General features: G+C 67.4%; 98 protein-coding genes, 1 tRNA gene and 1 riboswitch (1 of these 100 cut by a window edge). Of the genes, 63 read left to right on the forward strand and 36 right to left on the reverse strand.

Going from position 1 to position 111,412, the window contains the following annotated elements; all coding sequences use genetic code 11:
* From EJ105_RS15225 to EJ105_RS15235, 3 genes are all read left to right on the forward strand, one after another.
* Positions 1-672, forward strand: partial view of an HTD2 family dehydratase gene (locus EJ105_RS15225; RefSeq protein WP_250167021.1) — the 3' portion only. It extends 183 nt beyond the left edge of the window; the window shows 672 of its 855 coding nt (coding positions 184-855); its start codon lies off the left edge, out of view; it ends in the stop codon at positions 670-672.
* Entirely contained in the window at positions 672-1,484 is an 813-nt protein-coding gene (locus tag EJ105_RS15230; protein WP_250167022.1) for an HpcH/HpaI aldolase/citrate lyase family protein, read from the forward strand. The genes EJ105_RS15225 and EJ105_RS15230 overlap by 1 nt, the downstream gene beginning before the upstream one ends.
* Before the next feature lie 201 nt (positions 1,485-1,685).
* On the forward strand, positions 1,686-2,693 hold the full coding sequence (locus tag EJ105_RS15235) for an MBL fold metallo-hydrolase (protein WP_250167023.1): 1,008 nt from the start codon (positions 1,686-1,688) through the stop codon (positions 2,691-2,693).
* Between the two features lie 28 nt (positions 2,694-2,721).
* On the opposite strand, the gene EJ105_RS15240 is transcribed toward EJ105_RS15235, so the two are convergent.
* A complete protein-coding gene (locus EJ105_RS15240) occupies positions 2,722-3,693 on the reverse strand; it encodes a 2-hydroxyacid dehydrogenase (protein ID WP_250167024.1) in 972 nt (323 codons plus the stop codon).
* 163 nt (positions 3,694-3,856) lie between these two features.
* Here EJ105_RS15240 and EJ105_RS15245 point away from each other — a divergent pair, with 163 nt between their 5' ends.
* Positions 3,857-4,717, forward strand: coding sequence for an amidohydrolase family protein (locus tag EJ105_RS15245; RefSeq protein ID WP_250167025.1), 861 nt, complete (start codon positions 3,857-3,859; stop codon positions 4,715-4,717).
* On the opposite strand, the gene EJ105_RS15250 is transcribed toward EJ105_RS15245, so the two are convergent.
* Positions 4,686-5,612, reverse strand: a complete 927-nt coding sequence (locus tag EJ105_RS15250) for an NAD(P)/FAD-dependent oxidoreductase (RefSeq protein ID WP_250167026.1) — start codon at positions 5,610-5,612, stop codon at positions 4,686-4,688. The genes EJ105_RS15245 and EJ105_RS15250 overlap by 32 nt on opposite strands.
* 31 nt (positions 5,613-5,643) lie before the next feature.
* The gene (locus EJ105_RS15255; protein WP_431192968.1) at positions 5,644-7,380 is read right to left on the reverse strand and encodes a UGSC family (seleno)protein; all 1,737 of its coding nucleotides are present in this window, start codon (positions 7,378-7,380) and stop codon (positions 5,644-5,646) included.
* Positions 7,381-7,730: 350 nt separating this feature from the next.
* On the opposite strand from EJ105_RS15255, the gene EJ105_RS15265 reads away from it, so the two are divergent.
* Genes EJ105_RS15265 through EJ105_RS15275 form a run of 3 tightly spaced genes read left to right on the forward strand, consistent with a single transcriptional unit; the run spans position 7,731 to position 10,365 of the window.
* Positions 7,731-8,507: an ABC transporter ATP-binding protein gene (locus tag EJ105_RS15265; RefSeq protein WP_250167029.1), complete on the forward strand. Its 777-nt coding sequence runs from the start codon at positions 7,731-7,733 to the stop codon at positions 8,505-8,507.
* A complete protein-coding gene (locus EJ105_RS15270; protein ID WP_250167030.1) occupies positions 8,507-9,295 on the forward strand; it encodes an ABC transporter permease in 789 nt (262 codons plus the stop codon). Before EJ105_RS15265 ends, EJ105_RS15270 begins: the two co-directional genes overlap by 1 nt.
* Entirely contained in the window at positions 9,292-10,365 is a 1,074-nt protein-coding gene (locus EJ105_RS15275; protein WP_250167031.1) for an ABC transporter substrate-binding protein, read from the forward strand. Before EJ105_RS15270 ends, EJ105_RS15275 begins: the two co-directional genes overlap by 4 nt.
* A 122-nt stretch (positions 10,366-10,487) precedes the next feature.
* Here EJ105_RS15275 and EJ105_RS15280 read toward each other — a convergent pair whose 3' ends face one another.
* From EJ105_RS15280 to EJ105_RS15290, 3 genes are read right to left on the reverse strand one after another with little or no spacing between them, the layout of a single operon-like run.
* Positions 10,488-11,672 carry an acyl-CoA dehydrogenase family protein gene (locus EJ105_RS15280; protein WP_250167032.1) on the reverse strand — a complete coding sequence of 395 codons (1,185 nt, stop codon included), beginning with the start codon at positions 11,670-11,672 and terminating at the stop codon, positions 10,488-10,490.
* Positions 11,669-13,816 carry an acetate--CoA ligase family protein gene (locus tag EJ105_RS15285; protein WP_250167033.1) on the reverse strand — a complete coding sequence of 716 codons (2,148 nt, stop codon included), beginning with the start codon at positions 13,814-13,816 and terminating at the stop codon, positions 11,669-11,671. The genes EJ105_RS15280 and EJ105_RS15285 overlap by 4 nt, the downstream gene beginning before the upstream one ends.
* Positions 13,817-13,821: 5 nt before the next feature.
* Positions 13,822-14,958, reverse strand: a complete 1,137-nt coding sequence (locus EJ105_RS15290) for an acyl-CoA dehydrogenase family protein (RefSeq protein ID WP_250167034.1) — start codon at positions 14,956-14,958, stop codon at positions 13,822-13,824.
* A gap of 297 nt (positions 14,959-15,255) precedes the next feature.
* On the opposite strand from EJ105_RS15290, the gene trxB reads away from it, so the two are divergent.
* Positions 15,256-16,227 carry a thioredoxin-disulfide reductase gene (gene trxB, locus EJ105_RS15295; protein WP_250167115.1) on the forward strand — a complete coding sequence of 324 codons (972 nt, stop codon included), beginning with the start codon at positions 15,256-15,258 and terminating at the stop codon, positions 16,225-16,227.
* A 16-nt stretch (positions 16,228-16,243) separates the two neighbouring features.
* Here the strand turns inward: trxB and EJ105_RS15300 are convergent, their stop codons facing one another.
* The 5 genes from EJ105_RS15300 to selB all read right to left on the reverse strand — a co-directional run bounded on the left by EJ105_RS15300 (position 16,244) and on the right by selB (position 20,918).
* A complete protein-coding gene (locus EJ105_RS15300) occupies positions 16,244-17,221 on the reverse strand; it encodes a hypothetical protein (RefSeq protein WP_250167035.1) in 978 nt (325 codons plus the stop codon).
* Positions 17,218-18,264, reverse strand: coding sequence for a hypothetical protein (locus tag EJ105_RS15305; protein ID WP_250167036.1), 1,047 nt, complete (start codon positions 18,262-18,264; stop codon positions 17,218-17,220). The genes EJ105_RS15300 and EJ105_RS15305 overlap by 4 nt, the downstream gene beginning before the upstream one ends.
* A 16-nt stretch (positions 18,265-18,280) precedes the next feature.
* Positions 18,281-18,817: a UGSC family (seleno)protein gene (locus EJ105_RS28115; RefSeq protein WP_431192969.1), complete on the reverse strand. Its 537-nt coding sequence runs from the start codon at positions 18,815-18,817 to the stop codon at positions 18,281-18,283.
* A gap of 73 nt (positions 18,818-18,890) precedes the next feature.
* Positions 18,891-18,986: transfer RNA gene (locus tag EJ105_RS15320), tRNA-Sec, on the reverse strand.
* A 15-nt stretch (positions 18,987-19,001) separates the two neighbouring features.
* Positions 19,002-20,918 carry a selenocysteine-specific translation elongation factor gene (gene selB, locus EJ105_RS15325; RefSeq protein ID WP_250167039.1) on the reverse strand — a complete coding sequence of 639 codons (1,917 nt, stop codon included), beginning with the start codon at positions 20,916-20,918 and terminating at the stop codon, positions 19,002-19,004.
* Between the two features lie 265 nt (positions 20,919-21,183).
* Here selB and EJ105_RS15330 point away from each other — a divergent pair, with 265 nt between their 5' ends.
* On the forward strand, positions 21,184-22,035 hold the full coding sequence (locus EJ105_RS15330; protein ID WP_250167040.1) for an IclR family transcriptional regulator: 852 nt from the start codon (positions 21,184-21,186) through the stop codon (positions 22,033-22,035).
* 69 nt (positions 22,036-22,104) lie between these two features.
* Here the strand turns inward: EJ105_RS15330 and EJ105_RS15335 are convergent, their stop codons facing one another.
* From EJ105_RS15335 to EJ105_RS15350, 4 genes are all read right to left on the reverse strand, one after another.
* Entirely contained in the window at positions 22,105-22,884 is a 780-nt protein-coding gene (locus EJ105_RS15335; protein ID WP_250167041.1) for an enoyl-CoA hydratase/isomerase family protein, read from the reverse strand.
* Positions 22,885-22,931: 47 nt separating this feature from the next.
* Positions 22,932-23,975, reverse strand: a complete 1,044-nt coding sequence (locus EJ105_RS15340; protein WP_250167042.1) for an ABC transporter substrate-binding protein — start codon at positions 23,973-23,975, stop codon at positions 22,932-22,934.
* A gap of 70 nt (positions 23,976-24,045) precedes the next feature.
* Positions 24,046-26,187, reverse strand: a complete 2,142-nt coding sequence (locus tag EJ105_RS15345; RefSeq protein WP_250167043.1) for an acetate--CoA ligase family protein — start codon at positions 26,185-26,187, stop codon at positions 24,046-24,048.
* Between the two features lie 103 nt (positions 26,188-26,290).
* The gene (locus tag EJ105_RS15350; protein ID WP_250167044.1) at positions 26,291-27,478 is read right to left on the reverse strand and encodes an NAD(P)H-dependent flavin oxidoreductase; all 1,188 of its coding nucleotides are present in this window, start codon (positions 27,476-27,478) and stop codon (positions 26,291-26,293) included.
* A 124-nt stretch (positions 27,479-27,602) separates the two neighbouring features.
* Between EJ105_RS15350 and EJ105_RS15355 the strand changes: the two genes are divergently transcribed.
* Positions 27,603-28,364 carry an enoyl-CoA hydratase-related protein gene (locus EJ105_RS15355; protein WP_250167045.1) on the forward strand — a complete coding sequence of 254 codons (762 nt, stop codon included), beginning with the start codon at positions 27,603-27,605 and terminating at the stop codon, positions 28,362-28,364.
* 37 nt (positions 28,365-28,401) lie between these two features.
* Here EJ105_RS15355 and EJ105_RS15360 read toward each other — a convergent pair whose 3' ends face one another.
* The 3 genes from EJ105_RS15360 to EJ105_RS15370 are packed head-to-tail and all read right to left on the reverse strand — an operon-like array spanning position 28,402 to position 31,540.
* Entirely contained in the window at positions 28,402-29,250 is an 849-nt protein-coding gene (locus EJ105_RS15360) for an oxidoreductase (RefSeq protein WP_250167046.1), read from the reverse strand.
* A gap of 16 nt (positions 29,251-29,266) precedes the next feature.
* Positions 29,267-30,706, reverse strand: a complete 1,440-nt coding sequence (locus EJ105_RS15365) for an NAD-dependent succinate-semialdehyde dehydrogenase (RefSeq protein ID WP_250167047.1) — start codon at positions 30,704-30,706, stop codon at positions 29,267-29,269.
* Between the two features lie 27 nt (positions 30,707-30,733).
* A complete protein-coding gene (locus tag EJ105_RS15370; protein ID WP_250167048.1) occupies positions 30,734-31,540 on the reverse strand; it encodes an enoyl-CoA hydratase/isomerase family protein in 807 nt (268 codons plus the stop codon).
* Between the two features lie 338 nt (positions 31,541-31,878).
* Here EJ105_RS15370 and EJ105_RS15375 point away from each other — a divergent pair, with 338 nt between their 5' ends.
* Complete coding sequence (locus EJ105_RS15375) at positions 31,879-32,718, forward strand: IclR family transcriptional regulator (protein ID WP_250167049.1); 840 nt, start codon at positions 31,879-31,881, stop codon at positions 32,716-32,718.
* Between the two features lie 69 nt (positions 32,719-32,787).
* Here EJ105_RS15375 and EJ105_RS15380 read toward each other — a convergent pair whose 3' ends face one another.
* Positions 32,788-33,753, reverse strand: coding sequence for a Bug family tripartite tricarboxylate transporter substrate binding protein (locus EJ105_RS15380; RefSeq protein WP_250167050.1), 966 nt, complete (start codon positions 33,751-33,753; stop codon positions 32,788-32,790).
* Positions 33,754-34,106: 353 nt separating this feature from the next.
* On the opposite strand from EJ105_RS15380, the gene EJ105_RS15385 reads away from it, so the two are divergent.
* From EJ105_RS15385 to EJ105_RS15415, 7 genes are all read left to right on the forward strand, one after another.
* Positions 34,107-34,394: a DUF1330 domain-containing protein gene (locus tag EJ105_RS15385; RefSeq protein WP_029557336.1), complete on the forward strand. Its 288-nt coding sequence runs from the start codon at positions 34,107-34,109 to the stop codon at positions 34,392-34,394.
* Positions 34,395-34,438: 44 nt separating this feature from the next.
* Positions 34,439-35,539 carry an acyl-CoA dehydrogenase family protein gene (locus tag EJ105_RS15390; RefSeq protein WP_250167051.1) on the forward strand — a complete coding sequence of 367 codons (1,101 nt, stop codon included), beginning with the start codon at positions 34,439-34,441 and terminating at the stop codon, positions 35,537-35,539.
* Positions 35,526-36,701, forward strand: a complete 1,176-nt coding sequence (locus tag EJ105_RS15395) for an acyl-CoA dehydrogenase family protein (protein ID WP_250167052.1) — start codon at positions 35,526-35,528, stop codon at positions 36,699-36,701. The genes EJ105_RS15390 and EJ105_RS15395 overlap by 14 nt, the downstream gene beginning before the upstream one ends.
* A gap of 52 nt (positions 36,702-36,753) precedes the next feature.
* A complete protein-coding gene (locus EJ105_RS15400) occupies positions 36,754-37,125 on the forward strand; it encodes a Zn-ribbon domain-containing OB-fold protein (protein WP_250167053.1) in 372 nt (123 codons plus the stop codon).
* A 16-nt stretch (positions 37,126-37,141) separates the two neighbouring features.
* Entirely contained in the window at positions 37,142-38,296 is a 1,155-nt protein-coding gene (locus EJ105_RS15405; protein WP_250167054.1) for a thiolase, read from the forward strand.
* Positions 38,297-38,373: 77 nt separating this feature from the next.
* Positions 38,374-39,147 carry an SDR family NAD(P)-dependent oxidoreductase gene (locus EJ105_RS15410; protein ID WP_250167055.1) on the forward strand — a complete coding sequence of 258 codons (774 nt, stop codon included), beginning with the start codon at positions 38,374-38,376 and terminating at the stop codon, positions 39,145-39,147.
* A gap of 82 nt (positions 39,148-39,229) precedes the next feature.
* The gene (locus EJ105_RS15415) at positions 39,230-39,988 is read left to right on the forward strand and encodes an SDR family NAD(P)-dependent oxidoreductase (protein WP_250167056.1); all 759 of its coding nucleotides are present in this window, start codon (positions 39,230-39,232) and stop codon (positions 39,986-39,988) included.
* 18 nt (positions 39,989-40,006) lie between these two features.
* On the opposite strand, the gene EJ105_RS15420 is transcribed toward EJ105_RS15415, so the two are convergent.
* Both EJ105_RS15420 and EJ105_RS15425 read right to left on the reverse strand, forming a co-directional pair.
* Positions 40,007-40,990, reverse strand: coding sequence for a Bug family tripartite tricarboxylate transporter substrate binding protein (locus EJ105_RS15420; RefSeq protein WP_250167057.1), 984 nt, complete (start codon positions 40,988-40,990; stop codon positions 40,007-40,009).
* A gap of 75 nt (positions 40,991-41,065) precedes the next feature.
* Positions 41,066-41,935 carry an enoyl-CoA hydratase-related protein gene (locus tag EJ105_RS15425; protein ID WP_250167058.1) on the reverse strand — a complete coding sequence of 290 codons (870 nt, stop codon included), beginning with the start codon at positions 41,933-41,935 and terminating at the stop codon, positions 41,066-41,068.
* Between the two features lie 128 nt (positions 41,936-42,063).
* On the opposite strand from EJ105_RS15425, the gene EJ105_RS15430 reads away from it, so the two are divergent.
* Positions 42,064-43,725: an AMP-binding protein gene (locus EJ105_RS15430; protein WP_250167059.1), complete on the forward strand. Its 1,662-nt coding sequence runs from the start codon at positions 42,064-42,066 to the stop codon at positions 43,723-43,725.
* 58 nt (positions 43,726-43,783) lie between these two features.
* Positions 43,784-44,998: an ABC transporter substrate-binding protein gene (locus EJ105_RS15435; protein WP_250167060.1), complete on the forward strand. Its 1,215-nt coding sequence runs from the start codon at positions 43,784-43,786 to the stop codon at positions 44,996-44,998.
* 80 nt (positions 44,999-45,078) lie between these two features.
* Here the strand turns inward: EJ105_RS15435 and EJ105_RS15440 are convergent, their stop codons facing one another.
* The 5 genes from EJ105_RS15440 to EJ105_RS15460 are packed head-to-tail and all read right to left on the reverse strand — an operon-like array spanning position 45,079 to position 49,758.
* On the reverse strand, positions 45,079-45,777 hold the full coding sequence (locus EJ105_RS15440) for a TetR/AcrR family transcriptional regulator (protein ID WP_051679054.1): 699 nt from the start codon (positions 45,775-45,777) through the stop codon (positions 45,079-45,081).
* Between the two features lie 8 nt (positions 45,778-45,785).
* The gene (locus EJ105_RS15445; RefSeq protein ID WP_029557347.1) at positions 45,786-46,574 is read right to left on the reverse strand and encodes an enoyl-CoA hydratase-related protein; all 789 of its coding nucleotides are present in this window, start codon (positions 46,572-46,574) and stop codon (positions 45,786-45,788) included.
* A gap of 12 nt (positions 46,575-46,586) precedes the next feature.
* Complete coding sequence (locus EJ105_RS15450) at positions 46,587-47,345, reverse strand: enoyl-CoA hydratase/isomerase family protein (protein ID WP_250167061.1); 759 nt, start codon at positions 47,343-47,345, stop codon at positions 46,587-46,589.
* Complete coding sequence (locus EJ105_RS15455) at positions 47,345-48,523, reverse strand: acyl-CoA dehydrogenase family protein (RefSeq protein WP_250167062.1); 1,179 nt, start codon at positions 48,521-48,523, stop codon at positions 47,345-47,347. The genes EJ105_RS15450 and EJ105_RS15455 overlap by 1 nt, the downstream gene beginning before the upstream one ends.
* 5 nt (positions 48,524-48,528) lie before the next feature.
* The gene (locus EJ105_RS15460) at positions 48,529-49,758 is read right to left on the reverse strand and encodes a CaiB/BaiF CoA transferase family protein (protein ID WP_250167063.1); all 1,230 of its coding nucleotides are present in this window, start codon (positions 49,756-49,758) and stop codon (positions 48,529-48,531) included.
* A 260-nt stretch (positions 49,759-50,018) separates the two neighbouring features.
* On the opposite strand from EJ105_RS15460, the gene EJ105_RS15465 reads away from it, so the two are divergent.
* From EJ105_RS15465 to EJ105_RS15515, 11 genes are all read left to right on the forward strand, one after another.
* On the forward strand, positions 50,019-50,897 hold the full coding sequence (locus tag EJ105_RS15465; RefSeq protein ID WP_250167064.1) for a 3-hydroxyacyl-CoA dehydrogenase family protein: 879 nt from the start codon (positions 50,019-50,021) through the stop codon (positions 50,895-50,897).
* A gap of 57 nt (positions 50,898-50,954) precedes the next feature.
* Positions 50,955-51,641, forward strand: coding sequence for a 3-hydroxyacyl-CoA dehydrogenase family protein (locus EJ105_RS15470; RefSeq protein ID WP_250167065.1), 687 nt, complete (start codon positions 50,955-50,957; stop codon positions 51,639-51,641).
* Positions 51,638-53,260, forward strand: a complete 1,623-nt coding sequence (locus EJ105_RS15475; protein WP_250167066.1) for an AMP-binding protein — start codon at positions 51,638-51,640, stop codon at positions 53,258-53,260. The genes EJ105_RS15470 and EJ105_RS15475 overlap by 4 nt, the downstream gene beginning before the upstream one ends.
* On the forward strand, positions 53,257-54,021 hold the full coding sequence (locus EJ105_RS15480; protein WP_250167067.1) for an SDR family NAD(P)-dependent oxidoreductase: 765 nt from the start codon (positions 53,257-53,259) through the stop codon (positions 54,019-54,021). The genes EJ105_RS15475 and EJ105_RS15480 overlap by 4 nt, the downstream gene beginning before the upstream one ends.
* Positions 54,018-54,428, forward strand: coding sequence for a Zn-ribbon domain-containing OB-fold protein (locus tag EJ105_RS15485; RefSeq protein WP_250167068.1), 411 nt, complete (start codon positions 54,018-54,020; stop codon positions 54,426-54,428). Before EJ105_RS15480 ends, EJ105_RS15485 begins: the two co-directional genes overlap by 4 nt.
* A complete protein-coding gene (locus tag EJ105_RS15490) occupies positions 54,425-55,564 on the forward strand; it encodes a thiolase family protein (RefSeq protein WP_250167069.1) in 1,140 nt (379 codons plus the stop codon). Before EJ105_RS15485 ends, EJ105_RS15490 begins: the two co-directional genes overlap by 4 nt.
* Before the next feature lie 4 nt (positions 55,565-55,568).
* Complete coding sequence (locus EJ105_RS15495; protein ID WP_250167070.1) at positions 55,569-56,381, forward strand: SDR family NAD(P)-dependent oxidoreductase; 813 nt, start codon at positions 55,569-55,571, stop codon at positions 56,379-56,381.
* Between the two features lie 42 nt (positions 56,382-56,423).
* On the forward strand, positions 56,424-57,527 hold the full coding sequence (locus tag EJ105_RS15500; RefSeq protein WP_250167071.1) for a CaiB/BaiF CoA transferase family protein: 1,104 nt from the start codon (positions 56,424-56,426) through the stop codon (positions 57,525-57,527).
* A gap of 77 nt (positions 57,528-57,604) precedes the next feature.
* Positions 57,605-58,831: an ABC transporter substrate-binding protein gene (locus tag EJ105_RS15505; RefSeq protein WP_250167072.1), complete on the forward strand. Its 1,227-nt coding sequence runs from the start codon at positions 57,605-57,607 to the stop codon at positions 58,829-58,831.
* A gap of 121 nt (positions 58,832-58,952) precedes the next feature.
* Positions 58,953-60,830, forward strand: coding sequence for an oxidoreductase (locus EJ105_RS15510; protein WP_284145470.1), 1,878 nt, complete (start codon positions 58,953-58,955; stop codon positions 60,828-60,830).
* A gap of 411 nt (positions 60,831-61,241) precedes the next feature.
* Positions 61,242-62,402, forward strand: a complete 1,161-nt coding sequence (locus EJ105_RS15515) for an ABC transporter substrate-binding protein (protein WP_250167074.1) — start codon at positions 61,242-61,244, stop codon at positions 62,400-62,402.
* A 53-nt stretch (positions 62,403-62,455) separates the two neighbouring features.
* Here EJ105_RS15515 and EJ105_RS15520 read toward each other — a convergent pair whose 3' ends face one another.
* Positions 62,456-63,136, reverse strand: coding sequence for a TetR/AcrR family transcriptional regulator (locus EJ105_RS15520; protein ID WP_250167075.1), 681 nt, complete (start codon positions 63,134-63,136; stop codon positions 62,456-62,458).
* A 166-nt stretch (positions 63,137-63,302) separates the two neighbouring features.
* Between EJ105_RS15520 and EJ105_RS15525 the strand changes: the two genes are divergently transcribed.
* From EJ105_RS15525 to EJ105_RS15555, 7 genes are all read left to right on the forward strand, one after another.
* Positions 63,303-64,859 (forward strand): acyl-CoA synthetase, encoded by a 1,557-nt coding sequence (locus EJ105_RS15525; protein ID WP_250167076.1) that lies wholly within the window; start codon positions 63,303-63,305, stop codon positions 64,857-64,859.
* Positions 64,856-66,019: a thiolase C-terminal domain-containing protein gene (locus EJ105_RS15530; RefSeq protein ID WP_250167077.1), complete on the forward strand. Its 1,164-nt coding sequence runs from the start codon at positions 64,856-64,858 to the stop codon at positions 66,017-66,019. The genes EJ105_RS15525 and EJ105_RS15530 overlap by 4 nt, the downstream gene beginning before the upstream one ends.
* Before the next feature lie 32 nt (positions 66,020-66,051).
* A complete protein-coding gene (locus tag EJ105_RS15535) occupies positions 66,052-66,846 on the forward strand; it encodes an enoyl-CoA hydratase/isomerase family protein (RefSeq protein WP_250167078.1) in 795 nt (264 codons plus the stop codon).
* Positions 66,847-66,889: 43 nt separating this feature from the next.
* A complete protein-coding gene (locus EJ105_RS15540) occupies positions 66,890-67,255 on the forward strand; it encodes a Zn-ribbon domain-containing OB-fold protein (RefSeq protein WP_250167079.1) in 366 nt (121 codons plus the stop codon).
* Between the two features lie 116 nt (positions 67,256-67,371).
* Entirely contained in the window at positions 67,372-68,268 is an 897-nt protein-coding gene (locus tag EJ105_RS15545; protein ID WP_250167080.1) for a branched-chain amino acid ABC transporter permease, read from the forward strand.
* A 10-nt stretch (positions 68,269-68,278) separates the two neighbouring features.
* Entirely contained in the window at positions 68,279-70,045 is a 1,767-nt protein-coding gene (locus EJ105_RS15550; RefSeq protein ID WP_250167081.1) for a branched-chain amino acid ABC transporter ATP-binding protein/permease, read from the forward strand.
* Positions 70,042-70,749, forward strand: coding sequence for an ABC transporter ATP-binding protein (locus EJ105_RS15555; protein ID WP_250167082.1), 708 nt, complete (start codon positions 70,042-70,044; stop codon positions 70,747-70,749). The genes EJ105_RS15550 and EJ105_RS15555 overlap by 4 nt, the downstream gene beginning before the upstream one ends.
* 70 nt (positions 70,750-70,819) lie before the next feature.
* On the opposite strand, the gene EJ105_RS15560 is transcribed toward EJ105_RS15555, so the two are convergent.
* From EJ105_RS15560 to EJ105_RS15585, 6 genes are all read right to left on the reverse strand, one after another.
* Entirely contained in the window at positions 70,820-71,653 is an 834-nt protein-coding gene (locus EJ105_RS15560) for a GntR family transcriptional regulator (protein ID WP_250167083.1), read from the reverse strand.
* Between the two features lie 98 nt (positions 71,654-71,751).
* Positions 71,752-72,768, reverse strand: coding sequence for an ABC transporter substrate-binding protein (locus EJ105_RS15565; RefSeq protein WP_250167084.1), 1,017 nt, complete (start codon positions 72,766-72,768; stop codon positions 71,752-71,754).
* A 104-nt stretch (positions 72,769-72,872) separates the two neighbouring features.
* Positions 72,873-73,757, reverse strand: coding sequence for an MBL fold metallo-hydrolase (locus EJ105_RS15570; RefSeq protein ID WP_250167085.1), 885 nt, complete (start codon positions 73,755-73,757; stop codon positions 72,873-72,875).
* 40 nt (positions 73,758-73,797) lie between these two features.
* Positions 73,798-74,697 carry an ABC transporter permease gene (locus tag EJ105_RS15575; protein WP_024280143.1) on the reverse strand — a complete coding sequence of 300 codons (900 nt, stop codon included), beginning with the start codon at positions 74,695-74,697 and terminating at the stop codon, positions 73,798-73,800.
* Positions 74,690-75,508 (reverse strand): ABC transporter ATP-binding protein, encoded by an 819-nt coding sequence (locus EJ105_RS15580; protein WP_024280142.1) that lies wholly within the window; start codon positions 75,506-75,508, stop codon positions 74,690-74,692. The genes EJ105_RS15575 and EJ105_RS15580 overlap by 8 nt, the downstream gene beginning before the upstream one ends.
* A gap of 630 nt (positions 75,509-76,138) precedes the next feature.
* Entirely contained in the window at positions 76,139-77,239 is a 1,101-nt protein-coding gene (locus EJ105_RS15585; RefSeq protein WP_250167086.1) for a linear amide C-N hydrolase, read from the reverse strand.
* Positions 77,240-77,477: 238 nt separating this feature from the next.
* Between EJ105_RS15585 and EJ105_RS15590 the strand changes: the two genes are divergently transcribed.
* Genes EJ105_RS15590 through EJ105_RS15605 form a run of 4 tightly spaced genes read left to right on the forward strand, consistent with a single transcriptional unit; the run spans position 77,478 to position 82,327 of the window.
* Positions 77,478-77,774 carry a YtcA family lipoprotein gene (locus EJ105_RS15590; RefSeq protein WP_245279340.1) on the forward strand — a complete coding sequence of 99 codons (297 nt, stop codon included), beginning with the start codon at positions 77,478-77,480 and terminating at the stop codon, positions 77,772-77,774.
* Positions 77,775-77,777: 3 nt separating this feature from the next.
* Positions 77,778-78,827: a multidrug transporter subunit MdtN gene (gene mdtN, locus EJ105_RS15595; protein ID WP_250167087.1), complete on the forward strand. Its 1,050-nt coding sequence runs from the start codon at positions 77,778-77,780 to the stop codon at positions 78,825-78,827.
* Entirely contained in the window at positions 78,811-80,724 is a 1,914-nt protein-coding gene (locus tag EJ105_RS15600; protein WP_250167088.1) for an FUSC family protein, read from the forward strand. The genes mdtN and EJ105_RS15600 overlap by 17 nt, the downstream gene beginning before the upstream one ends.
* Positions 80,725-80,731: 7 nt before the next feature.
* Positions 80,732-82,327: a TolC family protein gene (locus EJ105_RS15605; protein ID WP_250167089.1), complete on the forward strand. Its 1,596-nt coding sequence runs from the start codon at positions 80,732-80,734 to the stop codon at positions 82,325-82,327.
* A 101-nt stretch (positions 82,328-82,428) separates the two neighbouring features.
* Here EJ105_RS15605 and EJ105_RS15610 read toward each other — a convergent pair whose 3' ends face one another.
* Positions 82,429-82,905, reverse strand: coding sequence for an Lrp/AsnC family transcriptional regulator (locus tag EJ105_RS15610; protein WP_024280136.1), 477 nt, complete (start codon positions 82,903-82,905; stop codon positions 82,429-82,431).
* Between the two features lie 128 nt (positions 82,906-83,033).
* On the opposite strand from EJ105_RS15610, the gene alr reads away from it, so the two are divergent.
* From alr to EJ105_RS15640, 6 genes are all read left to right on the forward strand, one after another.
* Positions 83,034-84,173, forward strand: a complete 1,140-nt coding sequence (alr, locus tag EJ105_RS15615) for an alanine racemase (RefSeq protein WP_250167090.1) — start codon at positions 83,034-83,036, stop codon at positions 84,171-84,173.
* A 32-nt stretch (positions 84,174-84,205) separates the two neighbouring features.
* Positions 84,206-85,459 carry a D-amino acid dehydrogenase gene (locus tag EJ105_RS15620; RefSeq protein ID WP_250167091.1) on the forward strand — a complete coding sequence of 418 codons (1,254 nt, stop codon included), beginning with the start codon at positions 84,206-84,208 and terminating at the stop codon, positions 85,457-85,459.
* 157 nt (positions 85,460-85,616) lie between these two features.
* Positions 85,617-85,814, forward strand: a riboswitch (cobalamin riboswitch).
* 153 nt (positions 85,815-85,967) lie between these two features.
* The gene (locus EJ105_RS15625) at positions 85,968-88,829 is read left to right on the forward strand and encodes a ribonucleoside-diphosphate reductase subunit alpha (protein ID WP_250167116.1); all 2,862 of its coding nucleotides are present in this window, start codon (positions 85,968-85,970) and stop codon (positions 88,827-88,829) included.
* 23 nt (positions 88,830-88,852) lie between these two features.
* Positions 88,853-89,971, forward strand: coding sequence for a ribonucleotide-diphosphate reductase subunit beta (locus EJ105_RS15630; RefSeq protein ID WP_250167092.1), 1,119 nt, complete (start codon positions 88,853-88,855; stop codon positions 89,969-89,971).
* Positions 89,972-90,197: 226 nt separating this feature from the next.
* Entirely contained in the window at positions 90,198-91,316 is a 1,119-nt protein-coding gene (locus EJ105_RS15635; protein ID WP_250167093.1) for an efflux RND transporter periplasmic adaptor subunit, read from the forward strand.
* The gene (locus EJ105_RS15640; protein ID WP_250167094.1) at positions 91,316-94,459 is read left to right on the forward strand and encodes a multidrug efflux RND transporter permease subunit; all 3,144 of its coding nucleotides are present in this window, start codon (positions 91,316-91,318) and stop codon (positions 94,457-94,459) included. Before EJ105_RS15635 ends, EJ105_RS15640 begins: the two co-directional genes overlap by 1 nt.
* Here EJ105_RS15640 and EJ105_RS15645 read toward each other — a convergent pair.
* Together EJ105_RS15645 and EJ105_RS15650 are read right to left on the reverse strand one after the other, a co-directional pair.
* The gene (locus EJ105_RS15645) at positions 94,456-95,028 is read right to left on the reverse strand and encodes a cytochrome b (protein WP_250167095.1); all 573 of its coding nucleotides are present in this window, start codon (positions 95,026-95,028) and stop codon (positions 94,456-94,458) included. The genes EJ105_RS15640 and EJ105_RS15645 overlap by 4 nt on opposite strands.
* Before the next feature lie 49 nt (positions 95,029-95,077).
* A complete protein-coding gene (locus EJ105_RS15650) occupies positions 95,078-95,596 on the reverse strand; it encodes a GNAT family N-acetyltransferase (RefSeq protein ID WP_250167096.1) in 519 nt (172 codons plus the stop codon).
* A 418-nt stretch (positions 95,597-96,014) separates the two neighbouring features.
* On the opposite strand from EJ105_RS15650, the gene EJ105_RS15655 reads away from it, so the two are divergent.
* The 15 genes from EJ105_RS15655 to EJ105_RS15725 all read left to right on the forward strand — a co-directional run.
* Complete coding sequence (locus tag EJ105_RS15655; RefSeq protein WP_250167097.1) at positions 96,015-96,683, forward strand: response regulator transcription factor; 669 nt, start codon at positions 96,015-96,017, stop codon at positions 96,681-96,683.
* Positions 96,680-98,008 (forward strand): sensor histidine kinase, encoded by a 1,329-nt coding sequence (locus EJ105_RS15660; RefSeq protein ID WP_250167098.1) that lies wholly within the window; start codon positions 96,680-96,682, stop codon positions 98,006-98,008. Before EJ105_RS15655 ends, EJ105_RS15660 begins: the two co-directional genes overlap by 4 nt.
* A 55-nt stretch (positions 98,009-98,063) precedes the next feature.
* Complete coding sequence (locus EJ105_RS15665) at positions 98,064-98,396, forward strand: hypothetical protein (protein WP_250167099.1); 333 nt, start codon at positions 98,064-98,066, stop codon at positions 98,394-98,396.
* 60 nt (positions 98,397-98,456) lie between these two features.
* Positions 98,457-100,148 (forward strand): cyclic peptide export ABC transporter, encoded by a 1,692-nt coding sequence (locus EJ105_RS15670; protein WP_250167100.1) that lies wholly within the window; start codon positions 98,457-98,459, stop codon positions 100,146-100,148.
* A 169-nt stretch (positions 100,149-100,317) separates the two neighbouring features.
* Positions 100,318-101,721 (forward strand): efflux transporter outer membrane subunit, encoded by a 1,404-nt coding sequence (locus tag EJ105_RS15675; RefSeq protein ID WP_284145471.1) that lies wholly within the window; start codon positions 100,318-100,320, stop codon positions 101,719-101,721.
* Complete coding sequence (locus tag EJ105_RS15680; RefSeq protein WP_250167102.1) at positions 101,721-102,854, forward strand: ABC transporter permease; 1,134 nt, start codon at positions 101,721-101,723, stop codon at positions 102,852-102,854. Before EJ105_RS15675 ends, EJ105_RS15680 begins: the two co-directional genes overlap by 1 nt.
* On the forward strand, positions 102,851-103,576 hold the full coding sequence (locus EJ105_RS15685; RefSeq protein WP_250167103.1) for an ABC transporter ATP-binding protein: 726 nt from the start codon (positions 102,851-102,853) through the stop codon (positions 103,574-103,576). The genes EJ105_RS15680 and EJ105_RS15685 overlap by 4 nt, the downstream gene beginning before the upstream one ends.
* Positions 103,573-104,490, forward strand: a complete 918-nt coding sequence (locus tag EJ105_RS15690) for an HlyD family secretion protein (RefSeq protein WP_250167104.1) — start codon at positions 103,573-103,575, stop codon at positions 104,488-104,490. Before EJ105_RS15685 ends, EJ105_RS15690 begins: the two co-directional genes overlap by 4 nt.
* Before the next feature lie 87 nt (positions 104,491-104,577).
* A complete protein-coding gene (locus EJ105_RS15695; protein WP_250167105.1) occupies positions 104,578-104,895 on the forward strand; it encodes an acyl carrier protein in 318 nt (105 codons plus the stop codon).
* Positions 104,892-106,109, forward strand: coding sequence for a beta-ketoacyl-[acyl-carrier-protein] synthase family protein (locus EJ105_RS15700; protein WP_250167106.1), 1,218 nt, complete (start codon positions 104,892-104,894; stop codon positions 106,107-106,109). Before EJ105_RS15695 ends, EJ105_RS15700 begins: the two co-directional genes overlap by 4 nt.
* 8 nt (positions 106,110-106,117) lie before the next feature.
* Entirely contained in the window at positions 106,118-106,837 is a 720-nt protein-coding gene (locus EJ105_RS15705) for an MtnX-like HAD-IB family phosphatase (protein WP_250167107.1), read from the forward strand.
* Complete coding sequence (locus EJ105_RS15710) at positions 106,830-108,272, forward strand: aspartate aminotransferase family protein (RefSeq protein ID WP_250167108.1); 1,443 nt, start codon at positions 106,830-106,832, stop codon at positions 108,270-108,272. The genes EJ105_RS15705 and EJ105_RS15710 overlap by 8 nt, the downstream gene beginning before the upstream one ends.
* Positions 108,273-108,285: 13 nt before the next feature.
* On the forward strand, positions 108,286-109,206 hold the full coding sequence (locus EJ105_RS15715; protein ID WP_250167109.1) for an arginase family protein: 921 nt from the start codon (positions 108,286-108,288) through the stop codon (positions 109,204-109,206).
* 53 nt (positions 109,207-109,259) lie between these two features.
* Complete coding sequence (locus tag EJ105_RS15720; protein ID WP_250167110.1) at positions 109,260-110,111, forward strand: alpha/beta hydrolase; 852 nt, start codon at positions 109,260-109,262, stop codon at positions 110,109-110,111.
* Positions 110,108-111,412 (forward strand): GNAT family N-acetyltransferase (locus EJ105_RS15725; RefSeq protein ID WP_347881322.1); only part of this gene is annotated, 1,305 nt, incomplete at its 3' end. The genes EJ105_RS15720 and EJ105_RS15725, both read left to right, overlap by 4 nt.

Consider the following 111,412-nt stretch of genomic DNA (forward strand, 5'->3'; position numbering starts at 1 on the left):
CCGGCGGTGCCGATGGGGGAGCTGGGAGCGGACGGCCACCCCGCCCGTGGCGGGTTTCTGCCGCCCGTTCCATTGCCGCGCCGGATGTGGGCTGGTGGCGATCTGGTTTTTCATGGGGAGATTTCGGCGAGTGACGCGGTGCGCCGCATATCGCGCATCGCGGATGTCTCCGTGAAGGAGGGGCGCAGCGGTCTGCTCTGCTTCGTCAGCGTCTGCCATGAGGTGAGCGCCAACGGTCGCGCTGTGCTGTCCGAGACGCAGGAGATCGTCTATCGCGATCACCCCGCTGCCGACGCGGGGCCGGCGCGGGGTGGGGCACCGGCTGCGGAGGGAGAGCACAGGCGGAGTATCGATCCTTCTGCGGTGCTCCTGTTCCGCTATTCGGCCCTGACCTTCAACGGCCACCGCATTCACTACGATCTGCCCTATGCGACGCGCACGGAGGGCTATCCCGGCCTCGTGGTGCAGGGACCTCTTCAGGCCACGCTGCTGGCCCGCTTCGCGGAACAGATCCACGGCGCGCCGCCGTCGCGTTTCTCCTTCCGGGGCTTGGCGCCGGCCTATTCGGGTACGCCGCTCGTGCTTCATGCCCAATCGGAAGATGGCGGTCTGAAGCTGTGGAGCGCCGTGCCGGGGGGCCCTGTTTCCATGAGCGCGCGGGCGGACTGGTGATGGCGAGTGACCTCGATTTCTGCGTTCCCCTCTTCGTGCCGGCGAACCGGCCGGAGCGGTTTGCCAAGGCGGCAGCGGCGCGGCCCGATGCCGTCATCCTCGATCTCGAAGATGCGGTGCCGGACGACGCCAAGGCGACGGCACGCGCCGGCCTGCGCCGCGACTTCACGGAATTGCCGGTCATCGTCCGCGTCAATGGCGCCGGTACGCCGTGGCACGACGCGGATCTCGCCGCCGTCGCGCGTCTTGCGCCGACGGCCGTGATGCTGCCGAAGGTGGAGCGGGGCGAACAGCTCGATGCCGCGGCTGCCGTGCTCGGGCCGTCGATCCCCATCGTCGCTCTCGTGGAGACCGCGGCGGGGCTGGCGGCTGCCCGCGCCGTCGCATCGCACCCGGCGGTGGGGCGTCTCGCCTTCGGCTCGGTGGATTTCTGCGCCGATCTCGGCTGCGCGCACGAGCGCGAGCCGCTGCTTCCGGCGCGCATGGAACTGGTGCTGGCCTCCCGCCTCGCGGGGTGCACGCCCCCGCTGGACGGCGTGACCACGGATATCCGCGACCCCGCGCTTGCGCAGCAGGATGCGCAGCATGCCCGTGCCCTCGGCTTCCGCGGAAAGCTCGCCATCCACCCGCATCAGATCGCTGCCATCCGTGAAGGTTTCCGGCCCAGCGCGGCCGAGATCGCCTGGGCCGAGGCGGTGCTCGCCAGCGGGGACGGGGCGCAGAGCGTCGGCGGTGCCATGGTGGACGAACCCGTGCGCAAGCGCGCCCGCGCCATTCTCGCATGGCGGGGGGAGCCCGGCCCGTCGCCGTGACGGAATGCAGGCCCTTGGACAACGGGCGTGCCCGATAGCGCGGTTATGTGGATTATCGCCTTCTGGAACGTCGTAGTGGCGACGAATGCCCTTTCCGGAAACCAATGGGGAGGCCCGCGTTCGGACTGGGCCGGGCGCGCGGTGTTCGGGTACGCGTGGGGTTGACGGATCCAGCACCGCTCGGGCCGAAAGGAATGCATGATGACACTCGGCGTGGAAGCGGATGTGGCGGACGGCCTGAGCACGGTGGCACCCGATTTATTGCGCGTGAAGGTGCCGCTGCCCTTCCCGCCGCGAGAGGTGAATGCGTGGCTTCTCCCCGGCCCTGACGGGTGGACCCTGATCGATTCCGGTGTTGACGATGCGCCGACCCGCGCGCTTTACGAGCGCGTGCTGGCAGACCGGCGGCTCGGCGGCAGGCCCGTTGAACGGCTTCTCGTCACCCATTTCCATCCCGACCACGTCGGTCTCGCCGGTTGGCTCCACGCGCGCACCGGTGCCGAGATCCACATGAGCCGGGTGGAGTGGATGCAGGCGCGTCTGCTGCTGAATGAGCGGCCGGAGGAGGTGATTCCCCAGCTCGTGTCGCATTTCGGTCGATGCGGCGCTCCGGAGGCGTTTCTGGGGTTTCTGGAGCAGCGTGGCATCTTCTATCACCAATGGGTGGGACCGTTGCCGCGCCGATATCACCGGCTCCAGGAGGGGGAGACGGTCAGCCTCGCGGGTACGGCGTGGCGGGTCATGATCGGCGAGGGTCACGCCCCGGAGATGGTCTGCCTGTACAGCGCGGAGCGCCGGACCCTCATCGCTGCGGATCAGATTCTTGAGCGGATTTCGCCGCATATCGGCACGCACCCGTCCGATCCGCGCGCCGACCCACTGGGGGCGTTCCTGTCGTCCCTTGAGAAGTTCGAGGCATTGCCCGAGGACACGTTCGTGCTGCCGTCCCATGGCGAGCCATTCCACGGACTGCATGCGCGCATCGCTGCGCTGCGGGCGCATCACGCGGACCGCCTTGCGATGTTGCTGGACTTCTGCGCGGTCCCGCGGACGGCGATGGACACGCTTGAGGTGCTGTTCCGCCCCCTGCCGCTGGAGCAGTTCGGTTTCGCCCTCAGCGAAGCCTTGGCGCATCTGCACCATCTGGAGCGCCTGGGGAAGATCGATCGCGATCTTTCCGGGGATCAGTGGACGTTCGTGCGGCGCTGACGGGCAGGGCGGTTCCGGCCGGCGAGGGCTACAGCGGAACCTGTTCCAGCAAGGGCTGGCCCGCAAAGAAGCCGCGGATGTTGCCGAAGATGAAGTCGGCCTTTTCCCCGGTCGTCTCCACCTGCCCGGCACCGATGTGAGGGGTCAGCACCACGTTGGGGAGCCGCAACAGGGCAGATGCAGGCGAGGGGGGCTCTTGGGTGAACACATCGAGGCCCGCGCCGCCAAGCTGCCCGCTGCGAAGCGCATCAACGAGGGCTTCCTCGTCCACGAGCAGCCCGCGCGCCGTGTTGACGAGGAAAGAACCGGGCTTCATCCGCATCAACTCCCGCCGCCCGATGATGTGCCGCGTTTGCGGCGTCCCCGGCAGGTGGAGGCTCACGATGTCGCTCGTCTCAAGCAGCGTATCCAGCGCGACGTAACGGAATCCGGTCTCTTGCCAGGCGGCATCGGGCGCGGAGCGGGAGTAGCAGAGGCCTTCGACATCGAAGGCGCGGAGCAGCTTTGCGAGCTGCCGAGCGATGCGGCCCATGCCGACGAGGCCGACCGTGCGTCCGCGGAGCACGTGGGATACGGAGCGCAGTTCGACGTGCAGGAATTCGCCCCGGCGCATCGCGGCGTCGGCGTGCGAAAGATGCCTCTGCGCCGCGAGAATGAGCATCAAGGCATGCTCGGCCACCGCGTCCGCCGTTGTCGTCGGACAGCAGGCGAGGGCGATGCCGCGACGTTTGAGGACCTCCCAGGCCACGCGGTCATGCCAGCCGACCCCGACCATGTGCACCAGCTTGAGGCGGGGAGCGAGGCTCAGCGTCGCCTCGTCCACCGGCTCGCCTCCGCTCACGATGGCATCCGCCGTGGGAAGGGCTTCCGCGCGGGCCTGAGCGGTATCGGGCAGCACGAGATCGAATGCATCCGGACAGCGGCGCGACAGCAGCGCCCGCATGCGCTCATCGACGGTCGCAAGGTAAAGCACGCGCGGGCGCTGCAGATCGGCTGACACGGGTGCGTCCCCTCATAGGTGGGTACACCTGCGCTGGTAGGCCCGAGGCTGCGTTGCAGCAAGGCCGTTTGTCCCATCCTCCTGGGTTAAATGGCACGACGGCTTGAGGGGGCGGGCGCGCGGCTTGTTCAATGAGGCTCTTCCTGCCGCTGGAGCACCTGCCGTGATCGTCGATAGCCAGATCCATGTCTGGGCTGCGGAAACACCCGATCGCCCCTGGCCGGCCGAGCGCATGAGCCATCCTCAAAGGAGCGCCCCGTTTCTGCCGTCCGATGCGCTCTGCGAAATGGATGCGGCGGGTGTCGCCGGCGCGGTTCTCGTTCCGCCGACCTGGGAGGGTGACAGGAATGATCTCGCCCTCGCTGCCGCCCGCGCGCACCCCGGACGCTTCACCGTCATGGGCCGCCTCGCACTGGATGCGCCCGACGCGCGGGACCTCGTGGCCGGCTGGCGCGATCACCTGGGGCTCTCCGGCTTCAGGCTCACCTTCCACACGCCGGCGTTGCGCCGCCATCTCGATGACCCGTCTGCCTCATGGCTGTGGCGGTCCCTCGAAGACTCCGGCGCATCCGTCATGATTTCCGTGCCCGGCATGGCGCGTGCGCTCCAGCCCGTCGCCGAGCGCTACGAGGGGCTGAGGATCGCGGTCTGCCATCTGGCGAGACCGATCGGCGGCCAGGACGTGGCAGGCTTTGCCGACCTTGACGATCTGCTTGCCCTCAGCCGGTTCGCCCATGTCTCGGTGAAGGCTTCGGCAACACCCTGCAACACGCGGGATGCCTATCCCTTCCCCCGCGTGCACCGTCATCTTCTGAGGATCCGCGATCAATTCGGGGCCGAGCGGATGTTCTGGGGATCGGACCTCACGCGCCTGCCCTGCTCCTACCGCCAATGCATCGATCTTTTCGCTGAGGCCCTGCCGGGCCTCAGCGAACCGGAGCGTGCACAGATCCTCGGGCGCTCTCTCTGTCGCTGGCTGAACTGGACGCCCGCTAGTCCCGGAAGCGGGGCGCGATCGCCTTGATGACGGCGGCGGCTTCGCCTGCTGCGGCCGCAAGTTCGCCGCAGTATCCGTCCCGCACCGCACCGATTGCCCAGATGCCCGGCGACGTGGTGGCGAAACCGTCGTTTGCACGTACGTGGCCGGTGTCCGTGCGGGCGACGTCCATGGGCAGGAATGCGCTGTTCGGGATGCCGCCGATGAGCGGAAACACTCCACGGCAGGCCACCTCCTCCAGTCGCCCGCTGCTGCAATCACGCAGGCGGACGCCCGAAAGTCCGTCATCACCCAGCAGGGCATCGACCTCCATGCCCCAGATGAAGCGCAGGTTTGCCTTGCCGGTGGCGCGATCAACGAGAGAGCGGCGTGCGCGCGCATTTCCCCGGACCACGACGGCCACTTCTCGGCAGATGTCGGCCAGCGCGGCAGCGGCTTGAAATGCGGCATCGCCGCCGCCGACGACCAGAACATCGCGCCCTCGGTAGAAGCCTCCATCGCAGGCCACGCAATGAGAAAGCCCGCGCCCCGCCCAAGAGGCTTCGTGTGGCACGTTCAGCAGGCGCCTGCGGCATCCGCTCGCCACCACCACCGCGCGGCACCGATGCGCGCCCGCTTCAGTGACAACGCGCCTCAGCGCGCCTTCCTGCTCGATCGCGATCACATCCGCCTCCACGAGGGTGACGCCCGCCTGGACCGTCGCCTCCAGCAGGCTCGCAGCGAGACCGTGGCCGGAGACGGGCGCGATGGATGGGAAGCCATCGACCCGGTCCAGGGTGGCAACCTGCCCGCCAAACAGGGGGCTCGCCTCAACGAGGACGACGGACATGCCGGTCTGCGCGGCATGCCAGGCCGCAGTCAGGCCGGCGATGCCGCCGCCGATGACCGCCACATCGTGAGCCTGGCGCTTGCGCATGGTCATGCCGGAAGGTTCCTCGCGTCGCTTCGCCGCCTCATGCCTCCCGACCCGCGATCAGATCGTCCCAGGCACGGGGCAGCAGGATGCGCTTGCCCACCGGATAGCCGAGCGTGCCATTGTGGGAGAGCGTATAGGCGTTCGTCCGCATGGGGTCTCCGGTCACCGCGATGGTGAAGTCGTCCGGGTGGAAGACCAGCGGCACCAGCCGTCCGGGATCGTCCGATGTATGGAATGATTTGGGGACCTTCCCGAGCCGTGCCAGGGCGGCGAGATCGCAATCCACGTGGTTCGTCCAGTCGCGCATCAGGCGTTCGAGCTTTTCGGCAGGCATGCGCGCATGCTCGAACAGATAGCGCTTCACGTCCTGCTTGGACCAGCCGGCGCCGGCAAGGCGCTCCGCCAGGATGGGGCTGAGGAGCAGCATCGGCCGCAACATCCCGAACGTGGCGCTCATGGTGAAGGTCATCTGCCAGGAGGTCTGGCGGAGGATCGCATCCGCGATGTAGGGCAGCATCGCCTCGGGTGTGTCGCCGTTGACCGAGACGATCACGTCGCCGCCAGTGTAGCGAGCAATGCTCACCACGTTCTCGCCGCGGCTGAAGCCGAACTCCGCGCTCATCGGCTCCCAGCCGATGCGCGCGAGCACGTCCTCGTTCTCCGCGATCGCCACCCGCCAGGTGCCGCCGAAGGTCGCCTTGTCGGTCTTGTGCGGCAGGAAGCCCGCGACATTCCTCAGAAGAAGACGGAGGAACCGTCCGACGGACGTATTCGCCCTGAAGCCGTCACGCATCACCCCCTGCTCGAAATTGAATCCGAGCTGCTTGATGATGGGTCCATTGATGACGATGAGGGTTTCTGCGCCGGGCGTGTTGCCGCTGTGCTCGACGCCATATTCGGGATCGCACAAGGCCTCGGCGACGGCCAGCAGCACGGGCATGTAACGAGGGGCGCAGCCCGCCATCACGCCGTTCACCGCCACGCTCCACACGCTGGCGTTCCGCTGGTCCGGGAGCATCACGCCAAGGCTCGCGTCCGGCGCCAGATCCGTAAAGCGGAGGAAAGCCTCCACGCGGTCGAGGGTCGGCGGGACAACGGGGAGGCCGTCGCTCCATTCGTTCTCCTCGAAACAGGTGTTCACGGCGTCAAAGGATCCGGCGAACACGACGGATCGCTGCGCGGGCTCGGTGGACAGGACGGCGGCCTGGGGCTGTCGCGTGAGATTTTCCACGATCTGCGGGAAGGTCACGTCCGCAATGTTGCGTGCTAGCTCTTCGTCGCTCTGCACGCCGGGGTGGCCAGGGATCGCGGCAACCGGAAGGTTGGGCATGCCAAGGCCGACCGCGGTGAACGCGGCCTGTTGCAGAAAGCCCTCGCAAACCAGTGTCGAGGACGGGATGCCTGCAGCCTCACACGCCGCGCTGGCCCGCAACACGGCGGGCGTGCAACTCCCTCAACACCCCAGACCGGAAATGGCCGCGACCGCGCCGAGCGCGGTGAGCCGGCTTCCCAGCTGGGCAACGAGCGCTTGCTCGTCGTTTCCATGGATGTTGCCGATTTCCCTCCAATGGATGAATTCCACGCCGGGGAACCGCTCCCGGAGCAATTGCTCCAATTGAAGGAAGATGCGGTCGCCCTTGAAGAGATAATCCCAAAGCTGAACGATCTTTAGACCCGACAGATCGGACGTGCGGGGCGCCAGCGGCTTGAGACTGCCGCGGCGCTCTCCGCGCGGCCAGACCACCTCGAAATGGCCGTCAGTGCACTTCGGCATTTCACTCTCCCCGTTTGTCGGAGAAGGATCCGATCGCGGGTTTGCGCGTCAAGGTCTCGCGTCCGGCGTAAGTGTAAATCCCAGCCATGTGGTGTTCACAAGGCTCCGTTCGCAAGCGCCGGCGGCATTGTCCGGCGTTCCGGGCTCGCGGCTTCCGGCAACGTTAAACTCCACATCCATGCGCAAAATCCGCAGGCGGAGCAAAGCCGGGGGACGCGCTGGACAATGCTCGTCCGCGCCGTTCACAGTGACGGCGGATGCAGTGCGATGCCCAATGGGCAACCAGGCTGATCGCCGGCGCAAGAAGCAAGCAATAACCACCGCTGACCCACCCGGGAGGAGAGGATATCTTGACCGCGAAGGCTGCCATTCGGGTGCACGGTCTTACCAAGTGTTATGGTGTCGGGAGTGGAGCGCTGGTCGCGTTGAGCGATATCGGCTTCTCTGTTGGCGAAGGAGAGTTCACCGTCTTCGTCGGACCGTCGGGTTGCGGAAAGTCCACCCTGCTGAAAATTCTGGTGGGTCTCGACCGCGCAACGGCCGGGACCGCCGAGATCCAGGGGGAAGCGATCACCGGGCCGAGGCGCGACACGGGCGTCGTGTTTCAGTCGCCGGTCCTGTTTCCGTGGCGGACCGTGCTGGACAATGTCCTGCTGCCCATCGACGTGCTCCGGCTCGACCGGAAGCAGCATCTGGCCACGGCGCGCGAGCTGCTGTCGATGGCCGGCCTTTCCAGCTTCGAGCGGCACTATCCCTGGCAATTGTCGGGCGGCATGCAGCAGCGCGTCGGGATCGTGCGCGCGCTTGTGCATGATCCCAAGCTGCTGCTCATGGACGAGCCCTTTGGAGCCCTCGACGCGCTGACGCGCGAAAACATGAACATGGAGCTGCAGCGCATCTGGATGGAGCACCGCAAGACCGTGATCTTCATCACCCACTCCATCACGGAGGCGGTGTTGCTGGCTGATCGCGTGCTCGTCATGACGCCGCGCCCCGGCCGCATCGTCAGGGATATCAGAATCGACATTCCGCGGCCGCGCGACCTTTCGGTCGCCAATACGCCCTTGTTCGGAGAATACGTGCGCGAGGTTCGCGAACTTCTGAACGCCACCGGAGCAATAGATTGATGTTCGGCATCCAGCATCACGTTCTACGGCTGCTTTTCATGGTGGCCGTCATTCTCGGCTGGGAATTCCTGGCCCGCTTTTTCGAAGTCCCCGCCTTTATCCTGCCCACCCCGAGCGCCATCGCCGTGGCATTGGTCAGGGGCGTGCAGTCGGGTCTCTACATCTCGAACGCCTGGGTCACCCTCGCGGAGACCTTCCTCGGCTTTCTGCTCGGCGTCTTTCTTGCGCTGTCTCTGGGCACGGTCGTCGCGCTGAGCCGCCGGACGGAATTCTACCTCTATCCGTTCATCGTGATGTTCCAGTCCATGCCGAAGGTGGCTCTGGCTCCCATCGTGGTCATCTGGTTCGGGCTGGGCATGACCTCCAAAGTGGTCAGCGCCGCGCTCGTCGCCTTCTTTCCGCTCATGGTGAACACGATCGCCGGGCTTCGCTCCACCGACCCCGATCGCCTCAGCCTCATGAAGAGCCTCAACGCCAGCCCGCTTCAGATCTTCACCATGCTCCAGTTGCCGAATGCCCTCCCGTACATCATGGCCGGCATCGAGGTGGCGATGATCTTTTCGCTTATCGGAGCGATCGTCGCCGAGTTCGTGGGCGCGGAGGCAGGGCTTGGCATGCTGATCCAGAGCATGAACCTGTCTCTCGACGTGGCGGGGCAGTTCTCAATCCTGATCATACTTTCCTTCTTCGGGCTGGGATTCAGCGTGATCCTGCGCCTTCTAAAGAAAAAGATGCTCTTCTGGGATGCATCCAGCCGTTCCGAAAAGAAGGGAGGAGAAGTCGCATGAAGAAGAAAATCCTTTGGACGGTGGCCGCGTCATGCGTGGTTGCCATCGGGGCCACGCTCCATGTGGCTGCAGCGCCTGCGCTGGAAACGGTGAAGATTGGCATTTGCACGCCGGCCTTGACCATGGGCGTGGCCCCGTTCGCTGTTGCCGAGAAGATGGGCTACCTCGCCGCAGAGGGATACAAGGTGGACCTGGTCGTGGCCGGCACTGCGACGGACTGCGCGAAGTATGTCGCGACGAGGCAATTCCCCTACGCCCAGTTCTCAATCGAACCGATCGTCACCATGCGCCAGCAGGGCGTGAAGATGACGACCTTCTATACGCACAACCAGGGCAATGTGTATGGCATAGCGGTGCCGGAAGACAGTCCGATCAAGAGCATTTCGGACCTGAAGGGCAAGAAGGTCGGCGTGACGTCGCTCAGCTCCGTCGGCGTGTTCGTTGCCCGCGCGCTGCTGCAGCAGGCGGGGTTGCAGTCCACGGATTTCACCCCGGTCGTGGTCGGCCAGGGTGCGCAGACGGCCGAACTCCTGCGCAGCAAGCAGGTCGATGCCCTGAGTGCCTACGACACCCAGTTCGCCCTGGTGCGGAATGCCGGCGTGCCGATGCGGGAACTTCCCGTGCCGGACGAGTTTTCCGGCATGCCAACAACGGGCTTCGTCGCCCTGGAAAGCGTGTTGCAGGCCAATCCCAAGACTGCGGAAGCGATTGGCCGGGCCTGGGCCATGGGCACGGTCTTCGCGATGGCCAACCCGGCCGCGGCGGTCAGGATGACCTGGGAGCAGTATCCCCAGACCAAGCCCTCCGGGAAATCAGACGAACAGGCGCTGTCCGATGACCTCAGCGTCCTGAAGGCGCGCCTCGAGAACCTGAAGCTTGAGAAAAGCCATGTTACCCGCTGGGGCGAGAACAACCCGGCTTCCTATAAGCGGTATCTGGATTTTATCACCAAGTGGAACATCGTGAAGCCGGGCGTAGATGCGTCAGAAGTCTTCACAAACGCATATGTCGCAGGTTTCAATACGTTCGATGTGGCCAAGGTCGAGGCGCAGGCCAAGGCCTACCACTGAACGAAGGTCGATCATCAGCTGGCGGGCGGCTTTCCAGCACGGGCCGCATGCGGTTGTTCAAATAAAAAATGGGGCGGCAAGGCCGCCCCTCGTGATGTCTTCGTGCGCCGTGTCCGGCTGTCTCAGCGCAGGCCGAGCGTCTTGGCGATGATCCCGCGTAGGATCTCTCGCGTTCCGCCATAGATGGAAAATGACGGGGCGTGCAGCATCACGTGATGAAGAACGCTCGCGTACGTTTGCGCGGTGTCATTCGCGGCGGCGGGGGAGATCCGATCCATTTCATCATCCGGAACGAGCGCCTGAAGATCCACAAGATCACGGGCAATTTCCGGGATGGACTGCTCGAATTCGCTGCCCATGCTCTTCACGACGGAAGCCTCGCTGGCTATGTCCCGCCCGGCCCCCAGGGCCGCGGCCAGGGAGAACGACATGGAGCGCAAGGTCACGAGGTGGGCCAATAGCCGACCGACGGCGATCCGGGCCCGTTCAGGCGCGTCCGGCCCGAGCTGACGCACCAGTTCGCGCAGAAGGATGTAGGATGTGAGGAAGCGCTCGGGGCCGCTGCGTTCGAAGCCGAGTTCCGCGTTCACCTGCTTCCAGCCTTCCCCAGCGACACCGACGAGAGCAGCGTCGGGAATGAAGCAGTCGGTGAACACCACTTCGTTGAAATGGTGCTCGTTCGCCATGTTACGGATGCCGCGGATGGAGATTCCCGGGCTTTTCAGATCGACCAGGAACTGGCTCATGCCGCCGTGTCGCTCCTCGCTGCTGCCGGAGCGGCAGAGCAGGATCATGTAGTTTCGGCGGTGTGCGTTGCTGGTCCATATCTTCGCGCCGTTCACGCACCAGCCGTCGCTCACCTTGCGCGCGCGAGTCTTGATGTTGGCGAGGTCGGAGCCGGCGTCCGGCTCGCTCATGCCGATGCAGAAGAAGAGTTCGCCAGCCGCGGTGGCCGGTAGCAGTGCCATCTTCTGTTCCTCGGTGCCGTAGCGCAGCAGCAGCGGCCCGCTTTGGCGATCGCCCGTCCAGTGCGCGCCGATCGGCGCGCCGGCCGCCAGGAACTCCTCGATGACTACATATCGCTCGATGACGGTGCGTCCGTGCCCGCCATATTGCTTGGGCCAGGTCATGCCGATCCAGCCCTTCTCGGCCACCTTTCGGCTGAAGGCGGGGTCGAAGCTGTGCCAGGAGCGCGCCGCTTCTTCCGCGGGAATGTCGCGCATCGCCTCGGCGAGGAAGCCGCGAACCTCCTGACGCAGATCGGTCAGGTGCTGCGCGTTCGGCGGGATATCAAATCTGAAGCTCATCTTGATTGCTCCGCGAGGGCCGGCAGCCCGGCCTCTGGTTGCTCTTTCCGCACAAGGAGCGCGTCGGCGATGGTGAAGCCGGATCCATCGGCGTGCATGATCACCGGGTTGAGCTCGAGTTCGCGGACGTCCTCGCGCCATGCCACGGCGATCTCGGAGATGCGGGCAATGAGACGGCACAAGCCTTCAAGATCGAGGGGCGTCCGGCCGCGGAAGCCGCTGAGCAAGGGGGCTGACTTCAGCGCCATGAGCATTTCGCGTGCTCCATCGGGCGTGACGGGTGCCGGGCGGTAGGCGACGTCCTTGAACAGCTCGACAGCGACCCCGCCGAAGCCGACCATCATCATGGGGCCGAAGGTGTCGTCCTGGAGCATCCCGATGATGATCTCGGGTCCTGCCGGGGCCGAAGCCTGGATGAGCACGCCATCGATCATGCCGTCAGGGGCATAGGCGCGGGCATTGGTGAGGATCGTGGCATACGCCGCGCGCGCGGCCTCCTTCGATCCGATCCCCAGCTTCACGCCTCCGGCCTCGCTCTTGTGCGGGATGTCGGGAGACTGGATTTTCATCACGACCGGAAAGCCGATGCCTTCGGCGGCCGCTGCGGCCTCCTCCGCGTCACCCGCGAGCACTTCGCGGGGAATGTCGATGTCGCAGAGCTTCAGCAGGGCCTTCGCCTCGTACTCGCACAGCACGGAGCGCCCCCCATGCAGCTGCGCCGTCGCGTCCCCGGGCACAGGTGCCGGTGCGTCGGCGGCCACCGGCTCGGCCCGCAATCCGGCGAGCCTTGCGATGGCGCTCGTGAGCCCGGGCAGATTGGTGACCATGGGTACGCCCGTCTCGATCATGGCCATGCGCCAGATTTCGGATGGCTGCACATAGGAATAGAGGCACACCGGGATCGGGCTGTCCGCAACGACGCGTGCGAGTTCCGCGAGATCGAGGTTGATGTGTGTGCCACCCAGCGAATGCACAATGATGATCGCATCCACCTCGCCGGAGCAGGACAGCAGGGCGATGGAGCGCAGGAGTGCCCCTGTCCGAACGCCGGTTGCCGTGATGTCGATCGGGTTCACCGCCGAGCCATAGGATGGCAGCATGCCTTCGATGGCCGCCCGCGTGGGGGCGGAGGGCAGGGGCAGGACGAGGCCGCTGCGCTCGGCGGCATCCGCGGCAAGCGCGCCGGCCCCGCCCGACACGGTCACCACAGCGACACGGGGACCCGGCGGGCGACGCCCGGCGAGGAGCAGAGCCACGGCCGCGAGGGCTTCGTCCAGATCGAGCGGCTGCAGAATGCCGAGGTCGCGGAACATGGCATCATAGGCCACGTGCCACCCCGCGACGCTCGCCGTGTGGGAGAGGGTCGCGCGCTGCCCGGCCGCACTCTGGCCGATCTTGATTGCCACGATCTGCTTGCCCTGGGCTCTGGCGCGGCGGGCGGCGCGCACGAAGCCGTCCGGGTCGCGGATCGTCTCAAGGTAGAGGAAGATGACCGACGTATCCGGGTCGTCCACGAGATAATCGAGATAATCCGAGAGGGTGAGATCAGCCTCGTTGCCGCTGGTGATGATATGGCTGAACGCGAACCCGAGGCGGCGCCCGTGGCTGAACAGGGCAAAGCCGACGCCGCCGCTCTGCGCCACGACGGCGACGCGGCGTGTCCCCAGCACGGGCAACGGCTCGCGCGCGTGCTCCAGCGTCGGGCTGAAGCTTGCGATGATCCCGCCGACGGCATTGTAGAAGCCTTCGGCGTTGGGGCCGATCACCCGCATGCCGGTGCGCCGCGCGATCTTCCCGATGCGAGCCTGGATCTCGGCGCAGCCGTCCCCGCCCTCCGCAAAGCCGGACGTGATGATGACCGCGAACTTCGTGCCCGCCGCCGCGCAGCGTTCCAGTTCGTCCAGCACCTGTTCGGCGGGAATGGCGATCAGCGCCACGTCGACGCTGCGCCCGACCGCTGTGATCGAGGGGAAGCAGCGCAGCCCGTCGATCTCGGCATAGCTGGGATTGATCGGGAACACGTCTCCCGAGAAGGCGCTCTTGCGCACATAGGCGAGCAGACGGCCGCGAATCTTGCCGATGTCCGGGGACGCGCCGACGACAGCGATGCTCGATGGCCAAAGAAGGGAATGAAGAGGATGCACGTGCGTCAGGCCTTGCTGGAAAATGCCCACAGATGGTCCGCGCCGGCGGCGAGCCCCTGCCGGCCGAGGCGCTCGGCCCAGACGGCCTCGCGTCCGAAGTCCTCGCGCCAGGCCCAGAGGCGCCGCGTGGTGTAGTGGAGCGTGTGCTCGTGCGTGAAGCCCATGGCCCCATGCACCTGGTGGGCGATGGCGGCGGCGGCCGTGGCGGCTTCGCCTGCACGGATCTTGGCGACGGCGGCGCTGATTGCGAGCGTTTCCAACGGTTCGTTTCGCGCCAGCGCGGCCAGCCCCAGCTCCGCCGCCATGCCGGCGGCTGCCACATGCGCCGCCATCACCGCGACCATCTGCTGGATGGCTTGGAATTTTCCGATGGGGCGGCCGAACTGCACCCGGTCGTTGGCATAGCGGACGGTGCCGTCGAGCAGGCCATCGAGCGCGCCCGCCATCTGGAGAGCCCGCATCACCGCCCCGCAGCAGGCGATCCATCCGGGCGTCAGGAAGGCCGGGGCCGGTCGCACGGCCTCCGGGGGAAGCGGGACGGCATCGAAGATGACCGTGTCGCGGGGCTCGTGCGCCACATTGCGGGCTTTTACGAGACGCGCCGCAGAGGGATCGACGCTCACGACGAAGAGCCCGGCCCGGCTCTCGCTCCGGGGCATGCCATCGTCTAGGGCGAGCATCGCGAGGTGGGCGCACCGAGCCCATGGCACCGCGTTCACGGCGCCGCTCAGCAGGTAGCCACCCGCGTTCGAGGGCGTGATCCGCGGAAGCGCCTCATCTTCCCGGGCCGGAGCGAATGTCAGGACGGCGCTCGTGCGAGGAAAGCCCACGCGGTCGAGGATCCACGCTGCCACCATGGTCTCGGGAAGGGGGGCGGGCACCGTGAAGCGACCCGCCGGGCGCAACAGCACAAGTCCCTCGGCAAGGCCGCCAAGGCCGCCTTCCGCCTCCGGCAGGCATGCGCCTTGAAATCCGAGTTCGGAGAGCGTGGCCCACAGCGCCACCGGGAACTGCCCCGCCTCTGCCTGCTCGAGCACATCGCGCGTGACAAGATCTCCAAAGACACTTTCCGCAACGGCTACGGATTGGTCCTGCATCTCTCGCGTCGTTTGCGACGCCGGGTACGCTTCCTGGGTGATCAAGCGATGCTCCCGCAGAACTTTGGCGCCACAGCGCGATGACTGACCGATACGACATCGGGGGGAGCGGACCAACGGCGGCACCGTTTTTCGCATTCTCCTGCGGTTTCCCGTGCGCGGCGCCGCATGTTCGGCGGCTTTTGCCGGCGGGTATTGCGGCCCCCACACCCCGGCATTTTTCCCAGATGCTTGCTCAATTGTCCGGAGCGGCCAGCTTTCCTTCCGAAATCGCTGTTGCGACGTATGGTTATTGAAAAGGGAAGGGAGTCATCATTGACGACGGTCCGACAGTCTCGGCTGATGATTATCGGCTCTGGCCCCGCCGGGTACACCGCGGGGATTTATGCGGCTCGCGCGGGGCTTGCCCCGTTGCTGGTCACCGGCCTGACCCCCGGAGGCCAGCTCACCACGACCACAGACGTCGAAAACTATCCCGGCTTCGCTGAGGCGGTCCAGGGCCCGTGGCTGATGGACCAGATGCGCGAGCAGGCCGAGCACGTGGGGTGCGAGCTGGTCTACGACGCCGTCGCGGAGGTTGATCTGTCGGAGCGGCCTTTCAAGATCCGGACCGAGGCGGGAGATGTGTTCCTGGCCGACACGCTTGTGCTCGCCATGGGGGCTCAGGCGCGCTGGCTCGGGCTGGAGGCCGAGCGGGCCTTCTCCGGATACGGTGTCTCGGCGTGCGCCACCTGCGACGGCTATTTCTTCCGCGGCAAGGAGGTCGTGGTGGTGGGAGGTGGCAACACCGCCGTCGAGGAGGCGCTCTACCTCACGGGACATGCCACGAAAGTCACCGTGGTGCACCGGCGGGACAGGTTCCGGGCCGAGCAGGTCCTTCAGGACAGGCTGCTTGCAAACCCCATCGTGAGCGTGCTGTGGAACCATGTGGTCGAGGACATCGTCGGCACCACCGATCCATCCCCGGCGGTCACCGCCCTCCGTCTGCGAGACCTCGGCACGGGAACGGACCGAGAGATGCCCACGGATGGGCTTTTCGTGGCCATCGGCCATGATCCCTCGTCCGCCCTCGTCCGCGGCCAGCTCGACCTCGATGAGGCGGGCTATGTGAAGGTCGCCCCCTGGTCGACCCGGACCTCGGTTCCCGGCGTCTTTGCCGCCGGCGACATCTGCGATCCGGTGTTCCGTCAGGCGATCACTTCCGCGGGAATGGGGTGCATGGCAGCCATCGAAGCCGGCCGTTTCCTCTCCGAGCACGCGCCGTCCCTATCCTCGGAGCCCGCCGGCACCCGAGCGCAGGCTGCGGTGGCATGACGGGCCGCCATGGCTGTCAGGGGAGGGCAGGTGCCGCGCGCCGGGGTGCCACGGGCACCGTCTGCGGCCTTGATCCGCCCGGCCAGGACGGGATCGCGCACATCTTGATTCCAGCGCCACCCGTGACGACGGGGATGATGGCGTAGCCGGCGCGCTCGGCGAGGATGGCCTCGACCTCGACGCGCGTCAGGCCCAGCTCACGCAGCCGCAAGGCAAGTTCCGGCGGGAGCAGGAGGATATCGACGTCATCGGGGCGTGTCTCGCCCGAGGTGCGTCCCGCGCACTTCGCCGCGTGAAGGACGTCTGCGGGTGGAAACAGAATGTCGCTCGCGCTGCGGTCCACGCGGGGCAGGACTTCGATGGTCCCGGTCGCCCCCACGACCGTGACGAGGTCCGCGCCATCCGCACCTCCCTGCCGGTCGGCAAGGGCCGCCAGAATGGCCTCCTGGTTCTCGGCACAGACGAAGGTATATTTCCCCGGCTGGCCGATGGTCGCCATGTCGACGCCGGGTCGGGCCCCGCCCAGCGCGCCGAGGACGAACTGCAGCGCGCGTCCCAACGTGGCGTTGGCGGCGCAGCCGGGTCCCAGGCCGTTTCCCCCCGGATTGAAGCGAAGTCTCGTGACCTGCGGTCCCGAGACAATGACGGCGACCGTTGCGGAGCCGGTCGTCGTCGCGATGCCGAGCAGGTTGAACGCCGGTGCGAGCATGGCATCGACCGCCGCTGTCAGGATGGCCAGCACGCCCGGCCGGCAGCCCGCGAGCACGCTGAGGTAGGCCAGGTTGCCCATGGACGCCTCGCCGAACAGCGGCGGGACAGGGCCGAGGCTGCGGTCCGGGTCCCGGCCGTCCAGCATGGCTTCGATGGCATCCCGCGTCGGGAGTGCCAGCGGGAGCCCGTCTCCCAGGCCAAGCGGCTCCATGTCCCAACGGATGTCGCGCCATGGCTCCGCCGCGTCGAAGACCGGCGCGTGGACTTCGCCGATGCGGATCATGGGTCGATCGCGGCGGAGCACATCTGGGTGTATCCGAAGCTGGGAACCCAGGCGGAGTGCTTGCCCGCGCCGCCAGCGACGAGCACGTGGATGTCGGCAGGTGACGGCGCCATGGTGTAGTGATCATCCACCGGGAAATGCTGGACGTTCTGCTCGTAGTGGCGGCGGTTGTCGGCGCCGATCCGGGAGATGTGCACGCGCGCGCCTTGGTACAGGGCCTGCTGGATCATCTCGACGGACCATCCGTCCCGATGGAGGGTCGCGGCGTGCTCCGGCCCCAGCACCACGGCGAAGGGCCCTTTCGCATAGATAGTGTTGGTGCCGGGCTGGCTGATCGCCTCGGCCAGCATCTTGACGATGCCCTCGGCGCTGTTGCTGCCGTGGTCGTTGATGTTGTGCGGCCCTTCGCTGGCCATGCAGGAAACGAGGCTGGTATCCCTCGCAAAGCCCCGCCGCACGCCATAGGGCTCCCAGGGGCTCTGTTCCTCGTTTTCGCCGAAGCAGAACGTGATTTTCGCCGGGGTGCCCTGGGTGGCGTTGTCCATCTCCCCCGGTCTTGCGCCGCCGATGTTGCGCAGGATGAGATTGAGCGCCCGACCGATCGTCAGATTGGCCCGCCAGCCCTGTCCGAAACAATTGCTGCCGCATGCGATGCCGAGCCGCGTCCGGATCGGGCCACTGACGATGATGACGATCCCGCAGGGATGCGTCGTTGCAAGCATACCGTGCAGGTTGAAGTCAGGTTGCAGCACGGCGCGCAGCGCCGCGAGTACGACAGGGAAGTCCGAGGGGCGGCAACCCGCCATGACAGCGTTCGCTGCCAGGCTCTCCGGTGTCGGTAGAACCTGCCGGGGAGAAATGGGAGCCCATGGCTCCCGAACCTCCCCGGCAACCGAAAGGAAGCGTTCCACCGCCTTCTCGGTCGGGATGACCAGAGGAAGGCCGTCGCTCCAGCCCTGCGCGATGGCGAACTCCGTCCATTCCTCATCGCGGAGGTCGAGATCGAAGGTCTGCCGCGCGGCGAGGTCGTCCAACATCTTCATGCGGCCCATCCCGGGTTCAGCCACGGCCGATCTCCTCCTTGAGCCTGCCGAACGCCGTATCGATGCGCTCGGACAGCTCGTCCGGACTGAGCCCGCCCACCGGATGCCGGACCACAAGCAAGCGGGGTTCGACCTTGCGGGCCTTGGCCTGAGCCATCACGAGGCCACGGAACGTCTCGGTCACGATGACCCAGCTGCGCACGCCCCGTTTCTCAAGTTCTACGCTGTCGTGGAAACTCCACGATGAGCAGGAGCCTCAATCGCCGAGGGCGACCAGCGCCATCCTGTACTTCTGGGCGACCGCATCGATCATCGCGGAGGTGGCCGCCACGCTGGGGCCGGGCTTGAGGACGAGATCCACATTGTCGACGGGCCGAAGCTCGGCGAGGCGGTCCCGGAGGCCAAGGAGCAGTTCCTGGCTGTTGGGCTTGCCGTTGCTGAAGAGGGCGATGGGCGAGGATGTCCAGTCCGACAGCTCGGCCGTATCCTTCGCCACCTCGCCGCGATTGTGCGTCGCGGGCGGGAGAGCATAGCTGGGATTCACGATGCGCATGGTTTCTCCTGTGCAATTCGGCGTTTTGGCAGCAGGCGCTGGTTCCGCGGGCGTCGGCCGGGCCGGCGGGGCATGGCGGAGGAGAATGGGAGTCGAACCCACCCAGGACCGCCATGCGGCCCTGCCCGGATTTGAAGTCCGGACACCCCACCGGGGGCGACTCTCCTCCCTGCAACGGTCAGGCTCATGAGCCCGCCCCCGCGAACAACGTGCATGAATCTCTCAGCGCTCGTCGGCTATCGCCGGAACGTGCCGTGAAGCGCTTGCGATCGAACAATTCGAGCACCGCGACCGCAAGATTCCGCCCCACCCCGACGGTGTCGCGGAACTCGGCAACCGTGAAACCCTCCCCGCGATGGGAAAGGCTGACCGCGGCCTCGGCCATCCGCACCAGCGTCGCGCGCGGCAGAAAATGGTCCGGAGCAGCCTCGACCAGAACGCCCGCCCGGGCCATCCGCTTGAAGACCTGCCGAACCTGAGCCTCATGGAGGCCGGTGGTGCGCGCGATGTCGGCAAGCCGCGCTGGAACGGGCTCGATCTCCAGCAAATGGCAGGTCTTTGACCAGATCTTGCTGTCCGTCTCCGAAAGGCCGGTGGAATGATGCGGCAAACGCACCTCCCCGCGGTCGACGAGGACATGTCCTTCGACCGACCAGGCGCGCAGGAGAGACAGCAGGGCGCTCCGGGAAAGCGGCTCACGCAGACCTCGCCGCAGGCCATCCAGGCTCAGTCCGCTTTTCGTCGGTTCGAGAGCATGGAAGGCGTGCAACTGTGCGAGCACTGCCGCGCGAAGAATGGCGTCTGCTGCGGGAGCGATGGCAAAGGTCCGCCCGTCGGCTTCCAGCACCGCGAGGTCCGCGATCCGTGCGGCGTCCTGAGCCTCCTCGATCGGCAGGTCCCGGTCCTCGGCGAACGCCGACAGATCGACGAGGCCCGGGGCGATCCGCGACAGTGCGGCCAGCGCCTCCGCCTCATCGGCCGGGCGCATCGCGGCGAGCTGCGCAAGGCGCCGGATGGTTCGGCGGCCGCGCCGCGGCGCCCGGGGATCGACGATCGTGCCACCGCCGATGGTCCGGGAGCAGCCGGCATCGCGCAGGACGATATGGTCCCCATGGCGCAGCGGCGCCGGCCGATCCAGCACGACCTGGACCAGTCCGGATTCGCCAGCGCGCAGTTCATCACGCTCGATCGGCACCAGATGCCCCGGGATCTGGGCCGCGCCGTGATGCGCCAGCACCGGGGACCAGGCCTTGATCATCAGGCCCGGATGGTGGGCAAGGCAAAGCTCGATGTCTGCGCGATCACTGGTCCATGCCGCCGGTGGGGCCAGCACCCAATCTCCGCGCTCGATGGCGTCCTTGCGAATTCGGCGGCCTGTGAGATTGAGGGCGCAGCGCTCGCCGGGGCCGGCGACGGGCACCGGCCGTCCGGCCATCTGGATCGAGCGCACGCGCGCTTCGAGACCGGAGGCAAGGCAAACCTCATCCCCGACCCGGACGTTGCCCGAAGCCACGAAGCCGCTGACCACCGTTCCGATACCGGCGAGGGTGAAGCTCCGGTCGACGGAAAACCGCAGCCGCCGGTCCGAACGTGCATCGCGCGACGGCGCCGCAAGCCGGCCCAATGCCGCCCGCAGGTCTGTCAGCCCTTCTCCGGTCTCGACCGATACCGGCACGATCTCCATTTGCGGACTGAAGGATGCCTGGAGGCTGCGGATCTCTTCGGTGACCTGCTGACGGCGTGTGGCGTCTGCAAGATCCGCCTTGGTCAGGGCGAATACGCCGCGCCGGACGCCCAGGAAGCGCATGATATCGAAATGCTCACGCGTCTGCGGCATGATTCCGTCATCGACGGCGACTACCAACAGGACGCTGTCGATGCCGCACGCCCCCGCGATCATCGTATGCACAAGGCGCTCGTGACCCGGCACGTCGACGAACCCGATCGTGCGGCCATCCAGGAAATCCGTGTAGGCGAAGCCGAGATCGATCGTGATCCCGCGCGCCTTCTCTTCCTTGAGCCTGTCGGTATCCACGCCGGTGAGGGCTCGGACGAGCGCGGTCTTCCCGTGATCGATGTGGCCTGCAAGTCCGATGATCATAGGGAGCGCCCCATGGCAGAGCCGGAGGTCGGAAGGCTGACATGCCGGTCCGATGACGGTTCTCTCAAGCCCTGGCTGCCAGTTCCGCGCACCGGTTCGATCATGCGCGCAGTAAGATTGGAGGCTCCGCGCCGTGCAAGTGCGCGCCGGGGATAGGAGATTTAAGCCCACATATGTGGGATCAAGGCGCGCGCGTTGACACCTTGTGGGCACCGTGACCACTGTTGCCGTCCGCTTAACAGGAGCGTTTCAGTAGGAGCGTTTCATGGGCAGACCTCCAGCTCAGAGGCTCGACAAGGAGCGGATCGGCGCGTTTCCGTCGCTCCCGTCCACGGTTGTGAAATCGGCCGGACGAACCGCGCAAATTCTGGAATATTTCGATGACGTCCAAAGAGATGTCAGCATCGTCGAGGTGGCCGAAGCGCTGCGGTCGCCTCAATCGAGCATCGGCGTCATCCTGAAAAGCCTCGTGGAGCTCGGCTTCCTGGAGCTGACTCCGCGCCGGACCTACGCCCTCTCCTACCGTGTCGCGATGCTCGGGAGCTGGATGGACCACAGCCTGTTCGGACGTGGACAATTGCGCGCGCTCATGGAGCGCATTTCCGCCGAGAGCGGCGAGTTCGTCGTGCTGGCACAGCGCGTCGGCATGCACGCCAAGTTCATTCAGGTGGTTCAGGCCGCCAAGCCGGGCCGGCGCCACATCACCGTTGGCACGGAACGTTGCCTTCTGCGTTCCGGCACGGGACGCACGCTCCTGAGCATGCATTCGGACCTTGAGGTGGCGAAGCTGATACGGCGGTTCAATGCCTCTGTCGATGATGCGGGACGGGTCGACGCTGCCGAGGTCATGGGGACCATCAATTCCATCCGCCAGAACGGCTATGCCATGACGCTGGACGCGGTGACGCATGGCGGGGGCGTCATATCGGTCCCGGTGACACGCGACACCCGTCCGGGCTTCGCCCTGGGGATCGCCAGCACGTCGATGACCCTGCGCCGCAACGAAACCGCGTTTGCGAACCTGCTCCGGGACGGTGTCCAGAGGCTGTTCGCCTCGCCGGGGCGGGGCAACGGTCCCGTCGGCACCGGCCTGCGCCCGGTCGCCCTGGCGGGGTGAGGGGGCGCCGATCCATGCGCCCCGTCCCGGACCTTGTGCGGTGATCGGGAGCGGCGGGGCAAACACCCTCTATTCCGCCGACGTCTTTCGGTCTCGCGCCTCAAGGAAGCGGCGCTTGGCTTCAGCATGCTCTTCGGACATCGCGAGCATGGGCTGAAAGGCGATCTCCTGGCGAAGCGCGGCCTCGAGGCCCTCGGAAAAGGCTTCCTTCAGCATGGCCATCGCGGGCGGTGAGGCCTTCGCAAAACGCAGTGCGACCGCCTTCGCGGCGGCGAGGGCGGCCCCCGGCTCGACAACTTCGTCCACAAGGCCGATGCGACCGGCTTCCGCTCCGTCCAGCACGCTCGCCAGAGCCGTCAGCTCCTTGGCCTTGCCGAGCCCGACCCGGCGCGGCAGGCTCCACAGGGTTCCGAGATCGGGGATGAAGCCCATCCGGATGAAGGCGCAGCACAGTTTCGCGTCGCGCGCCGCCACGGCGTAGTCGGAGGCCGACATCAGCGAAAGACCGGCGCCGTAGCAATTGCCTTCCACGGCCGTGATGACGGGTTTGCGTCCGGCGATCAGGAGGCGGACCAGCTGCATGCTTGTCCGCTCCATGCGCGAGCGCATCGCCAGCGCGTCGCGCTCGTTGAAGCTCGCGATGTCGCCGCCGGCCGAAAAGTGTCCGCCGGCCCCGGTGAGCACGATGGCGCGACAGGTGTCGTCATCGTTCAGGTCGCGCAGGCGCCCCAGAAGCTGGTCGCGCAGCTGTGGCGAATACACGTTCATCCGCTTCGGTTCGTTCAGGGTAAGAATGGCGAGGGGCCCCTCTCGCGTGCAGAGCACGCGGTCTTCGTCGGCTTCGATCATGATCGCGTTGCTCCTCAGTTCCCGGCAGGGCCCGCTTCGGCGACCCTTCATTTCTTCCAGTCGGCGGCGGCCTTCAGGACGGCTTGCTGGTCGAAGCGGTTGAAGGCCGGCACCAGAGCGTTGGTGTAGAGATCGGTGGGGGGAATGCCGGGCTGGATCATTTTCCATTTCAGCAGGAAGTCGACGTAGGCGGCATAGTGGGCCGGATTGCTCTCGCCCCAGTCCGAGACCCCGCCCAGGGCGAGATCCCAGTTGGCGAGGCGCGCTTTCAGCACGGCAACCTCGTTGGCCAGCGCCTGTTCTTCGGGTGTGCCGACGGGCTTCAATTGGGGAAAGTAGTCCCATGCCATCCGCACGGCGGCCTCGGGATTGGCCTGGGTGAATTCGGAGCCCATGGCCCACAGCCGGCCCAGCGCCTCCAAGGCCGCGCGCTTGTCCCGCAGCGTCGATTCCAACGCGACGAAGCCGGTCGTGGGAAACGCCCGATATTCCTGTGGGAGAGGGAGGAGCCGCAGCGGGGTTCCGGCATTCCCGATCATTGCGAACTGGGTGTCGAACATGCTCACGGCGTCGACCTGCCCGCGATTGAGCAGGGCGGCCGCCTGGGCGCCGGTGCCGGCGGCGGAGAAGGCGACGTCTGTCTGCGGATTGAGGCCGACGGTCGCGAGGAACGCCCGCCCGTTCAGCACGCCGACCGAACTCATGGACGTGACGCCGATGCGTTTGCCCTTGAGGTCCGAGAGGGTCTTGATGGCGCTGTCCTGCGGCACGGCGATGCCGTAGACGTTGCCTTGGCTGAACGTGTAGAAGGTCGTCATCCTGACGCCCTGAAGACGCATCGCGATGATCTGCTCGATGGAGAATTGTGCGGTGTCAAACTGGCGCGTGGCCAGATACTTCGCGCAATCGGTCGAGGTTCCCGCCACGATGAAGTCGAAGCGCAGGTTCTCCCGTTCGCTGTAGCCGAGTTTTTCCGCGACCGCGAACGGTGCGAGGCTGACGCTGACCGTGGGCGCGCAGACCCCCACCCGCAGGGTTACAGGCTCGGCTGCCGCGCAGGCGATCGAAATCGCGGCGAACAGTGAGGCCAAGGCCCACCTCATCATGATGCACCTCCGATCATCTGCCATCCCGTCTGGAAGTGCTGCGCCCTGAGCGCCTTCAATTTTCGGGCGAGAGCACCACCACGGCATCAGCGGCGAGGGCGCCCTTCGGGCGCACCAGCAGCGGATTGATCTCGAACTCGCTCATGAGGTCGCCTGCAGCGACGGCGAACTGCGAAAGCAGCGCAACGGCGTGGGCGGCGGCTGCCACGTCCGCCTTCGGCGCACCACGGAAGCCGTCAAGCAGCGCGAAGCCCTTGAGGCTGCGGAACATCTCTTCCGCGACCTGGGGGCTGACGGGCGCGAGGCGGGTTTCCGCGTCGCCCAGGAGTTCTGTGAAGACGCCGCCGAGACCGACCGTCACCATCCAGCCGAAAACCGGATCGCGGGTGAAGCCGACCAGCACTTCGACGCCATCGGTTACATATGGCTGCACCGAGATGCCGTCGATGCGGGCGTCGGGTGCCAGGCGCCGGGCGCCGGCGAGGATGTCGTCATAGGCCGCGCGCGCCGCCGCTTCGCCCGCCACGCCCAGCCGGACGCCGCCAATTTCCGTTTTGTGCAGGACATCCGGACTGACGAGCTTCAGGACCGCCGGCTCCCTGAGGGCGAGGACGGCTGCGGCCGCCTCCTCCGGCGAATGGACCAGCCGATCGGTAACGGCATCGACGCCGATCTCCTGGAGTAGCGCCTTGCCCTCCACCTCGCTCAGCGCGGTACGTCCGGCCTCCTTCAATCGCGCGAGGCTGGTGCGCGCCGACAGAACAGCGGGAGAGGGCGGAATGTGCGCGTCCTCCGCTGCTGCCTTCGCATTGCTGAGGTAGGCACAGAGGGCACGCGCGGCGCGGGTCATGTCGTTGAAATAGGCGAAGCCGCTGGCTTCCGCCTCCTCCCGTGCATTGCACAGCGTGTCGACCGTAATGAGCAGCTTTTTCGGCCGTTCGGGGTCCCGCGCGATGTCCGCCCACGGCTTGCGCATGACATTCGCTGAGCCGCAGGTGACAATTGCGCTCACGGCATCCGAGCGTCCCACCAGACGCACCAGTGTTGGCAGGGTGGCATCGTCGTTGACCACATTGGCCGTCATGTCCACGGGGTTAGCCACCATGCCGTAGGCAGGGACGAGAGTCCGCAGCTCCTTTTGGAGTTCGGCATCGAACGTCGGCAGCGGATGGCCTCCCTCGGCGAACTCGTCGGCGAGCGCGACGCACGCCGCTCCCGACACGGAGAGGACACCGACGCCACCCACGGGGGTGCCCGCCGCGAAGCGATGCAGGTAGGAAATGTCCACGAGTTCCGCGACGTTGCGCGCCTCGATCACCCCCGCTGCCCGGAACGCCTCGCGATACGCCCGGTCGTTGCCGGCGAGCGCGGCGGTGTGGGACTGCGCCGCCTCCGCGCCCTTGGCACTGCGTCCGACCTTGTAGGCGACGAGCAGCTTGCCGTTGCGCTTCAGACGCCGCGCCGCGGCAAGGAAGCGGGGGCCGTCCCGCACCTGTTCCACATAGGAGAGGACGACGTCGATGTCGGGAGCGTCCGCGAAATATTCGATGAAGTCCGACAGGTCGAGACAGGCCTCGTTCCCGGTCGTGACCACATGGCTGATGCCAAAGCCGGCCTGGCTGGCGCTGGCGTAGATGGCGGCTGCCAGCGCCCCGCTCTGGGACACGATGGCCGCGCGCTTGGAGCCGGACTGGGGGGCGAACAGGTTGAAGCTGGCGATGGCTCCGCTGTTGAAGTTGGCGACGCCGAGGCAGTTGGGACCGATGATCGCCATGCCGGTGCGCGCGGCGATATCCCTCAGCCGGACCTGCCGGGCGATGCCTTCCTCGGTGCCGAGTTCGGCGAAGCCGGCGGAGAAGACGATGGCCGCCTTCACCCCCAGCGCGGCGCAGCGCTCGATCTCGTCGAGGCCGGCATCGGCGTTGACCGAGAGCAGGGCCGCGTCGGGCGTCGCGGGCAGGGAGGCGACATCGGGATAGCAGGGAAAGCCCTGCACCTCCCGATAGCGGGGATTGATGCAGTAGATGGAGCCGGAATAGCCATAGTCGCGCATCTGCGCGAGAGGCCGTCCGCCGATCCGGGTGGGATCGGGCGAGGCGCCGATCACCACGATGGATGACGGATCAATGAGGGCCTTAAGATCGGGCTTGGGAACAGCGAATGCTTTCTGGCCAGACGAAAATACGGTTGAATTCATCTGGCCATATGCTCCGTTCCTATAGATCTGAGGCAATTTTAGGTGTTCGCGCTGCGCGCAGCCAGTGTTCGTAAAGCCCCCTTGATCAATCGACACATATCTGTCACCCCACCGCGTCTGCGTCCTGCACCTGCCGGGCCGTGAGGGCGGACATTCTGGATATGGCTGCGCAAGCCCCGTCCAGCATGTCGTCGAAGATCGTCTCCACACTCTGGATCGACGTGGCGAAGGCGGCCGCCGGCCCGAAGTCGAGCATGCCCCGGGACCGGTCGCCGGTGCGGTAGGCTTCGCGGGCGAGCTTGCCAGCGACGTGGGGCCGGTAGGCGTCGAAATCCGTCACCTTCCGGTCTTCCAGGGCCAGCAGGTCCCGGGCGCTGTCATTTTCGAGCACCCGGTGGTGATCGCGCAGAATCTGCTTCACCACCACGCTCTGGGTTCCATCGCTCTCGGCGATGAACTGCTTGTAGGACGGGTGAATCCACAATTCCTCGGCCACCAGCATGCGGGTGCCCATGATGATCGCGTCCGCGCCCATGGCGAGCGCGGCTGCGAGCTGGCTGCCCGTCCCTATGCCCCCGCCCACGACGAGCGGCAGATCGATCTCCCGTGCCGCCACCGGGGCCTGAACCATGGTGGAGATCATGAAGACACCCGGATGGCCGCCGCAATCGGCGCCGACCACGGTGATCGCATCGACGTCGAGGCGCGCCGCGCTGCGCGCATATTTCACGGCCGGCACCTTATGGATGATCTTGATGCCCGCTTCCCGCAGCGCCGGGATGATCGGCTCGGGCGAGGCGCCGGCCGTCTCCACGCAGGAGACGCGATTGTCCGCGAGCAGGGGGATGAGTCGGCGGGCCCGCTCGATGCCTTCGTCGAAGCGCGAAATGTAGATGTTGACCCCAAAGCCGAGATCACCGAGCGTCGCGCGGCAGGTGCGCACCTGTTCCTCGACCCAGTCCGTCTCGCCGGACGAGACGATGAAGCCCATTCCGCCGGCCTTCACCACGGCGGCAACATAGGCTGCGTCTGACACGCCCGGCCCGAGCCCTCCGCACAGGATAGGATGTCGGATGCCGAGAAGCTCGGTGATCCGCGTTTTGAAGATCTGCGGTCGCATGGAAGACGCACTTTCGCTGTGGATCAGGAAGGCGGCACGCCGCCCGGAGCCGCGCAGGCCTGATCCGTCGGCGGCGCGGACCCGAGCCGCATTATCGGCAACCTGCCAAAGCCGTGGAGCGCGAAGACGCAGGCCAGGGATAATCAACACATATCGGTTGCGGTCGGGCATGACGGCGCGTGGGCCCGGCTCCATACTCCGCCTGTCCGTTGGGAGCAGGCCGGCGTTGCCGGACGTGGTTCGTCCCGCGCCTTTCCCACGATCCTTCCCTTCCCCGAAATGGCGAGCCCGACCCATGGAGTCCATCGTCAAGGTCGAGCGTCCCGCTGACGGCGTGTCGCTCGTGAGGCTCAACCGCCCCGAGGCGCGCAATGCCTTAAGTCGCGCGCTCAAGGATGCCCTCGATGCTGCCCTGCTGGATGCGGAGCGGGCGAGCGACGTGCGCGTCATTGTCCTGACCGGCACCCCTGAAGCCTTCTGTGCCGGTGGCGACATCAAGGAACTCGGCGCCGTCACCGTCGAGGAGCAGCTCGCGATGCGCGAGCATCCGCTTTGGCGAACCCTCGGCGCGCTGCGCAAGCCGCTGGTGGTGGCCGTCGATGGCTATGCGCTCGGCGGAGGCATGGAGATCGCGCTGGCGGCTGATCTGGTGGTCGCCAGCGAGGGGGCGGTGTTCGGCCTTCCCGAGATCCGGCTCGGCATCCTGCCCGGCGCCGGCGGCACGCAGCGCCTGGTGCGGCTTGCAGGCCGCCAAAGGGCTCTTCGCTATCTCCTCACCGGAGATCGCCTGTCCGCACGCGCGGCGCAGGCCATGGGGATCGTCTGCGAAGTCGCGGCGGACGATGCGGTGGCGGCCGCGTTGGCGCTGGCCGCTTCTATTGCCGCGATGCCGCCGCTCGCGGTCCGCCAGATCAAGGAGGTCGTCCAGCTCGGGCCTGATGCTTCGCTGGCCGCCGCCCTTGCCCTGGAGCGTAACGCCAATCTGGCCCTGTTCGGGACCGAGGAACGTACCCGCCGCATGAAGGCCTTTACCGAGAAGGGCAGCGGCCGGGCCTGAGGCTGGCTCCCGGCCGCAGCCTGCCGCGCTCCGCCGCCTAAGCCTTGTAGGCCACGGAGAGCGAAATCTCGGCGAATGTCTCGAACTCGTTGGCGACGGCCGCGGCCTTGCGACGGAGGCGATCGAGGGAATCCTCGCCGAGCGGAAGGCGGCCCGGCGGGTCGGGCATGCGGGCGATCTTCAGCAGCACTTCCCCGACCTTTCTGGGATCGTTCGGCTGCTGTCCATCCCGCGCGTTCATGCGGTCGAGGGTGGTCTTGGTCGCACCGGATTGGTAGGCCGCGATGGGATGGCGCGGACGCTGGAGCGAGGTGCCGGCGAACCGGGTCCTGATCGATCCGGGCTCCAGGATCGTGACCTTGATGCCGAAGACGGCGACCTCCTGGGCGAGCGCATCCGAAAAGCCTTCCACGGCATACTTCGTGGCGGCGTAGAATGCGAAGCCCGGAGATGCCGAATAGCCGCCGCTGGACGACGTGTTCATGATGTGCCCGCGCCCGCGGCTGCGCATGCCGGGCAACACGGCCCGCGTCACTTCCGCGAGGCCGAAGAAATTGACATCGAAGAGCGGTCGGTACTCGTCGGGTGTCGTTTCCTCGGCGGCGGCCATCAGGCCGTAGCCCGCATTGTTGACCAGCACATCGATGCCGCCGGTCCGCCGTTCGGCCTCGGCAACGGCGGCGGCGATCTGATCGGGCCGTGTGACGTTCATCTCCAGGGCGAGGAGCCGGTCGCCGAAGCGAGTCACCAGGTCTGCGAGATTGGCCGTGTCGCGCGCCGTGGCGACGACCGTCTCGCCGTGCTCCAGCGCGACCTCGGCGAAGGCGTAGCCCATGCCGCTGTCGCAGCCGGTTATGAACCAGGTCAGGGGTGCAGGTGTCGACATGTTTCCTCTCCGCCGCTTACTGCAGAAGATGCGTGACCGTCTTGCTGACGGTGTATCCCTCAACGCCCTCGACGCCGCCCTCGCGTCCGTGCCCGCTTTCCTTCACGCCGCCGAACGGGATGCCGACGGTGGAGACGACGAGATGGTTGATGCCCACCGTGCCGCATTCGAGCGCGCCGGCGAGCTTGTCCGCCCGGGCGGCCGAGCGGGTGAAGACGTAGCCCGCGAGCCCGTAGGGCAGGGCGTTCGCACGCACCAGCACCTCCGCCTCGTCGTCGTATCGCGCAATGATGGCGACCGGGCCGAAGGGCTCCTCGTTCAGGATGCGGGCATCCTCCGGGACATCGACGAGCACGGTCGGAGCGTAGAAGTACCCCGTGTTGCCGATCCGGCTGCCGCCTGCCAGCGCGCGCCCGCCCCGGCGCACCGCATCGGTCACCAGTTCATCGACGGCGGCAAGGCGGCGGGCATTCGCGAGCGGCCCCATGGCGGTCGTCGCCGCCACGCCCGGCCCGACGGGGATCTTCCTCGCAAGAGCTGCGAACTGATCCACGAAGCGGTCGTAAACCGACCGATGGGCATAGAGCCGCGTCGGCGAAAGGCAGGCCTGGCCGGCATTGCGGAACTTGGTGCCGGCGATGCGGGTCGCTGCCGTCTCCACATCCGCGTCCTCGCAGATGATGACCGGGGCGTGGCCGCCCAGCTCCATGATGGTGGGCTTCATTTCGCGCGCGGCGAGCTGGGCCAGGTGCTTGCCGACCGGAACCGAGCCGGTGAACGTGACGAGGCGCACCTGCGGCGCAGCGATGAGGTGTTCGGAGATGGCCGCCGGGTCGCCGAACACGACGTTGAGGACGCCGGGCGGCACCCCGGCATCAATGAAGGTCTGCACCAGCGCCAACGTGCTCGCCGGGGTCTCCTCCGCGGGCTTGAGAACCAGCGTGCAGCCGGCCGCGAGGGCACTCGCGATCTTGCGGCATGGAGTGAACACCGGCGCGTTCCAGGGCGCGAACGCCGCCACGACCCCGACGGGCTCACGCACCACCATCTGGCGCAGGCCCGGTTCGGACGGGATGATCCGCCCGTAGAGCCGCCGGCCTTCCTGGGCGTCCCATTCGATGATCTCGATGCCCCGCAGGATGTGAACCTTCGAATCCCCAATGGGTTGCCCCTGTTCGCGGGTCGTCAGCCAGGCGATTTCCTCTATTCGTTCACGCAACAGCGCCGCCGCCTTCATGAGGATGTCGCAGCGCTTGAGCGGCGGTGTGCTCCGCCATCCGGGAAGCGCCCGGCTCGCCGCCATCACGGCCTTGTCGAGATCTGCTGCGCCTGCCACGGGCAGGCGGCCGATCTCTTCCTCCGTCGCGGGATCGAACACCGGCCGGGTGATGCCGGACGAGCCGGCGGTCCACTCGCCGTCGATGTAGAGCTTCGGTTCCGGGTATGCGAACGACATGGGCTAGGAAACTCCGGGAGGGTAGGGCTAGCGGCCTTCGAAGCGCGGGGCGCGCTTCTCCCGCAGGGCGGCGACGGCCTCCACGTGGTCGCGGCTCGACCGCACGATGGTCATGTGGGAGGAAACGAGGTCGAGGCTGGTGGAGAGGTCGGTGTCGAGGCCCTGGTAGACCGCGCGCTTGATGAGCCGCGCCGAGAGCGGAGGGCCGGCGGCGATGCGGCGGGCGAACGCGCGCGCCTGCTCCATGAGCTCGTCATCAGGATAGATGCGGTTGACGAGCCCGATGCGCAGGCATTCCTCGGCGCCCACATAGTCCGCGCTCCAGAACATCTCGAGTGCCTTTGCGGGCCCGACGATCCGCGGCAGGTAATGAGCGCCTCCGGCACCCGGCACGAGCCCGAGCTTGAAGTAGGTTTCAGCGACTTTGGCGCCCAGCGCCATGAAACGCAGGTCGCACATGAGGGCGATGTCGAGGCCCGCTCCCGCCGCAACGCCGTTGATCGCCGCGATCGCCGGCTTGTCGAGGGCGGCCATGGCGTGGGTGATGCGCTGGATGCCCTTTGTCAGACGCTCCTTGACCTGCAGCGGCGTCATCTCGGCGCTGCCCATCTTGTCCACGTCGCCACCGCTGCAAAACGCGCGTCCCGCCCCCGTCAGGATCACCGCCCGCACCGCGTCGTCCGCTGCGACCTCGCGGATGGCGGCTTCCCATAGCGTCAGCATGGGGTCGTTGAAGGCGTTGAGCTTGTCCGGGCGGTTGAGGAGGATCGTGGCAACGCCACCCTCGATGTTCAGGCGGATCTCGGCTTCTACTTCTGTCGAGGGAAGAGACATGATCTTTGGCACTCGGCGTGACGGCGGTATCCAACGGATCATCGGACGAAAAGAGTGAAGTCACCACCGGGCGTTTCTTATTCGCAGGGGGATGGAAATTATCGCGTGATCTGCAATCCGGCGGGGGAAGACGCCGTTCTTGGGGGCGGATGGGCCGTTGGATCTCCAACCTGTCTTTCGGGCACTCTTTGCCTTTCTGCGCTGCGCTGCGGCAGGATCAGCAAGGGGTTCCTGAGGGGGTGTCCGTCAATATCTTGACATTATTGCCCGCTTGCATTCTCCTAGCGAACAACAGACGTGGAGGCGGCGACAAGCTGCCCCGCCAATGGGAGGATGCCATGCTGATGCGAGGTTCGCCGTCAGGTCGCGATGAGGCCCATGTCGTCAAGTCCGCCGTCAGAACGCTGGAGATCCTCGAGTTCTTTGACGAGGTGCGGCAGCCGACGAATGTCGTGACCGTGTCGGAAGCCCTTGGATATCCTCAGTCGAGCACGGCTGCCCTTTTGCGCAGCATGGTTGCCATGGGCTATCTGCAGTTCGATGCCAAGGCTCGCACCTACCTTCCGACCGACCGGGTGGGCCTGCTGGGGAACTGGATCAGTCCGCCGCTCTTTGAGGACGGGGCGCTCCTGCGAATGATGCGGGCGGTCCATCGTCGGACCGGCCAACTGGCCTTGATCGCCGCGCGCAACGGCGATTTCGCGCAATATATTCACGTACTGAAGCAGCCGGACGCCATCGCGTACCACATCCAGATCGGCATGAAGCGACCGCTTGCTTCCTCGGGTGCCGGGCGCGTGCTGCTGGCGGCCTCTTCCGATGGGGAGGTGAGAAGCCTGGTCCATCGGCTGAACGCCTACGCATCCAGCGATGCGGTGCGGATCGACCTTCTCGAACTGCTCAACGAGCTGACGGCGATCCGTCGCCGCGGGTATTGCGTTTCCAAGAACCGGGTGGTCGACAATTTCGGCTCGATCGCCATCAGGTTGCCGGCGGAGTTGACTTCGCGTCCGCTGGTGGTCGGGCTCGGTGGCCGCACGAACGTGATCGAGGAAATGGAGAGCGACTTTGTCGCCATCGTGCGGGAGGAAATTGCCCGCCATCTGGTGCGGCCTTGCGGCGAAGGCGGGCCTTCGGTGAGTTTTGCGGCGGGGCACCTGCAGCCGAGCGCGGCCTGAGCTTCCGCCGAGGGGCATGAGGGGTGCGCGGGGGCAGCCCCTCGTCAGCGTTGGGTTTGGCGCCAGCGATTACTCGAGCTTCGCGCCGGAAATGCTCAGCATGTTCTTCCACATCTGAACATCCGGCGCGAGGAAAGCCTTGAATTGGGCGCTGTCCATCGGCTTTTTGCAGTCAAGGCCGATCTTGGCCAGCTTTTCCGCGACGGACGGCTTGGTCAGGGCGTTGCGGATGGCGCTGTCCAGGCGAGCGGTGACTGCAGGGTCGAGGCCCTTGGGGGCGATGACGCCGGTCCAGGGGAGCACCACGAGATCCGTGACGCCGGATTCCTTCAACGTCGGTACGTCTGGAATCAGGTCGGAGCGCTGATCCGACGTCACGGCGAGGATTTTGATGCCTCCCGATTTCGCAAGTTCTGCCTGCGACGCATAGGCATCGAACATCAGGTCGATCTGTCCCGAGAGGAGGGCCGTCACGGCAGGGGCGCTTCCCTTGAAGGCCACATGGGTCATCTGCGTGCTGGTCAGCTTCTTGAACCATTCGCCGATCAGGTGAGGAGATGATCCGGCGCCGGCCGTGCCATAGAAATACTTGTCCGGGTTTGCCTTCAGCGCGGAGATGAAGCCGCCGACGTTCTTCACGGGCATTTTGTTCGGGTTGACCGAAAGGACCATGAGAATCGAGCAGGCCAGCGTGATGGGCTGGAAGTCCTTGACCACGTCATACTTCGTCGAATTGTACAGCGAGGGCGCGACGACGACGCCTGGCGTCGCCACCAGGATGGTGTAGCCGTCGGGTGCGGCCCTGGCCACGTATTCCGAGCCGATCATGGTGCCCGCGCCGGGCTTGTTGTCGACGATAACCGGCTGGCCCAGGCTCTCCCGCAGTGCCTCGGCCATGATGCGGGCGAAGGCGTCGGTCTGGCCGCCGGGTGCATAGGGCACCACGACCGTTACGGGTCGGGTCGGGTAGTCGGCGGCGCGGGCCGCGGTGATCGGAGCGGCCGCCCCCAGAGCCAATGCGATCAGGGTCGCCAAGCTACGACGAAGTGGCTTCTGCAAGGAATCCTCCCTCTCTGTTCCGCCTCAAGCGATCGGCGATCTGAGAAATTTATGAATATATATTCATTCCTAGCGTAGATCCCACGCGACACTCAGGTGGCGTGAAGCGGCTGCTGCGCATCCCGCCAGAGAGCAGGATGGTGTTGAGTGTACGCATAAAGTCAATGGTCGCCCCATCGATTGCACGATGGTGTCATTTTGAGGTTCGTGCGACCTGGAGACGGGCGTGGCATTGACATTCGCGGTCCCACAATAAATCACTGTTCATAAATCGGCCGCGACACGTCGTGGCACGAGGCATTCCATGAAATGCAGGCAGGGAGACGCGAATGGCGGCGTATTTGATTTGCGAGGTGGATCAGATCGATGCGGAAGCCGCGTCGACCTATCTGCCCCAGGCCGCTGCAGCGATTTCCGCGTTCGGGGGGCGCTATCTGTCTCGCGGCGGCGAAACACGGCTTGTCGAAGGGGAAAAACAGCCCGGCCGCATCGTCGTTATCGAGTTCCCATCGATGGACGTCGCCATGCAGTTCTATGAATCGGATGCGTATCGGGCGCCGCGAGATCTTCGTCGCGCAACGACGAAATCCCGTCTCGTCCTGGCGGATGGTCTCTGAGGGGCGGAAAAGACGTGACGGCTATGTTGCTTCCAGACGACCAGATGGTCGATGACAGCGAATTGCGGTTGCTCGGGGATAGCGCGGAGGCCTTCCTTGCGGCGCGCGCATCCAGCGGGCGGCTGCGCGCGGGCGGTCCGGCCCTTGATCCGGACATATGGGCCGCCATGGCCGAGCAGGGGTGGCTCGGCATGTGTCTGCCCGAGGCCCAGGGCGGGCTCGGGATGGACGCTTCCGCGGCCTGCGTGCTCACCGAGGCGTTCGGTGCCGCGCTCCTTCCCGACCCCTTCATCGCCATGGCGCTGATGCCGTCGCTGCTCCTCGCCGCCCTGCCGGGTGCCGGGGATGAGATCGCAGCCGGTATCGCCGCAGGGGAGCGCCTTGTGACCGTCGCCTGGCAGGAGGCCGCGGAGAACCTCGCTCCTCTTCCAAGGGATGCCGTGGTCGAGCGGAACGGTGATCACCTTGTGCTGCGCGGGCGCAAGGTCTGCGTTCCGGCCATTGCCAGCGCGGGCGAATGGCTCGTCACGGCCGTGCTCGACGGGGCGAGCGCGTTGCTGCGCGTGGATCCCGCGTTGCGGGGCGTGGAGGTGGAGCAGGTCCTGCTCGTCGACGGCACCCGCATGGGCGCCGTGTCGTTTGCGCAGGTCCGCCTGGATGAGACTGCGGTTCTGGCTCGGGGTGACGAGGTGGAGCGGGCAACCGCGCGGATGATCGCCGGCGGCCAGCTCGCTCTGGCGGCGCAGCTGTACGGCATCGCCAAGGCGAGCCTGCACATCTCATTGCGATACATGGAGACGCGGGTCCAGTTCGGCAGCGCGATCGCGCGTTTTCAATCCCTCAGGCATCGGGCGGTGGACCTGAAGATCGGTCTTGAACTGGCCCGGGCCGCGCTGCGGGACGCTCGTCGTCCCCATGGGGCCGGAGACCAAGCCATCAGCGCCGCCAAGGCGAGCGCATCGGAGGCGGCGGTGGCAACCAGCCGTGCCGGCATTCAGCTGCACGGCGCGATGGGCTTCTCCGATGAAGCCGACATCGGGCTCTACCACAAGGCCGCGTTGACCGGGGCCGCATGGCTCGGCAGCGCGCGCCTTCACCGGACCACCTCGACCCAGGGGAGAGGACGCGACCGTGAATCGGCTTGAAGAGATTTCCGCTTCCGTCGTGGTGCATCGGTCGGAACTGGCGGATGCCGAATTCCGGGCCGCGTGGCGCGCGTGGCTGGAAGAGCATTGCGATGTGCAGATGCTGCGTCCGGCGCGACGGCTGGCCGGAGCCCCCCTGAAGGCGTGGCTGCGCAAGCTCAATGTCCATGGCTGGCGCGCCCCGGGCTGGCCGCGAGAGCACGGCGGCATGGGCCTGTCCTTCGCCAAGCAGCTCATCTATCGCGAAGAGCTGGAACGGCTTGGTGTCACACGTTGGCTCGACCTTGGTGAAACCCTGCTCGGCCCCATGCTCATGCGTCATGGCACGCAGGAGCAGAAGGCCACTTTGCTGCCGCGCATTCTTGATTGCTCGGATTTCTGGTGTCAGGGCTACTCCGAGCCGAATGCAGGATCGGATCTCGCCAGCCTGCGGACCACAGCGGTGCGTGACGGGGACGACTTTATCGTCAATGGCCAGAAGATCTGGACCACGTTCGTTCAGGACGCAACGCACATCTTCACCCTGGTCCGCACCGGGCGCTACGAGCGCAGGCAGCAGGGCATCAGCTTTCTTCTCATAGACATTGAGACGCCTGGAATCACGCGGCGCGGCATCCGCAATATTGCAGGCGATAGCGAGTTCGGCGAAGTCTTCTTCGACGATGTCCGGGTGCCGTCCTCGCAGCTTCTTGGCACGCTGGACGAGGGGTGGACCATCGCGAAGTCTCTTCTGGAGTTCGAGCGGACCAGCATCGGAAGCCCTTTCCTCGCGGATCTCGCGCTGAAGATGCTGAACAGCCTCGCGGAGCGCTGCGGCATCGCGGATGATCCCGTGTTTGCGGCCCGGATGAAGGGGTTCGCGTCCGAGCTTGACGTCGCGCGTTTGCTCTATGCCGACTTGTGCGGGCGGTTTGTCTCCGGCGAGAAGCTCGACAGCGAGTTCTCCATGATGAAGCTTGTATCCACCGAGCTTTTCCAGCGCACCGCGGAGTATGCGGTGGAGGTGCTGACCCCCTACCAGGCCGGACATCACGACCAGCCCACGCGCGTGCTGTTCGAGGAACTCAACCATCTCTACCTGATCTCGCGACCGGTAACGATTTTCGGCGGCACCAGCGAGGTCCAGCGCGACATCATCAGCCGCTCCCTTCTCGCTGTCTGAGGCGGGTTCACCCCTTTTTCCTAGCAATCGGGACGGCCGAACAGGAGGCCTCATGGGATACATTCGTCCACTCCAGGACTACATGGAGTTTCTTTCGAAGGGGAAGCTGATGCTTCTCAGGTCTCGGTCGACGGGTGGGTACGTCTTCTATCCCCGCGTCGCCGAGCCTCGGACGGGAGCCACCGACCTCGAGTGGGTGGAAGCCTCGGGCCGGGGATCGATCTATGCCTGCACCATCGTGCGCCAGCGCCCGCCCACGCCGCACTACAACGTCGTTCTGGTCGATCTCGCCGAGGGGCCTCGCATGATGTCCACCGTCGTCGAGATGGAGAACGAGGACATCCGCATCGGCATGCCGGTCCAGGCTGCCATCATCGAGCGCGACGGAGCGCCCCTCGTCGTGTTCAAGCCCGCCAATACCTGAGGATAGGATCGAGAGCGTGGACGACACCTTTCCCCGCGGTCGAACCGCAATTGTCAGCAATGCCACCTACGGGTTGGGCGAGGCGCCGGGCCTCAGCTCCATGGACCTCGCCGCGCACGCGAGCGTGGCCGCGCTCTCGCGCATGGGCTTGACGCCGGCAGACGTGGATGGCGTATTCATCGGCCTGCCCGACGATTATCTCTCCGGGCTGACCCTGTCGGAGTATCTCGGCATCAAGCCGCGCATCTCGGACAACAACCGCACCGGCGGGTCGGCCTTCCAGACCCATGTCGCCTGGGCCGCGATGGCGCTGGCCGCCGGCCAGTGCGACGTGGCCCTCATCGCCTATGGGTCCAACCAGCGCACCGCCTCGGGAAAGCTGGTCCAGTCGAACCGCCCGTCCCCCTACGAGGGACCCTACCGGCAGCTCCTGCCGATCTCCTCCTATGCGCTTGCCGCCTCGCGCCACATGCATCTCTACGGCACCACGCGGCGGCAGCTCGCGGAGGTCGCCGTGGCCGCGCGCGGCTGGGCGAAGCTCAATCCGGAAGCATTCATGCGGGATGACCTCACCATTGAGGACTGCCTCGCGGCGCGCCTGGTTTCCGATCCGCTGGGGCTCAGGGATTGTTGCCTCGTCACGGACGGGGCCGGTGCCATCGTGATGGTGCGGGCGGACAGGGCGCGGGACTTCACGCCGAAGCCGGCCTACGTGCTCGGCGCGGCCTCCGCCGTCACGCACCGCGACATCACCAACATGCCCGACCTCACGGTGACGGGCGTGGCCGAGGCTGCGCCCCGCGCCTACGCGCAGGCTAGGGTGAAGCCGGCGGACATCGACGTGGTCGAGCTTTATGACGCCTTCTCCATCAACACCATTCTCTTTCTGGAGGATGCCGGCTTCTGCCCGAAGGGCGAGGGCGGCCGCTTCGTGGAGAATGGCGCAATCGGACCTGGCGGCCGGCTGCCGGTCAACACCAATGGCGGCGGCCTCTCGTGTGTCCATCCCGGGATGTATGGGCTGTTCACGATCATCGAGGCGACCCGCCAGCTGGCCGGGGAGGCGGGTGCGCGGCAGGTGGCCGACGTGAACCTCGCCTTCGCTCAAGGGAACGGCGGGATGCTGTCCAGCCAGGCCGTGGTGATCCTCGGCAGCGAGGCGACCCTCTGACCCCCCGGCAGACCGATCACGCGGCCCCGCGTCATGCCGCGCAGGACCCGTTTCGGCTGGATGGCCGCACCGTCGTCGTGACCGGTGCGGGATCGCGCGGCGAGGGGATCGGCAACGGCCGCGCCATCGCGGTGCTGATGGCGCAGGCGGGCGCGCGCGTCGTGGCCGCGGATCGCGACGCTTCGGCGCTCGACGCCACGCTGGCGATGATCGCCGAGACCGGTGTTCCCGGCCTGGGGGTGGTCGCGGACGTGGGGGACCCGGCCGGCTGCGCGCAGATCGTGAATGGCGCGCTGGAGCGGTTCGGGCAGCTCGACGTGCTCGTGAACAATGTCGGGATCGTCGGCCCCGCCGGGACCGCCGAGGACGTCGATCCGGAGGCCTGGGACGAGGCCTTCCGGATCAACGTGAAGTCGGTGATGCTGATGGCCCGTCATGCGGTTCCCGCGCTGCGGCGTTCGTCCGCCGCGGCGATCGTCAATGTCTCTTCGATCGTGGCGCAACGCGGCGGACATCCGAGCCTGTGCTACCCCGCCACGAAAAGCGCTGTGCTGGGAATGACCACCGCCATGGCATCGCACTATGGGCCGGCGGGCATTCGCGTGAACAGTGTGATGCCGGGCAACGTCTTCACGCCGATGGTCACAGCCCGTGGCATGTCGGAGGAGATGCGGCTGCAGCGCCGGGAGAACAACCTCCTGAAGATCGAGGGGACGGGGTGGGACGTGGGTTATGCGACCCTGTTCCTGGCGAGCCAGGCGGCCCGCTGGATCACGGGTGTGATCCTCCCGGTCGATGGCGGCCTGACCTCGTCCGTTCCCCTTCCGACGCCTCCCGTCAGCCGCGGCTGAAGTGTGGGGCCTTCGGCGTTGATGGCGCCGCCGGCCTCGCTGCCCGGTCTTCACGCAGGCCATACTTTCGGAGGACATGCCGATGAATTCCCGCGTAGATTCAAGAGTCGCGGTGGTGACGGGAGCCGGGCGGGGCATCGGGTTTGCCTGCGCCCGGCGTTTCCTCGCCGATGGCTATTCCACCATCCTGCTTGACCGTGTCGAACCCAAGGACACCGGCGGCTCGCTGGGACCCCGGGCCTCCTTCATGGCGTGCGACGTCGGCTCGGCCGCGGCGGTTGCCGCCGTCTTCGAGGCGGTAAGGGCTGAACATGGCCGGCTCGACGTGCTGGTCAACAATGCCGCCATCAACATTCCCGCCCACTTCCTTGAGCTGACAGAAGCCGTCCTCGACGAGACGCTCCGGGTCAACGTCAAGTCCGTCCTTCTGTGCGGGCAGGCTGCGGCACGGCTGATGATGGGAAACGGCGGGGGCGCCATCGTCAACATCGCCTCCGTGAGCGCGACCATGTCGACGCCGACCAGCGTCCCCTATGCGACGTCCAAGGGGGCGGTCGTGTCGCTGACCAGATCCATGGCTCTCGGCCTTGCCGGCCACGGCATCCGCGTCAATGCCGTTGCGCCGGGTACGGTCGTGACGGAAATGACCCGGGAGAGGCTGCTGGGAGACGAAGCCGCGCGCCGCCGCATCCTGTCCCGCACGCCAATCGGCAGGGTGGGAACTCCCGAGGAGATCGCAGGCGTGGTGGCCTTCCTCGCCGGCCCGGACTCGAGCTTCATGACCGGCGAGGTGGTCAATGTGGAGGGCGGCCGCTTCTGCCTCAACTATGTCGTGGACTGAGGCATCCCGGCTTGTGCCTCATTCCAGCGAAATCTTCGCCTTCGCCGTGACGAGCCGCCATTTTTCCAGATTGCTGGCGATGTAGTCTTTCGCGCTGACAGGGTTCGAATCCGCGATCGGGTCGATCAGCGAGGCGCGAATCTCGTCCTGGAAGGCGGTCTTGGACATGACGTCGTGCGTGATGTCCGCCAGCTTGCCGACGACCGCGGCCGGGGTGCCGGCCGGAGCGAGGACGGCATTGAAGGTGCTGGCCAGCATGCCGGGAAGGCCCGCCTCGCGGGTCGTCGGTATGGCGGGCGCGTATGAGGCCCGCTTGTCGCTGCAATAGGCGAGCAGGCGAAGGGGGCCGCTCTCCTGGGAATAGGGCAGCATGCTCGTCAGCGTTTCGATGAAGAGGTCCACCTCTCCCCTGATGAGACCCAAAAGGGCTGCCGCGCCTCCGGTGTAGGGCACGTGGACGAGGTCGAGGCCGCCCGCCTCCATCTTGAAAAGCTCGAGCGAATAGTGGGCGATGGCGCCGATGCCGGTGGACGCGGCAGAGTATTTCCCCGGATTGGCCTTGATCTCCCGGATGAGGGCTTCGAGATTCTCGACCGGAAGTTTGGCCTTGTTGACGCCGATGACCATCGGCGTCTCCCCCACGATCGCGATGGGGCTAAAGCTCGTAACGGGGTCGTAACCGGCCTTGGAGTTCAGAAGGGCGTAGAGGATCAGGCTCGATGTGGCGAACGACAGCGTGTACCCATCCGGCGTAGACCGCGCCACCGACGCATTTGCGATGCTCGCCGAGGCTCCGGGCTTGTTGTCAATGACGACCGGGACGCCGAGGAGGGGGCTGACACGTTCGGCGTAGCGCCGCGCGAAGATGTCGGACTGACCGCCCGGCGGAAATCCCACGACGAGGCGGATCGGACGGTTCGGGAAATCGTCCTTGGCCAGCGCGATACCCGGAGACATCACCGCAACACCGGCGCCGACCTTCAGAAAAGTCCTGCGATCCATTTTGTTCTCCTCCCATTCTTGTTGTGTCGGTTCGGGTTGTCCTGGCCGCGCGGTCTGACGCCGCCTTCGGGAGGCTCAGGCGCCGCCTTCGCGATGTTTCGCGCGCGGCTGGGTCTCTTGTTGGGACTGGCCTTCGGTGGGGTTCGCCGGCCAGCCGAAATAGGCTGTGCGCTTCTCCCGGAAAGCCCGGACCGCCTCAATGGCATCCGGCGTGCAGACCAGTGCGGCCTGAACGTCCCGTTCAAGGTCCAGCTGATCGCCGAACGAGTTGAAGGGGGCGGCATCGAGAATCCGGGTCTGTTCGGCGAACGCCCGCGGCGGGCCTTCTCTGAGGCGATGCGCCAGTGCCGTCGCTTCGCCCTGCAGCGCCTCGTCCTCGACGCACTTCCAGACGAGGCCCCACTGCTCCGCCTGTGCCGCCGGCAACCGGTCGCCAAGCATGGCAAGGCCGAGGGCCCGGCTGCGGCCGAGAAGTCGCGGCAGGAACCAGGTCATCCCCATGTCAGGCACCCGCGCGAGACGCGGTGCGAACGGGAAAAGGAAGTAGGACGACTGCGCCGCGAGAACCATGTCGCAGACCAGGGCAAGTCCGCATCCGCCACCGACGGCGGCGCCGTTGACCGCCGCAATCTTCGGCCGGTCGAAGGCATAGAGGTCACGCATCAGGCCGTTGATCGCGTCATCCATCAGGGCCCGGAACCGCCGGCTCGGGTCCGCTTGCCCCTCCTCCTGCATGAAAGGCGCGCCGAGGTCGATGCCGGCGCAGAAGGCGCGGCCCGCGCCGGTAAGCAGGAGCACCCGGGCATCGGGATTGTGGCGCAGTTCGCTCAGGGCCGCACGAAGCTGCACGATCATCTGAAGATTGACCGCGTTCAGGACGTGCGGGCGATTGAGCGTTATCCGCGCAACCCCGTCTTCCACCACGGTCTCGATCATCTTTTCCATTGAGCCCTCCATCGGCACTCGAACAAAAAATAAATGAGTAGTCAATTTTATTGTGCGAACAGTTCCTCGCTGATACCTTTCCCGCGGGGATCTGGCACGTGGATGCCTATTCATAATCGTGGGGAAAGATGGATCAGGATCTTGCGCCCGAGATGATCGCTGCCCGGCTGGGCATCGTGCTTCAGTCCGAGCGGATCGCGCGCATGAAGCAGCAGGGCTTCTGGACGGACGAACGCCTCGTCGATTGCCTCGATCGCGCCGTCCTGGCCCACCCGGATGCCGAGGCGATCGTGTCCGCCCGAAAGGACGGGGGACACGTGAAGCGCCTCACCTATCGCGAACTCGCCGGGGAAGTGGAGCGCATCGCCGCCGGCCTTGCCGTGCTCGGCGCCCAACCAGGCACAATCGTGTCGGTGCAACTGCCGTGCTGGTGGCAGTTCGCAGCCATCGTGCTCGCCTGCACGCGGCTCGGCTGCATCGTCAATCCGCTCATGCCCACCGCCAGGGCCCATGAGCTGAAGGCGGCACTCAGCCTGTGCGACACGCGGATTCTCTTCATTCCCCGCAGCTTCCGGCAGGTGGACTATCCGTCTCTCCTTGATGGATTGCGGAAGGACCTTCCCGGGCTTCGCTATGTGGTCGTGGTCGACGAGGCGGCACCGGACGGCTTCGAGGGGCTACCGTCCGGTGGGGGCATCCCGAAGACCTTCACCCATGCCGACGCCGTCACGGAAATCATGTTCACCTCGGGCACCACGGGCGCGCCCAAGGGTGTGATGCAGACCTCGAACACGCTTCTCGCCGCGACCCGTGCCTTTGCGGAGCGCAATGGTCTCGGCGCCGACGACACGATCTTCATGGCGTCGCCCCTCGCGCACCAGACCGGCTATCTCTGGGGGATCTTCCTTCCGATCTTCCTCGGTGCCCGCGTCGTCTACCTGGACCAGTGGGTGCCGCAGCGCGCGGCGCAGCTGATCGCGGCGGAACGCGCCACGTTCAGCGTCGCCGCCCCCACCTTCCTGACGGATCTCCTCGGCGTTCAGGAAGCCGAAGGGGCGGATCTTGGATCGCTGAACGCCTTCCTGCTCGCCGGAGCGCCGGTGCCGAAAGTGCTTGTGGAACGAGCGGCGGAGCGCCTCGGCGTCCGCATCGGCTCGGCATGGGGCATGACTGAGGTGGCACTCGTCACCATCTCCCACCCCTCGGACAGCGCCGAGCGGGTCTCCGCCACCGACGGCGCGCCGCTCCCCGGCACGCAGATCCGCATCGTGAATTCTGGCGGCGTGCCGGTGCCACCGCGCGTGGAGGGGCGATTGCAGGCGCGGGGGCCGTTCAATTTCGTCGGCTATCTCAAGCGTCCCGACCTCAACGACACCGATGCGGACGGCTGGTTCGAGACCGGCGACCTCGGCTACGTGGATGACGCCGGCTATCTCAGAATCACCGGCCGCGCCAAGGACATCGTCATTCGCGGTGGCGAGAAGATCCCGGTCGCGGACGTGGAGAACGTGCTGTACCGCCACCCGGCGATCGCCGACGCGGCCATCGTGGCCGTGCCGGATCCGCGGCTCGGCGAACGCGCCTGTGCCTATGTCACCTTGCGGGGCACGGACGGCTTCGACATGGCCGAGATGACCCGCTTTCTCGCCGCGTGCGGCGTGACCCGCACCTATTTCCCCGAGCGTCTCGAGATCATCGCCGAAATGCCCCGCACGGCCAGCGGGAAGATCCAGAAGTTCCTGTTGCGACAGCGGGCTGAGGTGGACACGGCCACCGCTTCGGCAGGGTAGGGGAAGGGCGGAATGCCGCGCCGCCTCAAAAATGAATCAAGCTTCAGGAGGAGGAAACATGCGAGCTGTTCTGCTGGCTGCGCTTGCGGCAGGGTTTATGGCGGTGTCCGGGTTGCCGGCCGCATCGGCCGACGGATCGACCGGCCCGGTCCGCGTTGGCGTGCTTACCGACATTTCCGGCTATCTGTCGTCGGCCCTCGGTCCGCCGACGGTCGATGCCGCCCGTATGGCTGCGGAAGACTTCGGCGGCACCGTCCTCGGTCGGCCGATCGAGGTGCTCGGGGCCGATCACCAGAACAAGGCCGATATCGGCGCGGCCATCGCCCGCCGCTGGTTCGACGAGGATCAGGTGCAGGTGATCACGGGCATGGGGAATTCTGCGGTTGCCCTGAGCGTGCAGGGGCTGGCGGCGGAAAAGAACCGGATCGCGCTCTTCGCCTCGGCGGCGAGCACGGCGATCACCGGCAAGAGTTGCACCCGCAACGGCCTGCACTGGACTCACGACACTTACATGTTCGCCAACGCCTTGCCGAAGACGCTGCTGGCGCAGGGCGTGGACAGCTGGTTCCTGATCGCTTCCGACTATGCGTTCGGGCGCTCGCTGGCGGACGAGACGCGCAAGGTCATCGAGGCCCGGGGCGGCAAGGTGGTCGGGGTCGTCTATCATCCGCAGGGCACCACGGACTTCTCTTCCTTCCTGCTCCAGGCGCAGGGCTTCGGGGCCAAGGCGGTCGCCATCCTAAATTCGGGCAACGACACGGTGAACGCCATCAAGCAGGCGTCCGAATTCCAGATCACCCCCCGCCAGCGCCTGGTGGTGGGCATGCTTCTGGTCTCCGACGCTTATGCCATCGGCACCCAGCTGGGGCAGGGGCTTGAATTCTCGACCATCTTCTACTGGAACCAGAACCCCGAAGCGGCGGCTTTCTCGCGCCGCTTCTTCGCTCGCAACAAGGTGATGCCGACCGAGGCGCACGCCGGCGTCTACAGCGCGGTGACCCATTATCTGAAAGCCGTGAAGGCGGCGGGGACCACGGATGTCACGACGGTGGTCGACAAGATGCGGGCGACGCCGGTGAATGATTTCTACAGCGACAACCTCGAAATCCGCGCGGACGGCCGGTTGATGCGCCCCGCCTATCTCGCGCGGATCAAGGCGCCGTCGCAGCAGAAAGAGCCCTGGGATCTCTACGAGATCGTCGCCCGCATCGATCCGCAGGATGCATTCCGTCCGCTCGCCGAGGGGGAGTGCCCTCTGCTCATGAAGAAGTAGGCCCGGGCGACCGGATGCCGGCTCATCGTCCGGCATCCGCCCTTCCCGTCGGGCCCTTGGCACAGGGGCGGTGGAGGAAATCAGAGCGGGCGGCCATCCAGCAGGTTGTGGCGTGAGAAATGCGCCTCGCCCGCGTCATTCAACATGCCGCGGATGATGACGCCAAGGGTCTTGCGGGCATAGTCTTCGAAGCTGATGACCTTGCGCAGCCGCCAGTTCTTGAGCCCCCAGGCGTGGGCGGAGTTGATGATCCAGTAGGTGGCGAGTTCCGGATCAACGTCCATGCAGAAGCCGGCGCGTTCGCATTCCAGAACGCAGTCCACGATCAACTGGTTGGTCTGAAGCTCCTTGGACTTCAGGATCGCGATCTGCTCCTTCTCAAGGGAGGCGCTCTCGCGATAGGCGAACAGGGTGGCCTGAACGCGCTGATCGATCACCTTGTAATAGGCGATCGCCGCGGCCTGGAGCCGTTCCAGCGGGTCCTTGACGCCGATCAGCGCGCTCGGGACGTCGCGGTTGTAGGCTTCGAGGATTTCCAGGATCACCTGGAAAAGCAGGTCGCGCTTGTCGTTGAAATACTGGTAGATCAGGCCCGAGCTGACGCCGGCGGCGGCCGCGATATCGGCGACTGTGGTCTCATGGTAGCCCTTCTGCTCGAAGCAGCTGAGCGCCCCGGAGAAAATCTGCTGGCGCCGCTGCTCCGTCTTGCGGTGGCGGCGCGTCGGCGTCGTCCCGCTCTTGCGGGCGGGTCGACGCGTTGGCAGCACGGTCTGATCCATCCAGCCCCTTATCCCTTCCGTCTGGCCGCGAAGTCGGGGGCACGCTTCTCGGCGAAGGCGACCCGACCCTCCTGGCACTCCGGCGATTCCAGATACAGCTGGAGGCCGGCATCGGCGAACAGCGCCTGCGCGCCCAGTCCACCGGTCTCCAAATTGAACGCACATTTAAGAAATTTCAATGCCGTCGGGCTGAGTGCGACAGTCTCCCGCGCCCAGGCTGTGGCTTCGGCCATCAGGCTGTCCCCCGGCACCACCTTGTTGACAAGGCCCCAGCGCTCCACCTCCGTCGCCGTGTACTGGCGACAGAAGAACCACATCTCGCGTGCCCTGCGCTCGCCGATGAGCCGGGTGAGATGGGTGCCCCAGCCGGCATCGAACGATCCGACGCGCGGCCCGACCTGTCCGAAGCGGGCGTGTTCGGCGGCGATCGCCACGTCGCACACCGCTGCCAGGACGTTGCCTCCACCGATGGCGAATCCGTTCACCGCGGCAATGACCGGCTTGGGAATGGAGCGGATGGCGACGTGCAGGTCCTCGATCTCCCAGCGCCCGTTCTGGCTCAGGCCATAGCTTCCGGTCTCGACGAATTCCTTCTGGTCTCCGCCGACGCAGAACGCCTTGTTGCCCGCCCCGGTGAAGATCACCGCCCCCACATCGTCATCCGCCCAGGCGGCGCGGAAGGCGTGCAGCAATTCCTCCACCGTGCGTCCGCGAAAGGCATTGAGCCGCTTTTCGCGGTCGATGGTGATGGTGGCGATGCGGTCTGCCACCTCGTAGCGGATATCCGTGTAGTCCATGAAACGCGCTCCTCAGCGGGCACCGGCGAGAAAATCGGCGATGCGGGTTCGTGTGTCGGCCTGGTCGAACAGGCGGCGATCCGCCTCGCGTTCCTCGGCGTATCCGTCTCGCGCCGGGTCGCCGGCTGCGGCGATGAGGGCCTTCGCCTCGCGAACGGCCGCCGGCGCGAGCCCGGCGATGCGGGTGACCACCGCCTCTACGGTCGCCTCCAGCGCCTCCGGGGGGCAGGACCATTGCACCAGGCCGAGTCGCTCTGCCGTCGCGCCGTCGAGCGTGTCTGCGGAGAGGATGATGCGGGAGGCGATTCCCCGTCCGCACAGGCGGGTCAGGCGCTGGGTGCCGCCGGCGCCCGGGATGAGCCCGAGGCGCGCTTCGGGCAGGCCGAGCTTCGCCTTGTGCGATGCGATGCGGATGTCGCAGGCGAGCGCCAGTTCGAGGCCGCCGCCGAGCGCCGCGCCGCCGATCTCGCACACCACCACGGCCGGAAGGGCCTCGATGCGGGCGAACAGGCGCTGGAACTCGGACACGTCGCCCACCATGGCGTCCGCGCCGTCGGCGCGGGCGAAGAGCGCGCGGACGTGGTCGAGATCCATGCCGGCGCAGAAGATCTTCTGATCAGAGCGGATCAGGAGGGCCGACAATCCAGCCGCGCCCTCCAGCCGGTCCAGCAAGGCGTGGAAGCCTGCGAGCCATTCCGCGTTGATGGCATTGACCGGCGGGCGGCACAAAGTGAGGACGGCCTTCGCGCCGTCGAGCTTGAGGTCGAACATCAGCGGTTGCTCTTCTTCTGCGCGAACGATCGGCCGATCAGCTGGCGATGCACCTGGTTGGTGCCCTCCCAGATCTGGGTGATCTTGGCGTCGCGCATCAGGCGCTCCACCTCGTATTCCCGGCAGTAGCCGTAGCCGCCGAACAGCTGGACGGCCTCTTCGGTCACGCGCATGGCGACGTCCGTCGCCTTCATCTTCAGCATGGAGGATTCGATGCCGAAGTCGTCCGTGCCGCTCTCCACCATGTCCGCCACACGCCACAGCCAGCTCTCGGCCAGCACGATGTCCGTGGCGAGATCGGCGAGCAGGAACTGGATGCCCTGGTTGTCGATGATGCGCCGGCCGTTCTGCCTGCGATCGTTGACGTAGGCGACAGCCCGCTCGAACGCGCTCCGCGCGATGCCCAGCGCATGGGCGGCGACGCTCGGGCGCGACCGGTTGAGAGAGCCGAAAAGGATGTCGAGCCCCTCACCGGGCGCGCTGATGAGGTTCGCACGGGGGACACGGCAGCCGTCAAAGGCGAGGACCGCCGTACTGGAGGCGCGGTGTCCCATCTTCTTCTCCGTGCCCAGCACGGAAAGGCCGGGAGTACCCTTTTCGAGCACCAGCACAGAGATCGCCGCCTTGGGGTCCTCGATCTCGGACCACTTGCCGAACAGGAGATAGAGATCCGCCACGTCGCCGTTGGTGATGAAGCACTTGCCGCCGTCGACGATGATGTCGTCCCCATCGGGGGTGAAGCGGGTTTTCATGCCCGTGGCGTCGGACCCCGCGCCGGGCTCGGTGATGGCGAGTGCCGCGAGGCCGCCATCCGCGATGCGCGGCAGGAGACGCGCCTTCTGTTCCTCGCTGGCGAAGGCCACCACCGGCTTGATGGCGTGGAAGTTGGTCGCCCAGATGATGCCGGTGGACGCGCAGGCGCGGCTGATCTCCCGGACGCAGGCCAGATAGGCGCGATAGCTCAGCTCGGCGCCGCCATAGGCCTCCGGAATGAACATGGCATTGAGGCCGAGGGCGTTGATCGCCTGCACGTTTTCCCAGGGAAACGCGCTGGTTTCGTCGTAATGCGAAGCCTTCGGTGCGAACTGGTCCCGCGCGAGCGTGCAGACGCTGTCGAATAGCATGCGTTCGCTCTCGCTGAGGTCCAGCTGAGCATCGAGCCTGTCCAGTATGGTCATGGGGGTCAGATCACTCCTTGGCGACTCAGGCGATCGATTTCTGTGGCATCGAGTCCGATCCAGCAGGCGAGCACGTCGCGCGTATCGGCGCCCAGCGCCGGCGGGGCGCGGCGTGGCCCGCAGGTGGACCCGTCGATGCCGATGCCGAGGCCGACCTGGGGAATGGTGCGGCCGTTGTCCTCCATCCGGTAGAGGAAGCCGCGAGCCTGAAGTTCCGGGTCTTCCACCATCTGGTCGATCCGGTTGATGGGGCCGCAGGGGATGCCGGCGGCATCGAAGAGGTCCAGCCAGTGGGCGCGCGGCTTCGTGAGAAGGCGCGCCTGGATCTGCGCCACGATCTCCGCCCGCGACGCATGGCGGTCGGCGTTGCTCCCGAAACGCGGATCGGCGCCGAAGGCCGGGTCGCCGATCGCCTCCCAGAAGCGGCGCCACAAGCCGTCATTGCCGAGGCCGAGGGTGATCGGATCGTCGGCCGTGTCGAACGCCTGGTAGATGGCGATGACGCTGTCCTTGCCGCCGGAGCGGCGGGGCACCTCGCCGGAGCCGAGATAGGTGACCACACGGGGGGTGAGAAAGCGGGTCATGCTCTCGAACATGGAGACGTCGATGGTGTGGCCCCGTGCGTTCTTCGCGCGGTCGTACAGGGCGGCGAGCGTGCCGATGACGGCATCCATGCCCGAGAGAAGATCGGCCGCAGGGGTGCCCACCTTCTGCGGCGGGCTGTCCGGCTCGCCGGTGAGGTCCATGACCCCGCTGAAGCCTTCCGCCACGATATCGTAGGAGGTCTTGTCGGCCCGCACGCCATCGAGGCCAAAGCCGGTGATGGAGACGAACACGAGGTTCGGGTTGAGGGCGCGCAGCGTCTCCCGGTCCACTTTCAGCTTTTTCTGAACCCGCGGAACGAGGTTGAGCACCACCACGTCGCTGACCGCCACGAGGCGGTGCAGCACCGCGAGGCCCTCCGGCTGGGCATAGTCCAGCGTCACGCTCGCCTTGTTGCGGTTCACGCTCAGGTACCAGAGCGACTCGCCGTCGAGGAAAGGCGGTCCCCACGCCCGGGAGTCGTCGCCGCGCCCCGGTCGCTCGATCTTCGTGATCTCCGCGCCGAGATCGGCGAGCAGCATGGTGGCATAGGGGGCGGCGATGGAGGTGGTGAGGTCAAGCACTCTGACGCCGGCGAGCAGCGTGCAGGGCGGTGCGTCAGGTGCTGGGGGAAGGCGATGCAGCGGCAGCATGGAGCGTCCGTCATAAAATAATTACTTGTTCAATCATTTTTGACTGAAGGCGCTTGGCGCTGTCAATAGCGGAACACGCGCGCCTCCCCTTTCGAGACCGGCCCGGTGGTGCGCCAGATCACGCATTCGCAAAGGCTACGGCGAACTATAACGCCGATCTACGAAATGCCCGGTTTGGACGGAAGCCTGCGGTCAGGTCTTGACGAAGATTGGAGGGGTGCGATAAAAACTGAATATAAATTCAAAAAAGGCAGTTGCAGATGGCCTGGGAGTGGAACGCCGCCGCGGTCGCCGGTGCGGGGACGATGGGTGCCGGCATCGCGATCACCATTGCGCGCTCGGGGCTGAACACCCTCGTGTTCGACGAGAGCCCTGATGCCCTCGACCGCGCAAAGCGGCAGGTGGAGGCGTTTTTCGAAGGCTCGGTGCGCAAGGGCAAGCTCGATGCCGCGGCCGCGGCGGCGGCGACCGCGCGCCTGTCCTACGTCAAGGACGTCTCAGCCCTCGCCGAGGCGGACGTGGTCGTCGAGGCGATCTACGAGGAACTGGCAGCCAAGCAGCGGCTGCTGTCGACCCTGAATGCGGTGTGCCGGGATGACACCCTTTTTCTCACCAACACCTCGACGCTTTCCATCACCGAGCTCGCGGCGGGTTCGGGGCGGCCGGATCGGGTGGTCGGAGCGCACTATTGCCTCCCGGCGCAACTGATGCGGCTGGTGGAGATGTCAAAGGCGATCCAGACCTCGGCGGCGAGCTGGGATCAAGCCTGGGCCTTCCAGCGTGCCACCGGCCAGCATCCTGTCGAGACCAAGGACCGGCCGGGCTTCGTGCTCAATTTCTTTTGCGTGCCCTACCACAACGACGTGATCCGCATGGTGGAGGCCGGGGTCGCCGAGCCCGCCGACATCGACAAGGCGGTGAAGGCGGCCATGGGCTTCGCCATGGGGCCGTGCGAGCTGATCGACCTCATCGGGCTGGACACGCAGCTGCGCGCCTCGGAGGCGTTCTTCTCGGTCACCAACAATCCGCGGACGTTTCCCCCTCCGCTGCTGCGCCGGATGGTGGCGGCCGGGCAGCTCGGCCGCAAAACCCGGCGCGGGTTCTTTGATTACGGTTCCGACGCCCTGTTCGGCGCCTGAGACGAGAAAAACCAAGCGCTGGCGCCGGATGGGCAGCCGCGAACGTGGGGAGGTATGATGCCGGACCTGAGCTATTCGATCGCGCGGACAGGCGAAAGTCGTGCATTTCCAGGCACACACGCTTTCATCGATGGTGCCACCGCCGAAGGTGCGGTGCTTGTGCTGCTCGGCCCCGCGATGGCCCCGCGCTGCGTCGCGCCGGAGCGGACGGCGGTGCTGGTGGAGCTTAGTACGGAATGCCTGGCGGCTTATGAGCGCGAGGAGGATCCGCCGGCGTCGTCGAACCTGGTCGGCTTCGCGCGCTGGCGGCTCGGAGCCAATCCTCCATCGGATCTGATCGAACTGGTGGCCGGCCGCACCACGCGCCCGAATGCGCTCGATGCCGCCCAGGCCGTCTTCGAAGCGGCGGGCTTCACCGTCAGCCGATGCGCGGACCGCGCCGGCCGCATCGTCGACCGCCTCCTGCGACCGCAGTTCAACCTCGCCCTCACGGCCCTCGACGACGGCCTTGCGACGGCCGAGGACATGGATCTGTGCCTCAAGCTGGGGCTTGGATATCGGCAGGGCCTGCTCGCGCCGCTCCTCGGCTCCGGGCTCGCCGACCACTACGACGTGACGCGGGCGCTGTTCGAGGTGTACGGGCAGGCGCAGTACGCCCCGCCGCGTCTGGCGGTCGTGGCGCGCCAGAAGGCGGACAAGGCTGAACCCTCCCATGCCTCCCTATTGCGGGAGGCCGGGGAATGAGCATCTACGACGACCTGCCTCTGGACCGGGTGTGCCATGCGCCTCTCACGCCCCTGCGCTTCCTCGATCGGGCGGAGAAGTACTTCTCCGACCGAACCAGCGTTGTCAGCGGCGAAATCGCGCTGACGTGGCGGGAGACCGCCGCGCGATGCCGGCGGCTGGCCTCGGCGCTGGCGCGACGCGGCGTCGGTCCCGGCGACACGGTGTCGGTACTGGCGCCCAACGGCTTGGCCATCTACGAGGCGCACTTCGGCGTGCCCATGACGGGGGCCGTGCTCAATGCCGTCAACACGCGCCTCGAGCCCGAGACTGTCGCCTACATCCTCGCCCATTGCGAAGCCAAGGTGCTTCTCGTCGATACCGAATTCTCTGAGCTTGCCCGACAGGCCCTCGCCACGCTCGCGCAGCCGCCTCTGGTCGTCGACATCGCCGACCCCGGCGGTCCCGGAGGCGCGCGGATCGGCTCGATCGAGTACGAGGACTTGCTGGCGGAGGGCGACCCCGCCTTCCGCTCGGCCCAGCCGTCGAGCGAGCTGCAACCCATCACGCTCGGCTATACGTCCGGCACCACCGGAAAGCCGAAGGGCGTGGTCTATGACCACCGCAATGCCTTCGTCGAATCCCTCGGCAACATGCTCGCCCTCGGCGTCAGCGGGCGTCCCCGGCTGGTCTGGGTGGTCCCCATCTTCCACGCAAACGGCTGGTGCTATCTGTGGCCCATGGCTGGGGTGGGCGCCACCAACATTCTGGTTCGCAAACCCTCCGGCGGCGCGATCCTCGGACTGATCGCCCGCCACGGTGCCACCCATGTCTTCGGCGCGCCGGTCATCGCGCAGATGATCGCCCAGGTTCCGGCGGCGGAACGGCCCGTCCTGTCGCACAAGGTGCGCATGCTCACGGCGGGCGCTCCACCGACCACGGCGCAGTTCCTCGCTTTGGAGCAGATGGGGATCGATCTCGATCAAGGCTACGGCCTGTCCGAAGTATGGGGACCAGCCATTTTCCGCGAGCCGCAGGAGGAATGGGCTGCCATGGCGCCTGCCGAGCGGGCGGCATTGAAGGTGCGGCAGGGCATTCCCAACCTTGTTCTGGACAGCGCCATCGTGGCCGATCCGCTGACCCTGGAGCCGGTTCCGCGCGATGGCACCACGCTGGGCGAGGTGATGTTCCGCGGCAATGTGGTGATGCGCGGCTATCTCAAGAATCGGGAAGCGACCCGCGAGGCCTTCGCCGGCGGTTACTTCCATTCCGGCGACCTCGCGGTCTGGCACCAAGATGGTGCGATCGAGCTGAAGGACCGGTCCAAGGACATCATCATCTCGGGCGGCGAGAACATCTCGTCCATCGAGATCGAGAATGCCATCTGCGCCCATCCCCATGTGCTCAGCGCCGCCGTTGTCGGGGTTCCGAGTGCACGGTGGGGCGAAAGTCCGTTCGCATTCGTGGAGGTCAGGGACGGTGTGGCGCTCGATGCTGCGGAACTTGAGGCGCACTGCCGGGCTCGGCTCTCCAGCTTCAAGGTTCCCTGCGGCTTCGCGTTCGGGCCGATCCCCAAGACGGCGACGGGAAAGGTTCAGAAATTCCTGCTGAGGCAGCAGGCACGGGAGAATGCGGCATGAGCGACGCGCGGGAGCTGGCGGGCAAGACGGTTCTTGTCACAGGGGCATCCTCCGGGCTCGGACGGCATTTCGCGCTGATGCTGGCGCGCAAGGGCGCGCGCGTCGCCGCCGCGGCTCGGCGCACCAGCCTCCTTGAAGATCTCGCGCGCGAAGCGGACGCGCTGGGCTGCACCGTCGTGCCGGTCGCCATGGACGTGGCGTCCGTCGACGCCATCAAGGCCGGCGTCGCCGAGGTGGAGGCGGCGCTGGGGCCGATCCATATCCTCGTCAACAATGCGGGCATCGCGGTGCAGGCCAAGGCGCTTTCCACCACCGAGGCGGAATTCGATCGGGTGTTCTCCACCAACGTTCGTGGCGCCTTCTTCGTGGCTCAGGTCTGCGGCCAGCGGATGATCGAGGGGGGCATCGCCGGCCGCATCGTCAACATCGCGTCCGTGGCGGGGCTCGTGCCCATGCCGCAACTCGGCGTCTACGGCATGTCCAAGGCGGCGGTGGTGCAGATGACGCGGGCGCTGGCCATCGAGTGGGCGCGTCACGGCATCTCCGTCAACGCCATCTGCCCCGGCTATGTCGCCACCGCCCTCAATGCCGCGTTCTTCGGTTCCGAGGCCGGGCAGAAGATCACGGCGGCCCTGCCGAAGCGCCGGATCGCGCAGCCGCATGATCTCGACGGAACCCTGCTGCTGCTCGCCTCGCCCGAAGCCGGCGCCGTCATCAACGGCGCCATCATCTCCGTAGACGACGGATACATGCATTCATGACGGCCACGCGCAATCTCAGGGACGACCTGTTCGTCGCCGGCCCGCCGCCGCGCCTTCTCGGCAGCCGCTGCCGCGAGACGGGGGAGCTGTTCTACCCGGTGCAGGTGATGAACCCGGTGACCCATCGGGCCGGGACCATGGAAACGTGCGAGCTGGAGGGGACCGGGCGGCTCCTCAACTTCACCCGCATCCACCGCGGCATGCCCGGCTACGACTCTCCCCTCGTTCTGGGGATCGTGGAGCTGGACGCTGGCCCGACATTGACGGCCCAGATCGCCGACTGGGCCGGAACCGACCTGCACATCGGCCAGCGGCTGGATCTCGTCATCGGCACCATTCGCACCGATCCCGACGGCACGCGAGTTCTCGGACCGAAATTCCGCCCGATCAAGGATGAGAACCTATGAGTGCGGTCCATGTGATTGGCGCCGGGATGACGCAGTTCAAGCCGCATCCCACGGTCGAGGTCCACGAACTGGCGCGGCAGGCCGCCTGGGCGGCCATCGAGAGTTCGGGCGTGCGCCCGGAGGATATCGAACTGGCCTATGCCGGCCACGCCTATCAGGGGCAGTGTTTCGGCCAGAAGGTGCTGCTGAAGATCGGCATGACCGGCATGCCGGTGGTGAATTGCGAGAACGCCTGCGCGAGCGGCGCATCGGCGGTCTGGGGCGTCGTCAACGCCATCAAGGCTGGTCAGGCGGATATCGGCATCGCCATCGGTGCAGAAAAGCTCGCCTCGGCCAAAGGGGGCTTCACCCCGCTCGTTGCCGATGATCTCGAAAGCAGCATGGGCCGGGTCATGCCCTCCGTCTTCTCCATGATGGCGCGCAAGCACATGGACCGCTATGGCACCACGCTGGATCAGCTGGCCCGCATCGCGGTGAAGAACCGGCGCGGCGGGGTGCGCAATCCCTATTCCCCGTGGCGCGACGAGATCACGGTCGAGGACGTGCTTGCCGCGCCCATGATCGCCGAGCCCTTGACCCGCCTGTCCTGCTGCCCGGTGTCGGATGGCGCCGCCGCGGTCATCCTCGCGTCCGATCGGGTGGCGCGGCGTTACACCGCGCGGCCGGTGGAAGTCCGCGCCGCCATTCTCGCGTCCGGCATCCGCAACGGCGTCGGCATGGCGGACGACCATTCCGAGATGACCATCCGCGCGGCCCGCCGGGCCTATGAAGTCGCCGGGATCGGTCCGGAGGACGTGGACCTGTGCGAGCTGCATGATCCCTTCACCATCGCCGAGCTTGTGCACTACGAGGACCTCGGTTTCTGTGCGCCGGGGGAGGGAGGGCGCGGCGTCGACGAAGGATGGTTCGACATCGGCGGGCGCGTCGCGGTGTCGCCCTCGGGCGGCCTGCTCGCCCGCGGTCATCCCCTGGGCGCGACCGGGGTCGCGCAGATCGCGGAAATGTTCTGGCAACTGCGCGGAGAAGCCGGCGAGCGGCAGGTGCCGGGCGCGCGGGTGGGTCTCGCGCACACGGTCGGCGGAGGCGTCACCCAGATCGAGGCGGGCGCCACTTCGGTTCATATTCTGGTGGGATGACGCGATGGAACTCGAACTCGAAGGGAAGGTGGCCCTCGTCACCGGCGGTGGCATGGGAGTCGGGCGCGCCATCTGCAAGCGCCTCGCGGCCGAAGGCGCGCGGGTCGCGGTCAACGACATCCTGCCGGAACGCTGTGCGGCGGTCGCGGCCGAGATCGCCGAGGCCGGCGGCACGGCGCTGGCGGTGCCGTTCGACATCATCGACCTTGACGCCGCCCGTGCGGGCGTGGCCCGGATCGCAGAAGCGCTCGGTCCTGTGGACATTCTCGTCAACAATGCCGGCGTGGTGCCGGAGCGGCGCACCGGAGAGATCGGCATGCCGACCTTCCGGGAGATGGCGCCGCATTTCTGGAAGAAGATCGTCGATCTCAACTATTATGGCGTCATGAACTGCGTGGCCGCCGTGGCGGATTCCATGGTGGAGCGGCGCGCCGGCAAGATCGTGTCGATGGTGTCGGACGCCGGCCGTGTCGGCGAACCGCGCATGGCAGTCTATTCGGGGGCAAAGGCCGCCATCATCGGTTTCTCCCGCGCCATCGCCAAGGAGCTGGGGCCGCACGGCATCACGGTCAATGCCGTGTCCCTGTCGGCGGTCGCCCACGAAAATCCCATCGCCGGCTTCCAGAAGCTGACGGCGACGGTGGAGAGCGATGAGACCCTGCGCAAGGTGCTGCGCAACTACCCCATCGGCGAAGGCCTGGGCCGCCTGACCCGGCCGGAGGACGCGGCTGACGCGGTCGCCTTTCTGGCCTCTGCCCGCGCCGCCTACATCACCGGTCAGGTGCTGGGAGTGAATGGCGGCTTCGTCATGGTCTGAGCCGCGCGCGGCAACGCACGGCGGATGAGGAGGATCTCCAGGATGGATGCTCGCGAGGGGCAGGACGCGTCGCGCCCGGAGGGGGGAGCTTTGCCCCTGCGTGGACTGAAGGTGGTCGATTTCTCGACCCTTCTGCCCGGCCCGTTCGCCACGCTGATGCTGGCAGAGGCTGGCGCGGACGTGGTCAAGATCGAGCGTCCGGGCAAGGGCGACGAGATGCGCGGCTACGAGCCGCGCGTCGGGCCGGACAGCGCCATATTCGCGCTGCTCAATCGCGGCAAGGCCAGCGTTGCGCTGGATCTGAAGTCCCCGGACGGTCTTGCACAGGCAAAGGAGCTTGCGCGCGGCGCGGATATCCTCGTCGAGCAGTTCCGTCCCGGCGTCATGGCGCGGCTCGGCCTCTCCTACGAAGCGCTTTCGGCGGAAAATCCGCGTCTCATCTATTGCTCCATCACGGGTTACGGACAGGACGGTCCGAAGGCGCATGTCGCCGCGCACGACATGAACTACGGCGCCGACGCGGGGCTCCTCTCGCTGGTGTCCGACAGCGACGGCACCCCGTCGCTTCTGCCGATCCCGCTGGCCGATATCGGCGGGGGAACCTATCCCGCCATCATCAACATTCTGATGGCCGTGATCGAGCGCACCCAGACCGGGCGCGGGCGGCATCTCGATATCTCCATGACGGACAATCTGTTCCCGTTCCTCTACTGGACGCTCGCCGGCGTCGCGGCTGGCCAATGGCCGTCGCCCAATGGCGAACTCATCACCGGCGGCTCGCCCCGCTATGCCATCTATCGCACCGCCGATGGCCGGCACCTGGCGGCGGCTCCCCTGGAGGATCAGTTCTGGCGGACCTTCTGCGCGGTGCTCGGCCTGAGCGAGAACGCGAGCAAGGCCGACGTGGCGACGGCCGTGGCGGCGCGCCCCTCGGGCGACCTCATAGCCGCATTCGCCGGCAAGGACGCCTGCGTGTCGCTCGTCGCCTCCATCAAGGAAGCCATGGCCGACCCTCATGTCGCCGCCCGCGACCTCTTTCGCCGCCGCATTGCGAGCAAGGCCGGAACGATCGCCGCGTTGCCGCTGCCGCTCGTGGAAGCCTACCGCGATCCTGAAGAGACGAAGCCGTTTCCCGATCTCGGGTGACGGCGCAAAGGGTTGAAGGGCGCGCAGTCGCCCGTGCCCGAGAAAAACGAAAAGAAAACAACGGTGGAGGAAACGCCATGTCCAGGAGCAAGCATCCCATAGGATTCACGCTGTTGACCCTCGGCGCGCTTATCGCCTGGGCCGACATCGCCCAGGCACAGGTCTCCGACGATATCGTCAAGATCGGGGTGCTCGACGGTCTTTCAGGCCCTTATGCCGACCTGCAGGGCCCGGGGGACGTGGTGGCCGCCCGGATGGCGGTGGAGGATTTCGGCGGCAAGGTGCTCGGCAAGCCGGTGGAAGTGGTTGCCGGTGATCTCCAGCACAAGGTGGACGTCGGCAGCACCATCGCGCGTCGCTGGTACGATCAGGAGAAGGTGGACGCCATCTTCGGCCTCGGCGATTCCGCCGTCGCTCTGGCGGTTCAGGACATCACCCGCGAGAAGGATCGGATCAACATCGTCATCGCGGCGGGGACGCCGGCGCTGACGGGCAAGAACTGCTCGCCGAACGGCATCCACTGGACTTACGACAATTACGCCATTCCGCGCGCCACGGCTCTGGCGACCCTGAAGGATGGCGGGAACACCTGGTTCTTCATCACCGCGGACTACGCCTTTGGCCAGTCGCTTGAGGAGAGCACGCGCCGGGTGGTGGAGGGCAGCGGCGGAAAGGTCGTGGGGGGCGTCCGCGCGCCCATTAATACCACAGACTTCTCATCCTTCATCCTTCAGGCGCAGGCATCGGGCGCGAAGGTGATCGGCCTTGCCAATGCCGGCGCCGATATGACCAACACGATGAAGCAGCTCGTGGAATTCGGTGTCGCGGGGAATCGGCAGCGGCCCGTCGGTCTGCTGGTGACACTCACCGATGTGCACAGCCTCGGCCTCAAGGCCGCCCAGGGGCTGACCTTCACCGAGGCCTTCTACTGGGACCAGACGCCGGAGACGCGGGCCTTTTCCAAACGTTTCCAGGCCATTCACGGCAAGCCTCCGACCATGATGCAGGCGAGCATATATGGCGCTGTCATGCACTATCTCAAGGCGGTCCAGGGTACCGGCACGGACGGTGCCAAGCCGGTGATGGCAAAGATGAAGGCCACGCCCATCAACGATTTCATGACGAAAAACGGCGAAGTGCGGGCGGATGGGCGCGTCATCCGGGACCTTTATCTGTTCCGCGTGAAGAAGCCGGAGGAGTCGAAGGGCGAATGGGACCTGCTGGAGCAGGTCGCGACCATCCCCGGCAAGGATGCGTTTCGCCCGATGAGCGAGGGGGGCTGCCCCCTGGTCTCCGGCCAGTGAGGATCTGAACGGCGGGGTGCGGCCCATCCACCAATGCTTCGAACCGGCGGCGGCGCGCCGCCGGTCCTGTTCCGACGCCGGCGACCGACGACGCCGGCGGTCTTCAGCGAGTCCTTCTCCGATGCCAGCCCACGCCAGCTTTCCCCATCTCTTCACACCGCTCCAGCTCAGGGCGAAAACGGCGCGCAATCGGTTGATCGTACCGGCCATGGCGACCCATTTCGCCGAGCCTGACGGTTCGGCGGGCGAGCGCCTTGCCGCTTATCTGGAGGCCCGCGCCGAGGGCGGCTTTGGGATCGTGGTGACGGAGAATATCGGTGTGCACCCGGGAGGGCGGGTGATGGCCCGAATGCTTATGGCGGAGGATGAGTCCCGGATCGCGGGCCTCGCGCGCCTCGCCACGGCGATCCGCGGCCATGGGGCCCTCGCCATCGGGCAGATCAACCACGGCGGCCGGCAAACCTCCAGCCGCCTGACCGGGCAGGAGCTTGTCGCCCCCTCGGCAATCGCATGCCCGCTGATGCGTGAAATGCCCCGGGCATTGTCGGCGGACGAGATTCCCGCGTTGCAGGAGGCCTATGTGGCGGCGGCGGGGAGGCTGGAGAAGGCGGGATTTGACGGCGTGGAGATCCATGCCGCCCATGGCTATCTGGCCGCCTCTTTCCTTTCCGCCTATTCCAACCGGCGCGAGGATGCCTATGGCGGCTCGCCGGAGAACCGCCTGCGCTTCCTTGCGGGCATCGTCGCGGGCATTCGGGTCCGTTGCAGTCCCGACTTTCTTCTCTTCGTGCGCATGAGCGTGGAGGAATTCGTCCCGGATGGACTCGTTCCGGCGGACGTCGTGGCGATCTCCCGGCAACTGGAGGCGCTGGGGTGCGACGTGATCTCCCTGTCCGTGGGCGTCTATGAATCCTACAACCAACTGACCATGTTGTCCGGCGAGCCGGAAGGCCCCTGGCTGGACCGCGCCGGCGTGGTGCGGCGGGCCATCGGCATTCCGGTGGTGGGGGTCGGTCGCATCAAGCGCCCGGAACGCGCAGAGGCGGCGCTGGCGGAAGGCAAGATCGACCTCGCGGCGATCGGGCGTGGATCGATCACCGATCCGGATTTTCCGAACCGTTTGTACCGAGGCGCGGGGCCGGCGGCGGTTGCTTGCATGTCGTGCAATCTCTGCCTCGGCCGCAGCGCACGACCGGAGATGATCTGCCCGGTCAATCCCTTCGTCGGCCGCGAGCGAGATCTGGCTCCGCCCGCCCCGAAACAGGGCATGCGGCTGCTGGTGCAGGGCGCCGGCTTCGCGGCCCTCACGGCCGCCTGGCTCGCGGCGCGCCGGGGCCTTGATGTCACTTTGGCCCATGGCGCGCAGCCGCTCGGAGGCATGCAGGCGTGGCGCAGCCGGGTGCCGGGTCAGGCGGAATATGCTGTCGCCGTGCGTGCGGTCGTGGAACGCGCCCGCGCCGAGGGCGTGGACATCCGGCCCGGCAGAGTGGCCCCCGCAGGTTTCGACCTGATCTGGCGCGAGCGCCGCCTCGAGCCGGCTCGCATCGATGCGGCATCGGCGTCAAAGACGGTTGTGACCGCCTACGCCGTGCTTGCCGACACAGCGGGCTCGATCAAGGGCCGCGTGCTGGTTGCCGGGGATGACCTTGCCGCCGTGGATGCGGCCCTGCTCTTGGCGGATCGAGGCCTCGCCGTCACGCTCCGCACTCCTGCGCGGGACATCGGGTTTGACGCTCATCCGGGCTTTCGCGTTCTCAACCGCCGACTGCTGCTGGAGCGCGGGGCGCAAATTGACATATCGGTCGCTGATCCCTGCGATCACGTGCAGAACTTCGATGCTGTCGTTGTCGGCAGGCTCGACGCTGCGTCTTCGGCCGATCCCCAGCTCTGGCACACCGACTGGGGAAATCCGGCCGATGCCCAGATCGACGATTGCTACGAACCGGGCGCCCTGGCTCAAGCCGTCTATCGGGCCGTAGAGCTGACGCAATCCTTTTGACATCCGTCGGTTTGCGACGGTGAGCTTTAGATCATAGAGCGGCAGAATGCGGTAGGGCCGGCCGTTCTCCCCCTCCCGTGAAGCCAAATTCGGCCAGCGGCCGATCTCAGGTTCAAGCGCCCTGACGTGATCGGCGGGAGCGCCATCGGCTCGCACCGCACCCTCCGCCGGTGTCCAGCAGAAGCGCGCCCCTTGGACAGGAAACCAGCGCCAGCGAGATCGACACTGCGACGTGCCGGCCGGACCGCACCGAGCTCCGGCCGGTTTGCGCTCGGGGGCACTTCCCCCTTGCGGTGCGCAGTTTGATCCGATACCCCTACTATAAAGATATAAAACTTACTCACGAGTTTTGCGGTCGCCTTGAACTGCGGAACCGATGAGTTTTGATGGGGAGGAGCGGGTATGGTTCGGATGGGATCAGGAGGAGGCGCGCTGCTCGCGGGCGCCGCCATGGCGCTGTTGCTCGCGCCGGTTGGCGCCGTGCGGGCCCAGACGCCGGTCAAGATCGGTGTGGTGGAAGGCCTGAGCGGACCGCCGGCCATCGTCGACTTCGGCGAGAGCTACCTGCAAGGCGTCAAGCTGGCGCTGGAAGACTACAAGGCGAAGGGTGGCAAGACGCCAATAGAGCTTGTGGTCTATGATGACGAGGCCAATCCCCAGCGCGCTGTTTCGGTGGTCCAGCGCCTGATCCAGAACGATGGCGTCGCTGGCGTCATCGGCACGGTGTCGAGCGGCAATGTCATGGCCTTTGCCCCCGTGCTCCAGCGCGCCGGCGTGCCGCTCATCGCCGGGCCGTCAGCCGCCACGGACATCACCACCAAGTTCATCGACCAGAAGCCGAGCTTCATCTTCCGCTGCTCGATGATCGAGAAATACCAGATCGACGCGATCCTCGATTGGGCGGTGAAGAACTACAAGAAGATCGGCCTGCTGCACTCGACCACCGGCTACGGCAACTTCGCCGCACAGGAGGCGACCGCCGGCCTGAAGGCGCGCGGCGTGGAGCTTGCGGCAGTCGAGGCGGCAGCGCCGGGCGTCAACGACCTGACGCCACAGATGATCAAGATGCGCGATGCCGGCGTCGATCTCATCCTGCACTTTCACGAGTCGTTCGAGCTGCCGTATCGGCCCCTGCCGCGGCTCGACTACAAGCCGACCTTCGCCGGCAACTGGGGCCTCTCCTCGCTGAAGGTGAAGGACATCGTGGGCGTCGAAGCCATCCAGGGCACCGCCATGGGCCAGGCTCTCGACCTCTCCGATCCGAAGGCGCAGGCCTTCAACAAGCGCATGACCGAGAAATACGGCAAGGACTATCGCTGGCCGGTGGTCGCCGCGCTCGGCTATGACGCGGGCCAGATCATGTTCGCCGCCGTGGACAAGGTCGGCAAGTCGGACCCGGCGAAGCTGCGGGATGCCATCGAGAACATCGACGGCGTCCAGGCGGTCTCCGCCACGCCGGCGAAGCCGTTCGGGCCGAACGACCACGAATGCCTCGGCCAGGGCGACATCTTCCTCGGCATCTGGAAGGGCGACACGGTGGTGCCCGCGCCGAAGCTGATGCCCCAGAAGTAGCCGCGCCGTTCGGCCGCCGGGGCGATCACGGTCCGGCGGCGCGAGGGGAGGGATCAGGCCTGTGACTTCGCTCTCTTGCGCGTGGGCTTCGGCGACGCCGGGGCCGCAAGGCCGGAGATCAGGAGAGCCGCGAAGCTCTCCATGATCTCCTCCGGCGTGTTGGGGCCGGAATCCCGATACCAGGCCGGAATCCAGTTGACCACGCCGAGGGCGAACAGGCTCGCGAGCTTCGGGTCGCAGGGGCCGATGGAGCCGTCGGCGACGCCAAGGGCGATCAGTTCCTTCGTGGCGGCGCTGATGCGCTTTCGGCGCGCCACCACGTTCGCGCGATCTTCAGGTGCCAGCGAATCCACGTCGGTGAGCACCGGGCAGTTTCCAAGGTCGCCGAAGATGCCTTCCATGTAGCGACGCAGGTAGATGATCAGCTTTTCGAGGCCCGTCCCGTCATGGGCCGCGGCGAGGGCGAGGCCCGCCTCGCCATTGTCCATGGCCACCTGGTGGCAGGCGTAGAGCAGCTCCTGCTTGCTCTTGAAATACTGGTAGAGCGTCGGCTTCGACACGCCGAGAACCGACGCCACATCATCCATGGACGTGTTGGCGAAGCCGCGGCGGTTGAAGGCGGATGCCGCCACCCGCAGCACCGCCTCGCGCTTGCGACGGCGCTGCTCGTCTCTGTCGAAGGCCGCACGCCCCGGCGCGGGAGCGCGGGTCGCCGCGCTGGGAGTGTCACTCATGAACTGGCAGGTCCTGCTTTCGGCGATAACGAGGAGCGGCTTCCCGGAGAACGCATCCGGCGCGCCGACCTCCGAACAAATACTGTGTCGCATGCTTGCATAAAACTCACAAAACAGCTAGCCTGACTCATCAGTAAATATAACTACTAAATGGTAGGGAGGGCCGATGAGCATCGCCACGCTCATCCTGCAGACCGCGCGACGCCTGCCGGACAAACCCGCGATCACCGACGCCAACGGTACCCTCACCTACGCCGCCTTCGCCGATCGGTCGGCCCGGATCGCCGGCGGCTTGCGCGCGATGGATCTCAAGCCGGGCGCGCGTGTCGTGCTGTTCATGGAGAACACCGGCGCTTTCTTCGAATGCCTCTTCGGCTGCTGGATCGCCGGCCTGTGCGCCGTGCCGGTCAACGCCAAGCTGCATCCGCGCGAGGTGATCGGCATCGCGGCAGATGCGGAGGCCGAAGCGCTCTTCACCACGCCCGGCCTGTCCGAGGCCCTTGCGGCCGAGATCGATGCCCTCGCCCAGCTCGCGATCATAACGACCGGCTCCGAGGCCTATGCGCGCCTTGTCGCCGCCGAGCCCATCGCCTGCGAGGATGCGGCGCCGGAAGAACGCGCCTGGCTGTTCTACACCTCCGGCACCACCGGCAAGCCCAAGGGCGCGATGCTCAGCCATCGCAACCTCCTGGCCATGTCGCTCGCCTACTATGCCGATGTCGATCCCATCGACACCGATGACACCCACATCGCATGCGCGCCGGTCTCCCACGGCGCGGGCCTCTACGCCTTGCCCTTCCTGATGAAGGGGGCGCATCAGGTGGTGCTGCCGGGCTTCGATGTGGAGGAGGTGCTGGAGGCCATCGCGCGCTACAGCAAGGTCGCGCTTTTCGCCGCCCCCACCATGCTCACGCGCATGGTGAACCATCCGGCGACGCTCTGCGCGGATCTGTCCAACCTAAAGACCATCTACTATGGCGGCGCACCCATGTACGTCGCCGACCTGAAGCAGGCCCTGCGCGTCATCGGCCCGAAGCTGTGCCAGATCTTCGGCCAGGGCGAATCCCCCATGACCATCACCTTGCTGCCGAAGGCGCTGCATGTGCGCGCCGATGGTGCTCCGGCCGACGACGCCGTGCTGGGCTCCTGCGGCTTCCCCCGCTCCGGGCAGGAGGTGCGGGTGGTCGACGAGAACGGGCATGATCTCCCGCCCGGCGAGGTGGGCGAGGTCATCACCCGCAGCGATTGCGTGATGGAAGGCTACTGGAACAACCCCGCCGGCACGGCAGCCGCCCTGCGCGACGGCTGGCTCTACACCGGCGATGTCGGCAGCCTCGACGCGCGCGGCTACCTCACGCTGCGCGACCGCTCCAAGGACCTCATCATCTCCGGCGGCAGCAACATCTATCCCCGCGAGGTGGAGGAGGTGCTGCTGCGCCATGAAGGCGTGCTGGAGGTGTCCGTCATCGGCGCGCCTCATCCCGACTGGGGCGAGGAGGTGGTGGCGTTCGTCGCCGTGCGCCCGGGGGCGGAGGTCGACTCTTCCGAGCTGGACCAGCTCTGCCTCGACAACATCGCCCGCTTCAAGCGACCCAAGCGCTACCGCTTCGAGGCGGCGCTGCCGAAGAACAACTACGGCAAGATCCTCAAGACCGAGCTGCGCCGCCGGCTTGCCGAGGCCGATGCCGCAGCGGGTGTCCAGGACCAGGGAGCCACCTCATGAGGCCGGTCTTCGTCGCCGGCATCGGCTCCTCGGCCTTCGGCCGTCACCCGGAAACGTCTATCGAGGCCCTCGCCATCCGCGCGGCGGACGCGGCGATCCGCGAATCCGGGCTCGATCGTGGTGACGTCGGAGCCCTCTATCTCGGCAATTTCGTCGCGGGGCCGCTGCTCGGGCAGGAGGTGCTGGCGGGGCTGGTGGCGGACGGGCTCGGCCTGCCGCAGATTCCTTGCACCAAGGTGGAGGGCGCATGCGCCTCCGGCGGCATCGCCTTCCGCCACGCCTATCTCGCGGTGGCGACCGGCATGTGCGACATGGCGCTCGCCGTGGGCGCGGAGAAGATGACCCATGCCGACACGGCGGCCGTCACCTCGGCACTCAACTGCGCCATGGATTTCCGCAGTGACGGGGTGAGCGGGCTTACCTTCCCCGGACTGTTCGGCCTTGCCTGGCGCCTCTATGAGCAGCGTTACGGCGCGACGCGGGACGACATCTCCGCCGTCGTGCGCAAGAACAAGGGCAACGGCCTGCGGAACCCGCTCGCCCAGATGGGCGCGGAGCTCTCCGTCGAGGAGATCGGCAACGCCCGCCTCATCTGCGATCCGTTGCGACTTTACGATTGCTGCCCGGCCAGCGACGGCGCGGCTGCCGTGCTCCTCGTCGCCGGCGATCGCCTGCGCGACGTGATCCCACAGCCGGTGCAAGTGCTGGCCTCGGCGCAGGCGCGTGGCAGCGCGCGCATCGCCGGCCATCCGGACCTCTGCACCTTCGAGGCGACGGTGGCCGCAGCCCAAGGAGCCTATGCGCAGGCGGGCATCACCGCCGACGAGGTGAGCTGCGTGGAGCTGCACGATTGCTTCTCCATCGCGGAGATCATCGATGCCGAGGATCTCGGCCTGATGCCGCGTGGTGCGGGGGCCGCCTATGCCGCCGAGGGTCGCACCGCCGTCGACGGCGACCGGCCCATCAACGCCAGTGGCGGGCTGCTGGCCAAGGGCCATCCGGTGGGCGCGACCGGCCTCGGCCAGATCTATGAGAGCGTGCTCCAGCTGCGCGGCGCGCACCCCAACCAGGTGAAGGGGGCGAAGGTGGCCCTCACCCACAATCTCGGCGGCACGGGCGTCGCCTGCACGGTCAATATCCTGCGCGCGACCGACGCCTGAGCGCGTCCCCCGCAACAGCATCGGAACATCCCATGGGCGACATTCGCTGCGACCGCCACGGCAAGGTCTGGCTCATCACCATCGACCGCCCTGCGGTGATGAACTCTCTCGACTTCGCCGCCAATGACGAACTGGTTGAAGTCTTTCGTGATTTCGACCGCGACGACGGCGCCCACGTGGCGGTCGTCACGGGCGCGGGCGACAAGGCCTTCTGCGCCGGCGCCGACCTCAAGACCTACACGGTGAATTTCGCCCGCACGCCAGCCCCGGAGTTCCGCACCCGCTATACCAACGGCCCGGGCTTCGGCGGCATCACCCGCTCCGTGGAGATCGACAAGCCCATCGTCGCTGCGGTGAATGGCTTCGCCATCTCCGGCGGGTTCGAGCTGGCGCTCGCCTGCGACCTCCGGTTCTGCGCGCCCAACGCGGAATTTGCCCTGCAGGACGCCAAATGGGGGTTCCATGCCTGTGACGGCGGGCTCATCCGGTTGCCGCAGATCGTCGGGCTGGGCCATGCCATGGAGATCATCCTCTCCGGCGACCGCGTGAACGCCGAGCATGCGTTCCGCATCGGCCTCGTCAATCGCATCGTGCCGGCCGAAGACCTGGTGGCCTTCACCCTCGACTATGCGCAGATGCTGGCGAAGCGCTCGCCCCTCTCCCACCGCTTCGCCAAGGAGGTGATGCGCCGTGCGGTCGGCATGCCCATGGGCGAGGCCCTGCGGCTCGAATCCCGCTCCTTCTACGATCTCGGCCAGAGCCAGGACATCGTCGAAGGCACCACCGCCTTCCGCGAGAAGCGCGAGGCCGATTTCCAGGGTCGCTGAGTTCTTCACCATCGATCACAGCCATTTGGATCACAACCCGCCCATGTCCTCCGTCCTCTCCGCCTCGCCTGTCATCGAGATCCTGCGGTGTGCCGACTGCGGCCAGCTCGATCCGGGCCCGCGCGAGCTTTGCGCCTCCTGCTACAGCCCCAGGATGGAACCGGTGACGGTCGATGGCGACGGTGTCCTCGTCTCCTGGACGCTGGTGCGCCGTCCGCCGACCCGCTTCCAGGCGGACGGGCCCTATGCGGTGGCGGTGGTGGACCTCGACTGCGGTGTGCGCCTGACCGGGCGCCTTGCGAGCGTGCCGTTCGAGGAGGCCGAAGCGCCGCCGCTCGGTGCCCGCATGCGCGTCTGCGGCGGAAGCGCTGGCATTGCGCTGTTCGCGCCGGCCGACGCCGGCCGCTGAGTTTTCGCACGACGAGGCCGGCGCAAGACCGGCCGGAGAAAGCCTCCGGGAGAACGCATGCACACGAGACCGCCCGAACCGCATCCGTCCTTTCCGCCCTGCCGGGGAGGGGCGTCATGACCCTCCTCAACTTTTTCCAGCTCCTCGTCAGCGGCATCGCGATGGGCGCCATCTACACGCTCACCGCCAAGGGCCTGTTCATCACCCATCTTGCCACCCACCGGCTGAATTTCGGCCAGGGTGATTTCCTCATGGTGGGCGCTTTCGCCTCCATCGGCATGCTCACCGCGGGCGTTCCGGCGCCCCTCGCGGTGCTCGGCGTGCTCGTCATCATGGGCGTGCTTGGCTATCTGCTGGAGCGCTTCGCCATCCGCCCCCTGGACCGGCTCGGCGACCGCGCCGGAGCCTATTCCTGGGTGCTGACCACCGCGGGATCGGCGCTGATCCTCCAGAACATCGTCGAACTCGGTTTCGGCAAGTCCGCGCAATATGCGCCGCCCCTGTTCTCCAAGACCCGCGACAACGTCATCAACATCTTCGGCGTCGGAATCTTTTTCGAGGAGGCGGCGATCATCATCACCGCCTTCGTCGTCGTGGGCGCCTTCTACTGGTTCCTGTTCGGCTCGCGCTGGGGCAAGGCCGTCTATGCCGTGGCCTTCAATCCGGAGGCGGCTTCCCTCTTCGGCATCGACGTGCGCGGCGTGGTGGTGCTGGTGTTCGTGCTCGCCGCGCTGATGGCCGGCATCTCCGGCGTGCTGGTCGGGCCGCTGGTGTCGGTGCATCCGCACATGGGGCTGATCTTCACCATCAAGGCATTGGCGGTCGCGGCGGTGGGTGGCTTCACCAATCCCGTCGGGATCCTGGTCGGTGGCCTGCTGTTCGGGGGCGCGGAGGCATTTTCCAACTATTGGGACAGCGCCTTCGGCGACCTCTACCCGCTGCTCTTCGTCATGGCCCTCCTCGCTGTGCGCCCGTCCGGGCTGTTCGGCGAGCGACGTGCCGACGTGCGTTGAGGAGGCCCAGATGCCAAGCCTTATGCCACGCATTCCCCGCCTTGCCGTCTATGGCCTCGCCGCCGCCGCCATCGCGATATTCCCGCTGGTCGCTCCGAACCCCTTCTTCGTCCATGTGGGGCAGACCTTCGCCTACACCGCCATCGCGGTGATCGGCCTCAACATCCTGCTGGGGCTCTCCGGGCAGATGTCGCTCGGTCACGGCGGCTTCTATGCTGTGGGTGCCTACGTCTCCGCCATCCTTGCCACCACCTATGGCTGGCCGCTCACGGTCTCCATGGCGATGGCGCTCGCCGCCTGCCTTGTCGTCGGGCTGATGGTGGGGGCGGTGGCGCTCCGCACGCGGGGGCTCTACCTCGCCATGGCGACGCTCGCCTTCGGTTTCATCGTCGAGATCGTGGCCCAGCGCTGGGTGAGCGTGACCGGTGGGACCATGGGCCTTATGGGCGTGCCGCAGGTCGACTTCGGCAATTTCCGCATGGGGCCAACCTATTTCTTCTGGTTCGCCGCCGGCCTGCTGCTGCTGGTGCAGATCGCCAGCGACTATGTGTTCGGCTCCTCCATCGGCCGCCGTCTCAATGCGGTGAAGGAAAGCGTATCCTTCGCCGCGACGGTCGGGCTCAACGTGCCGCTCTGGCGCATCGGCGTGTTCGCAGCCAGTGCTGCGCTGGCGGGACTGGCGGGCGTGCTGTTTGCACACCAGAGCGGGTTCGTCTCCTCCGATGCCTTTAACATCCGCCTCACGATCTCGCTGCTGATCGCCACCGTCATCGGCGGGCTGGGGCGTTCGGCCGGGCCGCTGCTCGGCACCGCGATCCTGATCGGCATCGCTGAGGCCATCGCCGCGGTGCACGACATCGGCCTCATGCTCTATGGCGGCATCCTGCTGGTGGTACTGCTCCTCTTCCCCGAAGGCGCCATCGGCCTGTTCGGCAGGCGGCGGGCGAAGAGCGGCGTCGCGGCGGATGCCGTTTCGGCCTTCCTTCCGGCCCTTGCCGCACGCGGCCGGGCCGCCGGGCGGCTCGACGTGGAGGGCGTGACCAAGAGCTATGCGGGCGTCGTGGCGCTGCGCGACGCAACGCTCTCGGTCGAGCCCGGCACGGTCCATGCGCTGATCGGCCCGAATGGGGCCGGCAAGTCCACCTTCATCAACGTGGTGGCGGGCCTCTATGCCCCCACGGCCGGCCGCATCCTGATCGGCGGCTCGGACGTGACCCAACTGCCGGCGCATCGCCGCGCGCGCCTCGGGCTGGTGCGCACCTTCCAGAACCTTCAGCTCATCCAGGGCGTGAGCGTGCTGGAGAACGTGATGCTGGGGATGGAGCGCCGCCGCGGCCTCCTTGCCGACGTGCTCGATTTTCTCGGTGGCAAGGGCCATGAGGCCCGCGAGCGGGCGGAGGCTGCCTCCATCCTCGCCTTCCTCGGCATCGGCACCCTTGCGGACATGAAGCCCAAGGACCTGTCCTATGGGCACCGCAAGCTGGTGGAACTGGCCCGCGCCATCGCCCAGAAGCCCGCCATTCTGCTGCTGGACGAGCCGGTGGCGGGCGTGAACCCGCAGGAGGCGCGGGAGGTCGCGCGCATCGTCGGAAAGCTCCGGGACGCCGGCATCAGCGTGCTGCTGGTGGAGCACAACATGGAGTTCGTGATGGGCCTTGCCGATCGCGTCACCGTGCTTGATTTCGGCAACCGGATCGCCTGCGGCACGCCGGCTGAGGTGCAGAAGGACCCCAACGTCATTCGCGCCTATCTCGGCGCCGTGGAGGATGCGGCATGATCGAGGTCGATCACATCGATGTCGCCATCGGTCCGGTCGGGATCCTGCATGATGTCTCCCTGCGGCTGACGCAGGGGCGGCTGGTGACGGTGATCGGAGCCAACGGCGCGGGCAAGACCACGCTGTTGCGCACGCTCTCCAACATTGTCACCCCGCGCTCAGGGGCGATCCGCTTCGGCGGCAAGCCGACCGCCGGCATCAAGCCTCACCTTCTGGCGCGCGCGGGACTGGTGCATGTGCCTCAGGGGCGGCAGATCGTTCCCGGCCTGACGGTGCGCGACAATCTGGTGATCGGCGCCGACCGCGTGGCCGGTCTCGACGCCGACACCATTGCGCAGGGGCTGGAGCGGGAGTTCGCGCGCTTCCCCGTGCTGAAGGAGCGCCAGCACATCCTCGGCGGCAACCTCTCCGGCGGCGAGCAGCAGATGCTCGCGGTGAGCCGGGCGCTGATGATGCGGCCGAAGGTGCTGCTGCTGGACGAGCCGTCCCTCGGGCTCGCGCCGCAGGTGGTGACGACCATCCTCAAGGCGCTGCGGAGCCTTGCCGACGATGGTCTCGCCGTGCTGCTGGTGGAACAGCTCGCCCTGCTCGCGCTCGATACGGCAGACGAGGCCCATGTGCTGCAGCGCGGGCGCGTCGCCCTCAGCGGACCGGCCCACGACCTGCGCCGCGACCGGGCCGTGATCGAGAGTTATCTGGGATAGCTCCCGGTCGCCGCCTTTGCCGGTCACAGGACGCCGCCGCCGCGTCTCCGCCCTCGCCTGAGGGGAGCTTTCACGCGGACCGGGGCGCCTGGCTGTCGATGCGCATGAAGAATTGGGTGCGCGGGACGAAGATGCGCTGGAACGAGCCGTAATGCGCCGGGCTCGCCGAGCTGAAGATTTCCACCACCATGCCGATGGTCTTAGCTTCCACTCCGATCTTGGAGCAGATGTCGCGCGGCAGCGGCTCGATGCGGATGTCATACGTCATGCGCTGGACCGTCAGGTTCAGCTCACGGCGCAGATTGACGCCTTCCAGTGCCGTCCGCTTGTCCTTGCGCACCTGGTCATAAACCCGCGCATCAATGATGAACTGGCTGTAAACGAGGAATTCGTGGCCGATGTCGACGATGCGGTCGATCTCGACCACCTCGTCTTCCACCCACTGCATGTGCATGTTCCAGGACCCGCGGCTCCTGTGCCGGTGAATACGGTCCACCTGGGGGAAGACGGGAAAGAAGTTCTCGCGCCGCTCATCGCTGAACAGGAAGTGCCAGACCGTATCCACCTGGCGCGGCTCGCGATTGACGAAGCTGCCGGCCCGCCCCTGCTTGCGATCCACCGCCCCGTCCTGCACCAGTTCGCGATAGGCCTTCTGCACCGTCCCGAGACTGAGCCCGGTGGCGAGCGCCAGATCCTTCTCCGGCGGCAGGCGGTCGCCAAGGCTCCAGTATCCCTCGCGAATTCCCGCCAGCACCGCGTCCCGCAGCTGGAGGTATTTGGGGGACTGGCCGGGGTCCTTCGGCGCAAAGCGGCGCCAGAAGTCGTGGCCCGCCTGGGACGCCGGAGCCTTGGTCACGGCATCTGCCTTGTCGTGCGTCGCACGCGGAACCCGAGGCTTTGTCATGGGAGATTCCGAACGCAGGTGAGAGGGCGGTGGTACTGACATTCCCCGGAGGAGGCAAGGCGCCGGCACGTGGCGTGTCCGGTGCCCGCCACGAGGGGTCAATCGCCGGGCAGATCGTGGACGTTGCTGAAGAAAACGTCCTTCCAGGAGGTCGGCAGGTTCTTCAGCAGGCCGGTCTTGTGCATGTATTGCGCGAAGACCATCACCTTCCGGGGCGTCGGCGAAAAGGTCATCATGTTGGGATCGTTCAGGATCGCCACGATCTCGGCCACCGACAGCTTCGAATTGTCGAACCGCTTGAACGCCTCCGCCGCCGCGGTTTTGTCGGCAGCGATGAGGCCCATCGCCTCGGTCAGCGCCGCATAGGTGGCGGCGTAGAGCTTGGGATTGGCCGCCCGCCACTTGTCATTGGCATAGGCGGTGATCAGCGTGTTGGCGCCGCCGGTGACATCATAGGAACTGAGGATGGTGCGCACGTTCGGATTGGCGAGCTCCATCTGGATGAAGGGCACAGTCGTCACATGCGTCCTGGCGACGGCACCGCCCGAGAGCAGCGCGGCGACGCCGTCGGGATGGGACATGGTGATGGCCAGCGTGTCGAACTTGTTGCGCTGGTCGAACCCGAAAGCTTGTGCGGTGGCCATCTCCAGGATCAGCGCATGCTGCGTGCCCTTGCCGGCGGCCATGGCGATCCGGTCGGTGGGCTTGAAGTCCTTGATGGACGTGATCGCGGGATCGATGGTGTTGAAATAGATCGGGGAATCGCAGATCGCCATCATCCCCTTCACGGGGGCGAACTTCACCGTCTTGTCCCACAGATTGAGCATCACCGACGTGCCGGCCATGGCGATGTCGGCATTGCCGGAGATCAGCGCATCGGTGATGGCCGGGCCGCTGGTCAGCTGCGAGTAGATGACCTTGGCATCGGGCAGGCCGAGGGCCGTCGCATGCTTTTCGATCAGCTTGTTTTCCGCCGCGACGATCATGGGCAAATAGCACAGGCCGAGACCGCTCACGACACGCACCTCGGCCGCCGCGGCGGGCCTCGCGAGGGGCGGGGTGATGGTGGCGGCAAGAGCGACGGCCAATGCGGCCAGCCGGGCAAAATGTTTCATCTGGATCCCCTCATTGTCTGGAAGGTTCCGCGCCAGTTCGGCGTCTCGTTTTGCGATCGATGAAACGCGACGCCCGCAGGCGCCGCGTTCCCATTTTCAATGCCTCAGAGCAGGCGGTCGTTCTGCGGTCCCTTGAGCGGGATTTCCATGAGATCCTCGCCGAAGAAGATGTTGCCGCCGTACACGCGAGAGATGTCGGCGACCACCCGCTCCCTGAGGCCGGGCCGGTCGAACTGCTCGGTGATGTGGGTGAGCACAAGGTTCTTCACCCGGGCATCGCGCGCCAGCTCGGCCAGCTCCATATGCCCCATGCAGCTGTGCGAGAAATCGGGGCTGTAATTGGTGCCGGAGAGGTAATGGCACATGTGCACCAGCACGTCGCAATCCCTTGCCAGCACGTGCATGCTCTCCGCCGGCCCGCTGTCGCCGGAATAGACGAAGACGCCTTCTGGCGTCGTCAGGCGGAAGCCGAGGGTCACGAGGAAGGGCTGGAAGTGGTTCACCTGATCCGTCTCCAGCGTCCAGCCATCGCCCTTGATGACGTCGCCGGGCGACAGCGTCGTGACCTCCGGGGCGGGGCGCGGCCGGGGCAGGGTGCCGCCGCGGGCCTTGAACAGATCGAGGCTCGAACCGTGCGACGTGCGCGCCACCAGATCCGCATTGTACACGCCATCGAGCCCGAACAGGCGCTCGGTGATATCGGCGATGGGCGCCGGCCCGAACACCTTCAGCTCGGGAATGCGGTCGGCGCCCTGGTCCCAGCGCGTCAGGAGCAGGCGGCCATAGTCGCCGCAATGGTCATAGTGCAGGTGGGAGAAGAAGAGGTGGGTCACCTTGGTCGCGGGGATACCCAGCTCCAGCAGGCGATGATGGGCGCCGAAGCCGTGGTCCATGACGATCACGTCGTTGCCGGTCTCGATCACATAGCCGGAGGACATGCGGCGCAGGGACGGCGTGGGCGTGCCTGTGCCGAGAAGGCGAATACGCATGGGACTGCTCTTTTCCTTGGGTTGTATGTGCAGGGTGAGGTCAGCCGCGGCTCATGCCCCAGCGGCGGATGGTGCGGGCCTCGATGGTGCGGAAGATCAGTCCTTCCACCAGCAGGCCGATGATGATGACGCAGGTGAGCCCGGCGAAGACCTGATCGGTCTCCAGCTGGTTGCGTTTCTCGAACAGGAACCAGCCGAGGCCACCGGAGCGCGAGGACACGCCGAACACCAGCTCCGCCGCGATCAGCGTGCGCCAGGCGAAGGCCCAGCCGATCTTCAATCCGGAGAGGATCGAGGGGAAAGCGGCCGGGATCAGGATCAGCGCCACGTAGCGCACGCCGCGCAGACCGTAGTTCTGGCCGGCCAGCCGCTGGGTTTCGGAGACGCCCAGAAAGCCCGTCAGCGTGTTGAGGGCCACCGCCCAAAGCACGGAATGCACGATGACGAAGACGAGGCTCGGAATACCAAGTCCGAACCACAGCAGCGCCAGCGGTAGGAGGGCGATGGCGGGCAGGGGATTGAACATGGCGGTCAGGGTCGCCAGAAGGTCGGCACCCAGCCGCGAGGAGACGGCGAAGGTGGTCAGCATGGCCGCAAGGGCGATGCCGATGGCATAGCCCGTCATGAGCACCTGGAGCGTGGCGCCGATGCGCTGGAGCAGGACGCCGTGGATGAGGCCATCCCACAAGGCGCGCAGGGTATCCGTCAGCGTGGGGAACATCAGCGGGTTGGAGAGCCAGATGGCATAGACCTGCCAGGCCACCATCAGCGCCACGACGATGGCACCGCGCCTGACCCCCTCCATGTTGGCGAGGTGCTCCCAGAGCGAGAGCGGGCGCTCGATCTCGGCCGCATCGCTCACGGGGGGCGTGGTCCGCTCGAATTCCGGCCGGATCGGCGGAGACAGCCGGGCGACCGGCAAGGGGGTGATTTCAGCCATGGTGCCCCTCGGCGAAAAGCATGGTGTTGATCTTCTGGGACAGGGCCATGAAATCGCTGCCGCCCTGATGGTCGTGCCCGTATTGGTGGGCGTTCAGCTCCGCCTTCACCTGGCCGGGATGGGGCGAGAGCACGAGGATGCGCGAGCCGACCACGATCGCCTCCTCGATGGAGTGGGTGACGAACAGGACGGTGAAGCGGGTGTCGTCCCACAGCTGCAGTAGTTCGTCCTGCATCTGGCGGCGGGTCAGGGCGTCGAGGGCGGCGAAGGGCTCGTCCATCAGCAGGATGGCGGGCTCCATGGCCATGGCACGGGCGATGGCCACGCGCTGCTTCATGCCGCCTGACAGCATGTGCGGATAGGCATCGGCGAACTTGCCGAGCTTGACCTTCGTGATGCTGGCCATGGCCCGCGCACGGGCTTCGGCGCGGGGAAAGCGGCGACTGACCAGGATGGGGAACATCACGTTCTCCAGCACGGTCTTCCAGGGCATCAGCTGGTCGAAGTCCTGGAACACCATCATGCGGTCGGGGCCGGCGCCGTCGATCATCTGGCCGTTCAGCCGCATGAAGCCCGCCACCGGTTTCAGGAAGCCGGCGACGCCTTTCAGCAGGGTGGACTTGCCACAGCCGGAGGGGCCGAGCAGCACGAAGCGGTCGGCGGGATAGACTTCGAAGCTCACGTCGCGGGTGGCCGTGACGAGTAGATCGCGGGTCTTGTACTGGAGCGTGACCCCGGAGACCTCCAGCAATGGCCTCGTTTGTGAAGGCGGATACGTCTGGTCTTTCGGATGCATGGCGGCAGCGTTCATCGGCCCCCTCGTTGTTCCGGCTCTGGTTTCGCCTTCGACAGTGTCCGAACGGGACGCCGGCGCGGCGAATTGCATTTGTGATATGTAGCGAAAGATAAAACGCTATATAGCATACTGTCAAGCAAGCTGTAGCGGCGCCCGAATGGCGCGGAACGGCCGCGGTGCCGGCGGATGTTTCCATTCGCCCGGGGCGTTAGCTGGCGTGGAAGCGGCGTCGGCAAGCCATCCGTTCTCGGGGGCCGAGGTGCGCAGCCGGGCGGAATTCGGGCGCATGGGGATCACGTGGACTCCCGCGTCGCCGTGCCGGCAGAAGGCGGGCCATGTCCTCATTGTCGAGCGGCTTGATGGGGCTCGGCCTTGTCGCGGCCGTTGATCATCTCGGCGCAAGCAATGTCATAGCTGTCCCCGACGCTGCCGCCGGCGGGCGTGATGCCCGCCTTCGCAAGGCGCGGGGTGTCGGGGGGCTCAGCTGTTGCGAGCTGCGGTTGCCATGACGCACCGGACCGCCGCGATGAAGCGGGGCGGTTCACACCGATGCATCCCGCCGACGATGGCGGGAAAAGCGGCGGGCTGGGACCAGCACTGATACCGCGCCGGCCACGCCGGCCGCTTGGTTGATCGCGGACCGGACTACGCGTCCTTGAGGGCCCCGGTGGCATCCGCCGGAAGCCCGCTCAGCCGGCGCAGCGGGATGACCTTCGGGGCATCCACGCCCGCGAGCGCGTCTAGGTCGAGACGCGTGTAGTTCATGCCGGCGTAGTCGCGCACGAAGAACAGCCGCCGGCCGAGGTCCGAAAGGCTGGTCCAGCAGGTAAATTCCGTGGCGTAGGGGTGGGCCCCATCGTCCTTGAGGCCGGCCACCTCCATATGGCCGCCGCCGGAAGAATCGATCGAGATGCCACGCGGCCGATCGAAATTGTTCATCATGTGGGCGAGCGCGCAGACCGCCGCATCGGGCGTGTCGGCCTTCTCGGCGAACTGGGCATAATAGACCGCCCGCACGAAGCGCCCGACCGAGGTGCTCGACGAGGGGAGGCCGGCCGTGGCGATGCCGGAATCCGGCTGGCGCGCCTCGTAGCCGCCGAAGGTGGCGGCCGAGCGATCGACGTTGCTGAGGAAGGTGTAGTTGTCGAGATTGGTCAGGTGCCAGTCGAAGCGGGGCCCGTTCGTCATCACCCCGACGGGGTTGTCGTAGAGCTGCATCTCGCCCTTGTGGAACTCGATCACGAGCGAGGCGCCCGAAGCATCGTTCACCACATAATGGAAGGGCGAGACCGCCCCCTGCAGAATGGACAGGGCCTCCAGGACGACCGGCTGCGTGCCGAGCGCCGCCTTCACCTCCGCGACGCACGCGAACCGGCCCAGCACCCAGCTGCCGAGGTCGGAGGCGGCGAGAACGGCGCGCGTCATCTCCACCGCCTGCCCCCGGCCCGCGGCGGACGGGTAGGACAGCACGCTGAACGTGACGCCCTTGTCGTTCAACCCCTCGATGACCTTCAGGTCCGCGATGCCGAGCGGCGCCTCCGGCGTTGGCAACCGCCAGGGCATGGTGATGGCAAGAAAGGCGTGATCGAGCGTATAGGCGAGAGACGGATGGCCGGAGACCTCCGAGCTCACCGAAAAGCCGGCCGGGAAATAGGCCAGCTCGTACGGCAGCTCGACGGTCAGCTCGAGCGTACGGCCGAGGTACTTCCGCCCGGCTGAGTCGCTGTAGACGAGCGCTGTGCACATGCCGGCGTTTCCCCCGAAGCTGAAGCCTCGCACCGTGCGGGGCACGACATTTGGTGGCATATTTCGTGCCGCGCGCAAAGGCCGCGTACAACCGCGCTTCGCCGTCTTTGCTGTTTGATTTACCGTTAACCGTTTGTTAAGACTTGAAGATGGGACGACGCACGGGAATACCGCCTCGAGGCGACCTCCATCCCTGTGCGGGTTCAGTGGCGGAGGATCGTCCCGAGTGTCCCATCGATTGATCCGCGATATCGGCAGGGGCATCGGCGGCATGAAAAGCCTCCCCGTCACCGTCGTCATGGCCATGGCGCTCGGCGGCTGCGTGCCGGCTGGCGCGCCGTCCATTCCCTTTTTCGGCGCCTACTTTCCGTCTTGGCTGCTGTGCGCCGTCATCGGAATCCTCGGGGCGCTGCTGGTGCGGGTGGTGCTGGTCCGCCTGGGCGTCGACGACGTCATTCCGGCGCGTCTGGCCGTCTATGTCTGCGTGGCGGCGGGCATCGGCTTCCTGGTCTCGATTGTCAGCTTCGGGCGGTAGGTTGTGGAAGAGTCGGAGCAGGCCCATCCCCGGCGCGCGGTCGGTGTCGTCGTCAGCCTCATCGCGGTGGCGGCTGCCGTGGTGTTCGGCTGGCGCTATGTCCGCAATGCCGAACTCAATCCCCTCTCCCAGGACGCGGTCGTCACCGCCGATACGGTCAACGTCGCGCCCGCCGTTCCGGGGCGCATCGCGCGGATCGAGGCGAAGGACAATGGCAGTGTAGGCAAGGATGCGCTCCTGTTCGCGCTCGATGCCACCTCCTACAAGCTGCAGGCCGAGCAGGCTGCCGCGGACCTCAGGATCGCCGAGGCGGCGCTGGCGGACCGGGAGCGTGCCGTGTCGGCCGCGCGCTCAAACGCCGTGATCGCGCAGGAGCAGGTGGCGCGCGCCCGCTCCAACCTGGACCTCGCCAGCCAGACTCTCTCGCGGCTGGAGGCGCTCAGGCCCAAGGGCTATGTGAGCGCCCAGCAGGTGGACGATGCCGCCACCGCCAAGCGAGACGCCGAAATCTCCCTCCGGCAGGCCCTGCACCAGCAGGCGGCGGCCGACGCCCTGGTGAGTGACGCGGCAGCCGCCGCGGCCCTGGTGGACGCGCGACGGGCGGCGCTGGGGCTGGCGCAGAGGGCGCTCGCCGATACCGAGGTCCGCGCACCGTTCGACGGCAAGGTGGTGGGCCTCGCCGTATCGCCGGGCGAGTTCGTCATCTCCGGCCAGTCGATCTTCACCCTCATCAACACCGGGGCATGGTACGTCTCCGCCGCCTTCCTCGAGACCGAGCTGCCACGGATCGCCCCCGGCGATTGCGCCACCGTCTATGCGCTGGCGGACCGCGACCGGCCCATCAGCGGCCGGGTGGAGGGGATTGGCTGGGGCGTCGCGTCGGAGGAGCTCATCAAGCTGCCGCGGACGATGCCCATCGTGCCGAAGTCGCTGGACTGGGTGCGTGTCGCCCAGCGTTTCCCGGTGCGCATCCGCCTCATTGATCCGCCCGAAGGCCTCATGCGCATCGGAGCCTCCGCCACAGCGACGGTGCATCATGGCAGCCGCTGCTGACCGGCCGTGGCCGGCCATGGCGCGCCAGGCGTGGCGCGATCTGCTGCCCTTTCCGGGCCGCTTCGGACTGGCATGGCGCGTGGCGCTGCTGTGCGCGCTCGTGGCTGCAGTGGCGATGCTCTACAAGGTGCCGGAAGCCGCCATCGGCTGCTATCTCGTGATCTTCATCGCGCGGCCCGACGGAGCGGAGTGCGTTGGGCAGGGCATCGGCCTCATCCTTCTCGCTGGCGTTGTCGTGCTCGCCATGGCCCCCCTGATCGCGGCGACGGCTGACAATCCGATGCTGCGCATCGCGATCCTGGCGCTCTTCTCCTTCGTCTTCGTGTTCCTCGGCGCAGCCTCGCAGCTGGGGGAGATCGGCTCCATCATCGGCCTCGTCATCGCCTTCGTGCTGACCCTCGTGGACCAGCTTCCGGCGGGCGAGATCGCGACGCGCGGCCTGCTCTATGCCTGGCAGATGGCAGCCATGCCGATGGCGCTGATGATCGTCTTCAACATCGTGCTCGGCACCCCACCCCACCGCCTGCTGCGCCGGACGGTGGCCGAACGCCTGGCGGCGGCCGCCGATGCCCTGGCGCTGTCGCCGGCCGCCGCACCGGGACGGCTCGCGGCGCCCCTCGCCGAAGGCATAAGCGCCGACGGCCAGAAAGTGATGCTGGCCCGCCTGTTCCACACCGCTCCCTCCGCCGAGGTGACGTGGTTGTCGGGGGCCGCGCGCACCAGCTACCAGCTGCTGCTCGCCGTCGCCGCCCTGCCGGCCGGGATGGCGGAAGGGACGCGCGCCCAGCTCGCCGATTACTGCCGCAAGGCCGCCGGGCACGTCAGCGCGGGCCGGCGACCCGAGGCGCCGCAGACGGATGCCGCGCCCGAGAGCGAGACCCCGGTAGACCCGACGCCGGTGTCCACCGCCCAAGCCGCCGTGACGGCGGCGTTCGCCGGCCTCGCCCGGGCGGACGGCGGCACCCGTGCGGTGGCACCCAAGCCCCCCTTCCTCGCGGTCGACGCCTTCACCAATCCCGACTACCAGCGCTATGCCCTGAAGACGACGGCGGCGGCGATCGTCTGCTACCTGACCTATTCGCTGATCGGCTGGCAGGGCATCCACACCGCGATGATCACCTGCTACGTGGCGGCCCTCGGAACGACGGCGGAGACCGTCCACAAGCTGGCGCTGCGCATCTCCGGATGCCTCCTCGGCGCTGGGCTGGGCTTCTTCTCCATCCTGTTCGTCATCCCCCACCTGGAATCGGTGGGTGGGCTGATGGTGCTGGTTTTCCTCGGCATCCTCCCGGCGGCCTGGATCTCGTCGGGCAGCGAGCGCATCTCATACGCCGGCGTGCAGGTCGGGCTCGCCTTCCTGCTGACCATCCTCAACGGGTTCGCACCGAGCCTCGACATGTCGGCGGGGCGGGATCGCATCGTCGGCATCCTGCTCGGCAATCTCGTGGTCTATCTCATCTTCACCGGCATCTGGCCGAAGAGCGCCGTCCTCAACGTCCGGGCTCGGCTGTCGCGGGCTCTCGACGCGCTCGCGCGGCTCGCGGCGCGGGAGCCTGCGGAGCGCGCTCTAGCGGTGGACGACGCGTCTCTCGTGGAGACCGAGGCGGAGAAGGCGCGGCAGCAACTGCTGCTGCTGCCGTTCGAGCCGGCGTGGCAGCGCCCGGCGCGGGTAAGGATCGCGCGTCTCGACGCACTGATCGCGGACGTGCGCGCGGCGCTGCCGGTTCTCCTCTTCGCCGGAGCGTCCTCGCCGGAGATCTCGGCGCACTTCGCCCGCGCCGCGGAAGAGGTCGCCCGGGGCAGCGGCGGGGACCTGCCCGACATGAGCGAGGCAGACGGCGATCCCGGCATGCTCGCGGCGCTCGTGCGTCGCATCGAACGGCTGGCGGCAGGGTGACGGAATGATGCGTCAGCCACCTCGCCCACAGCCAACGGCCCTCAAGGATATCGCGCGCCACGCGCTCCTGATGCTGGCGTGCATGCTGCTGGCGGCCTGCGCCCTCAACGCGCTCGACAGCGCGCCGGCCGATCCCTCGCAGCCCTGGACACCCAGGCAGGCCGAGGCGCCGGCTTCCGCGCCCGCGGCGGACGATAGGGCCGCGGCCACGGGCACGGGAGCGACTTCGGCATCCACAACACCGGCGCCGAATTTCGCCGTGCCCCCCGAGCCCGCCGCAGCGCTGCTGAAGCCGACGCCCGACATCTCCCCGGGCAGGACCTACGGCCTCGCCGAGCTGATCGATCTCGCCCAGAGCCAGAACGCCGCCACCCGCATCGCCTGGCAGCAGGCCCGGCAGGCGGCGCTGGCGGCGGGCATGGTGGAGGCGACCTATGTGCCGCTCATCACCGCCAACGTGATCGGCGGCTACCAGAGCTTCACCAATCCGCTGCCCCTCACCATAGGTAATGTCAATCAGGTGCAGAGCTCGGTTTCCGGGCTTTCGCCGCAGGTGGCGCTGCAGTGGCTCGTCTTCGACTTCGGCCAGCGCAGCGCGCTGCACCAGACGGCGAAGGAAAATTCCAACGCCGCCAACGTGCTGTTCAACGGCGTCCATCAGAAGATCATCTACGATGTCACGCGCAGCTATTTCCTTTACGGCGCCGCGCGCAGCCGGGTCGACGCCGCCACCCAGACCCTCGCCAACAGCCGCGACATTCTCGATGCGGCGGAGGCTCGGCTGAAGAATGGCATCGGGAACACGGTGGAGGTGGCGCAGGCGCGCCAGCAGATGGCGCAGTCGCGCTTTGCCCTCGTGCAGGCCGAGGGTGGCGAGCGGGATGCCTATCAGGTGCTGCTCGGTGCCGTGGGGGTGAGCCCGGTCACGCAGATCCGGGTGCGGCCGGCGACTGGGCGCAGCCTGCCCGAGAGCATCGGGACACCGACGGAGAAGATGATCGAGGCCGCCCTTGCCCGCCGGCCGGACGTGCTCGCTTCCTTCTCGGCGATGAAGGCGAGCCAGTCGGGCATCGCCGCGGCGCAGGCGGAATTCCTGCCCAAGGTTTATCTCAGCGCCGTGGCCGCCACCGGCAATACCAGCCTCTCGGCGTCCGGACTGCCGAACATCGGGCAGATCTCCTCGGCGTCGGGCGTGATGGTCGGGGCGACCGTGCCCATCTTCGACGGCGGGCTCAGGGCGGCGCAGGTGCAGAATGCGCAGTCCCTCGCCGCGGCGACCGAAGCGGGCTTCGAGAAGGTGCGGGACACGGCCGCCCGCGAGATTGTCGCCAGCGCCAATACGCTGCGCTCGGCGCTCGCCTCCTACCGCGCGGCAAGCGCCCTCGCGGACGCCGCAGCCGTCACCTACGACGCGGCGCTCTCCGCCTACAAGGCGGGGGTGGGCAACATATCGGTGGCCACGGCTGCGGACAGCGGTCTTCTCGTTGCCCGCCAGGCCCGCTCGGATGCCCACGCCGCCTCTCTGGCCGCGGCGGCCAACCTCGCCTTCGTCCTCGGCGCCATGACCTCGCGCGATGTTCCCATGGGATTGGTGGCGCGGTAACACCGCTCTGCCCCGATTGCGCCGTGAGATCCGGCCCGGACGAGCGGCGACATGCGCGCCTCCGCTCGCCACACCTGAGCGCGCGCGTTGCAGGGGCGTTCTCAGGCGGTTCCGCTGCGCCGTGGACGAGCGCGGGTGGCCAGCACGTTGCGGATGGCGAAGCTGGAATGGATGCGCAGCACGCCCGGCAGCGTGGAGAGAATATCCGTATGCACCCGCTCGAAATCGCCGGCGGTCTCCACTTCGACCCGCAGGCGATAATCGGCGCCCCCGGTCATCAGGTAACACTCCCGGATCTCCGGATATTTGCGCACGGCGCTCTCGAACCGGCGCAGGAAGTCTTCCGTCTGCCGTTCGAGGGTAATGTCCACCATCACCGACATGCCGGCGTCCGGAGAGGTGCGGTCAACGATGGCCGTGTAGCCCTTGATGGCGCCACTGGTTTCCAGAAGGCGGATGCGCCGCAGGCAGGAGGACGGCGAGAGGCCGACCTCCGCCGCAAGGTCCGTGGTGCTGATGCGCGCGTTCAGCAGCAGCTGGCGGATGATGGCATGGTCGATGGCGTCCAGACTGCGCATGCGTGATTCTTCGAGTTCATGCCAAAATGTTGCGTTGATACGATCATATCGCAGCTATCGCGCACATAAAGCCCGGATTGTGCGCAGTCCTTGCGCTAGCCTTGTTGTCGGTCGCAAGAGGGCGGACGATGCACGGCACAATTCCACATTTCGACACGAGCGCAGCCGCCGGTGGCGTGCTGACCATCGATTGCGGAGCGCTGGCGGACAACTACCGCCGCCTGCGTGCGCAGGTGGCGCCCGCGCGGGCCGCCGCGGTGGTGAAGGCGAATGCCTATGGTCTCGGTGCGCTCGATGTGGTCCCCGAGCTGATGGCCGCCGGCTGCCGGGATTTCTTCGTCGCCCATCTGGGTGAAGCGCTGGAGCTGCTGCCCGCGGTGCGCGGTGAGCATGGCGCGCGAGGCCTCGCCCAGCCCCGCCTTTACGTGCTGAACGGCCTCATGCCCGGTTCCGAGGGGGCGTGCGCGGCGGCGGGCATCGTTCCGGTCATCAACAGCCTCGACCAGTTGGCGCGCTGGGCGCGGACAGCGGCGGCACGGGGCGAAAAGCTGCCCGCCGTGCTGCAGTTCGACAGCGGCATGTCCCGCCTCGGCATGGCGCCCGAGGAGGCTGGTGTCATTGTCCGCGAGGGCCTCGCGGAGGGCCTCGACATCCTTGCCATCATGAGCCATCTCGCCAGCGCGGACGAGCCGCACAATCCGCAGAATGACGACCAGCTGCGGGTTCTGCGGACCATCGCGGCGGCGTTTCCCGATGCGCTGGTGTCCTTCGCCAATTCCGGCGGCGCGTTTCTCGGCGCGGACTATCACGGTGCGCTGGCGCGGCCGGGCATCGCGCTCTATGGCGGGGCGCCCACGGCGGCCGGCAAGAATCCCATGCGCCCGGTGGTACGGCTCGATGTTCGGGTGATCCAGACCCGGACCGTGCCGGCCGGTGCCCGCATCGGCTATGGCGGCGCCTTCGTGGCGCCGTCCGCCATGCGCCTTGCCACCCTCGCGGTAGGCTATGCGGACGGCCTGCCGCGCTGCCTCGGCAACCGGGGCGCGGCGTGGTTCGAGAGAATGCGCCTGCCCATGGTCGGCCGCGTTTCCATGGACAGCCTCATCGTCGATGCGACCGCCTTGCCGGAAGGCGCGCTGGCCGAGGGCGCGCTGGTGGAGCTGATCGGCCCCCATCAGAGCCTTGAGGATCTCGCCGCCGCCGCAGGCACCATCTCCTACGAGCTGCTCACCCAGCTCGGCCGCCGCTATCACCGCCGCTATCGCTGACGGCGCGCCAACACATCGCAAAGAGAACTCACATGAACATCGTCGTGCTCGGAGCCGGCGTCATCGGCGTCACCTCCGCCTATTATCTCGCGAAGGCCGGCCATTCGGTCACGGTCATCGACCGCCAGCCCGGACCGGCGCTGGAGACGAGCTTCGCCAATGCCGGCGAGGTCTCACCCGGCTATTCCTCGCCCTGGGCCGCGCCCGGCGTGCCGGTGAAGGCGATGAAGTGGCTGTTCATGAAGCACGCGCCGCTGATCCTGCATCCCACCGCCGATGCCGCCACGTGGCGCTGGATGCTGGCCCTGCTCCGCAACTGCACCGCCGAACGCTACAAGGTGAACAAGGGGCGCATGGTGCGCCTCGCGGAATACAGCCGCGACCGCCTCGCCGACCTGCGGGCTGAAACCGGCATCGCCTATGACGAGCGCATGCAGGGCACCCTGCAGGTATTCCGCACGCAAAAGCAGATCGATGCCATCGCCAAGGACATCGAGGTGCTGCGCGCCGACGGCGTGCCGTTCGAGGTGCTGGACCGTGCCGGCTGCATCGCCGCCGAGCCGGGGCTGGGTGAGGCGGCGGAGCGCATCGTCGGCGGCTTGCGCCTGCCGGGCGACGAGACCGGCGACTGCTTCAAGTTCACCGAGGCGCTGGCGGACCTGTGCCGGGGGCTGGGCGTCACGTTCCGCTTCGGCGTGGACATCCGCGGGCTGAAGCGCGCGTCGGGCAAGGTGACCGCGGTCGAGACCGGAACGGGCGACATTGCCGGCGATCTCTTCATCGCCGCGCTGGGCAGCTATACGCCGGCGCTGCTGGCGCCGCTCGGGCTCCGGCTGCCCATCTATCCCGTGAAGGGCTATTCCATCACCATGCCGGTCGTGGACGAGGCCCGCGCGCCCATCTCCACCGTCATGGACGAGACCTTCAAGGTTGCCATCACCCGCCTCGGCTCCCGCATTCGCGTGGGCGGCATGGCGGAGATCGCCGGCTTCAACCGCGACCTTCACGACGCGCGCCGCGGCACCCTGCTGCATTCGGCGGGCGACCTGTTCGCCGGGGCCGCGGATACGCGGGAGGTCAATTTCTGGACCGGCCTGCGGCCCATGACGCCGGATGGCACGCCGATCATCGGCGCCACCTCCTGCCCGAACCTTTACATCAATGCCGGCCACGGCACGCTGGGCTGGACCATGGCGTGCGGCTCGGGCGCGGTGCTGGCGGATCTCATCGACGGCCGCCGCCCCGCCATCGAGGCCGGCGACCTCGCCCTTTCGCGCTACGCCTGAGAGGGGGGCGCGAGCCCCCTGTCGCCGCGCCTGCCGGAGCGCCTCCGGGCCGGCTCCGGTTGGAAAATCCCCGTAGGTCGCACCTCCGCCGTCAGGTCCGTCCGTGCGGGAGGGGACTCCGCAGGCGCAAAGTATTGACATTGCCGCCGCAATAGCCACTAAATCTGGTGGTCACGGTCTCTCGACTCGCAAGATCGAGAGCTAAGAGGGAAGCCGGTCCAAAGCCGGCGCTGCCCCCGCAACTGTAAGCGGCGAGTTCTTGTTCACCCATGTCACTGAGGCCCCATGGCCTTGGGAAGACGGACAAGAATGATGACCCGCGAGCCAGGAGACCTGCCGCGACACCAGTACGTCCACGGGCGGGGTGTCCCGGTGAGGCGCTTGCTGCGGGTGGCGTGCGCCTCCTGTGTCCCGGCATGCGTCCGTCTGCTCCCCGTCCCCACATTCATCGGGGATGATGATGCCAGCGACCGCCGAACGCCATGCCAATGGCAGCTACAGATTTTCCATGCCGGCCCCTGACGTTGAAGCGGTCGCCCGCGCGCCCGGCTATCAGCTCATCCGCCGCAATGGGGCGGTCACGCCGTTCGATGCCGCCAAGATCGCGGTGGCTCTGACCAAGGCGTTCCTGGCCGTGGAGGGACAGTCGGCTGCCGCGTCCCGCCGCATCCACGACATTGTGGCCGGGCTCACCGACCAGATCGTGGCGAACCTCACCCGGCGCCCCGACGTCGGACGCACCTTTCATATCGAAGATGTGCAGGACCAGGTGGAACTGGCCCTCATGCGCGGGGAGCATCACAAGGTCGCCCGCGCCTATGTGCTCTATCGCGAGGCGCGGGCACGGGAACGCGCGAAGGCCCTCGCCGTGGCGCATCCGGGCGGTGATGCCGCCGCCGTGCTGCATGTGAGGACCGCCGACGGCGCATTGGTGCCGCTGGATGCCCCCCGCCTTTCGACCGTCATCGGCGAGGCCTGCGCCGGGCTCGACGGCGTCTCGGCCGCGGCGGTGCTGAACGAGGCGCGACGCAACCTCTATGACGGCATCTCGCTGGATGAACTGGCGCAGGCGCCCATCCTGGCGGCGCGCACGCTGGTGGAGACCGAGCCGAACTATTCCAAGGTCAGCGCGCGCCTCCTGCTGGACAAGCTGCGCCGCGAGGCCCTGAGCTTCGTCGCCGGCCGGCCGGAACAGGCGACGCAGGCCGAGATGGCGGAGCGCTACGGCGATTATTTCAGCGCCTATGTAAAGACCGGCATCGCCAACGACCTGCTCGATCCCGAGCTCGGTCGCTTCGATCTTTCCCGGCTGGCTGCCGCCCTCAAGCCGGAGCGGGACCTCGCCTTCGACTATCTGGGCTTCCAGACGCTCTACGACCGCTATTTCCTGCATGTGCGCGGCACGCGCTTCGAGCTGCCGCAGGCCTTTTTCATGCGCGTCGCCATGGGCCTGGCCTTGCGCGAGATCGACCGGGAGGCGCGGGCGATCGAATTCTACGATCTCCTCTCCTCCTTCGACTTCATGGCCTCGACGCCGACTTTGTTCAATGCCGGGACGCTGCGCGCCCAGCTCTCCTCCTGCTTCCTCAGCACGGTGGCGGATGACCTCGACGGCATCTTCAAGGCGGTGAAAGACAATGCGCTGCTCGCCAAATATTCCGGCGGCCTTGGCAATGACTGGACCCGGGTGCGCGGCCTCGGCGCCCACATCAAGGGAACCAATGGCGAGAGCCAGGGCGTGGTGCCTTTCCTGAAGGTGGCGAACGACACCGCCATCGCGGTGAATCAGGGCGGCAAGCGCAAGGGCGCGGTCTGCGCCTATCTGGAGACCTGGCATGTGGACATCGAGGACTTCCTCGATCTGCGCAAGAACACCGGCGACGAGCGCCGCCGCACCCATGACATGAACACGGCCAACTGGGTGCCGGACCTGTTCATGGAGCGGGTGGAAGAGGACGGCGCATGGACCCTGTTCTCCCCCGATGAGACGCCCGATCTCCACGACCTTTACGGCCCCGCATTCAAGGCCGCCTATCTCGCCTATGAAGCGCGGGCCGCGCGGGGGGAGATGAAGGTCTTCAAGCAGGTGCGGGCGCTCGATCTGTGGCGGCGCATGCTGACCATGCTGTTCGAGACCGGCCATCCCTGGATCACCTTCAAGGACCCGTGCAACATCCGCTCGCCCCAGCAGCACGTGGGCGTGGTGCATTCCTCCAACCTCTGCACGGAGATCACGCTGAACACTTCGGACGACGAGGTGGCGGTCTGCAACCTCGGCTCGGTCAACCTGTTCTCCCATATCGCCGATGGCCGCCTGGACATGGAGAAGCTGGCGCGCACGGTGCGCATCGCCATGCGGATGCTGGACAACGTCATCGACATCAATTTCTACACCATCCCCGAGGCGCGCCGCTCCAACCTCCGGCATCGTCCCGTCGGCCTCGGCATCATGGGCTTCCAGGATGCGCTTCAGGCGCTTCGCCTTCCCTACGGCTCGGACGCGGCGGTGCGTTTCGCGGATGAGAGCATGGAGGCAATCTCCTTCCATGCCATCTCCGCCTCGGTGGATCTCGCTGCCGAGCGCGGGCGCTATCCGAGCTTTGCGGGCTCGCTCTGGTCGCAGGGCATCCTGCCCATCGATTCCCTCGAACGGCTCGCCGAGGCGCGCGGCGGTGCGGATTTCGACCGGTCCCGGACACTCGACTGGGCCAGCCTGCGCCAGCGGGTGGTTGCCACCGGCATGCGCAATTCCAACTGCATGGCCATCGCGCCCACGGCCACCATCTCGAACATCTGCGGTGTCAGCCAGTCAATCGAGCCGGCGTACCAGAACCTCTATGTCAAATCGAACATGTCGGGCGACTTCACCGTGGTGAACGCCGCTCTCGTTCATGACCTGAAGGCCCGCGGACTCTGGGACGAGGTGATGGTTTCAGACCTCAAATATTTCGATGGGAGCCTGGGCGAAATCGCCCGGATTCCGGACGACCTGAAGGACCTCTACGCCACGGCCTTCGAGATCGACCCGGCCTGGCTCGTGGAGGCGGCCGAGCGTCGTCAGAAATGGATCGATCAGGGCCAGTCCCTCAACCTCTATATTGCCAGCCCTTCCGGCAAGAAGCTCGATGAGCTCTATCGTCTGGCCTGGAAGCGGGGACTGAAGACGACCTATTATCTCAGAGCGCGCTCGGCCACCCATGTGGAGAAGTCCACGCTCAAGGGCACCGACGGCAAGCTCAACGCGGTCGCCGCCACGGTTCCGCCCGCCGTCGCGGCTTTCCCCGCAGCCATTTCCGGCGAAGCTGTCGACAGCGAAGCGTGGGGCAACGCCTGCGCCATCAACGACCCCACCTGCGAAGCCTGCCAGTGACCGGCGGACAAGGACAAGAAACCATGCTCGACTGGTCTGACACCAAGCCCCAGCCTGCCATCATGCCCAACATTCCGGCCAGTCCCTCCGAAGCCACCGGCCTCGGGGAGATCGACCGCAATGGCGCCCGCGTCACCGTGGACGAGAAGCGCATGATCAATGCGCGCGCCGACGTGAACCAGCTTTTGCCGATGAAGTACCATTGGGCGTGGGAAAAATACCTGTCCGGCTGCAACAATCACTGGATGCCCACTGAGGTATCCATGCAGGCGGATATCGCGCTGTGGAAGTCACGCGATGGGCTCACCGAGGACGAGCGGCGCATGCTGAAGCGCAATCTCGGCTTCTTCGCCGCCTCCGAGAGCCTGGTGGCGAACAACATCGTGCTCGCCATCTACCGCCACCTCACCAATCCCGAATGCCGGCAGTATCTGCTGCGACAGGCGTTCGAAGAGGCGATCCACACCCATACCTTCCAGTACATCGTCGAAAGCCTCGCCCTCGATGAGGGCGAGCTGTTCAACATGTATCGGGAGGTGCCCTCCATCACTGACAAGGCGGCGTGGGCCCTCAGGCACACCCGGAGCCTCGACGATCCGGAATTCCGCACCGGCACACCGGAAGCGGACCAGAAGTTCCTGCGCGACCTCGTCGCCTTCTACGTGGTGTTCGAGGGCATGTGGTTCTACACGGGGTTCGCGCAGATCCTGTCCCTCGGCCGCCGCAACAAGATGGTCGGCATTGCCGAGCAGTATCAGTACATCCTGCGCGACGAGAGCATCCATCTGAACTTCGGCATCGACGTGATCAACCAGATCAAGATCGAGAACCCGCACTTGTGGACCCGGGCGTTCCAGGACGAGGTGCGCGGGATGCTGAAGGATGCGGCAGACCTCGAGGCGGCGTACGGCCGGGACACCATGCCCCGCGGCTTGCTCGGCCTGAATGCCGCGCTCTGTGAGCAGTACATGCACTTCATCGCCAACCGGCGCTGCGCGCAGCTCGGCCTCGCCCCGGTGTTCGCAGAGGCGGAGAACCCCTTCCCGTGGATGTCGGAGGCCATGGACCTGAAGAAGGAGAAGAATTTCTTCGAGACCCGCGTCATCGAGTACCAAAATGGCGGTGCGCTCGCCTGGGATTGAGCGGGGTTGCATCCCGCCGCGGCGGTGATTGTCGTGACGCAGCACAATGGCCGCGTCGCGTGCGCCACGTTCTCCATCTCCCACGCCCGCGGCATGACACCCTGCCGCAGGCGAATTCCACAATTCTCTGTCTATCGTAATCTTTAGGCAATGACGCTGCGTAATAGCCCAGCCCATGAAAACCGATCTTCCTCGCCGAGGCCTTGTGTGGTCCCGGTGCTACCCCATGATTCTTGCAGGGGCGCTCGCCTTGGCGGCCTGCGGGGAGAGCCAGCCTGCGGCACCTCCCGAACCCGTCAATGTCTCGGTCGTGCAGCTGAGGCCCGAGGCCGTTACGATTCACGACGTGCTGCCGGGCCGGGTCGCTGCCTATCGCGTCGCGGAAATCCGGCCGCAGGTGGGCGGCATCATCCAGCACCGGCTGTTCCGGGAGGGGAGCGAGGTCGCGGCGGGCCAGCCACTGTTCCAGATCGACCCGGCCGCGTTCGCCGCGGAAGTCGACATGGCGGCGGCGGTTCTGCGCCGGGCCGAGGCGGTGCTCGACCGGGCCGAGGCGCAGGTGAGGCGCGTCGAGGCGCTTCTCAAGACCAACACCGCCACCCAGCAGGCGCATGAGGATGCCATCGCCGCGCGCGCTCAGGCAGCCGCCGATGTCGCCCACAGCCGGGCTGCGCTGGAGCGGCGGACGCTCGATCTCGGCTTCGCCACCCTCCGCGCGCCCATCGCCGGGCGCATCGACCACGCGCTTGTGAGCGAGGGCGCGCTGGCGACCCCCGGCGGCGCTTCGCCGCTCGCCATCGTGCAGCAGATCGACCGGGTCTATGTCGATCTGCGCCAGCCGGCGCGGCACCTGGAGGCCCTGCGGCGGCTGGCGCGGGCCGACGGGGCGGATGCAGGCGCGGTGGCTATCCTCTCGGCGGACGGCGAGGCCTTTCCTGTGGTCGGACGGCTGCTGTTCTCGGGGGTCAGCGTGGACCCCGGCACGGGCGAGGTGATCCTGCGCGTCGAGACCGATAATCCCGGGCGCCTCCTGCTTCCGGGCATGTTCGTGCGGGCGCGGCTGCTGCGGGAGAAGCGGCCCGAGGCCCTGCTGGTGCCGCTGCAGGCGGTGCAGCGCGACGGCAACGGCATGGAACACGTCAGCATCGTCGAGGACCCCGGTCGGGTGGCGCGGCGCGAGATCGTGACCGGCGCCCAGATCGACGGGCGCATCGTCGTCGAGCGCGGGCTGCGCGCCGGCGAGCGGGTGATCGTGGAGGGGCAGGACCATGTCCAGCCCGGCGCCCAGGTGACCGCCTTGCCATGGCAGCGCGAGCGCGTGGCGGATGCGGAGCCGCAGCGCTGATGCCCGCCTTCTTCATCGACCGGCCGGTCTTCGCCTGGGTCATCGCGATCGTCATCGCGCTCGCCGGGGCCGTCGCCATCCCACAGCTTCCCACCGAGCGCTATCCCGCCATCGCGCCGCCCAGCATCAGCATCTATGCGACCTACCCCGGCGCCTCGCCGCAGACGATAAGCGACGGGGTCATCAGCCTGATCGAGCGTGAACTGTCGAGCGTGCGCAATCTCCTGTATTTCGAGAGCGCGACGGACACGTCCGGCACCGCCACGATCACCGTGACATTCAAGCCCGGCACCAACCCCGATCTGGCGCAGGTTGACGTGCAGAACCGCCTGAAGACCGTGGAGCCGCGCCTGCCGCAGGCGGTCCGGCAGCTTGGGCTGACGGTCGAGGCGGCGGCCTCCGGATTCCTGCTGCTGGTGGATATCATCGCTCCCGGCGGGGCGTATGACGAGGTGACCCTCGGCGACTATGCCGTGCGCAACGTCGCCGATGAGCTCAAGCGCGTGCCGGGTGTCGGGCGTGTCCAGCTCTTTGCGACGGAGCGCGCGATGCGGATCTGGATCGATCCGGTCAAGCTGTCGGCCCACGGAATCACCTTCGGCGATGTCACCACCGCAATCGCGCAGCAGAACGTGCAGATCGCGCCGGGCGCCCTCGGGGCCGAGCCGGCCACCGCCGGCCAGCGGGTCACCGTGCCGCTGGAGGTCGATGGACGGCTGAGGACGCCCGAGGAGTTCCGCGCCATCGTGCTGCGCGCCCATCCGGACGGATCGACCCTCACCCTCGGCGCGGTCGCGCAGGTGGAGCTCGGCGCGCAATCCTACGCCTTCGCGACCCGCTCCAACGGCAAGCCGGTGGCGACGCTCGCGGTCCAGCTCGCGCCCGGCGCCAACGCAGTGACGACCTCATCGGCCATCGCCGCGCGGATGACGGAGCTGGCCAAGGCAATGCCGGAGGGGATGGGGTTCTCGATCCCCTTCGACACCGCGCCCTTCGTGCGCGTCTCCATCGAGAAGGTGCTGGTCACGCTGCTGGAGGCCATGGCGCTGGTCTTCCTGGTGATGTTCGTGTTCCTGCAGAACGTCCGCTGCACCCTGATCCCGGCGATCGTGGCGCCGATCGCGCTGCTCGGCACCTTCGCGGTGATGCTGGCGGCGGGCTATTCCATCAACGTGCTGACCATGTTCGGCATGGTGCTGGCCATCGGCATCATCGTCGACGATGCCATCGTCGTGGTCGAGACCGTCGAGCGGCTGATGGCGCAGGAGGGGCTCGCCCCGCGCGAGGCGACGCTGCGGGCGATGGGCGAGATGAGCGGGGCGGTGGTCGGCATCACGCTGGTGCTCTCGGCGGTGTTCGTGCCGATGGCGCTGGCGGGCGGCTCGGTCGGCGTCATCTATCGGCAGTTCGTGCTCACGATGGCGGTGTCGATCCTGTTGTCGGCCTTCCTTGCCCTCACGCTCACGCCGGCGCTCTGCGCGACCATGCTCCGGCCGGTGCGGGAGCATGGGGAGAAGCGGGGCGTCTTCGGCTGGTTCGACCGGTGCTTCGCGGGGCTGACGCGCGGCTACGCGCGCGGCGTCGCCCGGCTGGTGGGACGTCCCTGGCGGATGATGGCGGGTTTCGCGGTGATCGTGATGCTGCTCGGCCTCGCCTTCGCGCGGCTGCCCTCGGCCTTCCTGCCGGAGGAGGACCAGGGCTATTTCCTGACCTCCATCCAGCTGCCGCCGGACGCGACCGCCAACCGCACGCGCGAGGCGGTCGAGACCATGGAACGGCACAACGCCACCCGGCCGTCCGTCCGGCACACCGAGAGCATCATGGGGTTCGGCTTCTCGGGCTCCGGCCCGAACGCGGCCATGATCTACACCATCCTGACGGACTGGAACGCGCGCCAGGGTGCGAGCGCCGCCGACGAAGTGGCGCGGGCCAACGCGGCCGCCCGCTCGGTCCGCGAGGGCAGTATCGTCAGCATGCTGCCGCCGGCCATCGACGGGCTCGGCACAACTTCCGGCTTCGCGCTGCGGCTGGAGGATCGCGCCGGCCGCGGCCCGGTCGCGCTCGCGGCGGCGAAGGACCGGCTGCTGGCGGCGGCCGCCGCGAGCCCCGTGCTCACCGACATCTATGAGGAGGGCCTGCCGCCCGGAAACCGCATCCGGCTTCACGTCGACCGGCTGAAGGCGCAGGTCCTCGGCGTCTCCTTCGCCGACATCGCGGACACGCTCAGCGCGGCGATGGGCTCGTCCTATGTCAACGATTTCACCAATCTGGGACGCGTGCAGCAGGTGATCGTGCAGGCCGACGCGGCGGCGCGGATGACGCTCGACGATATTCTGGGGCTCGAGGTGCGCAACGCCGCCGGTCGTTCCGTGCAGCTGTCGGAACTCGCTGCGCCGGCGTGGGAGAGTGGCCCGCTCCAGCTCGTGCGGTACAACGGCTATCCGGCGGCGCGGATCACCGGAGCCGCCGCGCCGGGCCGCTCCAGCGGAGAGGCCATGCGGGAAATGGAGAGGCTGGCGCGCCAGCTGCCGCCGGGCTTCGCCGTCACGTGGACCGGCCAGTCGCTGCAGGAGCAGGAGGCTGGCGCGCAGGCGCCGCTGCTGCTCACCCTCTCCATGCTGGTGGTGTTTCTGGTGCTCGCCGCGCTCTACGAAAGCTGGTCGGTGCCGCTCGCCGTCATGCTGGTGGTGCCGCTCGGCCTGATCGGCGCGGTGGCCGCCGTGATGCTGCGGGATATGCCGAACGACGTGCTCTTCACAGTGGGGCTGGTCACCATCATCGGGCTTTCGGCCAAGAACGCCATCCTGATCGTCGAGTTCGCCCGGGCCGCCCGCGCGCGGGGGCTCGATCCGGCGCAGGCGGCGGTAGAAGCGGCGCAGCTGCGGCTACGGCCCATCGTGATGACGAGCCTCGCCTTCACGCTCGGCATCGTGCCGCTGATGGTCGCCTCCGGGGCGGGCAGCGAGACCCAGCAGTCCATCGGCACGGGCGTCTTCGGCGGCATGATCAGTGCCACCGTCCTCGCCGTCCTCTTCGTGCCGGTGTTCTTCGTCGTCGTGACGAAGCTGGCGGAGCGGCTGGCCGGGCGGGTCGGGCGCGGCGCGGCGGCGGAGCCTTTGACCGGCCCGGCCGGGCCGGGTTAGGGCGTCAGGCGCGGCAGAACGTCGGTGGGGCCGTTCCTGTCCTCGAAACGGTGCTTCAGCGTGCCCGCCACATGCAGGACGACGCAGGCGAGGAGCAGATAGGCCGCATATTTGTGGAGCGCCTGAAACACCGCGAAGGCCGCGTCGTTCTTCGGCAGGAGCTCCGGCAGGTGCGGCAGGAAGAAGAAGGGCACGCCGTCGCTCTGGGTGAAGCTGCTGGACATGGCATAGCCCAGCAGCGGGATGAGCACGGTGAGCGCGATCATCAGGCGGTGGATGGCGTGCGACATCATCTTCTCCCAGCCCCGCAGCGCCGGAGGCAGGCCGGGAATCACGGCGCTGTAGCGCCAGCGCAAGGTCAGCTGCACCAGCGCGACGAGCCAGACCAGGATGCCGAACTGCTTGTGGTTCACGTAGAAGAAGCCGGCGGTCGGATCGTCTTCGGCGAGGCGGGTCATGTGCCAGCCGGCTGCGATCAGCGCGAGGATCAGCACCGCCCGCACCCAATGCAGGATGCGCATGGAGCGCGGGTAGACGACGCCCTCTCCGGCGTGCAGCGACTGAGGCATGACTCTTTTCCTGTTCTGTGTGGTGGCGTCCCGAGCCCGGTGGGCCGGTCTAGTCCCGACCGGCCATGACCTTCTCGAACCTGAACATGCCGCCGCCCCCCGGGAGGGCGGGCTGATCATCTCGGTGGGGATCGGGGTGGCCGGCGTGATAATAGGCGACGATCCTGAAGCCGCATGTGTTGACGTAGAAGTGGATGTTCCGCCTCTCGAAATAGGGGGTGTGGGTCGTCCACACCCGCGTTTGCGGATAACGGGCTTCGATCGCCGACCATGCGCGCCTGCCGATGCCTTGGCCTTCATGGCCAACGGCCACGAAGAACAGGTCGAGGGCGTTCTGCCCGGTCCGCCTGTCGATGAGAACGACCGCGCCGCCGACCCTGTGTCCGTTCCGCACAATGTGAAGAACCTCCGCGCCCGCGGCTTCGCAGGACTCCCTGATGATCTCGTCCGGCGGGATGGCGGCCTCCGCCAGCGCGCCGAATTCCGCCATGGCGGCGACGGCGAAGGCCTCCCGCAAATCCTGCCGGTAGCGCGGCAGGTCGGCGGGGGCCACAGGCTCGAGCGTCATAATATCGTGATCCAAGATCATGATCCGGCTGAAGGCCCGCTCCGGGCACAGGGTTTGGGGCGATGCGGCGCGGTCGCCGGCCTCCGGCCCGCTGCGGGAACCGGCACCCTGCCGGCGTCGCAAGAGGGCGTGATGGCTTCGGATGGCACTGTGTCCGCTCAGCGGACACAGTTGATCCCCCGCACACCCGAAGCCATCGCGTACGCGGGGCGGGCCGCGCCCCGTCCATGAATCGGGGCTTCATTGCGTGGACATTACACCCCCCGGCCGAGGGGCACGGCCCCGCCTCGGCGTGGGTGTAATCTTCATGTAACGATTGCGGCCAAGAAGCGGGCGGCCACGAAGCGGGCGGCAGGGAAGCGGGCGGCCAAGAAGCTGGCGCCCAGAAAGCGGCGCCACACGAAGAGGGCATTCATCCGTGCGCATACTCGTCATAGAGGATGATGCCGATCTCGGCCCCTGGCTGCGGGATACGCTGGAGGCCGCGCTCGGCGGGGCCGATCGCGTGGCGACGCTCGACGAGGCCGAGACCGCCCTGAAGGTGCGCCCCTTCGATCTGGTGGTGATGGACCGCCGGCTGCCGGACGGCGACGCGGTGACGCTGATCGCCAAAATGCGGATGCTCAGCCCGCGCCCGAGCATCCTGGTGCTCACCGCGTTGGACGATCCCAACGAGATCGCGCGGGCGCTGGATGCCGGCGCCGACGACTATCTCGCCAAGCCCTTCGAGCCGGTGGAGCTGATCGCGCGGGCGCGGGCGGTGCTGAGGCGCAACCAGCTCGACCAGAAGGGCGTCACCAGCGTGTCGAACCTGCGCTTCGACACCTTCGCGCGCACCGCCTACGTGGACGACCAGCCGCTGATCCTGCCGCGCCGGGAACTCGCCTTGCTGGAAGCGCTGATGCGCCGGGCGGGGCAGGTGGTGCTGCGCGAATCCCTCGACAACGCGGTCTACGGCTTCGACGACGAGATCCAGTCCAATGCCATCGACGCCCACCTGTCGCGCTTGCGCAAGCGCTTGCGGGAAGCCGGCTGCCGTGCGGAAATCAAGGCCCTGCGCGGAATCGGTTATCTGATGGCTGAATGAGGATGTTGCTGAAGAGATCCATCGCCTCGTCGGCCGCGATGCTGCTCGGAGGCCTGATCTCGGCGCTGCTGTGCTGCCTCTTCGTCGGCTTCATCGCCTTCTACGGGGACGACGGCGACGTCGCGCAATCCGATGTTGCCACCGAGATCAAGCGCTCGGTCCGGCTCGACGAGGCGGGCCGCCCTCTGCTGACGCCGACGGGGCGGCTGATCGCGTTTCAGCGGCAGTTTCCGCAGCTCTGGTATGTGGTCAGCACGCCTCGCGGCAGCCTTTCCTATGGCGCGGTGCCCCCGCGCGTGCGCGGGGGGCTCGGCCTGCCGGATGCGTCGGAGGCGCGGTCCGCTTATGACGCCAGCGGGCCCGAGATGCAGCTCCTCGGCTCGACGCGCGCCGAGGACGACCCGGCCATGCTCATCGCCCTCGGCGGGGCGGTCTACACCAGCACGGAAGTCGTCCTGTCGCTCCTGCGGGAGCCTGACATACCCTCGACGCTCCTGGCGGCGGTGATGGCCATCATCATCCTCACGACCATTCTGGTGGTGCCGGCGCTGATCGTGCGGCCGGTGCGCCGGGCGGCGGCCGCCGCCGAGGAGATCGGCGCCCGGGAGGGCGCGCGGCTGCCGGTCGATCGGCAGCCCTCGGAGCTGAAGCCGCTCGCCCTCGCCTTCAATCGCGCCCTCGACCGGATCGACGCCGCGACGGCGGAGCAGCGGCGCTTCCTGTCGAATGCCGCCCACGAGCTGCGCACGCCACTGACCCGCCTGCGCACGCGCCTTGAGCGCGTGGAGGATCGCGAGATCAAGGCGGAGCTGGTGGGGGAGCTGCAATCGCTGTCGGCGACGGTGACCATGCTGCTGCAGCTCGCGCGGCTCACCTCCCAGCCCACGGAGATGCAGCCCATCGATCTCGTCTCGGTGGTCCGCGAGGCGACGGCCCGCGAGGTGCCGACGGCGCTGGCGAGCGGCGTGGACATCGAGCTGCGCGGCGAGGGGCCGGTGATGGTCTCCGGCTCGGCGCAGGCCATCGGCATCGGCCTGTCCAATCTCGTACGCAACGCGATCCAGCACGGCGGCAGCGGAGGCCGGGTGGTGGTCGAGGTGGCCGCGTCCCGACGGGTGTCGGTGATCGATTTCGGCCCCGGCATCGGCACAGCCTATGGCGGGCGCACGGTCATGGAGCCGTTCGCGCGCGGCAAGCAGGATTCCGCCGGCACGGGCCTCGGCCTCGCCATCGTTGCGCAGGTCGCGGCGCTGCATGGCGCCGGCCTCTCCATGGAGGAAACGCCGGGCGGTGGCACCACGGTGACCTTGAGCTTTCCGCAATGATGTTCCGCCGGGCCGCCGTGTAATGCGTCGGTAATCCTGGGGGCGAGAATGGCACATGTCTTCCATTCTTCCAGGATTCATCATGCGGACCATCGCCACGCTTCTTCTCGGTGCTGCCGTCTCAAGCGCCCTGAGCGTCAGTCCCGCGGCCGCGGACAGTGACGACATCATCGCCGGCGCCATCGCGGGCGCTGCTGCCGGTGCATGGGCCGGATCGGTCTTCGCCGCGCCGCCGCCTCAGGTCTATGTCTACGGCCCCTATCCCGGCTGGACCCGTCCCGTTCCGCAGCCTCCGCCCATCGGGATCTACCATCCGGATTTCCATCGGGACGGCTGGGACGAGGATTTCGACGAGGAGCCCGGTGACGATGGCGACTGGGGCCACTGATCCGGCCCCGCCCCGCTGCGCGCCGAAATCTCCCGTTCCAGACCTGATTGCGACCCTGCGATGACCTCCTCTCCCGCCAAACCGGCCCCGCATCTTTTGCGCGAGGTGCTGCGCCTTCTGCGCCCCTTCTGGCGGCTCATCCTGCTGGCCAGCCTCGCGGGCGGCGCGGGCGGACTGGCCATGGCCTGGGCGCTCTCGCTCATCAACGGCGCGCTCGCCTCCGCCGCCTCCGCGGGGATGCTGATGGGCCTTGCCGCGCTGTGCCTGCTCAGCCTCGCCGGCCAGCTCATCGCCGGCATCGGCAACAGCCTGCTGGGGCAGCGCATCGTCGCGCGGCTGCGGCAGGAGGTGTGCCACCGCATCCTCGATGCGCCGCTCGCCGAGATCGAGCGGATGAAGAGCCCGCGGCTCATGGCGGTGCTCAACGGCGACGTGGAGAAGATCGCCGAGTTCGGCAATCATTTCGCGGGCTACACCACCGCGCTGGCGATGGTTCTGGGCTGCCTCGCCTATCTGTTCGTGCTGTCGGTGCCGATGCTGTGCTTCGGGTTGGTGCTGGTGGTGCTGGGCGGGGTGCTCAACTCCGTGGCCATGCGGGCCTGGCTTGTCCGGTTCGACGAGGCGCGCGGTCTCGAGGACCAGTTGCAGAAGCTGTATCGCGCCATCATCGAAGGCGCCAAGGAACTGCGCCTCAATCGCCCGCGCCGGCTGCGCGTGGAGCGGCAGGGCATCGGCGCCCTCACCAACCGCATCGCCGCCGTCAACGGCCGGGCCTACGCCCTGTTCTGGGCCGTCGATACCATCAGCATCGCGCTGATCTTCGTGTTCGTCTGCATCGTTCTGGTGCTGCGGCCCCATCTCGGCATCGACAACGAGGTCATCACCGGCTTCATCATCGTGATGCTGTTCGCCAAGGGGCCGATCGAGGAACTGGCCAGCGCGCTGCCGGTGTTCAGCCAGGCGCAGATCGCCCTGCGCCGCATCAGCGCCCTGACGGCCGGCCTCGCCGAAGAGGGTTCGAACGTCGCGGGCAGGCACCCTGCGCCGCCCTTCTGCGACAGCCTCGCCCTTCAGGGCGTGCGCCACAGCTTTGCCGGTGAGGGAGGCGCGGGCGGCTTCGCGCTCGATGTTCCGCACCTGACCATTCGGCAGGGCGAGATTACATTCATCGTCGGCGGCAACGGCAGCGGCAAGACGACCCTCATCAAGATCCTGCTCGGGCTGTACCGGCCCTGCACTGGCCACGTGCTGCTGGACGGGCGGCCCGTGCTCGCCGCCGGGTTGGAAGGCTACCGGCAGCTGTTCTCCGGCGTGTTCGCCGATTACCATCTGTTCGATGAGATCCTGGCCGGGCCGGGCGGCGCACTGCGGGTCAATGCCTGGCTGCAGCGGCTCGATCTCGCCGGGGTGGTGGCCGTCGAAGAGGGGCGCCTCGCCACCACCGATCTCTCCACCGGGCAGCGCAAGCGGCTGGCCTTCATCCACGCCGTGCTGGAGGATCGCCCGATCCTGATGTTCGACGAATGGGCGGCGGACCAGGATCCGGACTTCCGGGCCATGTTCTACCGCAAGCTCCTGCCGGAGCTGCGGCAGGCCGGCAAGACCGTGATCGCGGTGTCGCATGACGACCGATATTTCGATGCCGCCGACCGCATCGTGCACATGGCGCGCGGGCGCGTGACCGCAACCGAAACCGTCGGTGCGCGCATGGCCGCCGCCACTGCGGCTCCCCTCGCGGTGCACGGGGCGTAATGCTCGCGTAATCGCGCCGCGCAAGATGCCGTGATGCTCGCAAGGGCCACTGGACCGCAACACCCGCCAGCATCCTCGCTTCCGGGCATCCCGGCTGGCCGGCCTCACGCCGATGGCGAGGATGCCGACGCGCGCCACATGACGGACGATGCCGCTGCAACCTTCTCCCATGTCTTGCGATGGTCGTGCGCCGGTCGGCCGTCCGTCCGCGGCCCTTGCACTCGCGGGCGTCTGGCTGCTGGCGGGCTGCTCGATGTTGGAGCCCGTCGTCGCCGAGGCGCCGGTGCTGCCCGGGCGTTATGCGCAGGACGCCGCGCCGGGGCCACGGCGGGATATCGACGGCTGGTGGCGTCGCTTCCGCGATCCGGCGCTGGACCGTCTCATCGCCCAGGCGGCTCGTCAGAATCTGTCCATCGCGCAGGCGAAAGCGCGACTCGCGGCCGGGCGAAGCCTGGCGGGCGCCGCATCCGCCTTGTTCCTTCCGAGCGTGGGCAGCAGCGGGCAGGCGCTGGCCGGCACGTCGGAGGAGCCGTTCGAGGATCCCCTGCGGCAGCCGGTGGTCGCCGGGTTCGATGCGAGCTGGGACGTGGGCCTGTTCGGCTTGTCGGAGAGTAGCCAGCAGGCTGCGGCTGCCTCGGCCGCCATCGCCGGCGACGAGCTGGATGCGGTCCGCATCGCGGTGACCGCGGAGGTCGCGGCGGCCTACATCTCCCTGTGCTCCACGACGCGGCAGCGGGAGCTATTGGCTGCTCTCCTCGCGACGCAGGAGCGGCGCGCGGGCCTCGCGCGCAGCCGGGAGCGGATCGGCCTTGCGCCGCCGGGTGCGGATGCCGACGGCGCCGCCGTCGCGGAGACGCAGGCCGGGCTCGCCCGGCTCGATGCCCGTGCGCGGGCGTTGCGCCATCAGATCGCGACGCTGCTCGGCACCGCGATGCCCGACGACACGCTCGGTGCCTCGGGGCGACAGCCGCTTCCGCCGGACGGTCCGGAGGCCGGGCGGCCGGCCGATCTCCTGCGGGCGCGGCCCGATGTGCGGGCGGCCGAGCAACGGGTGCTGAAGGCCGCCGCCGATGTGGGGATCGCGAAGGCGGATCTCTATCCGAAGCTGCGGCTCGGCGGCACGATCGGCGTCGGCCTGCCGTCTCCCGGTTCGCCGCTGGGCCTCGCCGGCGGGCCGTCCCTCCAGATTCCCCTGTTCGACCATGGCCGGCGGGAAGCCGCGGTCGATGCCCGGCGCGCGCTGCTGGAGGAGGCGCTGGCCGCCTATCGTCAGGCCGTCCTCGCCGCCTATCAGGAGGCGGCCGGGGCGCTCGCGAACTGGCGCGCCGCGCGCGCGGCGACGACACGCCTCTCTGCGGTGATCGAGGCGGACCAGCGGCAGGCCCGCCGGCTCGGCGTGCTCTACCGGGAGGGGCTCGCGGATGCGGGCGGCCGGGCGGACGCGGACGCCGGCCTGATCCAGGCGCAGCGCCGGCTGGCCGTGGCGCGGGAGGCCGAGGGGCTGGCGACCGTCGCGCTCTACAAGGCGCTGGGTGCGGCCGCGCCGGCTCCGGCGCAGGAGGCGCGGGGCTGATGGCGGTCGCACTCGCCCGCAAGACGCTGGTTCACGAATGGCGCCGCTTTCTGCCGGCGGTGATGTCGGTGGGCTTTTCCGGCGTCCTCATCATCGTACAGGGCGCGCTGCTGCTCGGCATCGTCGGCACCAATGCGCTGCCGGTCACGCAGTCGCGCGCCGATCTGTGGGTCGGCTTTCCCGGAACGCAGAGCGCCGATCTTGGCCGCAGCATCGATGCCGGCGCCGCTGCCGAGCTGCTGGTCGATCCGCGCATCCTGCGCGTCGAGCCCCTCCTGCTGGGCTCCGGGGACTGGCGCGGCCCGCGCGGCGGCGGCGTCAGCGTCACCCTCATCGGCATCGACACGCGGCCGGATGGGTTGGGGCTCGCCGAGGCGATGCCACGCTCCGGGCGCGCATTGCTGACGGAGCCGGCGACCGTGCTGGTGGACGCGGCGGACCTCGACAAGCTGGGAACCGCCATTGGTGGCGCCGCCGAGATCAACGGGCAGCGGGTGCGCGTGGTGGGCACCACGGACGGCATGCGCGCCATGGGCGGCGTCAACGTGGTCGCCTCCCTCGCCACCGTCAGGGCGCTCGATCGGTCGCTCGCGGCGGCCGGCGACGTCACTTACTATCTCGCGGCGCTGCGCTCCCCCGGCGCGGCCCGGGCGGTGAAGGCCCGCTTCTCCCAGTCCGAGACGCGAAAGCGCTTCGAGGTCTGGACGGCGGAGGATCTGGCCGGACGCTCGGTGCGTTACTGGCTGCTGGAATCGGGCGCCGGCGTCGGCTTCATCTTCGCGACCATCGTCGCCCTGCTGGTGGGCACGCTCATCACCAGCCAGACCCTGACGGCCGCCGTCGCGGCCTCGACGCCGCAATACGCCACCCTGCGGGCGATCGGCGTGCCGTTCCCCAAGCTGCGCCGCATCGTGGTGGAGCAGGCGGCGTGGGTCGGCGCCGTCGGCTTGGCGCTGGGTCTCGCCGGCAGCCTGCTCGCGGCGGCGCTGGCCTATCTTAACGGCATCCCCTTCGCGCTCGGCCCCGGCATCATGGCGCTGTCCGGCGGCCTCGTGCTGTCGGTCGCGCTGCTCGCGGGCGTGCTCGCGCTGCGCCGGTTGCGCCATGCCGATCCCGCGGCGCTGCTGCGATGACGGCGGACGTCTCGCTGCGCGCGTGGGGGCTGGAGAAATCCTATGTCGTCCAGTCCATCCGGACGCAGGCCCTGAGCGGCGTCTCCCTCGCGCTCCATCCGGGCGAACTCTCCCTCATCAGCGGTCCCTCGGGCTGCGGCAAGAGCACGCTACTGTCGCTGCTGAGCGGCCTGTCGCGCCCGGATCGCGGCGAGGTGCGAGCGCTCGGAACGGACCTCTGTGCGCTCGACGATGCCGCGCGGGACGCCTTCCGCCTCGTTCATTGCGGCTTTGTCTTTCAGGGCTTCAACCTGTTTCCGGCGCTTGATGCGCTGGAGCAGGTGCAACTCGTGCTCGACTATTGCGGTATCCCGCATGACGTGGGCCGGCGGGCAGCCGCCCGGGTGCTCGACATGGTGGGGCTCGGCCCGCGGCAGCATCTGCGCCCGGCCGAGCTGTCGGGCGGCGAGAAGCAGCGGGTGGCGATCGCGCGGGCCATCGTCAAGCGCCCACGCCTGCTGTTCGCCGACGAGCCCACCAGCGCCCTCGACAGCGTGAACGGGGCCATCGTTACCGACCTCTTGCGCGAGATCGCCCACCGCAGCGGCACCATCGTCGTCTGCGTCTCGCACGATCCGCGCCTGATCGCCCGCGCCGACCGCGTCATCGAGATGGAGGACGGCCGGCTCTGCCGCGACAGTCGCGGCGCTTCGAGATCCGGCGCCACGGAGACCTGTCCATGAAGCTCTCGCGTTTTGTCACCATCGCCCCGGTGGTGCTGGCGCTCGCCGTCTGCATCACCGCCGGCATCGTGATGGTGACCAACAGCAGCCGGGTGGATGCCGAGCCGCAGCCGGACGGCGCGCCGGTGATCGCCGCGGCGCGCGGGCGCGTGGAGGTGGAGGGCGGCCTCTCGCGCATCGTGGCCACGCGGGACGGCGAGGTTCAGGAGGTGCTGGTGGCCGAGGGCCAGCGCGTGGAGGCCGGCACGGTTCTGGCGCGGCTCGCGGCGCGCGAGGCCAGCTTCGCCCTCGCCGCCGCCGAGGCCGCGCTCGATGAGGCGAAGGCCCGGCAGGCGGCGCTGGAGCGGCGACGCGCCATGCAGCAGCGTGGCCTCGACCGCACCCGCCGCGCGGCGAAGGAGCAGGCGGTTTCCGCGCAGGCCCTCGACGAGGCCGAGGCGGCGATGGCCGCGCTGACCGGCGAGTTGAAGGGCGCCGAGGCCGCGTCCGCGCTCGCGCTCGCCCGCCGCGACAGTGCCCTCTATGAGCGCGAGCGCCGCGAGGTGCGCGCCCCGCTCGCCGGGCGTGTCGCGCGCCGCTCGGTGAAACCGGGTGACATCGTGTCCGCCGGCGCGGCGACGGAGATGTTCGTTGTCATCCCCGATGCGCCTCTGATCGTGCGGGCGGAGATCCAGGAGAATTTCGTGCGGCTGGTGAAGCCGGGCATGACTGCCGAGATCGTCGCGGAGAGCGACGAGCGCACGAGCGCTCCCGGCCGTGTTCTGAGGGTCGGTGCTTTCCTCGACAACCGCCGCGGGGGCGAGGGGCCGACCGAGCGCGCCGACGTGCGCGTGGCGGACGGCATCCTCGAAATCGACCGGCCGGAGCTCTTCCTCATCGGCCAGCGCGTCTATGTACGCTTTCACAATCCGTGAAGATGAAGCTCAGCAATCGCACGTAATGCCCGCGTAATCCGCCGCCTGCATCGATCTCCCCAGAAGCAATCGGATCGGAGATCCCCTTTGTCAGCCAATCTGCCCGACGACGACCGGCCCACCGAGATTTGGCCCTCTTCCGTCGAGCCCGAGCTCGCCGCGCTCCTGGTGGACCTGATCGCCCGGGAAGGCATGCTGGACCGCGCCGCGTTGAAGCCCGGCGCCACCCTCGACGAGCTGGATTTCGACTCGCTCGAGGCGGTCCTGGTGATCAACGGCGTCGAGCAGGCCTTCGACATCGAGATCGGAAGCGAGGTGCGCTGGGGCGAGGTGCGCAATCTCGGCGAACTCGTGGTTCTGCTCGCGGACACCGTCAAGCGCGCGACGCCTGCGCTGCAGTCATGAGCAGCGTCGCGATCACCGGCTTCGGCGTCGTGTCCGCCGCCGGAGCCGACCGGCGCGCCTTCGCCCGCGCGCTGTTCGATGGGCGTAGCGCCATCGGCCCCGTCGTGCTGCCGCGCGCCTTCGGGCGTCGCGCGTTCCGGGCGGCTCAGATCGGCGATCTCCCCGACAGCGTGGCGCAGACGGCTGGCGACCGGCGCGCGTATGACCGCTTCAGCCTGCTGGCCTTGCTGGCGGCGGAGGAAGCGGTTGCTGCGGCCGGCCTGGGTGCGGAAGATCTGGCTGGCGATCGCACTTCGGTGCTGGTTGGAACCGGCATCGGTGGTGCCACCTCCATCGACGACAGCCACCACGGGCTCTATGTGGAGCAGCGCCGGCCCGATCCCCTCACCATTCCCCGGCTGATGGCCCATGCGGCCCCCGCGCTGCTGAGCCGTCGGTGGGGCTGCCGCGGCACCGTCCTCGCCCTATCGAGCGCATGCGCCTCGGGCGCGCAGGCCATCGGGCTCGGCATAAGCTTCATCAGGGCGGGCCTTGCCGATCGCGTGCTCGCGGGAGGAACCGAGGCCTCGCTCACGCCGTCCGCCCTTGAGAGCTGGCAGGCCATGCGCGTGCTGACCTCGACCCGCTGCCGACCCTTCTGCGCGGACCGCGACGGCATGGTGCTGGGCGAGGGCGCGGCGGTGTTCGTGCTGGAGAGCGACGAAGCGGCGGCACGGCGTGGCGCGCCGGTCCTCGCCCGCCTGCGTGGCTATGGCACGACCTCCGACGCGGGTGATCTGGTGCGCCCCGATGCCGGCGGCGCGGCGGCGGCCATCCGCGCAGCGCTCGCAGATGCCGGCCTCGCTCCGCACGACATCAGCCATGTGAACGCCCATGGCACCGGCACGCGGCTGAATGACGCCGCCGAGGCCGAAGCCCTTCAGGCGGTCCTGGGCGCCGATGCGGCGCGCATTCCACTCTCGGCGACCAAGCCGGTCCACGGCCATACGCTGGGGGCCTCGGGTGCCCTGGAGCTTGCCGCGACGATCCTCGCCCTCCAGTCCCGCACCGCGCCGGGCACCCTCGGCTTCGAGGCGGCACAGGCCGAATATCCGCTGGCCATCAGCGACCAGAACCAGCCCATCGCCGGTGCGATCGGCCTCAGCAACAGCTTCGCGTTCGGCGGCGTCAATGCCGCGCTGATCGTCGAGGCGCTCCCGCTCGCGCCCCTGTGAGGTCCGCCTTGCCCCCTGCGCCATCCTCGCCGCCATCTCTCTGGCAGGCCATCGTCGATTTCGACGGCACGATCTCCCGGGAGGACACCACCGACCGCGTCCTGGAACGCTTCGCCGCGCCGGGCTGGGAGGCGATCGAGGCCGAATGGCACGCCGGCCTCATCGGCTCGCGCGCCTGCATGACCCGACAGGTCGATCTGCTGCGCGTCTCGCCCGACGCGCTCGACACCTTCGCCGCCACGCTGGAGATCGATCCCGGGTTCCCGGAGTTCGTCCGCCTCTGCGGGCGCCACGCCATTCCCCTCACCATCGTGTCCGACGGGCTCGACAGGACGATCCGCACGGTCATGGCGCGCGCCGGCCTTGGTCCCATCCCGGTGGTCGCCAACGAACTCAGGTGGATGGGCGGCGACCGCTGGCGGCTGCTGTCGCCGCATGCGGCGCCGGGCGGAGCCTGCGGCAGCGGCACCTGCAAGTGCCGTGTCGCCGCGCAACTGGCGCGCCCGCTGAATTTGCTCGTCGGTGACGGGCGGTCGGACTTCTGCGTGGCGGGCGAAGCCGACCTCGTGTTCGCCAAGGCCAGCCTCGTCGCCCACTGTGCGCAGGCCGGCATCCCCCATCACCCCATCGCGGATTTCACCGACGCCAGCGCGCGTCTGGAAGTGGTTCTCGCCGGCGCGCCGCTGCCGGCCGCACCCCGTCAACTCGAGGACAAGATCAATGGATAACGCCGTTCTCCAGCACGACCGCTCGACCGCCGCCAGCGGGGCGACGCGCGCCGGCCTCGCCGCCGAGGAGGCGCGCTTGCTGGCCCTTGAGGCCGAGTATTGCTCCCATGGCGATACGGTTCACTACACGCAGTTTCCGAAGATCTTCTCGGGCTGCGAAGGGTCTTTCATGCTGGATGCGGCCGGAAACCGCTTCCTTGACCTGCAGATGTGGTACTCGGCCGTCAACTTCGGCTACGCCAACCCGCGCCTCAACGCCGCGCTGAAGCGTCAGATCGATACTCTGCCGCAGGTGGCGAGCCAGTATCTCCACCGCGAGAAGATCGAGCTCGCGGCCATGATCGGGAAGGATGCCGAGGCCAAGTTCGGGGCCAAGGGGAGGGTGCATTTCAACGTCGGCGGCGCCCAGGCGGTGGAGGATTCCCTCAAGATCGTGCGCAACGCCAGCAACGGAAAGAGCCTGATGTTCGCTTTCGAGGGCGGATACCACGGCCGCACCCTCGGCGCGTCCGCTATCACCTCGTCCTATCGCTATCGCCGGCGTTTCGGCCATTTCGGCGAGCGCGCGCAATTCATCCCCTTTCCCTACCATTTCCGCGGACCGAAGGGCATGAGCAAGGAGGAGTATGGCGAACACTGCGTCGCCCAGTTCGCCCGTCTGTTCGAGAGCGAGTATAATGGCGTCTGGGACCCCAAGCTCGGCCAGGCCGAATACGCGGCCTTCTATGTGGAACCCTTGCAGGGCACGGGCGGATACGTCATTCCCCCGCGCAACTTCTTCACGGGGCTGAAGAAGGTGCTCGACGACCACGGCATCCTGCTGGTCGTCGACGAGATCCAGATGGGCTTCTACCGGACCGGAAAGCTCTGGTCGATCGAGCATTTCGGCGTGCAGCCGGACGTGATCGTCTTCGGCAAGGCGGTCACCAACGGCCTCAATCCCCTGTCTGGCGTCTGGGCGAAGGAAGAGCTCATCAATCCCACCGTCTTCCCGGCCGGCTCCACCCATTCGACCTTCAACGCCAACCCGCTCGGCACCGCCGTCGCGCTGGAGGCGATGAAGATGATGGCCGAGGAAGACTACGAGCCCATGGTCATGGCCAAGGGCGCCTACTTCCTGGAGGGGCTCCGGGACTTGCAGCGGCGCCACAGGATCGTCGGCGACGTGGACGGCCTCGGCATGGCGCTGCGCATGGAGATCTGCGAGGCGCACGACAGCTATACGCCGGCCAAGCGCCTCGTGGACCTCATGTGCGATGAGGGCATGAAGGCCGATCTCGAGGTCGCCGGCCGCCGCTATGGGCTCGTGCTCGACATCGGCGGCTACCACAAAAACGTCATCACCCTCGCGCCGGCGCTGACCATGAGCTACGCCGAGATCGATCTCGCCATCGCGCTGCTCGACCAGTTGCTCGCCCGCGTCGCGGCGGCTTGAGCGGCGCGCGACCATGGCGCGATTTCGTGTGATCGATCTGGACGGCAGCCTGCCGGCCCAGGAGCCGCTGCGCCGGCGCATGGATGCGGGGACGGCCACCCGCATCGATGCCGTCGACCTCGCCGGCCGCCTGCGCATCGTCGCGAGCCGCGGGGCGCTGCGCCGCCTCGCCGCGCGGCTGCCGCCGGCGGAGGACGGCGCGGGCGCGACCGTCACCTTCTACGGCTCGGGCGATTTCCACCACCTCACGGCCGGATTGGTGGCGGCGCTGGACGAGCCCGTCACCATCGTCCATTTCGACAATCATCCCGACTGGGTGCGGTTTCCCCCCACGCACAATTGCGGCGCCTGGGTCAATCGCGCACTCAGCCTGCGGCATGTGTACAAGGTGGTCACCATCGGCCCATGCAGCGGCGATCTGGTGCGGCCGGAATTGCAGCTCGCGAACCTTGGGGCGGTGCGGGACGGGCGCATCGCGCTCTACCCCTGGCGGCATCCCCCGTCGCGCGTCTGGGGCCGCTACGGCCACACGCGTTGCTACCGGCAGGAGGGCGACCATCTGCACTGGCGCAATCTCGCCGAGGAAAGCTGGACGGATTTCCTCGGCGAGCTCGTCGAGGAGATTCTGACCCGCGCCATATGGATTACCATCGACAAGGACGTGCTCGCGCGCGGCGACGCGCTGACCAACTGGGACCAAGGCGCCTTGCCGCTCGGCAATCTGCTCGCCGCGGTCGAGCATCTTGCCGGCACGCGCCACATCGCCGGCGTGGATGTCTGCGGCGACTGGTCGGAGCCGCGCTTCAAAGACCCGTTCCGCGCCGCCCTGGCGAGGTTCGACCATCCGCTGCCCCTTCGCCCCAGCGCAGACGACCTCGCCGTCAATGCGCGGGTGAATGCCCAACTCATCGATCTCTTCGACCGGGTGCTGTGATGATCTCTGGAAACGCGCGCCCGTCGCGGGAAGAGGACGGCCCTGCACCCCGGGTGGCCGCGGCTGACCACGGCATAAGGCTGGCCGGCGGGCGAACCGGCTTCCTCCTGCTCCACGGCCTCGGCGGCACACCGGTGGAGCTGAAACTCATCGCTCGGGCGCTCAACGCCGCTGGTCACACGGTCCATTGCCCGCAGCTCGTCGGTCATTGCGGCAGCGAGGGCGACCTGCTCGCCACCGGCTGGCGCGACTGGGCGCGAAGCGCCCTCGACGCCCTGGCGCGCCTCCATGCCGAGTGCGACCGGGTGATCGTCGGCGGCCTTTCGATGGGCGCTGTGCTGGCCATCCATGTCGCCGCCGAGCGTCCGGCCCAGGTGGACGGCCTCGCGCTCTACGCGCCGACCCTGCGTTACGACGGCTGGTCGATCCCGCGCTACGCCTTTCTGCTGAAGTGGCTGATCAACACGCCGCTCGGCCGCCGCTACCGCTTTCCCGAGCGCGAGCCCTACGGCATCAAGCACAGGCGCACTCGCCAGACGATCATGGAGGCGATGGCCTCCGGCGACACCGCAATGGCCGGGCTGGAGGGCACGCCCGCGCGGGCGCTCCAGCAGCTCTGGCGGCTTGTCGCGGTGACGCGCGCGCGGATGCCCGCCGTGACCTGCCCGGCGCTGCTCGTCCATGCGCGCGAGGACGATATCGCCGGGCTTTCCAACGTCTTCGAGATCCAGCACCGCCTCGGCGGGCTCGTCGACGCGGTGATCCTCGACGATTGCTATCACCTCGTCACCATCGACCAGCAGCGCGGCATTGTCGTGGACCGCACGCTCGCGCTCGCGAACCGCCTCGCGACCGCGGGCGGGAGAACGCGGCCCGGCCGAGCGCGCGTGGCCGCGGCGCAATGACGAGGTTCGCGGCGCGCGTCGTCGAAAGCATCGCCGAGATCGCGGCGGCGGACTGGGACGCCTGCCTGCCGGGGGAGGCGGAAGATCACGCCTATTTCAGCGCCTGCGACAGCGCGGCGGTCGCCTCCGGTGTCGGCCTGCGCTGCGGGGCCGTGGTCGTCACGGATTGTGTCGGCGTCGCTGCCGTGGCGCCGGTCTTTCCCTTCGCTTACAGGCTGGACACGCCGTTGCAGGGGCGTGTGCGGCGGTGGGCGGAGGCTGCCTTCCGGGTGGTTCCCGGTCTTGCGGCGATCCGGGTGCTTTGCGTTGGCTCGCCCTATGCGGAGCGCTGCCACCTCGGCTTCGCCGCTCGCCTAGATGCGGCAGCCCGCGCCGGGGCGATGGCGGTCCTGCTGACCGCGCTGGAGACGGAGGCGCGGGCGCGGGGCGCGCATCTCGTCGCGTTCAAGGATCTTGCGCCTCGGGAGGATGAGGCGCTGGCACCGATGCTTCGACGTGCCGGCTTCGCCAGTCTCGGCAGCCTTCCGGTCGCCACGCTAGACCTGCCTTTCGTGGATGCGGACGGCTATCTCGCCTCGCTCTCCGGCGCGACGCGCAAGGACATCCGCCGCAAGCTTGCGAAGGCCGGGTCGGTGCGCATCGAGCATCGTATCGGCATCGCCGGGCTGGAGGACGAAATCGAAACCCTCTACGAGGCGACGCGCACGCGCAGCGGCCTCGATTACGGCGAACTCGAAGTGCTGCCGCCGGGCTATTTCGCAGCCGTCGCCGAGGCGCTCGGAGAGCGGGCCGTCTTTGCCCTCTACTGGGTGGGAGACACGCTTGCGGCCTTTAACCTGCTACTCGTCGAATCCGACCGCGTGATCGACAAATTCCTGGGCATGCGCTACCCGCTGGCGCGCAACCACAACCTCTATGCGGTCAGCTGGATGGCGAATGTGCGGTTCTGCCTGGAGCGGGCCGTAAGCGAGCTGCAGACCGGGCAGACCGCCTACGCCTCGAAGCTGCGCTTCGGCAGCCGTCTGGTCCCTTCAACCATTCGCTTCCGCCATCACAATCGCCTGGTGCAATGTCTGCTCGCAGGCCTGGGCCCCTGGTTGTCCTTCGATCACCTGGATCCCCAGCTTGCCTCCTCGCGAACCGCTTCGTCGCCTGATCCGATGGATCGGGAGCGTGATCTTCCCCCGAAAAAGTGGACGGGGTTAAGCCGCTCTGCGTTCCATCTCGGCCGGGCTGATGTAGCCGAGGGCGGAGTGCAGGCGGCGGGAATTGTAGAAGCCCTCGATGTATCCGAACAGGTC

The sequence above is a fragment of the Xanthobacter aminoxidans genome, assembly GCF_023571765.1.
Taxonomy (GTDB): Bacteria; Pseudomonadota; Alphaproteobacteria; order Rhizobiales; family Xanthobacteraceae; genus Xanthobacter; species Xanthobacter aminoxidans.

Coding starts and splice junctions, on each gene's coding strand:
- EJ105_RS15345 (WP_250167043.1), bottom strand. CDS start 26,187: ATGAATTCAACCGTATTTTCGTCTGGCCAGAAAGCATTCGCTGTTCCC.
- EJ105_RS15455 (WP_250167062.1), bottom strand. CDS start 48,523: ATGACCATACTGGACAGGCTCGATGCTCAGCTGGACCTCAGCGAGAGC.
- EJ105_RS15685 (WP_250167103.1), top strand. CDS start 102,851: ATGACGGCGGACGTCTCGCTGCGCGCGTGGGGGCTGGAGAAATCCTAT.
- EJ105_RS15250 (WP_250167026.1), bottom strand. CDS start 5,612: ATGACCATGCGCAAGCGCCAGGCTCACGATGTGGCGGTCATCGGCGGC.
- EJ105_RS15440 (WP_051679054.1), bottom strand. CDS start 45,777: ATGGATCAGACCGTGCTGCCAACGCGTCGACCCGCCCGCAAGAGCGGG.
- EJ105_RS15420 (WP_250167057.1), bottom strand. CDS start 40,990: ATGGATCGCAGGACTTTTCTGAAGGTCGGCGCCGGTGTTGCGGTGATG.
- selB (WP_250167039.1), bottom strand. CDS start 20,918: ATGATCATCGGACTTGCAGGCCACATCGATCACGGGAAGACCGCGCTC.
- EJ105_RS15505 (WP_250167072.1), top strand. CDS start 57,605: ATGTCCAGGAGCAAGCATCCCATAGGATTCACGCTGTTGACCCTCGGC.
- EJ105_RS15715 (WP_250167109.1), top strand. CDS start 108,286: ATGGCGCGATTTCGTGTGATCGATCTGGACGGCAGCCTGCCGGCCCAG.
- EJ105_RS15485 (WP_250167068.1), top strand. CDS start 54,018: ATGACGGCCACGCGCAATCTCAGGGACGACCTGTTCGTCGCCGGCCCG.
- EJ105_RS15605 (WP_250167089.1), top strand. CDS start 80,732: ATGCGTCAGCCACCTCGCCCACAGCCAACGGCCCTCAAGGATATCGCG.
- EJ105_RS15620 (WP_250167091.1), top strand. CDS start 84,206: ATGAACATCGTCGTGCTCGGAGCCGGCGTCATCGGCGTCACCTCCGCC.
- EJ105_RS15645 (WP_250167095.1), bottom strand. CDS start 95,028: ATGCCTCAGTCGCTGCACGCCGGAGAGGGCGTCGTCTACCCGCGCTCC.
- EJ105_RS15350 (WP_250167044.1), bottom strand. CDS start 27,478: ATGCCCGACCGCAACCGATATGTGTTGATTATCCCTGGCCTGCGTCTT.
- EJ105_RS15560 (WP_250167083.1), bottom strand. CDS start 71,653: ATGACAAAGCCTCGGGTTCCGCGTGCGACGCACGACAAGGCAGATGCC.
- EJ105_RS15710 (WP_250167108.1), top strand. CDS start 106,830: ATGGATAACGCCGTTCTCCAGCACGACCGCTCGACCGCCGCCAGCGGG.
- trxB (WP_250167115.1), top strand. CDS start 15,256: ATGATTATCGGCTCTGGCCCCGCCGGGTACACCGCGGGGATTTATGCG.
- EJ105_RS15625 (WP_250167116.1), top strand. CDS start 85,968: ATGCCGGCCCCTGACGTTGAAGCGGTCGCCCGCGCGCCCGGCTATCAG.
- EJ105_RS15480 (WP_250167067.1), top strand. CDS start 53,257: ATGAGCGACGCGCGGGAGCTGGCGGGCAAGACGGTTCTTGTCACAGGG.
- EJ105_RS15390 (WP_250167051.1), top strand. CDS start 34,439: ATGGTCGATGACAGCGAATTGCGGTTGCTCGGGGATAGCGCGGAGGCC.
- EJ105_RS15675 (WP_284145471.1), top strand. CDS start 100,318: ATGTCTTGCGATGGTCGTGCGCCGGTCGGCCGTCCGTCCGCGGCCCTT.
- EJ105_RS15520 (WP_250167075.1), bottom strand. CDS start 63,136: ATGAGTGACACTCCCAGCGCGGCGACCCGCGCTCCCGCGCCGGGGCGT.
- EJ105_RS15600 (WP_250167088.1), top strand. CDS start 78,811: ATGGCAGCCGCTGCTGACCGGCCGTGGCCGGCCATGGCGCGCCAGGCG.
- EJ105_RS15535 (WP_250167078.1), top strand. CDS start 66,052: ATGGGCGACATTCGCTGCGACCGCCACGGCAAGGTCTGGCTCATCACC.
- alr (WP_250167090.1), top strand. CDS start 83,034: ATGCACGGCACAATTCCACATTTCGACACGAGCGCAGCCGCCGGTGGC.
- EJ105_RS15330 (WP_250167040.1), top strand. CDS start 21,184: ATGGGCAGACCTCCAGCTCAGAGGCTCGACAAGGAGCGGATCGGCGCG.
- EJ105_RS15425 (WP_250167058.1), bottom strand. CDS start 41,935: ATGGAAAAGATGATCGAGACCGTGGTGGAAGACGGGGTTGCGCGGATA.
- EJ105_RS15510 (WP_284145470.1), top strand. CDS start 58,953: ATGCCAGCCCACGCCAGCTTTCCCCATCTCTTCACACCGCTCCAGCTC.
- EJ105_RS15460 (WP_250167063.1), bottom strand. CDS start 49,758: ATGCTGCCGCTGCATCGCCTTCCCCCAGCACCTGACGCACCGCCCTGC.
- EJ105_RS15475 (WP_250167066.1), top strand. CDS start 51,638: ATGAGCATCTACGACGACCTGCCTCTGGACCGGGTGTGCCATGCGCCT.
- EJ105_RS15580 (WP_024280142.1), bottom strand. CDS start 75,508: ATGAACGCTGCCGCCATGCATCCGAAAGACCAGACGTATCCGCCTTCA.
- EJ105_RS15400 (WP_250167053.1), top strand. CDS start 36,754: ATGGGATACATTCGTCCACTCCAGGACTACATGGAGTTTCTTTCGAAG.
- EJ105_RS15525 (WP_250167076.1), top strand. CDS start 63,303: ATGAGCATCGCCACGCTCATCCTGCAGACCGCGCGACGCCTGCCGGAC.
- EJ105_RS15670 (WP_250167100.1), top strand. CDS start 98,457: ATGACCTCCTCTCCCGCCAAACCGGCCCCGCATCTTTTGCGCGAGGTG.
- EJ105_RS15235 (WP_250167023.1), top strand. CDS start 1,686: ATGACACTCGGCGTGGAAGCGGATGTGGCGGACGGCCTGAGCACGGTG.
- EJ105_RS15465 (WP_250167064.1), top strand. CDS start 50,019: ATGGCCTGGGAGTGGAACGCCGCCGCGGTCGCCGGTGCGGGGACGATG.
- EJ105_RS15280 (WP_250167032.1), bottom strand. CDS start 11,672: ATGAGCTTCAGATTTGATATCCCGCCGAACGCGCAGCACCTGACCGAT.
- EJ105_RS15530 (WP_250167077.1), top strand. CDS start 64,856: ATGAGGCCGGTCTTCGTCGCCGGCATCGGCTCCTCGGCCTTCGGCCGT.
- EJ105_RS15540 (WP_250167079.1), top strand. CDS start 66,890: ATGTCCTCCGTCCTCTCCGCCTCGCCTGTCATCGAGATCCTGCGGTGT.
- EJ105_RS15300 (WP_250167035.1), bottom strand. CDS start 17,221: ATGATCCGCATCGGCGAAGTCCACGCGCCGGTCTTCGACGCGGCGGAG.
- EJ105_RS15640 (WP_250167094.1), top strand. CDS start 91,316: ATGCCCGCCTTCTTCATCGACCGGCCGGTCTTCGCCTGGGTCATCGCG.
- EJ105_RS15610 (WP_024280136.1), bottom strand. CDS start 82,905: ATGCGCAGTCTGGACGCCATCGACCATGCCATCATCCGCCAGCTGCTG.
- EJ105_RS15650 (WP_250167096.1), bottom strand. CDS start 95,596: ATGACGCTCGAGCCTGTGGCCCCCGCCGACCTGCCGCGCTACCGGCAG.
- EJ105_RS15585 (WP_250167086.1), bottom strand. CDS start 77,239: ATGTGCACAGCGCTCGTCTACAGCGACTCAGCCGGGCGGAAGTACCTC.
- EJ105_RS15375 (WP_250167049.1), top strand. CDS start 31,879: ATGCTGATGCGAGGTTCGCCGTCAGGTCGCGATGAGGCCCATGTCGTC.
- EJ105_RS15570 (WP_250167085.1), bottom strand. CDS start 73,757: ATGCGTATTCGCCTTCTCGGCACAGGCACGCCCACGCCGTCCCTGCGC.
- EJ105_RS15690 (WP_250167104.1), top strand. CDS start 103,573: ATGAAGCTCTCGCGTTTTGTCACCATCGCCCCGGTGGTGCTGGCGCTC.
- EJ105_RS15635 (WP_250167093.1), top strand. CDS start 90,198: ATGATTCTTGCAGGGGCGCTCGCCTTGGCGGCCTGCGGGGAGAGCCAG.
- EJ105_RS15355 (WP_250167045.1), top strand. CDS start 27,603: ATGGAGTCCATCGTCAAGGTCGAGCGTCCCGCTGACGGCGTGTCGCTC.
- EJ105_RS15575 (WP_024280143.1), bottom strand. CDS start 74,697: ATGGCTGAAATCACCCCCTTGCCGGTCGCCCGGCTGTCTCCGCCGATC.
- EJ105_RS15305 (WP_250167036.1), bottom strand. CDS start 18,264: ATGAAGATGTTGGACGACCTCGCCGCGCGGCAGACCTTCGATCTCGAC.
- EJ105_RS15370 (WP_250167048.1), bottom strand. CDS start 31,540: ATGTCTCTTCCCTCGACAGAAGTAGAAGCCGAGATCCGCCTGAACATC.
- EJ105_RS15700 (WP_250167106.1), top strand. CDS start 104,892: ATGAGCAGCGTCGCGATCACCGGCTTCGGCGTCGTGTCCGCCGCCGGA.
- EJ105_RS15470 (WP_250167065.1), top strand. CDS start 50,955: ATGCCGGACCTGAGCTATTCGATCGCGCGGACAGGCGAAAGTCGTGCA.
- EJ105_RS15500 (WP_250167071.1), top strand. CDS start 56,424: ATGGATGCTCGCGAGGGGCAGGACGCGTCGCGCCCGGAGGGGGGAGCT.
- EJ105_RS15680 (WP_250167102.1), top strand. CDS start 101,721: ATGGCGGTCGCACTCGCCCGCAAGACGCTGGTTCACGAATGGCGCCGC.
- EJ105_RS15430 (WP_250167059.1), top strand. CDS start 42,064: ATGGATCAGGATCTTGCGCCCGAGATGATCGCTGCCCGGCTGGGCATC.
- EJ105_RS15230 (WP_250167022.1), top strand. CDS start 672: ATGGCGAGTGACCTCGATTTCTGCGTTCCCCTCTTCGTGCCGGCGAAC.
- EJ105_RS15445 (WP_029557347.1), bottom strand. CDS start 46,574: ATGGACTACACGGATATCCGCTACGAGGTGGCAGACCGCATCGCCACC.
- EJ105_RS15555 (WP_250167082.1), top strand. CDS start 70,042: ATGATCGAGGTCGATCACATCGATGTCGCCATCGGTCCGGTCGGGATC.
- EJ105_RS15450 (WP_250167061.1), bottom strand. CDS start 47,345: ATGTTCGACCTCAAGCTCGACGGCGCGAAGGCCGTCCTCACTTTGTGC.
- EJ105_RS15385 (WP_029557336.1), top strand. CDS start 34,107: ATGGCGGCGTATTTGATTTGCGAGGTGGATCAGATCGATGCGGAAGCC.
- EJ105_RS15275 (WP_250167031.1), top strand. CDS start 9,292: ATGAAGAAGAAAATCCTTTGGACGGTGGCCGCGTCATGCGTGGTTGCC.
- EJ105_RS15490 (WP_250167069.1), top strand. CDS start 54,425: ATGAGTGCGGTCCATGTGATTGGCGCCGGGATGACGCAGTTCAAGCCG.
- EJ105_RS15360 (WP_250167046.1), bottom strand. CDS start 29,250: ATGTCGACACCTGCACCCCTGACCTGGTTCATAACCGGCTGCGACAGC.
- EJ105_RS15660 (WP_250167098.1), top strand. CDS start 96,680: ATGAGGATGTTGCTGAAGAGATCCATCGCCTCGTCGGCCGCGATGCTG.
- EJ105_RS15415 (WP_250167056.1), top strand. CDS start 39,230: ATGAATTCCCGCGTAGATTCAAGAGTCGCGGTGGTGACGGGAGCCGGG.
- EJ105_RS15565 (WP_250167084.1), bottom strand. CDS start 72,768: ATGAAACATTTTGCCCGGCTGGCCGCATTGGCCGTCGCTCTTGCCGCC.
- EJ105_RS15630 (WP_250167092.1), top strand. CDS start 88,853: ATGCTCGACTGGTCTGACACCAAGCCCCAGCCTGCCATCATGCCCAAC.
- EJ105_RS15495 (WP_250167070.1), top strand. CDS start 55,569: ATGGAACTCGAACTCGAAGGGAAGGTGGCCCTCGTCACCGGCGGTGGC.
- EJ105_RS15435 (WP_250167060.1), top strand. CDS start 43,784: ATGCGAGCTGTTCTGCTGGCTGCGCTTGCGGCAGGGTTTATGGCGGTG.
- EJ105_RS15545 (WP_250167080.1), top strand. CDS start 67,372: ATGACCCTCCTCAACTTTTTCCAGCTCCTCGTCAGCGGCATCGCGATG.
- EJ105_RS15665 (WP_250167099.1), top strand. CDS start 98,064: ATGTCTTCCATTCTTCCAGGATTCATCATGCGGACCATCGCCACGCTT.
- EJ105_RS15365 (WP_250167047.1), bottom strand. CDS start 30,706: ATGTCGTTCGCATACCCGGAACCGAAGCTCTACATCGACGGCGAGTGG.
- EJ105_RS15335 (WP_250167041.1), bottom strand. CDS start 22,884: ATGATCGAAGCCGACGAAGACCGCGTGCTCTGCACGCGAGAGGGGCCC.
- EJ105_RS15550 (WP_250167081.1), top strand. CDS start 68,279: ATGCCAAGCCTTATGCCACGCATTCCCCGCCTTGCCGTCTATGGCCTC.
- EJ105_RS15270 (WP_250167030.1), top strand. CDS start 8,507: ATGTTCGGCATCCAGCATCACGTTCTACGGCTGCTTTTCATGGTGGCC.
- EJ105_RS15515 (WP_250167074.1), top strand. CDS start 61,242: ATGGGATCAGGAGGAGGCGCGCTGCTCGCGGGCGCCGCCATGGCGCTG.